93 protein-coding genes, 1 pseudogene and 1 riboswitch (1 of these 95 running past the window's edge) are annotated in these 115343 nt (G+C 73.9%); of the genes and pseudogenes, 44 read left to right on the forward strand and 50 right to left on the reverse strand.

Features of this window, described 5'->3' with window-relative positions; all coding sequences use genetic code 11:
* Positions 1-371: 371 nt before the first annotated feature.
* Positions 372-513, forward strand: a riboswitch (cyclic di-AMP (ydaO/yuaA leader).
* 237 nt (positions 514-750) lie between these two features.
* Complete coding sequence (locus ACLQ2V_RS23945) at positions 751-1617, forward strand: C39 family peptidase (protein ID WP_425720813.1); 867 nt, start codon at positions 751-753, stop codon at positions 1615-1617.
* 31 nt (positions 1618-1648) lie between these two features.
* Here the strand turns inward: ACLQ2V_RS23945 and ACLQ2V_RS23950 are convergent, their stop codons facing one another.
* The 4 genes from ACLQ2V_RS23950 to ACLQ2V_RS23965 form a co-directional block, all read right to left on the reverse strand.
* Entirely contained in the window at positions 1649-3346 is a 1698-nt protein-coding gene (locus tag ACLQ2V_RS23950; protein WP_425720814.1) for a CDP-glycerol glycerophosphotransferase family protein, read from the reverse strand.
* Positions 3347-3389: 43 nt separating this feature from the next.
* Positions 3390-4889, reverse strand: a complete 1500-nt coding sequence (locus ACLQ2V_RS23955) for an SDR family NAD(P)-dependent oxidoreductase (protein ID WP_425720815.1) — start codon at positions 4887-4889, stop codon at positions 3390-3392.
* 134 nt (positions 4890-5023) lie between these two features.
* The gene (locus tag ACLQ2V_RS23960; RefSeq protein WP_425720816.1) at positions 5024-5842 is read right to left on the reverse strand and encodes an ABC transporter ATP-binding protein; all 819 of its coding nucleotides are present in this window, start codon (positions 5840-5842) and stop codon (positions 5024-5026) included.
* Positions 5835-6731: an ABC transporter permease gene (locus ACLQ2V_RS23965; protein WP_425720817.1), complete on the reverse strand. Its 897-nt coding sequence runs from the start codon at positions 6729-6731 to the stop codon at positions 5835-5837. The genes ACLQ2V_RS23960 and ACLQ2V_RS23965 overlap by 8 nt, the downstream gene beginning before the upstream one ends.
* 201 nt (positions 6732-6932) lie before the next feature.
* Here ACLQ2V_RS23965 and ACLQ2V_RS23970 point away from each other — a divergent pair, with 201 nt between their 5' ends.
* Positions 6933-7580: a TetR/AcrR family transcriptional regulator gene (locus ACLQ2V_RS23970; RefSeq protein ID WP_425720818.1), complete on the forward strand. Its 648-nt coding sequence runs from the start codon at positions 6933-6935 to the stop codon at positions 7578-7580.
* A 33-nt stretch (positions 7581-7613) separates the two neighbouring features.
* On the opposite strand, the gene lhgO is transcribed toward ACLQ2V_RS23970, so the two are convergent.
* Complete coding sequence (gene lhgO / locus ACLQ2V_RS23975) at positions 7614-8810, reverse strand: L-2-hydroxyglutarate oxidase (RefSeq protein ID WP_425720819.1); 1197 nt, start codon at positions 8808-8810, stop codon at positions 7614-7616.
* 132 nt (positions 8811-8942) lie between these two features.
* On the opposite strand from lhgO, the gene ACLQ2V_RS23980 reads away from it, so the two are divergent.
* A complete protein-coding gene (locus tag ACLQ2V_RS23980; RefSeq protein ID WP_425720820.1) occupies positions 8943-10088 on the forward strand; it encodes a DegT/DnrJ/EryC1/StrS family aminotransferase in 1146 nt (381 codons plus the stop codon).
* A gap of 26 nt (positions 10089-10114) precedes the next feature.
* Entirely contained in the window at positions 10115-11044 is a 930-nt protein-coding gene (locus tag ACLQ2V_RS23985; RefSeq protein ID WP_425720821.1) for an NAD-dependent epimerase/dehydratase family protein, read from the forward strand.
* 163 nt (positions 11045-11207) lie between these two features.
* Here the strand turns inward: ACLQ2V_RS23985 and ACLQ2V_RS23990 are convergent, their stop codons facing one another.
* The 3 genes from ACLQ2V_RS23990 to ACLQ2V_RS24000 are packed head-to-tail and all read right to left on the reverse strand — an operon-like array spanning position 11208 to position 12887.
* Positions 11208-11951 carry an SDR family NAD(P)-dependent oxidoreductase gene (locus ACLQ2V_RS23990; protein ID WP_425720822.1) on the reverse strand — a complete coding sequence of 248 codons (744 nt, stop codon included), beginning with the start codon at positions 11949-11951 and terminating at the stop codon, positions 11208-11210.
* On the reverse strand, positions 11944-12183 hold the full coding sequence (locus ACLQ2V_RS23995; RefSeq protein WP_425720823.1) for an acyl carrier protein: 240 nt from the start codon (positions 12181-12183) through the stop codon (positions 11944-11946). The genes ACLQ2V_RS23990 and ACLQ2V_RS23995 overlap by 8 nt, the downstream gene beginning before the upstream one ends.
* A gap of 2 nt (positions 12184-12185) precedes the next feature.
* Complete coding sequence (locus tag ACLQ2V_RS24000) at positions 12186-12887, reverse strand: UDP-N-acetylglucosamine acyltransferase (protein WP_425720824.1); 702 nt, start codon at positions 12885-12887, stop codon at positions 12186-12188.
* A 341-nt stretch (positions 12888-13228) separates the two neighbouring features.
* On the opposite strand from ACLQ2V_RS24000, the gene ACLQ2V_RS24005 reads away from it, so the two are divergent.
* The 7 genes from ACLQ2V_RS24005 to ACLQ2V_RS24035 are packed head-to-tail and all read left to right on the forward strand — an operon-like array spanning position 13229 to position 19787.
* Positions 13229-14419: a glycosyltransferase family 4 protein gene (locus tag ACLQ2V_RS24005; protein WP_425720825.1), complete on the forward strand. Its 1191-nt coding sequence runs from the start codon at positions 13229-13231 to the stop codon at positions 14417-14419.
* Complete coding sequence (locus ACLQ2V_RS24010) at positions 14416-15066, forward strand: acyltransferase (protein WP_425720826.1); 651 nt, start codon at positions 14416-14418, stop codon at positions 15064-15066. The genes ACLQ2V_RS24005 and ACLQ2V_RS24010 overlap by 4 nt, the downstream gene beginning before the upstream one ends.
* Before the next feature lie 34 nt (positions 15067-15100).
* Positions 15101-15340 (forward strand): acyl carrier protein, encoded by a 240-nt coding sequence (locus tag ACLQ2V_RS24015; RefSeq protein ID WP_425720827.1) that lies wholly within the window; start codon positions 15101-15103, stop codon positions 15338-15340.
* Positions 15333-16088, forward strand: a complete 756-nt coding sequence (locus tag ACLQ2V_RS24020; protein WP_425720828.1) for an SDR family NAD(P)-dependent oxidoreductase — start codon at positions 15333-15335, stop codon at positions 16086-16088. The genes ACLQ2V_RS24015 and ACLQ2V_RS24020 overlap by 8 nt, the downstream gene beginning before the upstream one ends.
* A complete protein-coding gene (locus ACLQ2V_RS24025) occupies positions 16085-17506 on the forward strand; it encodes an AMP-binding protein (RefSeq protein ID WP_425720829.1) in 1422 nt (473 codons plus the stop codon). Before ACLQ2V_RS24020 ends, ACLQ2V_RS24025 begins: the two co-directional genes overlap by 4 nt.
* Entirely contained in the window at positions 17503-18552 is a 1050-nt protein-coding gene (locus tag ACLQ2V_RS24030) for an acyl-protein synthetase (protein WP_425720830.1), read from the forward strand. Before ACLQ2V_RS24025 ends, ACLQ2V_RS24030 begins: the two co-directional genes overlap by 4 nt.
* Positions 18549-19787, forward strand: a complete 1239-nt coding sequence (locus ACLQ2V_RS24035) for an acyl-CoA reductase (RefSeq protein ID WP_425720831.1) — start codon at positions 18549-18551, stop codon at positions 19785-19787. Before ACLQ2V_RS24030 ends, ACLQ2V_RS24035 begins: the two co-directional genes overlap by 4 nt.
* 29 nt (positions 19788-19816) lie before the next feature.
* Here the strand turns inward: ACLQ2V_RS24035 and ACLQ2V_RS24040 are convergent, their stop codons facing one another.
* Positions 19817-20893 carry a lysylphosphatidylglycerol synthase transmembrane domain-containing protein gene (locus ACLQ2V_RS24040; protein ID WP_425720832.1) on the reverse strand — a complete coding sequence of 359 codons (1077 nt, stop codon included), beginning with the start codon at positions 20891-20893 and terminating at the stop codon, positions 19817-19819.
* Positions 20894-21103: 210 nt separating this feature from the next.
* Between ACLQ2V_RS24040 and ACLQ2V_RS24045 the strand changes: the two genes are divergently transcribed.
* From ACLQ2V_RS24045 to ACLQ2V_RS24060, 4 genes are all read left to right on the forward strand, one after another.
* The gene (locus ACLQ2V_RS24045) at positions 21104-22204 is read left to right on the forward strand and encodes a DegT/DnrJ/EryC1/StrS family aminotransferase (RefSeq protein WP_425720833.1); all 1101 of its coding nucleotides are present in this window, start codon (positions 21104-21106) and stop codon (positions 22202-22204) included.
* Positions 22201-23166 carry a Gfo/Idh/MocA family protein gene (locus ACLQ2V_RS24050; RefSeq protein ID WP_425720834.1) on the forward strand — a complete coding sequence of 322 codons (966 nt, stop codon included), beginning with the start codon at positions 22201-22203 and terminating at the stop codon, positions 23164-23166. The genes ACLQ2V_RS24045 and ACLQ2V_RS24050 overlap by 4 nt, the downstream gene beginning before the upstream one ends.
* A 160-nt stretch (positions 23167-23326) precedes the next feature.
* On the forward strand, positions 23327-25744 hold the full coding sequence (locus ACLQ2V_RS24055) for a DUF6077 domain-containing protein (protein ID WP_425720835.1): 2418 nt from the start codon (positions 23327-23329) through the stop codon (positions 25742-25744).
* A gap of 251 nt (positions 25745-25995) precedes the next feature.
* Positions 25996-27753, forward strand: a complete 1758-nt coding sequence (locus tag ACLQ2V_RS24060) for a CDP-glycerol glycerophosphotransferase family protein (RefSeq protein ID WP_425720836.1) — start codon at positions 25996-25998, stop codon at positions 27751-27753.
* Between the two features lie 94 nt (positions 27754-27847).
* Here the strand turns inward: ACLQ2V_RS24060 and yaaA are convergent, their stop codons facing one another.
* Both yaaA and ACLQ2V_RS24070 read right to left on the reverse strand, forming a co-directional pair.
* Entirely contained in the window at positions 27848-28645 is a 798-nt protein-coding gene (gene yaaA, locus ACLQ2V_RS24065; RefSeq protein WP_425720837.1) for a peroxide stress protein YaaA, read from the reverse strand.
* 67 nt (positions 28646-28712) lie between these two features.
* Entirely contained in the window at positions 28713-30485 is a 1773-nt protein-coding gene (locus tag ACLQ2V_RS24070) for a hypothetical protein (RefSeq protein ID WP_425720838.1), read from the reverse strand.
* Between the two features lie 125 nt (positions 30486-30610).
* Here ACLQ2V_RS24070 and ACLQ2V_RS24075 point away from each other — a divergent pair, with 125 nt between their 5' ends.
* Complete coding sequence (locus ACLQ2V_RS24075; protein ID WP_425720839.1) at positions 30611-31651, forward strand: App1 family protein; 1041 nt, start codon at positions 30611-30613, stop codon at positions 31649-31651.
* A 156-nt stretch (positions 31652-31807) separates the two neighbouring features.
* Here ACLQ2V_RS24075 and ACLQ2V_RS24080 read toward each other — a convergent pair whose 3' ends face one another.
* The gene (locus ACLQ2V_RS24080; protein WP_425720840.1) at positions 31808-33127 is read right to left on the reverse strand and encodes a hypothetical protein; all 1320 of its coding nucleotides are present in this window, start codon (positions 33125-33127) and stop codon (positions 31808-31810) included.
* A gap of 190 nt (positions 33128-33317) precedes the next feature.
* Here ACLQ2V_RS24080 and ACLQ2V_RS24085 point away from each other — a divergent pair, with 190 nt between their 5' ends.
* Both ACLQ2V_RS24085 and ACLQ2V_RS24090 read left to right on the forward strand, forming a co-directional pair.
* Positions 33318-33956 (forward strand): hypothetical protein, encoded by a 639-nt coding sequence (locus ACLQ2V_RS24085; RefSeq protein ID WP_425720841.1) that lies wholly within the window; start codon positions 33318-33320, stop codon positions 33954-33956.
* A 42-nt stretch (positions 33957-33998) separates the two neighbouring features.
* On the forward strand, positions 33999-36023 hold the full coding sequence (locus ACLQ2V_RS24090) for a family 10 glycosylhydrolase (protein WP_425720842.1): 2025 nt from the start codon (positions 33999-34001) through the stop codon (positions 36021-36023).
* Between the two features lie 27 nt (positions 36024-36050).
* Here the strand turns inward: ACLQ2V_RS24090 and ACLQ2V_RS24095 are convergent, their stop codons facing one another.
* From ACLQ2V_RS24095 to ACLQ2V_RS24125, 7 genes are all read right to left on the reverse strand, one after another.
* Complete coding sequence (locus ACLQ2V_RS24095; RefSeq protein WP_425720929.1) at positions 36051-36281, reverse strand: hypothetical protein; 231 nt, start codon at positions 36279-36281, stop codon at positions 36051-36053.
* 1913 nt (positions 36282-38194) lie between these two features.
* Entirely contained in the window at positions 38195-41989 is a 3795-nt protein-coding gene (locus ACLQ2V_RS24100; protein ID WP_425720843.1) for a DUF5682 family protein, read from the reverse strand.
* Between the two features lie 125 nt (positions 41990-42114).
* A complete protein-coding gene (locus tag ACLQ2V_RS24105) occupies positions 42115-43296 on the reverse strand; it encodes an ATP-binding protein (protein WP_425720930.1) in 1182 nt (393 codons plus the stop codon).
* Positions 43297-43342: 46 nt separating this feature from the next.
* Positions 43343-48463: a hypothetical protein gene (locus ACLQ2V_RS24110; protein WP_425720844.1), complete on the reverse strand. Its 5121-nt coding sequence runs from the start codon at positions 48461-48463 to the stop codon at positions 43343-43345.
* Positions 48460-49317 (reverse strand): DUF4132 domain-containing protein, encoded by an 858-nt coding sequence (locus ACLQ2V_RS24115; RefSeq protein WP_425720845.1) that lies wholly within the window; start codon positions 49315-49317, stop codon positions 48460-48462. Before ACLQ2V_RS24115 ends, ACLQ2V_RS24110 begins: the two co-directional genes overlap by 4 nt.
* Positions 49318-49641: 324 nt before the next feature.
* Positions 49642-51744 carry a 1,4-alpha-glucan branching protein GlgB gene (glgB, locus tag ACLQ2V_RS24120; protein WP_425720846.1) on the reverse strand — a complete coding sequence of 701 codons (2103 nt, stop codon included), beginning with the start codon at positions 51742-51744 and terminating at the stop codon, positions 49642-49644.
* Positions 51732-53828, reverse strand: coding sequence for a maltotransferase domain-containing protein (locus tag ACLQ2V_RS24125; RefSeq protein WP_425720847.1), 2097 nt, complete (start codon positions 53826-53828; stop codon positions 51732-51734). Before ACLQ2V_RS24125 ends, glgB begins: the two co-directional genes overlap by 13 nt.
* Before the next feature lie 86 nt (positions 53829-53914).
* On the opposite strand from ACLQ2V_RS24125, the gene ACLQ2V_RS24130 reads away from it, so the two are divergent.
* Complete coding sequence (locus tag ACLQ2V_RS24130) at positions 53915-54802, forward strand: DUF1963 domain-containing protein (protein WP_425720848.1); 888 nt, start codon at positions 53915-53917, stop codon at positions 54800-54802.
* Positions 54803-54814: 12 nt separating this feature from the next.
* Here the strand turns inward: ACLQ2V_RS24130 and ACLQ2V_RS24135 are convergent, their stop codons facing one another.
* Positions 54815-55660 (reverse strand): SDR family oxidoreductase, encoded by an 846-nt coding sequence (locus tag ACLQ2V_RS24135; RefSeq protein WP_425720849.1) that lies wholly within the window; start codon positions 55658-55660, stop codon positions 54815-54817.
* A gap of 302 nt (positions 55661-55962) precedes the next feature.
* Here ACLQ2V_RS24135 and ACLQ2V_RS24140 point away from each other — a divergent pair, with 302 nt between their 5' ends.
* A complete protein-coding gene (locus tag ACLQ2V_RS24140; RefSeq protein ID WP_425720850.1) occupies positions 55963-56598 on the forward strand; it encodes an NUDIX hydrolase in 636 nt (211 codons plus the stop codon).
* Positions 56599-56954: 356 nt separating this feature from the next.
* Here the strand turns inward: ACLQ2V_RS24140 and ACLQ2V_RS24145 are convergent, their stop codons facing one another.
* The 4 genes from ACLQ2V_RS24145 to ACLQ2V_RS24160 form a co-directional block, all read right to left on the reverse strand.
* On the reverse strand, positions 56955-57269 hold the full coding sequence (locus tag ACLQ2V_RS24145) for a helix-turn-helix domain-containing protein (protein WP_425720851.1): 315 nt from the start codon (positions 57267-57269) through the stop codon (positions 56955-56957).
* On the reverse strand, positions 57269-57661 hold the full coding sequence (locus ACLQ2V_RS24150) for a type II toxin-antitoxin system RelE/ParE family toxin (protein ID WP_425720852.1): 393 nt from the start codon (positions 57659-57661) through the stop codon (positions 57269-57271). Before ACLQ2V_RS24150 ends, ACLQ2V_RS24145 begins: the two co-directional genes overlap by 1 nt.
* A gap of 123 nt (positions 57662-57784) precedes the next feature.
* Positions 57785-58012: a GntR family transcriptional regulator gene (locus ACLQ2V_RS24155; RefSeq protein WP_425720853.1), complete on the reverse strand. Its 228-nt coding sequence runs from the start codon at positions 58010-58012 to the stop codon at positions 57785-57787.
* Between the two features lie 17 nt (positions 58013-58029).
* Entirely contained in the window at positions 58030-58257 is a 228-nt protein-coding gene (locus ACLQ2V_RS24160) for a winged helix-turn-helix domain-containing protein (RefSeq protein ID WP_425720854.1), read from the reverse strand.
* A gap of 201 nt (positions 58258-58458) precedes the next feature.
* Between ACLQ2V_RS24160 and ACLQ2V_RS24165 the strand changes: the two genes are divergently transcribed.
* Together ACLQ2V_RS24165 and ACLQ2V_RS24170 are read left to right on the forward strand one after the other, a co-directional pair.
* A complete protein-coding gene (locus tag ACLQ2V_RS24165) occupies positions 58459-58659 on the forward strand; it encodes a hypothetical protein (RefSeq protein WP_425720855.1) in 201 nt (66 codons plus the stop codon).
* Positions 58656-59828 (forward strand): helix-turn-helix domain-containing protein, encoded by a 1173-nt coding sequence (locus ACLQ2V_RS24170; protein ID WP_425720856.1) that lies wholly within the window; start codon positions 58656-58658, stop codon positions 59826-59828. The genes ACLQ2V_RS24165 and ACLQ2V_RS24170 overlap by 4 nt, the downstream gene beginning before the upstream one ends.
* 62 nt (positions 59829-59890) lie before the next feature.
* Here ACLQ2V_RS24170 and ACLQ2V_RS24175 read toward each other — a convergent pair whose 3' ends face one another.
* Entirely contained in the window at positions 59891-60265 is a 375-nt protein-coding gene (locus ACLQ2V_RS24175; protein WP_425720857.1) for a cupin domain-containing protein, read from the reverse strand.
* Between the two features lie 79 nt (positions 60266-60344).
* Between ACLQ2V_RS24175 and ACLQ2V_RS24180 the strand changes: the two genes are divergently transcribed.
* The 3 genes from ACLQ2V_RS24180 (at position 60345) to ACLQ2V_RS24190 (ending at position 61583) form a co-directional block, all read left to right on the forward strand.
* A complete protein-coding gene (locus ACLQ2V_RS24180; RefSeq protein ID WP_425720858.1) occupies positions 60345-60821 on the forward strand; it encodes a MarR family winged helix-turn-helix transcriptional regulator in 477 nt (158 codons plus the stop codon).
* Between the two features lie 77 nt (positions 60822-60898).
* Entirely contained in the window at positions 60899-61138 is a 240-nt protein-coding gene (locus ACLQ2V_RS24185) for an AbrB/MazE/SpoVT family DNA-binding domain-containing protein (RefSeq protein ID WP_425720859.1), read from the forward strand.
* On the forward strand, positions 61128-61583 hold the full coding sequence (locus ACLQ2V_RS24190; protein ID WP_425720860.1) for a type II toxin-antitoxin system VapC family toxin: 456 nt from the start codon (positions 61128-61130) through the stop codon (positions 61581-61583). Before ACLQ2V_RS24185 ends, ACLQ2V_RS24190 begins: the two co-directional genes overlap by 11 nt.
* 7 nt (positions 61584-61590) lie before the next feature.
* On the opposite strand, the gene ACLQ2V_RS24195 is transcribed toward ACLQ2V_RS24190, so the two are convergent.
* The 3 genes from ACLQ2V_RS24195 to glgA all read right to left on the reverse strand — a co-directional run bounded on the left by ACLQ2V_RS24195 (position 61591) and on the right by glgA (position 64067).
* A complete protein-coding gene (locus tag ACLQ2V_RS24195) occupies positions 61591-61752 on the reverse strand; it encodes a hypothetical protein (protein WP_425720861.1) in 162 nt (53 codons plus the stop codon).
* Between the two features lie 545 nt (positions 61753-62297).
* Positions 62298-62645 carry an SDR family NAD(P)-dependent oxidoreductase gene (locus tag ACLQ2V_RS24200; protein ID WP_425720862.1) on the reverse strand — a complete coding sequence of 116 codons (348 nt, stop codon included), beginning with the start codon at positions 62643-62645 and terminating at the stop codon, positions 62298-62300.
* A 210-nt stretch (positions 62646-62855) separates the two neighbouring features.
* Complete coding sequence (gene glgA / locus ACLQ2V_RS24205) at positions 62856-64067, reverse strand: glycogen synthase (RefSeq protein ID WP_425720863.1); 1212 nt, start codon at positions 64065-64067, stop codon at positions 62856-62858.
* A 71-nt stretch (positions 64068-64138) separates the two neighbouring features.
* Between glgA and glgC the strand changes: the two genes are divergently transcribed.
* Entirely contained in the window at positions 64139-65371 is a 1233-nt protein-coding gene (gene glgC / locus ACLQ2V_RS24210) for a glucose-1-phosphate adenylyltransferase (RefSeq protein ID WP_425720864.1), read from the forward strand.
* 70 nt (positions 65372-65441) lie between these two features.
* The gene (pgm, locus tag ACLQ2V_RS24215) at positions 65442-67085 is read left to right on the forward strand and encodes a phosphoglucomutase (alpha-D-glucose-1,6-bisphosphate-dependent) (RefSeq protein ID WP_425720865.1); all 1644 of its coding nucleotides are present in this window, start codon (positions 65442-65444) and stop codon (positions 67083-67085) included.
* A gap of 40 nt (positions 67086-67125) precedes the next feature.
* Here pgm and ACLQ2V_RS24220 read toward each other — a convergent pair whose 3' ends face one another.
* Together ACLQ2V_RS24220 and ACLQ2V_RS24225 are read right to left on the reverse strand one after the other, a co-directional pair.
* Positions 67126-68055: an NAD(+)/NADH kinase gene (locus ACLQ2V_RS24220; protein ID WP_425720866.1), complete on the reverse strand. Its 930-nt coding sequence runs from the start codon at positions 68053-68055 to the stop codon at positions 67126-67128.
* A complete protein-coding gene (locus tag ACLQ2V_RS24225; RefSeq protein WP_425720867.1) occupies positions 68052-68549 on the reverse strand; it encodes an acyltransferase in 498 nt (165 codons plus the stop codon). The genes ACLQ2V_RS24220 and ACLQ2V_RS24225 overlap by 4 nt, the downstream gene beginning before the upstream one ends.
* 317 nt (positions 68550-68866) lie before the next feature.
* On the opposite strand from ACLQ2V_RS24225, the gene ACLQ2V_RS24230 reads away from it, so the two are divergent.
* From ACLQ2V_RS24230 to ACLQ2V_RS24250, 5 genes are all read left to right on the forward strand, one after another.
* The gene (locus tag ACLQ2V_RS24230) at positions 68867-69907 is read left to right on the forward strand and encodes an SDR family NAD(P)-dependent oxidoreductase (RefSeq protein ID WP_425720868.1); all 1041 of its coding nucleotides are present in this window, start codon (positions 68867-68869) and stop codon (positions 69905-69907) included.
* On the forward strand, positions 69901-71031 hold the full coding sequence (locus ACLQ2V_RS24235) for an NAD-dependent epimerase/dehydratase family protein (RefSeq protein WP_425720869.1): 1131 nt from the start codon (positions 69901-69903) through the stop codon (positions 71029-71031). The genes ACLQ2V_RS24230 and ACLQ2V_RS24235 overlap by 7 nt, the downstream gene beginning before the upstream one ends.
* Positions 71028-72266 (forward strand): glycosyltransferase family 4 protein, encoded by a 1239-nt coding sequence (locus ACLQ2V_RS24240; RefSeq protein ID WP_425720870.1) that lies wholly within the window; start codon positions 71028-71030, stop codon positions 72264-72266. The genes ACLQ2V_RS24235 and ACLQ2V_RS24240 overlap by 4 nt, the downstream gene beginning before the upstream one ends.
* On the forward strand, positions 72263-73387 hold the full coding sequence (wecB, locus tag ACLQ2V_RS24245) for a non-hydrolyzing UDP-N-acetylglucosamine 2-epimerase (protein ID WP_425720871.1): 1125 nt from the start codon (positions 72263-72265) through the stop codon (positions 73385-73387). Before ACLQ2V_RS24240 ends, wecB begins: the two co-directional genes overlap by 4 nt.
* Positions 73388-73483: 96 nt before the next feature.
* Entirely contained in the window at positions 73484-74479 is a 996-nt protein-coding gene (locus tag ACLQ2V_RS24250) for a glycosyltransferase (RefSeq protein WP_425720872.1), read from the forward strand.
* 58 nt (positions 74480-74537) lie between these two features.
* Here the strand turns inward: ACLQ2V_RS24250 and ACLQ2V_RS24255 are convergent, their stop codons facing one another.
* Positions 74538-75932, reverse strand: a complete 1395-nt coding sequence (locus ACLQ2V_RS24255; RefSeq protein ID WP_425720873.1) for a hypothetical protein — start codon at positions 75930-75932, stop codon at positions 74538-74540.
* Positions 75933-76345: 413 nt separating this feature from the next.
* Between ACLQ2V_RS24255 and ACLQ2V_RS24260 the strand changes: the two genes are divergently transcribed.
* On the forward strand, positions 76346-77605 hold the full coding sequence (locus ACLQ2V_RS24260) for a glycosyltransferase family 4 protein (RefSeq protein ID WP_425720874.1): 1260 nt from the start codon (positions 76346-76348) through the stop codon (positions 77603-77605).
* 176 nt (positions 77606-77781) lie between these two features.
* Here ACLQ2V_RS24260 and ACLQ2V_RS24265 read toward each other — a convergent pair whose 3' ends face one another.
* The 4 genes from ACLQ2V_RS24265 to ACLQ2V_RS24280 all read right to left on the reverse strand — a co-directional run bounded on the left by ACLQ2V_RS24265 (position 77782) and on the right by ACLQ2V_RS24280 (position 81929).
* Positions 77782-78405 carry a sugar transferase gene (locus tag ACLQ2V_RS24265; protein ID WP_425720875.1) on the reverse strand — a complete coding sequence of 208 codons (624 nt, stop codon included), beginning with the start codon at positions 78403-78405 and terminating at the stop codon, positions 77782-77784.
* Positions 78402-79484 (reverse strand): GNAT family N-acetyltransferase, encoded by a 1083-nt coding sequence (locus ACLQ2V_RS24270; protein WP_425720876.1) that lies wholly within the window; start codon positions 79482-79484, stop codon positions 78402-78404. Before ACLQ2V_RS24270 ends, ACLQ2V_RS24265 begins: the two co-directional genes overlap by 4 nt.
* Positions 79481-80686 (reverse strand): DegT/DnrJ/EryC1/StrS family aminotransferase, encoded by a 1206-nt coding sequence (locus ACLQ2V_RS24275; protein WP_425720877.1) that lies wholly within the window; start codon positions 80684-80686, stop codon positions 79481-79483. Before ACLQ2V_RS24275 ends, ACLQ2V_RS24270 begins: the two co-directional genes overlap by 4 nt.
* A gap of 115 nt (positions 80687-80801) precedes the next feature.
* Positions 80802-81929, reverse strand: a complete 1128-nt coding sequence (locus ACLQ2V_RS24280) for a hypothetical protein (RefSeq protein WP_425720878.1) — start codon at positions 81927-81929, stop codon at positions 80802-80804.
* Between the two features lie 329 nt (positions 81930-82258).
* On the opposite strand from ACLQ2V_RS24280, the gene ACLQ2V_RS24285 reads away from it, so the two are divergent.
* Positions 82259-83215: a DUF389 domain-containing protein gene (locus ACLQ2V_RS24285; protein WP_425720879.1), complete on the forward strand. Its 957-nt coding sequence runs from the start codon at positions 82259-82261 to the stop codon at positions 83213-83215.
* 94 nt (positions 83216-83309) lie between these two features.
* Here the strand turns inward: ACLQ2V_RS24285 and ACLQ2V_RS24290 are convergent, their stop codons facing one another.
* Together ACLQ2V_RS24290 and ACLQ2V_RS24295 are read right to left on the reverse strand one after the other, a co-directional pair.
* Positions 83310-83738, reverse strand: a complete 429-nt coding sequence (locus ACLQ2V_RS24290) for a hypothetical protein (protein WP_425720880.1) — start codon at positions 83736-83738, stop codon at positions 83310-83312.
* A 158-nt stretch (positions 83739-83896) separates the two neighbouring features.
* Complete coding sequence (locus tag ACLQ2V_RS24295; protein WP_425720881.1) at positions 83897-86398, reverse strand: Tex family protein; 2502 nt, start codon at positions 86396-86398, stop codon at positions 83897-83899.
* 213 nt (positions 86399-86611) lie between these two features.
* On the opposite strand from ACLQ2V_RS24295, the gene ACLQ2V_RS24300 reads away from it, so the two are divergent.
* Positions 86612-88123: a deoxyguanosinetriphosphate triphosphohydrolase family protein gene (locus ACLQ2V_RS24300; RefSeq protein ID WP_425720882.1), complete on the forward strand. Its 1512-nt coding sequence runs from the start codon at positions 86612-86614 to the stop codon at positions 88121-88123.
* Here the strand turns inward: ACLQ2V_RS24300 and ACLQ2V_RS24305 are convergent.
* The 4 genes and pseudogenes from ACLQ2V_RS24305 to ACLQ2V_RS24320 form a co-directional block, all read right to left on the reverse strand.
* Positions 88051-88719, reverse strand: coding sequence for a GNAT family N-acetyltransferase (locus tag ACLQ2V_RS24305; protein ID WP_425720883.1), 669 nt, complete (start codon positions 88717-88719; stop codon positions 88051-88053). The two genes, ACLQ2V_RS24300 and ACLQ2V_RS24305, sit on opposite strands and share 73 nt — an antisense overlap.
* A 167-nt stretch (positions 88720-88886) precedes the next feature.
* Entirely contained in the window at positions 88887-90023 is a 1137-nt protein-coding gene (locus ACLQ2V_RS24310; RefSeq protein WP_425720931.1) for an MBL fold metallo-hydrolase, read from the reverse strand.
* Between the two features lie 303 nt (positions 90024-90326).
* A pseudogene (locus tag ACLQ2V_RS24315) lies at positions 90327-90917 on the reverse strand (serine hydrolase); the annotation flags it as partial.
* A 54-nt stretch (positions 90918-90971) separates the two neighbouring features.
* The gene (locus ACLQ2V_RS24320) at positions 90972-92156 is read right to left on the reverse strand and encodes a zinc-dependent alcohol dehydrogenase (protein ID WP_425720884.1); all 1185 of its coding nucleotides are present in this window, start codon (positions 92154-92156) and stop codon (positions 90972-90974) included.
* Between the two features lie 334 nt (positions 92157-92490).
* Here ACLQ2V_RS24320 and rfbB point away from each other — a divergent pair, with 334 nt between their 5' ends.
* Complete coding sequence (rfbB, locus tag ACLQ2V_RS24325; RefSeq protein ID WP_425720885.1) at positions 92491-93531, forward strand: dTDP-glucose 4,6-dehydratase; 1041 nt, start codon at positions 92491-92493, stop codon at positions 93529-93531.
* Positions 93532-93681: 150 nt separating this feature from the next.
* Here the strand turns inward: rfbB and hrpA are convergent, their stop codons facing one another.
* A complete protein-coding gene (hrpA, locus tag ACLQ2V_RS24330) occupies positions 93682-98169 on the reverse strand; it encodes an ATP-dependent RNA helicase HrpA (RefSeq protein ID WP_425720886.1) in 4488 nt (1495 codons plus the stop codon).
* A gap of 131 nt (positions 98170-98300) precedes the next feature.
* On the opposite strand from hrpA, the gene ACLQ2V_RS24335 reads away from it, so the two are divergent.
* Positions 98301-98750: a cytidine deaminase family protein gene (locus tag ACLQ2V_RS24335; protein ID WP_425720887.1), complete on the forward strand. Its 450-nt coding sequence runs from the start codon at positions 98301-98303 to the stop codon at positions 98748-98750.
* A 153-nt stretch (positions 98751-98903) separates the two neighbouring features.
* On the opposite strand, the gene ACLQ2V_RS24340 is transcribed toward ACLQ2V_RS24335, so the two are convergent.
* From ACLQ2V_RS24340 to trmB, 5 genes are all read right to left on the reverse strand, one after another.
* Positions 98904-99797, reverse strand: coding sequence for an endonuclease domain-containing protein (locus tag ACLQ2V_RS24340; RefSeq protein ID WP_425720888.1), 894 nt, complete (start codon positions 99795-99797; stop codon positions 98904-98906).
* Positions 99798-100007: 210 nt separating this feature from the next.
* Positions 100008-100655 carry a hypothetical protein gene (locus ACLQ2V_RS24345; protein ID WP_425720889.1) on the reverse strand — a complete coding sequence of 216 codons (648 nt, stop codon included), beginning with the start codon at positions 100653-100655 and terminating at the stop codon, positions 100008-100010.
* A 112-nt stretch (positions 100656-100767) separates the two neighbouring features.
* Complete coding sequence (locus ACLQ2V_RS24350; protein ID WP_425720890.1) at positions 100768-101730, reverse strand: phosphotransferase family protein; 963 nt, start codon at positions 101728-101730, stop codon at positions 100768-100770.
* Between the two features lie 56 nt (positions 101731-101786).
* Positions 101787-104300: a DEAD/DEAH box helicase gene (locus ACLQ2V_RS24355; protein WP_425720891.1), complete on the reverse strand. Its 2514-nt coding sequence runs from the start codon at positions 104298-104300 to the stop codon at positions 101787-101789.
* A 67-nt stretch (positions 104301-104367) separates the two neighbouring features.
* A complete protein-coding gene (gene trmB, locus ACLQ2V_RS24360; protein ID WP_425720892.1) occupies positions 104368-105072 on the reverse strand; it encodes a tRNA (guanosine(46)-N7)-methyltransferase TrmB in 705 nt (234 codons plus the stop codon).
* A gap of 134 nt (positions 105073-105206) precedes the next feature.
* On the opposite strand from trmB, the gene ACLQ2V_RS24365 reads away from it, so the two are divergent.
* The 3 genes from ACLQ2V_RS24365 (at position 105207) to ACLQ2V_RS24375 (ending at position 107353) form a co-directional block, all read left to right on the forward strand.
* A complete protein-coding gene (locus ACLQ2V_RS24365; protein ID WP_425720893.1) occupies positions 105207-105893 on the forward strand; it encodes a hypothetical protein in 687 nt (228 codons plus the stop codon).
* Positions 105894-105901: 8 nt separating this feature from the next.
* Positions 105902-106555: a class F sortase gene (locus tag ACLQ2V_RS24370; RefSeq protein WP_425720894.1), complete on the forward strand. Its 654-nt coding sequence runs from the start codon at positions 105902-105904 to the stop codon at positions 106553-106555.
* A gap of 123 nt (positions 106556-106678) precedes the next feature.
* Positions 106679-107353 carry a hypothetical protein gene (locus ACLQ2V_RS24375; RefSeq protein ID WP_425720895.1) on the forward strand — a complete coding sequence of 225 codons (675 nt, stop codon included), beginning with the start codon at positions 106679-106681 and terminating at the stop codon, positions 107351-107353.
* Between the two features lie 178 nt (positions 107354-107531).
* Here the strand turns inward: ACLQ2V_RS24375 and ACLQ2V_RS24380 are convergent, their stop codons facing one another.
* Positions 107532-108959, reverse strand: coding sequence for a UDP-glucose dehydrogenase family protein (locus tag ACLQ2V_RS24380; protein WP_425720896.1), 1428 nt, complete (start codon positions 108957-108959; stop codon positions 107532-107534).
* Between the two features lie 264 nt (positions 108960-109223).
* Between ACLQ2V_RS24380 and ACLQ2V_RS24385 the strand changes: the two genes are divergently transcribed.
* Entirely contained in the window at positions 109224-110387 is a 1164-nt protein-coding gene (locus tag ACLQ2V_RS24385) for an acyl-CoA dehydrogenase family protein (protein ID WP_425720897.1), read from the forward strand.
* Between the two features lie 88 nt (positions 110388-110475).
* On the opposite strand, the gene ACLQ2V_RS24390 is transcribed toward ACLQ2V_RS24385, so the two are convergent.
* Entirely contained in the window at positions 110476-111135 is a 660-nt protein-coding gene (locus tag ACLQ2V_RS24390; RefSeq protein WP_425720898.1) for a hypothetical protein, read from the reverse strand.
* Positions 111136-111158: 23 nt separating this feature from the next.
* On the opposite strand from ACLQ2V_RS24390, the gene ACLQ2V_RS24395 reads away from it, so the two are divergent.
* Both ACLQ2V_RS24395 and ACLQ2V_RS24400 read left to right on the forward strand, forming a co-directional pair.
* Positions 111159-111677: an acyl-CoA thioesterase gene (locus ACLQ2V_RS24395; RefSeq protein ID WP_425720899.1), complete on the forward strand. Its 519-nt coding sequence runs from the start codon at positions 111159-111161 to the stop codon at positions 111675-111677.
* A gap of 121 nt (positions 111678-111798) precedes the next feature.
* A complete protein-coding gene (locus ACLQ2V_RS24400) occupies positions 111799-113787 on the forward strand; it encodes an acetoacetate--CoA ligase (RefSeq protein WP_425720900.1) in 1989 nt (662 codons plus the stop codon).
* A gap of 52 nt (positions 113788-113839) precedes the next feature.
* Here ACLQ2V_RS24400 and ACLQ2V_RS24405 read toward each other — a convergent pair whose 3' ends face one another.
* Positions 113840-114532, reverse strand: coding sequence for a TIGR03089 family protein (locus ACLQ2V_RS24405; RefSeq protein WP_425720901.1), 693 nt, complete (start codon positions 114530-114532; stop codon positions 113840-113842).
* Between the two features lie 150 nt (positions 114533-114682).
* On the opposite strand from ACLQ2V_RS24405, the gene ACLQ2V_RS24410 reads away from it, so the two are divergent.
* Positions 114683-115343 carry the 5' portion of a glycosyltransferase family 4 protein gene (locus ACLQ2V_RS24410; RefSeq protein WP_425720902.1) on the forward strand. The gene runs 485 nt beyond the window's last position, so 661 of the gene's 1146 nt are visible here — the first part of the coding sequence; the start codon lies at positions 114683-114685; its stop codon lies beyond the right edge, outside the window.

Raw genomic sequence — 115343 nt, forward strand, 5'->3', positions numbered from 1 at the left:
CTGCAGCCAAGATCAGCCACTACGCCCGACAAGCCCTCACAGAACCGTGAAACGGATCTCCTGCTGGAGTACTAAGGCGGCGGTGGTGGCGCCCGAATCCCGTGAGGCCGCTCACGCCGGAGCGGAATCGGGCATCCGCGTCGTCGGGGCGCAGCGGCCGACGCAATTCCCCGACGATCACGACCCGCTGTTCCGGATGGTCGCCGCTGTGCCCGAAAAGGCAGGCGTCCCATTGATGCAAGTCAGCTCCGACTGTGTCGGAAGGAAAGCGAATGACGGACGTTTAAGCAGTTCACAGGGGGTTGGCAGGGCGGCGACCGGCCAGTAATGTCGGCGCGTCCGGTGCGGTAACCGATCGCAGGAGGCGACGCCGCGCCGACCCGCTCAATCGTCGACGAACGAACCGGGGACCCAGTGCACATGTGGGGTGAATCCGCGGGCCACGGCCCGCGGTAGGGCGATCTTCCCGCCCGAATCCGTCAGCTAACCCGGTAGGCGGTCTCGGAAGGAGTGCCATTCTCGTGCAGCACGACCCCATCCCTCGGTTGTTCCTCCAGCGCGGCCGCCCGGCGCCCGCGCCCGTCGCCCCCGGGCCGACGAGCTGACCGCCGCCCCCGCCCGCCTGCCCGGCTGAGCCGGGCGTCCACCCACAGCGGTCCCCACCGGCGGCGTGGCATCACGCCCGCGTCGCCGTGCGCCCCCGCACGCCCGGGTGCCCCCGCTGCCCGCCCCTCGTCCTTGGAGGAACACGTGAACGCCCATCTCAAGCAGAAGCTGCGGCGGTTCGCCATCGAGCGCCCGTACCAGGTCGTCGCCGGCTCGGCGGCGGCGCTGGTGCTGGCCTCCGGCACCGGCCTGCTGCTGACCGGCGGCGACGACGCCGCGCCGCGCACCACCCCGGCGGCCGAGGTCGGCGCGGTGAGCCCGACCCAGGCCGGCCCCGCCGCGAGCGCGTCGCCGAGCGCCACCGGGTCACCGAGCGCCACCCCGGACCCGGACCTGACCGGCACGGCCGACCCGAGCAGGAGCACGGCCGACAAGGCTACGGAGAGCAGGACCATGGCTGCCAGGGCCAAGACCGCCGCGAAGCCGGCCGCCGCGAGGACGCCGTCGGCGAAGAGCCTCGACTACGACTACGCGGCCCAGATCAACTACTACTACTGCGGCCCGGCGGCGGTACGCAACGCGCTCTCCGCCAGCGGCGTCGAGACCACCCAGGACGGCCTGGCCGCCGAGCTCGGTACCACCGAGATGGGCACCAACTCGGCCGAGGACACCACCCGGGTGCTCAACGAGATGGTCCCGGGCAACCCGTACCGGACCCGGGCGATCCCGGGCGGTGCCGCCGACTCGGCGCAGACCGAGCGGATGCGTACCGACGTGGTGGCGGCGATCGCCGACGGTCGCGGTGTCGTGGCGAACGTCGCCGGCGACGTGGTCGACCTCGACGGAGGCTGGCACTCGTTCCCCGGCGGCCACTACGTCGCCGTGGTCGGCTACCGCAACGACGGCCGCACCGTGCGCATCGCCGACTCGGCCGACGCGTCCCTGCCGTCGTACTGGATCAGCATCACCACGCTGGCCGACTGGACCGCCACCCGGGGCTACTCGGCCTGACCGGCGCGACCCGCACCCCCGCCCCCGCAGCTCAGGGGGTGGGGGTGAGTGGCGTGCGGGGGGCGGGCGCCAGCGGGGCGACCCCGGCGGCGTCCAGTTCCCGGCGGGCCGCCGCGAGGAACGCCTCGGCGTACCCGTGCTGCGGGAAGTCGCCCAGGTAGCGGGCGCGGGTGACCCAGCGGGCCGCCGCGCGGGGGTCGGCGTCGAGCAGGTCGCCCAGCACCTCGTCGAGGTTGCCCGCGTCGCGGCGCAGCACGTAGCCGGAGGCGGCCAGCGGGAACCGCTGCGCGAACCGGTCGCCCTCGCCGACCATGTCGGTGACCGCGTACGGCTTGCCCGAGTAGAGGTAGTCGGAGATCACCCCGGAGACGTCCGAGACCAGCGCGTCGGAGCGGTTGACGCACTCGACCAGGGAGAGGTCCCGCCCGGCCGCCGCGCCCCAGAGGTGCTGCCGCCCGGTGCGGGCCCGGTCGGCGGCCAGCAGCTCCGTGAGCCGGGCGAGCTGCCGCGCCGACGCCGGGTTCTGCCCGGTGTACGGGTGGGCGCGCAGGATCACCGTCGCGCCCCGGGCCAGCAGCCCTCGCACGATCGCCTCGCCCACCGGCAGCGAGCAGTAGTTGGCGTCGGCGTTGTGCCCCGTCCAGGTCGGGGTGTAGAGCACCGTCGGGTGCGCCAGGGCGGTGACCTGCTCCCGGCGTACCTCGATCGACTCGACCTGCGGGCGGCCGACCACCACGAACTTCTCCGCCGGGATCTCCACCCCGGCGCGGGCGTACCGCTCGATCGCCGCCGGACCGGCCACGAAGATCCGGTCGAAGATCGCCGAGACCGGGTTGGCGCTGGGCGCCTTGTCGCTGTCGCCGTGGTGGAGCTGCACGTGGGTGAGCTGGCCGAACCGGATGCAGTGGCTGTTCTTCGCCCCGTGGTTGACGTAGAACGCCACCTTCAGGCTCGGCACCAGCGCCTCGTCCATCGTCTTGGTGGTGGGGCAGTAGACCACCGGCGCGGTGGTGGCCGCCGCGATCGGGGCGAACAACTCCGGCTCCCGGACCATCACCACGAACGGCCGGCCGATCCGCTCCAGGTACGGCAGCCACATGGTGACCTGGTACTCCGAGCCGGGCGGGGCGGAGAAGTGCAGCAGGAACTCCGGCCGGTGCGCCCGCAGCGCGGCGGCCACCGCCCCGCCACCGGCCCCGGGGCGCAGCCGCCGCCGGGCCAGGTCGGCCGCCACCGCGCCGGCGCCCGCGCCGACGACCAGGGCCAGGGCCAGGGCGACGGCCGCCGGCGCCACCAGGGCGGCGAGCGCCGCCACGGCGGCCAGCAGCACCAGCAGGGCGTCGCCCAGCCGGGCGGCGACCAGCGGGGTCCACGACCGCACCGGCAGGTTGGCCGCCCGGATCTCCAGGTCGCCGGCCTGCCGCAGCGGCCCGACCAGCAGCACCAGCCCCAGCAGCACCAGCGCGGTCGCGGCCAGCGCCGGGTCGAAGCCGGCGTCGAGCCGCCGGGCGTACCCGATCAGGATGCCGGCCGCCAGCAGCACCGACTCGGCGGTGCTGTCGGCGGCCGGGCGGACCCGGCGCTCCCAGCCGGCGGCGGCCAGCGCCGCCACCGCGAGGGCCAGCCCCCAGCCGGTCGCGCCGGTCAACGCGAGGACGCAGAACGCCAGCACCGCCAGGCCGGTGGTCGCCACCCGGGCGGTCAGCTTCCTGACCAGGTCACCACGCATGTCGCTGTCCGCTTCTTCCGCCCGTCGCGGTGGTCGTGGCCGCTCAGCCGGCCGGGGCCGGGGCGACCGCCGGGGTGCCCTGGGCGGGCACGGCCGCGGCCGGCCCCTCGCCCGGCGCCCGCCGCACGTCGATGACCTGCCCGGTCAGCCCGGAGATCAGCACGTCCAGCGACGACTGGGCGACGGTCTCGGCGGCCAACAACGTGTGCTCCGGCTCCTCGCCGAACGCCTTGGTGCGCATCGGGGTGGCGGTGCGCTCCGGGTTGATGCAGTTGACCCGCACGCCGAGCTCGGCCCACTCGTCCGACAGCGCCTGGGTCAGGTTGACCAGCGCGGCCTTGGTGGCCGAGTAGAGCGCGTAGCGGGCCCGGCCCCGGGTGTACGAGCTGGACGTGTAGAGCAGCAGCTGACCCTTGGTCTGCCGCAGGTAGGGCAGGGACTGCCGGGCGATGGTGACCGGGCCGACGAAGTTGACGTGCAGGACCCGGTCCATGGTCTCCTGGTCCATCTCCGCCAGCTCGCCCTTCTCCAGGATGCCGGCGGTGACCACCACGTGGTCGATCCGGCCGGTGGCCTCGAAGGCGGTCTTCAGCGCGGCCTCGACGTCCTCGGCGCGCTCGACGTGGGTGCCGGTGGTGGAGCGGCTGAACGGGAAGACCTGCGCGCCGTGGCGGCGGGCCAGCTCGGTCAGCTCGTGGCCGATGCCGTAGCTGCCGCCGAAGACGACGATGGTCCGGCCGGTCAGCTCCTCGGCGTAGCCGTGGTCGCTGAGCCGGGGCGCCTGCGCGGCGGCGAGCTGGAAGAGCTTGTCGGCCAGGTGCACGTCGACCGGGTGGGTGACCTTGATGTTGTCGTCCGAGCCGGCGATCACCTTGATCGGGGTGCCGGGCAGGTAGCGCAGCACCACGCCGCAGTCGTCGGTGGCGGCGAAGTCCGGGTCGCCCTCGGCGATCCGGTACGCCTCGCGGATCGTGCCGGAGCGGAACGCCTGCGGGGTCTGCCCCCGGCGCAGGCTGGACCGCACCGGGATGTCGGTGATGCAGTCGTCGGCGTCGACCTGGATGATCGTGTCGGCCGAGGGGATCGCCACGTCGACCGCCGAGTACGTCCAGAGCGCGTTGACGCACTCCCGGACGATCCGGCCGCTGAGCAGCGGGCGCACCGCGTCGTGGAAGAGGATGTTGACGTCGCCCTCGCCCACGGCGTCCAGGGCGATGCGGGTGGTGGCGTTGCGGGTCTCACCACCGGCGATGACCTTGCTGACCTTGCGGAACCCGGCCTTGTCGACGATCTGCTGGGCGTCGTCGACGTGCCCGACGGCCATCAGCACGATGATCTCGTCGATCTCGGGGGCCGCCTCGAAGACCGCCAGGGTGTGCTCGATGATCGGCTTGCCGGCGATCTTCAGCAGCTGCTTCGGGATGCCCAGGCCAAGCCGGGTCCCGGTGCCACCGGCCAGCACCACCGCCACCGTCCGCGAGGGCCGCCACGGTGCCGGGGTCTCCGGTGCGGCGTCCGGGCCAGTGGTGTGGTCCTGCGTCATTGCCGATCCTCACTCTCGGGGAATGTCACAACATCGGGTGACGGCCGTGTGCGGCCGGGTGAACCATAACGCCCCCACCGCGCCGCCCCGCAGGGACGACGCGGCGGGGCAGGCACCGTGCGCACGCCCGAACCCTACTTGCCGTTGGAGAAGTCCTCGTACGCGCGCAGCACCTCGTCGGTCGGCCCGTCCATCCGCAGCTCGCCCGATTCCAGCCAGATCGTCCGCTCGCAGGTGTCCCGGACCGAGGAGAGCTGGTGGCTGACCAGGAAGACCGTGCCGGCGCCCTCCCGCAGCTCCCGGACCCGCTGCTCGCTGCGCTTGCGGAAGCCCTTGTCGCCGGTGGCGAGGGCCTCGTCGATCAGCAGCACGTCGTGCTTCTTGGCCGCGGCGATGGAGAACCGCAGCCGGGCCGCCATGCCCGAGGAGTACGTCTTCATCGGCAGCGAGGCGAAGTCGCCGCGCTGGTTGATGCCGGAGAACTCGATGACCTCCGGGGCCAGCCGCTGCACGTCGTCGGGGTGCATGCCCATGGCCAGGCAGCCCAGGGTGACGTTGCGTTCCCCGGAGAGGTCGTTGAGCAGGGCGGCGTTGACGCCCAGCAGGGACGGCTGGCCCTGGGTGTAGACCGCGCCCCGGTTGACCGGCAGCAGGCCGGCGATGGCCCGCAGCAGGGTGGACTTGCCGGAGCCGTTGCTGCCGATCAGCCCGATCGCCTCGCCCCGGTACGCGGTGAAGCTGACCCCCTTGACCGCGTGCACCTCGCGGATGTTCGGCGCGGAGGTGCGCGAGACGATCCGGCGCAGCGCCGCCACCGGGCTGCTGCCCCCGGTGCCACCCTTGTGCACCCGGTAGATCACGTGCGCGTCGTCGACCACCACGGTCGGGACACGGTCGACGATCCGGGGCAGCGTGACGGTGACGTCGTTGGACGCCTCGATGTAATCAACCACGGCCGTACTCCTGTTCGCCCCGCCAGAAGTAGATGAAACCACCCACGCCCACCAGCACCGCCCAGCCCACCGCGTACGACCACGCCTGCAGCATCGAGGTGTTGAGCAGCGGTGCGCCCTCCAGCAGCGCGTGCCGGGCCAGCTCGATGAAGACCAGCATCGGGTTGGCCTCGACCAGCTTGGTCGCCCAGGACGGCAGGTTCTCCTCGAACAGCGCCACGTTGTAGAGCACGCCGGAGCCGTACATCCAGGTGCGCAGGACGAACGGCATCACCTGCTTGACGTCGGCGACCTTCGAGCCGATGCGGGCCACCGCCATGGTGAGCCCGGCGTTGAAGACCGCCTGGAGCAGCACGATCGGGATCAGCAGCAGCCACTCGAGGGTGATCGGCTCGCCGGTGACCAGCACGATGCCGAGCAGCACCACCAGCGAGGCCAGCAACTGCTGGAACTGGGTGAGCATGACCGCCAGCGGCAGGCAGGCCCGGGGGAAGTGCAGCGCCCGGATCAGCCCGAGGTTGCCGGTGATCGACGTGGTGCCGTGCTGCGCCGCGGCCTGGGTGAAGCTGAAGATGAACAGCCCGGTGGTCAGGTACGCGATGAAGTTCGGGATGCTCTTCTGCTCCAGCACCAGGCCGAAGATCAGGTAGTAGACCGCCGCGTTGGTCAGCGGGGTCAGCACCTGCCAGAGCTGCCCGAGCCGGGCGTTGCTGAACGAGGCGACCAGCTTGGCGTTCGAGTACGCGGCGATGAAGTGCCGGTAGGTCCACAGGCGGCGGGTGTACTCCGCCAGGGACGGCCGCTCGCCGGCGACCCGCAGCCCGTACCGGGCGGCCAGTTGCGCCTGGGTCAGGCCGGCGTCTGGGTCGGCCAGCGCGGTGTTGGCCATGGGATGGGCGCTCCGATCTTTCGAACCAACGGGATGCGCGCGACGATCGATTCGAGGGTGGCCGGTGCGGGGAGCGCCGCCTCGTCGCTGGGTGGAAGGTAGTCCATGAACACGTCGGGACGCAACCGTAGCGTCGTTGCGGTACATTGTCCCACGTGACCGCCGAAGAGAGCCTCCCGTGACCCCCGAGACGAGTCTGCCGTGACCACCCCCAAGAGGCGGGCGCCGGCCGGCGCGGCGGTCCTCCGCAGCGAGATCACCACGGCCATCCGACGCGCCCTCATGCAGGAGCTCGCCGCCGTCGGCTACGGCCGGCTCTCCATCGAGGCGGTCGCCCGGCGGGCCGGGGTGAGCAAGACCGCGATCTATCGGCGGTGGAGCTCGAAACTGCAACTGGTCGTGGAGATCGTCGTCGCCGCGGCCGGCGGCAAACTGCCACCGTTGGACACCGGCAGCCTACGCGGCGACCTCAGCCTGCTCTTCCAGGTGGGCGCGCACGCCCTGGGCCACCCGCTGGCCTCGCAGATCATCCCCGACCTGTTGGCCGAGGCGGCCCGCAACCCCGAGATCGAGGGGGCCCTGCAGGCGGTGCTGCGGGCCAAGCAGGAGGAGGTCGTCGGTTCGCTGGTCGCGCGGGCCGTCCGCCGGGGCGAGGTGTCCGCCGACGTCGATCCCGAGGCGGCCGTGGACCTCATCGTCGGGCCGCTCTACTGGCGGCTGGCCATCCACCGCTCGGTCCCGAGCGAGGCGTACCTCGACGCGCTGGTGGAGTCCGTGGCCGCCGGCCTGCGGGCGGCCCCGGCCGTGCCCCGGCAGCGCGACGCCGCCCTGCCGGCCGCCTCGGCCTGAGCCGTCCCACCGGCCGGCCCGGGGTGAGCCGCCTCAGCGGCCGGCGTCCAGGGGCAGCCGGGACACGATGTGCCGGGCGATCTCCAGCGAGCTGGTCGCGGCGGGGGAGGGCGCGTTGAGCACGTGCACCTGCCGGTGCGCCTCCACGATCAGGAAGTCGTCGACCAGGGCCCCGTCGGGCCGGATCGCCTGGGCCCGCACCCCGGCCCCGGCCCGGACGATGTCGGCCGGGGTCAGCTCCGGCACCAGCCGGGCCAGGCTCGCCGCGAAGCGCCGCTTCGACAACGACCGGGCCACCTCGGTCAGCCCGTACCGGTAGTGCCGGCGGCCCAGCGCCCACAGCCCCCGGTAGGACAGCTCGTCGACGACGTCGCGGGGGCTGATCCGCCCCCACGAGTAGCCCTCCCGCGCGGTGGCCAGCACGGCGTTCGGCCCGGCGTGCACGCTGCCGTCGATCATCTTCGTCAGGTGCACCCCGAGGAACGGGAAGCTCGGGTCCGGCACCGGGTAGATCAGCCCCCGCACCAGGTCGCGGCGCTGCGGGGTGAGCTCGTAGTATTCGCCCCGGAACGGGATGATCCGCACCGGGGTGGGCACCCCGGCCAGCCGGGAGATCCGGTCGGCGTGCAGCCCCGCGCAGTTGATCAGCACGTCCGCGACCACCTCGCCGCCGGTGCTGGTCACCACCACCCCATCGGGCCGGTCGGCCACCCCGGTCACCTCGGCGCGGGTGCGCAGGTCCGCCCCGGCGGCGGCCAGCAGCTCGGCCAGCTTGCGGCAGACCGCGCCGAAGTCGACGATCCCCGTCGAGGCGACGTGCAGGCCGGCCACCGCCGCCACGTGCGGCTCGTGCTCGGCGACCTCGGCCGCCCCGATCAGCCGCACCGGCAGGCCGTTGGCCGTCGCCCGCTCGTGCAGGGCACGCAGCCGGGGCAGCTCCGCCGCGTCGGTGGCGACGATCAACTTCCCACAGATGTCGTACGACAGCCCGTACGCCGCGCAGAACTCCACCATCGACGCGCTGCCGGCCTTGCACATCGTCGCCTTCAGGCTGCCCGGCTGGTAGTAGACCCCGGCGTGGATGACGCCCGAGTTGTGGCCGGTCTGGTGCGCCGCCCAGCCCGCCTCCTTCTCCAGCACCGTGACCGAGTCGCCGGGGCGGTCGGTCACCAGCCGGTGCGCCACCGCCAGCCCGACGATGCCGCCGCCCACCACCACGAATCTGGTCATCCCGATCCCCCTGCCCGCCTCGCGCCCGCCCCGGCGAGGACGACCGATGGTAACCACGCCCCGGCGCGCCCGATTCGTCGCCGCTGACCGGGGTTGGCCTACACTCACCGGGTCCGTCTTCGAGGGAGTCACATGTCAGACGACGTCATCGCGCTCGGCCAGCCCACTGTCGGCGAGGCGGAGCTCGCGGCGATCGCCGAGGTGTTCGCCTCGGGTTGGCTGGCGGGCGCGGGGCCCACCTGCCGGCGGTTCGAGGAGCGGTTCGCCGCCGCCACCGGCACCGCCGCGGCGCTGGCGACCAACAACTGCGGCTCGGCCCTGCACCTGGCGCTGCTCACCCTGGGCGCCGGCGCGGGCGACGAGGTCATCGTCGGCGACTACACCTTCCCGGCCACCGGGCACGCGGTGATGTGGGCGGGGGCGAAGCCGGTCTTCGCCGACGTGCGCCCCGACATCTGGACGGTCGACCCGGCCGCCGTCGAGGCCGCCATCACCCCCCGCACCGCCGGCATCATCGCCGTCGACGTCGCCGGGCAGCCGGCCGACTACGACGAGCTGCGGGCCATCGCCGACCGGCACGGGCTCTTCCTGATCGAGGACGCCGCCTGCGCGGCGGGCGCCACCTACAAGGGCCGGCCCGCCGGCAGCCTCGCCGACGTCGCCGCGTTCAGCTTCCACGGCCGCAAGGGCATCACCGCCGGCGAGGGCGGGGCGCTCGTCTCCGACCGGGAGGACCTGGTCGCCCACGCCCGCAAGCTGCACACGTACGGCATCGAGGGGGCGCTGACCCGGGCCGCCTCCACCGACCTGCCGATCCCGACCTTCGACGAGCTGGGCTACAACTACCGGCTCTCCGACGTCGCCGCCGCCATCATGCTCGCCCAGCTCGACCGGCTGCCCGACCTGATGGCCACCAAGCGGCGCATCGCCGCCCGCTACGGCGAGCTGCTCAAGGGCGTCGACCTGGTGACCGTGCCGGCCGAGCTGCCCGACCGCGAGCACCCCTGGCAGGCGTACATCCTCACCCTCGACCCCTCGGTGGACCGGGGCGCGGTGGCCGCTCGGCTGCGCCAGCGCGGCGTGCAGTGCAACTTCGGCACGTACGCCTCGCACGTGCAGCCGCTCTACGGCGCACCGGCGCACCCCTGCCCGGTGTCGGCCGACGTCTTCGCCCGCCACCTGGCGATCCCGATGCACGCCAACCTGACCGACGAGCAGGTCGACCGGGTCGCCGCGACCGTACGCGAGGTCGTCGCCTCGGTCGCCGCCGGTCGCTGACCAGCCTGAGAAGGGAAACTGACCCCATGACCAAGAAGGTCTTCATCACCGGCGGGGCGGGCTTCATCGGCCTGCACGTCATTCCGCTGCTGTTGGAGAAGGGCTACGAGGTCCGCATCTTCGACAACATGGCGCGCGGCGACCGGGCCCGGGTCAACGAGCTGGTCGCCACCGGCAAGGTCGACCTGGTCGAGCAGGACGTGCGCTACGGCGGCGCGGTGCACCAGGCGATGAAGGGGTGCAGCCACGTCATCCACTTCGCCACGGTGTCGATCAACAAGAGCCAGGCCGACCCGTACGAGTCGATCGACATCAACATGGTCGGCAACAACAACGTCTTCGCCGCCGCCGCCGACCACGGCGTGCAGCGGCTGGTCTTCGCCTCCTCCGCGTCGGTCTACGGCGACCCGGAGAAGCTGCCGATGCACGAGGACGACCGGCTGCACCCGCTCACCCCGTACTGCATCTCCAAGCGCGCGGGGGAGGACCTGCTCGGCTTCTACCAGCGCAGCAAGGGACTGTCCTGGATGGCCCTGCGGTTCTTCAACGTCTACGGCCCGGGTCAGAAGATCGAGGCGTACTACACCAGCGTCATCAACACCTTCATCCAGCGGCTGCGCGCCGGGCAGGCCCCGATCATCGACGGCAAGGGCGAGCAGTCGATGGACTTCATCCACGTCACCGACCTGGCCCGGGGCGTGGTCGCCGCGCTGGAGTCGGAGCGGGACAACATGCCGGTGAACATCGGCACCGGCGTGGACACCTCCATCGCCCAGCTCACCAAGATCCTGATTCAGGCGGTGGGCACCGACGTGGAGCCCATCTTCAACCCGCGCGACGTGCTGGTCAGCCGGCGGGCCGCGGACATCGGCCGGGCCCGCGAGGTGCTCGGCTGGGAGCCGCGGATCACCGTCGAGGAGGGCATGCACGAGCTGGTCCGCAACTCGGCAGGTTGAGACGCGTTCGCCACCGGATCGGCAACCGGGTGTCCGCCGGCGCGAGCGCTACGGTGCTGACGGGCTGACCATCGACGTCCCGTCCGGAGATTGACCCTGGGTGGCGACGAGGAGGCCCGGTGAGCTTTGCTCACCGGGCCTCCTCGTCGAGTCGATGGCCGACTCAGAGCACCAAGCCGCCGTCGACGCCGATGACCTGACCGGTCACGAAGGCGGCGTCGTCGCTGAGCAGGAAGCGGATCACCCGGGCCACGTCGTCCGGGCGGCCGAGCCGGCGCAGCGCGGTGTCGCCGATCCGCCGCTCGATCAGGTCGGCCGGCAGGTGCCGGATCATGTCGGTGTCGATGAGCCCGGGTGCGACGGCGTTGACGCGGATGCCGCGCGGCCCCAGTTCCTTCGCCGCGGAGCGGGCGACCGACGCCACGGCCGCCTTCGAGGCCGCGTACGCCGTCTGCCCAGCGCTGCCCCGCTCGCCCACGATGGAGGCGAGCAGGACGATCGCGCCGCTCCTCTTGCGCATCATCACCCGCGCGGCGGCCTGGACGGTGGAGATGGTCCCCGCGACGTTGGTGTCGAGCATCCGGCTGACCAGATCCGGCTTGATCATGCCGATCAGCGCGTCCTCCAGCACGCCGGCGTTTGCCACCAGCGCGTCGATCCGGCCGTGCTCGGAGGCGATCGTCTTGAACACCGCGCTCACCGCGTCGGGGTCGGTCACGTCGAGCGGGTGGCTCGCGGCGGCGCCGATCTCCTTGGCGACCTGCTGGGCCCGGTCGCCGTCACGCCCGGTGACGACGACCGAGGCGCCGGCGGCGACCAGCGCCTCGGCGGTGGTCCGGCCGATCCCGCGGGTGCCGCCGGTGACCACGGCCACCCGGTCGTGCAGGGGACCCCTCGGATCAGTCACGGACGCCCATCCCGGAGAGCATGTCCCGCGCGACCTTGAAGCTGCTCATGTCGATGACCTGCTCGGTGTCGAGCTGGACGTCGAACTCGTCCTCGATCGCACCGACGAGCGTCATGTGGCCCAACGAGTCCCACTGCTCGATCTCGCGGTATTTGAGGTTCTCCACGTCGGTGCCCTCGGGGAGCTCCAAGGCGTCGACGAACACGGCGCGGAGCCGGTGGGACAGCGACATGGTCACTCCTTGTCCGTTGAAATGATCTTGGTCCAGGCGGCGAGCTCTTCGGCCACCTCGACTGGCAGGCCGGCGGGAAGCTCCGACCGGCCCTTGAGGAAGGTCTCGAATCGGTCGATCACGTCGTCGGCGCAACCGCGCCGGGACAGCCCCACCCGGTTGACCCCGCTGACCCGCGCGGGGTTGCCGACGGTGATCGTGAAGGGTTCGACGGCGCGGCGCACGGCCGAGCCCATCCCGACCATCGCGCCCGGCCCGACCTGACCGCGCTGGTGGACCACGGTGCCCATGCCGATGTTCGCCCAGGACCAGACGTGGGTGTGCCCGCCGAGCTGGACCGCGTCGGAGAGGGTCACCGCGTCGTCGAGCACGCAGTCGTGGCCGACGTGGCTGCGCGCCAGCAGGTAGCAGCCGTCGCCGATCCGGGTGGTCTCCTGAGTCCCCTGGTTGACGGTGACGAACTCCCGGATGACGTTGTTGTCACCGATCACCACACCACCGCCGTCGGGCTCGCCGTCCCAGGCCGTCGGGTGTGGCCCGCCCCGGTACTCGGCCGGCGTCCCGACCACCACGTGCGGAGCGAACCAGTTGCCGTTTCCGATCCGGCAGGGGCCGACGATGACGCTGTAGGGGCCGACGACGTTGTCGTCGCCGAGCTCCACGTCAGTGCCGATCACGGCGGTGGGATGGATTTTGTTGACCATGCATGTCCGCCCTTGGCCTTCGGCCGAGCGGATCGTAGCCGCCCGTGACCGGTTGGGTTTCGGTCGGCCAGCCTACCGGACCGAGAAGCGGCGGCCGGCTCCCGGGATCGCTGCTCCCGGCGCTCTGCCCCGCTTCGGTCGGCCGTTCGGAAGGGCGCAGGCAGGGCGTTCGTTGCGCTGGCGGGAATGTCCCGGGGAGCGGGCGGTCCACGGTGGCCCCCGAGGTGTTGAGGTAGCGTGGCGAGGCACGGCCGGGGTCGCTCCGGCTGGTACTCACCATTTGGTCTAGATTCATCCCCGGTGACGCCGTTCCCCGCCGCAGCCAATAGGAGCTACCCACCGTGCGGATCGCTGTTGTCAACAACTTCTTCCCACCTAGGCCGGGCGGCAGCTCCCACCTGGCCGCCGGGCTGGCGGCGCGGTACGCGGCGGCGGGTCACGAGGTGCTGGTGCTGACTGCGGCGTACCAGGACGCCCCGGCGGAGGAGGAGCGTGACGGGTACCGGCTGGTCCGCCTGCCCGCGATGCCGATGCCGCAGCTCGGCCTCGCGATCGACTTCGACATGGCGTTCACCTTGGCCCGTCCGGGTAACCTGCGCCGGGTGACGCGCCTGCTGGACGACTTCAGGCCGGACGTCATTCATCAGCACGGGCAGTTCTTCGACCTGACCTGGCTCTCCGGCTGGTACGCGCGCCGGCGCAAGGTTCCGGCGCTGCTGTCGGTGCACACGCGGCTCGAAAGCCCGGACCCGAAATACATGGCACTGTTCAAGGGCCTGGACCGGTTCGTGGTCAAGCCGATCCTGCGTCGCTACCGCCCGCGCTACGTGATCATGGATGAGTTGTCCGGCGCATACTGCGCGAAGCGGTACCTCGCCACCCGGGACGAGTTCGAATACATTCCCGTCGCGGTGGAACCGATCCGATTCGCGGGCCCTCCGACGCGCGACGTCCGCGCCGACTACGGCATCGGTGACGACCCGCTGATCGTCTCGCTCGGGCACGTGATCCAACTCCGTCACCGGCTGCCCCTGATCGAGGCCCTTCCCGCGATCCTGGCCAAGCACCCACGGACCAGGGTGATGATGGTCGGCCGGGTCTACTACGACGCGTTCCTCAAGCGGGCGGCCGAGCTGGGCGTCTCCGACGCCGTCATCAGCACCGACGCGGTGCCTCCCGGCGATGTGCCGTCCTTCTTCGCCGCTGCGGACATCGTGGCCCACGACCTGCAGGGCGGCGGCTTCGGCACGGCGAGCCTGGAGGCGATGGCGTCGGGCCGGGCCACGATCGGCACGGTGACCGAGACCAACTTCCCGGCCGTACGCCTACGCAACTGGGAGAACTTCGTGCTGGTCCGGCCGAACGACTCGGCTGACCTCGCGAACGCCGTGATCCGGCTGCTCGATGAGCCGGAGGAGCGGGAGTGGATTGCCAAGCGTCAGCAGGAGCTGGTGTTCTCGCACTTCACCCTCGACGTGGTCAGCCGCCAGCACCTCGACGTCTTCGAGCGGATGGTGGGGGAGCGCGCGTGACGATCTTTTCCGACGACGAGCGCAGCAACCGTCTGCGGCCCGGCATCCTGAACGACTTCGTCGGTGGCTTCCTCAACGACGTGGAACGGGCGCGGTACCTTGGCCTGCCCGAGACGACCCGGATCCGTGAGCGGACGAAGATCGTCAGCCCGGAGAACCTCGTCATGGGTGAGCACTGCTGGATCGGGGAGAACACGGTTCTCGACGCCAGCGGCGGCCTGGAGATCGGCGAGCACACCAGCATCGGCCTGAACTGCCTGGTGTTCACCCACTCCAGCTGGTTGGCGAACATGATGCTGGAGAACCACTCCGGCAGCGATCTCATCGAGCGCAAGCCGGTGCGGATCGGCAAGGGTTGTTTCATCGGTGGCAACAGCGTGATCATGATGGGAGTCACCATCGGTGACTGCGCCACGGTCAGCCCGCTGTCGGTGGTGACCAAGGACGTTCCGGCCTACAGTCTGGTCTCGGGCAACCCGGCGCGGGTCTTCCAGCGCTACGACGAGAAGCACATCCAGGCTGAGGCCGAACGTGTCCGCGCGGAGAACGCCGCCCGGCGGGCGGAGGCGCAGGAGCGCGGGGAGACGACGGTCTGGGGCTCACCCGCCGGGCACCGCGACCCCGCCGGGCACCGCGACGGACAGTGACGAAACCTACCCATCCAAACGGAGTACATGCGACATGCCCCTCAGCGACCGTCTGCGCACCGTCTTCGTGGAAGCCCTGGAGCTTCCCGAGGGCACCGATGTGGAGAACCTCAACTACCGCGACATCGACCAGTGGGACTCCCTCGGCCACATGACCCTGGTCGCCGCGATCGAGGACGAGTTCGAGGTCCAGCTCGACACCGAGCAGGTCATCGACATGAGCAGCTTCAAGGTCGCCCTCGACACGCTGCGGGGTCTCGGCGTCGATGAGTGAGCTGACCGGCCGGGTGGCCCTGGTCACCGGCGGCACCCGTGGCATCGGCCTGGCCACCGCACGGGCTCTGGCTGGGGCGGGCGCCACCGTCGTGCTCACCGGCCGCGACGCCGACCGAGCCGAGGCGGTGGCCAAGGAGTTCGGCGCGCACGGGCTGGGCCTGGACGTGGCCGACTTCGACGCGGTGGGCGCCACGGTCAAGCGGGTGACCGCCGAGCACGGCGGGCTGGACGTGCTGGTCGCCAACGCCGGGATCATGGAGAGCGGGCTGCTCGGCATGCTTCGCGCCGACGACGTGCGCCGCACCCTGGACGTGAACGTCGCCGGGGCGGTCGCGGCCGTCCAGGCCGCCGGCCGGGCGATGGCCCGCAAGCGCAGGGGGGCCGACGGCACCGAGCGCAGGGGCGGGGCCATCGTGCTGCTGGCCTCGGTGGTCGGCACGTACGGCGCGGCCGGCCAGTCGGTGTACGCGGCGTCGAAGGCCGCCGTCGCCGCACTGGCCCGCTCCGCCGCGCGGGAGCTGGGTCCCCGGGGCATCCGGGTCAACGCCGTCGCGCCCGGGGTGATCCGCACCGACCTGACCGCCGCGCTGCCGGCCGAGGTGCTGGACCGGCAGGCGTCGGCGGCCGCGCTCGGCCGGTTGGGCGAGCCCGACGACGTGGCCGACGTGATCCGGTTCCTCGTCGGCGACGCGGCCCGCTACGTGACGGGGCAGGTGCTCGGCGTCGACGGGGGGCTCGTGCCGTGAGCCTGATCGCCCCGACCGCCCGGCTGGTCGACGCCGCCACCGGGGCGGTCCTCGGCGGGCCCGACCTCGCCGCCGAGGCCGACCGGCACGCCGCCGCGTACGCCGGGTTGCCGCCCGGGGTGGTCTTCGCCCGCAGCGGCACCACCGTCGCGGCGGTGCTGCGCTACGCCGGCGCGTGGCGCGCGGAGCGCCCGGTGGCGCTGCTCGACCCGGGGCTGGACCCGGCCGTGCTGGCCGACTTCGTCGGGCGCTTCGCCCCGGCGGTCGTGGTGGGCCTGGCCGAGGGCGGCGCGGGCGACGACCCGGGCGGGCTGCCCGAGGGCTACCGCGCGGTCGACGACCCGACGCTCGGGCCGGTCTGGGTCCGCGAGCGGGCCGGCGCCGCCGAGCCGCACCCGGACCTGGCCGTGCTGCTGGCCACCTCCGGGTCCACCGGGGACCCGAAACTCGTCCGGCTCTCCCGCGCCGCCGTGGCGTCCAACGCCACGGCGATCGCGCGGGCGCTGGCCATCGGCCCGGACGAGATCGCCCCGACCAGCCTGCCGCTCTACTACAGCTTCGGCATGTCGGTGCTCAACAGCCACCTGGCCGCCGGGGCGACCGTGCTGGTCGTCGACGGCGGGGTGCTGGCCCGCGAGTTCTGGCAGGCGGTACGGGAGCACGGCGCGACGTCGCTGGCCGGGGTGCCCTACAACTACGAGATGCTGCACCGCATCCGGTGGAACCCGGCGACGTACCCGTCGCTGCGTACCCTCACCCAGGCCGGCGGGCGGCTGCGCGACGAGCTGATCCTCGCCTTCCACGACAAGATCGCCGCGACCGGCGGCCGGTTCCACGTGATGTGGGGCTGCACCGAGGCGGGCCCCCGGATGAGCACCCTGCCGGCGGACGCGCTGCCCGAGCGGGTCGGCTCGGTCGGCCCGGCGCTCGACGGCGGCGCGTTCACCGTGCTCGGCCCCGACGGCGCGGAGACCGACCGTCCCGGCGTCGTCGGCGAGCTGGTCTACCGGGGCCCCAACGTGATGATGGGGTACGCCGAGAACGCCGCCGACCTGGCCCGCGCCGACGAACTGGGCGGGGTGCTGCGCACCGGGGACCTCGGCCACCTCGACGCCGACGGGTTCGTCTGGCTGCGCGGCCGGCTCAAGCGGTTCGGCAAGGTCTTCGGCATCCGGGTCAACCTGCACGACATCGAGGAGCTGGCCCGCGACTCAGGGCCGGTCGTCGCGGTCTCCGGCCCGGAGAAGGTGGTGCTCTTCGCCGAGCGGATCACCGCCGACGACGCGAAGGCCCTGGCCGGGCGGCTGGCCGAGCGGCTGCGGCTGCACCGTTCCGGCTTCGACGTGCGTACCGTCGAGCGGTTGCCGCAGCTGCCAAACGGCAAGATCGATTACCGCTCCCTGGAGGCGCTGGTATGACCCTGTTCACCCTCGACCAGGCGGCCCGGGAGGCGAAGCTGCTCCCGGAGCTGGTCGAGCTGACCGAGCACCACCGGGCCCGCAGCCCCGAGTACGCCCGGCTGCTGGCCTCCCTCGGCCACCCGGCGGGCCGCCGCTACGACCGGGTGGCCGACCTGCCCTGGCTGCCGGTGCGGCTGTTCAAGCACCACATCCTCAAGAGCATCGCCGACGACGAGGTCTTCAAGGTGCTCACCTCCTCCGGCACCACCGGCGACGTCAGCCGGATCTACCTCGACCGCGAGGCCGCCGGGGTGCAGCAGAAGATGCTCTCCGCCACCCTCGGCGCGGTGATCGGGTCGAAGCGGCTGCCGATGCTGCTGGTCGACACGAAGGCGCTCTTCGCCAACCGCAGGTCCTTCTCCGCCCGGGGGGCCGGCGTGCTCGGCCTGATGAACTTCGGCCGCAACCACACCTTCGTCCTCGACGAGCAGGAGCGGCCCGACCCGGACGCGGTGCGCGCCTTCCTCGACCGGCACGGCGACCAGCCGTTCCTCATCTTCGGCTTCACCTTCATGACCTGGCTCTACCTCTACGAGCTGGCCCGTGAGCACCGGCTGGACCTGAGCAACGGCATCCTGATCCACAGCGGCGGCTGGAAGAAGCTGGCCGACCGCGCGGTCGACAACGCCGAGTTCCGCCGCCGCTTCACCGCCGAGACCGGCCTGACGCGCATCCACAACTTCTACGGCATGGTCGAGCAGATCGGCACCACCTTCCTGGAGGGGCCGGACGGCGGCGGGCTCTACTGCCCCGACTTCGCCGACGTCATCGTCCGGGACCCGCACACCTGGCAGGAGACGCCCGTCGGCGTCCCCGGGGTGGTGCAGGTGGTCAGCACGATGCCCCGGTCGTACCCGGGTCACCTGCTGCTCACCGAGGACCGGGGGGTGGTGCGCGGCGTCGACGACGGGGCCTGGCCGGGCAAGCGGTTCGAGATCCTGGGCCGGCTGCCCCGCGCCGAGGCGCGCGGGTGCAGCGACACGTTCGCGGCGGTGGCGGCATGAGCGGCAAGGTCGTCGAGCGCTTCCCGGCCGGCGGCACGCTCGCCGTCGACGACCTGGTCGCGGCGGTGCGCGCCGCCCCGGCGGGCGGCCCGCTGACCGTCGGCGACGAGCGGGTGGTGGAGTTCCTGGTGGCGTTCGCCCGGCGGCTGCTGCGCCCGGCGGTTGCCCGCCGGCACCCGGAGCTGGCCTCGCTCGGCTTCTTCCTGCGCCGGGGCGAGATCGCCCGGACCTTGGCCCGGGTGGCCGACGAGCCCGACCGGCTGCACTTCCCCCGCGGGCTGGTCCTGCACGTGCCGCCGGCCAACGTGGACACCATCTTCGTCTACTCGTGGGCGCTCTCCGCGCTGGCCGGCAACGCCAACGTGGTCCGGATCTCGTCCCGCTCCGCCGGGGCCGCCGACGCGGTGCTCGACGCGCTCGGCGACACCCTCGCCGACGCCCACGAGGTGATCCGGCAGACCCAGCGGATGGTCACCTACGGCCGCGACGACGCGGTGACCGCCGCGTTGTCGGCCGCCGCCGACCTGCGGGTGATCTGGGGCGGCGACCGGTCGGTCACCGAGATCCGCCGCCACCCGCTCGCCCCGCACGCCCGCGACCTGACCTTCCCGGACCGGTCGTCGTTCACCGTGCTCGGCGCGGCCGGCTGGCTGGCCGCCGACGAGTCGGCCCGCGACGCCGCCGCGCTCGGCTTCTACAACGACTCCTACTGGTTCGACCAGGCCGCCTGCGCCTCGCCGCGCACCGTGTACTGGGTCGGCGACCCGGCCGCCACCGAGTCGGCGCGCGCGGACCTGCTGGCCCGGCTGCGTACGGTGCTCGACGGCAAGCGCCCGGAGATCGACGCGGCGATGGCGGTGGAGAAGCGGGTGGCGACCTACGGCCTGGCCCTCGAGGGCGTGGCGACCGCCGTGCACTTCGACGGCAACGACCTGGCGACGGTGGAGCTGGCCACGCCGGGGGACATTCCGCGCCGCTGGCTCGGCGTCGGGACGTTCCCGCAGGCCCGGGTCGACGCCCTCGCCGACCTCGCGCCGCTGGTGGTGCGCCGGGACCAGACCGTCACCCACTTCGGCTTCACCGCCGAGGAGCTGGTGGCCTTCGCCCGCGCCCTGGGCGGCCGGGGGGTGGACCGGATCGTCCCGGTCGGCGACGCGCTGAGCTTCGCCGCCACCTGGGACGGCTACGACCTGATGCGCGAGTTCACCCGGCTCACCACCGTCGTCACCCGCTGAGCCCCGCCCGCCACCGGCCCGGTCGCCGGTCAACCGGTGGTGGGCGTCGCCTCCGCCGGCGCCCCGCCGCCCCGGCGGAGCTGGCGTACGCCGGAGAGGGCGGCCAGGCCGGCGGCGAGGACGTCGGCGATGGTGAAGATGAGCCGCGACGCCAACGCGATGCCCATGGCCGCGCCGACGCCGCCGCTGCCGACCAGGAACGGGGCCAGCGTGGCGACCAGCACCGCCTCCCGCACGCCGAGCCCGGAGGGGGAGAGGAAGGCGAACATGCCCACGGTCATCGCGATGGCGAACGACCCGACGCTGCGCAGCAGGCCCTCCGCCCCGGGGGCGGCCTGGGCGTTGGCCAGCAGCCACAGGTGCAGGCCGAACAGGGTGTAGCCCAGGGCGCTCCAGCCGACCACCCGCAGCACGCCCGGCCAGGTCAGCCGGTGTTGCAGCGCCGGGCGGCGCAGCACCTTCAGGGCGAGCTGCACCAGGGCGGTGAGCACCCGGGGCACCGCGCAGACCAGCGCCACCGGGAAGAGCGCAGCGACGATCCAGAGCGCGACCCGCACCGACTCGGCGTACGTGGAGTCACCACCCCCGGCGGCGTCGCGCAGCGCGGGCAGGGCCAGCAGCCCCAGGCCGAGCGCGGCGGTCACGCCGAGCCCCACACTGACCAGGGTGGCCAGGAAGGCGCGGGCCCGGGGCAGCCCGGCCCGTCGGCTCAGCTCGACCTGCAACACGTACGCCCAGACGCTGCCGGGGATGTACTTGCCGAGCTGGCCGACCAGGCAGATGCGCAGCGCGGCGGGGATCGAGACCCGGTGCTCCAGGTCGTCGACGGCGGCCCGCCAAGCCATCGTGTTGGCCACCATCCCGGTCAGCGCGGCAAGGACCGACAGCGCCACCGACTGCCAGGCCAGCCCGAGCCAGGTGGAGCGGACCTGCGGCCACTGGTCGACGACGCTCCACGTCATCCCGGCGACGATGGCCGCGATGACGACGACGCGCAGCCCCAGCGAGAGCCACCGCTTCGAGGCGGCGGCCGGGGCCGGGGACGGGGCGGCGGGGGCCGGCGAGCCTGCGGCGGCGACGTCCCTGCGCGAGGCGGTCTCCACCATGCGTCACGTGCCTCCAGGTCGCGTCCTGCCCGTAACGGACAGTGGGATGGGTCACCGGAAGGTACTACCCTAGCCTGGGCCGAAAGTCCGCCCCCCCGGCCGCGCACTACCCGGCGTGCCGTCCGCCGCGCCGCCCCGGGCACCCCCGTTCCCGCCCCCACCTCGCTGTTACCGTGCTGGCGGCCCCCGACGACCCGCAAGGAGCGCACCGTGATCCCGATTTCCGTCGTCCGCCTCGACGAGCAGGCCGAGCAGCTGGCGGTGGAGGTGATCCGCTCGGGCCGGCTGGCGCAGGGCCCGATGGTCGCCCGGTTGGAGCACGAGTTCGCCGCCCTGGTCGGGGTGGAGCACGCGGTGGCGGTCAACAACGGCACCACCGCCCTGGTCGCCGCCCTCCAGGTGTGCGACCTGCGGCCCGGCGACGAGGTCGTCACCAGCCCCTTCACCTTCGTCGCGACGCTCAACGCGATCCTCGAGGCCGGCGCCACCGCACGCTTCGCCGACATCCGCGAGGACGACTTCTGTGTGGACCCGCAGGCCCTCGCCGCCGCCGTGGGCCCGCGCACGAAGGTCCTGATGCCGGTGCACCTCTACGGCCAGCCGGCCGACATGGACGCGATCGTCCCGCTGGCGCAGCGGCACGGCCTGGGGCTGGTGGAGGACGCCGCGCAGGCGCTGGGGGCGGGCGTCGGCGGCCGGGGCGCGGGCGGCTTCGGGCTGGGCGCCTTCTCGCTCTACGCCACCAAGAACCTCACCACCGGTGAGGGCGGCATGATCACCACCAACGACGCCGGTCTCGCCGACCGGCTGCGGGTGCTGCGTAACCAGGGCATGCGCCAGCGCTACGAGTACGAGGTCGCCGGGCACAACTACCGGCTCACCGACCTGCAGGCGGCGCTGGGCATCCCGCAGCTCACCACGTACGGCGACAACGTGGCGCGGCGTCGGGGCAACGCGGCGCGCCTCACCGCCGGCCTCGCCGACGTGGCGGGGCTGCGCCTGCCGGCCGAGCTGCCGGGCCGCTCGCACGTCTGGCACCAGTACACGGTGCTGGTCGGCGAGGACGCGCCGGTCACCCGGGACGAGGTGATCGCCCGCCTCACCGAGCAGGGCGTCGGCTGCGGCATCTACTACCCCAGGACGGTCTACGACTACGACTGCTACCGGGAGCACCCCCGGGTGGTCGCCGACCCGGCCCCCGTCGCCGAGCGGGTGGCCCGGCAGTGCCTCTCCCTGCCGGTGCACCACCACCTCGCCGACGGCGACGTGGACCGGATCATCGAGGTCGTCCGCAAGGCGGTGGGCGCGTGAGCGCCCCGGTGCGCGTCGCGCTGGTCGGCACGGGCGTGATGGGTTCCCTGCACGCCCGGGTCGTCTCCGAGTCGCCCCGGGCGACGCTGGCCCGGGTCGTCGAGCCCCGCGAGGCCGTCGGCCGGCAGATCGCCGACCGGTACGGCGCCGGCTGGGTGCCCGACCTGGCCGACCTGGCCGGCATCGACGCGGTGGTCGTCGCCGCCCCCACGGAGTTCCACCACGACCTCGCCGGTCAGATCCTCGCCACCGACACGCCGCTGCTGATCGAGAAGCCGGTCTGCGGCAGCCTGGACGCCACCGAGGAGGTCGTGGCGACCGCCGAGAAGCGCGGCGTGCCGCTGCTCTGCGGGCTGCTGGAGCGCTTCAACCCGGCGGTGCTCACCGCGCTCGCGCTGGTCGACAACCCGGTGCACTTCACGGCGGTGCGGCACTCCCCGTACGCGCCGAGGATCCGCACCGGCGCGGCTTGGGACCTGCTGATCCACGACGTGGACCTGGCGATCCGGGCCTTCGGCGGCGACGAGCCGACGGCGGTACGCGGCGTGCTGGGCCACTTCCACCCGGATTCGCTGCCCGGCGCGGAGGATGTGGCCGAGGCCCTGCTGACCTTCGGCGGCACCGCCCTGGCCAACGTCTCCGCGAGCCGCATCGGCCAGCGCAAGGTCCGGACGCTGGTGATCAGCGAGGTCGACCGGCTGATCGAGGCCGACCTGATCCGTCGGGACGTGACGATCTACCGGCACGTTTCGCTGGACGCGGCGACGCCGGACGGCCGGGGCTACCGGCAGCAGAGCATCATGGAGGTCCCGGAGTTGATCACGAACCGGGAGCCGCTGGCCGCCCAGCTCGACCACTTCCTGGACATCGTCGCCGGCGTCGCCGACGCCGACGTCGAGCGGCGGCGGATCCTTCCCCCGCACCGCGCCGTGGGCCGGCTCTTCGCCGCCGAATCCCGCTGACGCCCCGCCGCGGGGCCCGTGTCGTCCGCTCCGGGCGGCGAGCCCGGTCGGGTAGGCTGCCGACCGTGCGCCGGGCCGCCCGCCGGCGATCCACGCCGGTGAAGTGCCGCCCGGCGGCGCATCTGTTGACTCTGACTCGACGAGGAACAAGGAATACCCCGTGCCGAAGGTCGTAGCGGACGCCCTGGCGGCGGAGGACCCGCGCGAGCCGGGCGAGCAGCCCACGCCCGAGCACCAACCCGCGCCGGCCCACCCGCAGCAACCGTCGGCACCAGGTGAACCGCAGGCGGACCCGACGGTGCGGCTGGAGCAGCCGCCGGCCGCAGCCGGCGAGTCGGCGGACCCGACGGTGCCGCTGGACTCGGCGGACCCGACGGTGCGCTTGGTGTCGCAGCCGCCGGTTCCGGCCGACCCGCCGTCGTCGGTTCCGGCCGCCCCGCAGCAGGAGCCTGCGGAAGCCGATCCGCCGTCGCCGGTCGCGCCGGGAGAGGCGTCGCTACCGGCGCAGGTGGAGTCGCCGGAGGTCGCGCCGGGCGAGACCGCCCCCGTGGTGTCCGGTTGGCGGCGGGTCGCGGCGGCCGTCGGGGGCTTCGTGGGGGCCCTCCCGCGCCGGATCACCGACTCCGCCGTGCTGGCCTTCGCGCTCTTCACGGTCCTGTACCACGCGGCGTTCCTGCTCGAGCTGCGACCGTCGACGATCTTCCTGACCTGGCTGGTCTGCTGTGCCGGGCTCGCCGTCCTCGCGCCGGTCCTCGGGGTGCTCCGGGCCGTACGCCGGCGGCGCAGGGCACGGACGGCCGCGCCCGCCCCAACGCCCGCGCCCGAGCCCGCCGCGTCGCGCCGCTGGTGGTGGTGGCTCGCCCCCATCGGCACCGGCCTGCTGGGCATCGGCGCCGCCATCCTCGCCGGGGTGGGCGGCATCGTCTCGTGGTGGGTGCCGGTGCTCCTCGGGCTCGCCGCCGCCGTCGGCGGGGCGCTGCTGGCCCGCCGCACGTGGTTGGAGCGGACCGCCGCCGACGAACCGGTCGCCACGCCCTGGCAGGCGCTCTACGTGCTGCTGATCTCGGCCGGCGTCGCCGTCTCCTCCCTCTACATGGCCCGCAACACCCCCGACGACGTGTTCTACGTCGGCAAGTCGGTGTGGGTGGCCGAGCGGGACATCGTGCCGCTGCGCGACTTCCTGTTCACCGAGAACGTGGCCGCGCCGCTGAGCACGCAGCCGCCGATCGCCTCGATCGAGGTCTTCGCCGGGGCGCTGGCGCGCTTCCTGGGCCTGCACGCCGGCGACGCCACCTGGTTCGTGCTGCTGCCGGCGCTGGCCGTGCTGGCGGTGCTGGCCCTGTGGCGGCTGGTGCACCGCTGGGCGCCCCGCCGGCCGGTGCTGGCCTTCACGGTCGCCCTCGCCTACCTCTACCTGGTCGTCGGCTCGGACGCCTCGCTCGGCACCTTCCACCTGCCCCGGCTCTACGAGGGCAAGGGCATGTTCGTCTCGGCGGTCGTCCCGCTGATGTGGGTCTACCTGACCGACTGGTTCGAGTCGCGGTCGAAGTGGAAGCTCTTCCTGGTCTTCGCGCTCTCCGTGGTGGCGACCGGGCTGACGTCGACCTCGGCGATCATCCTGCCGCTGCTGGTCGGCGCGGCCGGGCTGGCGATGCTGCTGGTGGGCCGCTGGCGCTCCGCGCTGGCCGTGGGGATCGTCGCGCTGCTCTACCCGGCCGGGTCGGTGGTGGTGTCGCGGCTGGTGCTCGGGCCGGTCACCGAGGCCGGCGGGGAGACGCAGTTCTTCGACGCCGAGGGCACCTACCGCCGTACCCTGCTGGTCGGCACGCTCGGCGTGATCGGCGGCCTCGCCCTCTGGCTCGGGCCCCTGCTGGTGCGGCGGCGTACCCCCCGGCTGCTGGCGGCCGGCGCGGCCGTGACCATGACCGTGCTCTTCGTGCCCGGCGTGCTGGAGTGGCTGGCCGACGTCACCGGCGTGCCGGCGGTGCTGTGGCGGGTGCCCTGGATCCTCGCCCTGCCCGGCCTGATCGGCATTCTCTGCACCATCGGGCTGCCCCGGCTGAAGTGGTCCTCCCGGCTGGCCGGCGCCATCGTCGCCGGCCTGCTGGTCTTCTCCTTCACCAGCTACGGCGTGCCGATGTGGGACAAGGGGAGCTTCATCGAGGTGGCCCCGCGTCCGCTGTGGAAGCTGCCGCAGCAGCGGCTGGAGATCGTCCGGTGGATCGAGGGGCTGCCCCGGCAGCCCGGGCTGCTGCTCGCCCCGTCGACGCTGATGCGGACCGCGCCGATCGTCAGCAGCCGGCTGCGGGTGGTCAACCCCCGCGCCGGCTACCTGATCGAGTACGACCAGAACTCCGACTTCGTCCGCGACCGGCAGCGACTGACCGCGTTCGCCGACGGCACGGCGATCCCGCCGCTGCCGGAGCTCTCGGCGTCGATCGAGCGGCTGGACGTCACGACGATCTGCGTGTACTGGATCAACCTGGAGGCCAAGGCGGCGCTCAGGAAGCTCGGCTACGAGCAGTACGCCCGACGCTTCGCCCCCGGCGCCGTCCGGTGCTTCCGTAAGTGGGAGTGAGTGGCGGCGGATGGGGCGGGGCGGCGACCGGCCGATCAGGGCCGGCAGGGGCGGTAGGGATCCATTGGGTAGCAACGGGATGAAGGTCGCAATACCCGAATATGGATTCGTGTCCGCCTCGCGTTAAGGTCTGGGGAACCAGTGGGGCGTCAGGCACGGCGACGGATGGTCCCCGCGGTCAGTCACGCGCGTGAGCTCCGGTGCCCGGTGGGGCCGGAGCTGTCGCCGATCTCGTTGGGGGAGAGTAAACGTTGTTCGGCAAGTTGATCGGACCGGCGGGAGTGGCCGCACGCGGTGCCGTGCTGGTGCTGTTCTACCTGATCGCCCTCGTCTCGGGGGCGCTGGGCGCGACCTGGTTCTTCGCGGTGGGCGCGGCCCTCGCCATCGCCGGTGAGTTCGTCCTGGCCCGCTGGTCGCCGGTGACCCTGACCCTGTTGGAGAAGGTCGGCCTCAACCGCGTCTATCGCCAGCTCGGCCGGGACGTGGCCACCGCCCTGCTCGTCGTCGCGGCGCTGCGTCCGGAGACGACGGAGCTGGTCGTGGCCCTGTTGCTGCCGGTCGTGGTCTGGGTGATCGCGGTCTTCTCCGGGGCCCTGAACCGGATGATCACGCGGCGCAACCCCGTCTCCGCGCTGGTGCGCAACATCGACCTCGGTCCCATGCGCGCGGCACCGACCCCGCCGCAGTGGGCCGCCGGTGTCGTCGGCGAGCGGCTCGCGGTGATCAACGTGCTGCTCGTCCCGGCGGTGGTGATCGCCGCGGCCTCCGACAGCGTGGTGCCGATGCTGGTCGCGGGCGTGGTCGCGGTGGTCGCCGCGGCGGTGGCCGGTGGCATCGTGGCGCTGACCTGGCTGCGCGGCCGGGGCATGGGGAAGAACCCGGTGCTGCCGGCGGTGCAGCAGTGGCTGGACAGCTACCGCCCCGAGGTGGCCTTCTACTTCGCCGGGCCGGCGAAGGACGTCTACCAGGCCAACATGTGGCTGGCCCCGACCGAGGCCCTCGAACGCCGCGCCGTGGTGCTGATGCGCAGCCGGGAGGCGTTCAACGAGCTGGCCGACACCCGGCTGCCGGTGATCTGCGTGCCGGCCGGCGTCGACTTCATGAACCTGGAGCTGGGCAGCGTCCGCGTCGCCCTCTACGCGGCGAACGTCGGCGCGAACATCCACATGCTGCGCGAGCCGGGCATGAAGCATGTCTTCGTCGGCCACGGCGACAGCGACAAGCAGGCCAGCGTCAACCCGTACAGCAAGGTCTACGACGAGGTGTGGGTGGCCGGCCTGGCCGGCCGGGAGCGCTACGCCCGCGCCGGGGTCGGCGTGCTCGACGCCGACATCGTCGAGATCGGCCGCCCGCAGCTGGCCGGCGTGCACACCTTCGGCGCCCAGTCGATCGACCGCCCCTTCACGGTGCTCTACGCCCCGACCTGGGAGGGCTGGCTCGACGACGACCCGTTCCACACCTCGCTGGTGGCGATGGGGGAGCGGATGATCCGGGGCCTGCTCGCCATCCGGCCGGCGGTGCGGCTCATCTACAAGCCGCACCCGCTGACCGGCACCCGCTCCAAGGAGGCCAAGGCGGTCCACGAGCGGGTCGTGGAGCTGATCCGGGCCGCCGGTGGCGACACCGAGGCCACCTCGCTCGACGGCCCCGGTCACCGGGTGGTCACCGGCCGGGTCCCGGCCCTGTTCGACTGCTTCAACCAGACCGACTTGCTGATCAGCGACATCTCCAGCGTGGTCTCCGACTTCGTGCAGAGCCAGCGGCCGTACATCGTGGCGAACCCGAGCGGGCTGCCCGAGGACGAGTTCCGCCGCAACTTCCCCACCTCGCGGGGGGCGTACCTGCTCTCGGCCGACTGCGGCGAGCTGGAGAAGATCGTCGCGGTCACCCGGGCCGGCGACGACCCGATGACCGAGGCCCGTCGGGAGCTGAAGGTCTACCTGCTCGGCCCGAACGAGCCGAACTCGATGGACCGGTTCCGCCAGGAGGTCGTCCGCCTCTGCGGCTGAGCCGCCCGGCGATTCCGTTGCGACGCACGGGGCCCCGACGACCACGGTCGTCGGGGCCCCGCCGCGTTCGCGCCCCCCGGGCCGGGGGCAGCCGTCAGAGCTGCGTCACCACGACGTCCACCGCCCGGGGCCGACCGGCCGCCGTCGGGTGCTCCACCACCGGGTACTTCAGGTCCCGCAGCGCCGCCACCAGCTCGCCGGCGCGGCGCGGGCGGGCCCCGGCGGTGAGCAGGTCGCGCACCAGCCGCCCCTTGGTGGCCTTGTTGAAGTGGCTGACCACCGAGCGGACCGGCCCGTCCGGGGTGTCCCGCTCGTGCAGCACCCGCACCGTCACCGTCCGCTCGGCCAGCTCGCCGCGCGGGGTCCAGGTCGCCGCGTACGCGCCGGAGCGCAGGTCCAGCACCGCGCCGCCGCCGGCCGCCGACTCCATCGCCGGGGCCAGCTCCCCCCGCCAGTACGCCGACAGCGCCCCCACCCCCGGCAGCCGCGCCCCGATCGGGCAGCGGTACGGCGGGATCCGGTCGGCCAGCCGCACCGCCCCCCAGAGCCCGGAGCTGATCAGCACCGACCGGCGGGCCGCCCGCCGCGCCGGCTCCGGCAGCGTGGCCAGGTCCAGGGCCTCGTAGAGCACGCCGGTGTAGATCCGGCCCGCCTCGGCGGTGGCAGCCCGCTCCAGCCGGGCGTTGCGGCGCAGCTCCCCGGCCAGCCCCGGGGTCAGCCCCAGCGCGTCCAGGGCCGCCGTGGGGTCCGGCCCGGCGCTCAGTTCGACCAGCGCCGCCAGCACCCGCGCGCGGGCGTCGGTCAGCTCGGGCAGGTAGAGCCGGCCCAGGTCCAGCCGCCGGCCCGTGCCGGCGTCGGCCTTCCCCTCCGAGGGCGGCAACAGGATCAGCATGTCGGTCGACTCCTCGCTCCGCCGACGGGTCCACGCCCCGCCGGTCGGGCCAGCGTACGACCTCCGCTCAGCGCCACGGCCGCACGGCCGCCTCCGGGTGGTACACGCGATAGCCGCCGACCTCGGCGACCAGGGCCGCCCCGGCGCGGGCCCCCAGCAACTCGCGCAGCCGCCGGTCGGCGGGGGAGTCGGCGGTGAGCACGTACCCGGGGCGCTCGGCCCGCCCCACCTGCCGCCAGTAGGGGCGGTACCGGTTCTGCCCCGGCGTCAGCGCCCCGTCGAGCACCCCGCAGATCACCTCCTCGCCGGTGGTGAAGATCAGCCGGTTGCAGGTCCAGTACTCCCCGTACACCGTGCGCAGCCCCGCCCGGCGGACCGTGTCGGCCAGCTCCCGGGCCCGGCGCTCCTCCGCCCGCACCGGCCCGAGCCCGACGAGGAACCCGCCGGTGGCGACGACCGCCGTGGCGGTCAGCGCGGCCAGCGCGACGGCCGCGACCAGCCCGCCGCCCAGCCGGCCAGCCGACCCGCCGACCGCCCCCGCCGCGCCGCGCGGCCTCCGCCGGGCCGGTCCGCCGGGGCGGTCCCGCCCGTGGGCCGGGTCCGCGCCGCCGGGCCGGAGGCGGGCCGCCGCCCGCCACAGCGGCCAGAGCACCACCGGCAGCGAGAGCTGCAACACCGACAGGTAGCGGGCGTTGTGCAGCGGATCGGTGGCGGCCAGCGGGCTGCGGACGTACGCGGCGAGGGTCAGGGCGGCCCCCGCGACCAGGGCGAGCTGCGCCGCCGCCCCGACCCGGTCGCCGCCGGGCGCTGCGGTGCCGTCCCGGTCGCCGGCGGACGCGGCGGGGCGGTCCCCTTCGCCGCCGGGCGCGGTGGCCCGGGGGCCGGCGGCGCGGCGGTACGCGACCAGCGCGAGCGCCGCGGCGGCGGCCAGCAGCACCGGGTAGAGCAGCCCGAACCACTGCTGCCAGCGGGCGCAGCCGTCGGCGGGGCAGAGCCCGGTGGCCAGCGGTACCCCCTGGGTCAGCCCGCCGCGCACCCGGTCGAGCAGCGGCGGGACCGCGCCGGCCGCCCCGCTGATCCGCCGCAGCACCGACAGCGAGTCCTGCCCGGCCGGCGCGCGCAGGTTGTCGACGATCAGCGGGGCCGCCCCGGCGGCGAACCCGGCCAGCAGCAGCGCCCCGGACCAGCCCAGCAGCTCCCGGCGCAGCACCCAGGCCAGCAGCGCCCCGGCCACGGCGAGGTACGGCACGATCAGCCAGTCCGACCAGAGCGCCAGCCCGGCCAGCAGCCCGGCCGCCCCGGCCGCGAGCCGTCGGGCCCGGATCCGCCCGTCGGCCAGCCCCACCGCCACCAGCAGCATCAGCGCCACCGCCGGCTTCACCTCGGGCCGCCCGCCCACGGCGGTCAACTGGTCGCGCAGCACCCGCTCGGGACCCAGCGCCAGCAGCCCGACGACCAGCACCGCGAACCACGGCGCGCAGATCCGGCGGGTCAGCCGGTACATCGCCCAGACGAAGAGCGCCCAGAGCGCCAGCACCGGCAGCCGCAGCGCCGGCCAGCTCGGCCCGGCCACGGCCAGCAGCGGGGCCGCCAGGTACGACTCGGCCGTGCCCATGTAGCGCTGCCCGTACAGGAAGACGGGGTGTTCCCGGCCGGTGGCGACGTGCAGCGCGGCCAGCCCGAAGGTCGCCTCGTCGCTGTTCGACGAGGGCACGGTGAGCAGCGTGAGGACCAGCCGGTAGCCGAACCCGGCCAGCCCGAGCAGCAGCGCGGCCAGCGCCGGCCGGTCGAGCGCCGGTCGCCACCGCCGGTTGAGCCGCACACCTGTCGACACGACCAACGCCCCCGTCGTCGCCCCGACCGGAGTCTGTCACGTACGCGATACAGCGCGGGGCGGATCGGCCCGTCCCGCCCCTGGTAGCGCCTCGCGTGGCCGTGCTCGCCGGGGTGTGGCAGGGTGGCAGCGTGCCACCGACAACCGCCGGCGAACTGGCCGTACCGCAACTGCACCGCGCCGCCCGATTCGAGGACGCGCTGCACAAGCTCGCCGAGCGTCGGCTGCGGCGCACCGGCTGGCAGACCAACATCATCGCGTACGCCGGGTACGGCGCCCCGGGTTGGGCGCGGGTGCTCTGCCGGGTGCTGCTGGGCCGCCCCGACACCCGCGCCGGGCAGCGCCTGGAGAAGGTGCGCGGCTGGCGCAGCTTCACCACCCTGCCGGCCAAGCACATGACGGTGACCATCGAGGCCGGCGGGGTGACCCACGAGGCGAAGGCCGACCGCAGCGGCTTCGTCGACACCGTGGTCGAGGCCGATCTGACCCCCGGCTGGGCGTCGGTGCGGCTGAGCGCCCCAGACGCCGAGCCGGTGCAGGCGCTGATCCGGGTGCTCGACCCGAACGTGCGCTTCGGCATCCTCTCCGACATCGACGACACGGTCATGGTGACCGCGCTGCCGCGCCCGCTGCTGGCCGCGTGGAACACCTTCGTCCTCGACGAGCACGCCCGTAATGCGGTCCCCGGGATGGCGGTGCTCTACGAGCGGCTGGTCACCGCCCACCCCGGCGCCCCGGTCTGCTACCTCTCCACCGGCGCGTGGAACGTCGCGCCCACGCTGACCCGCTTCCTGTCCCGGCACCTCTACCCGGCCGGGCCGCTGCTGCTCACCGACTGGGGGCCGACGGCCGACCGCTGGTTCCGCAGCGGCCGGGAGCACAAGCGGGCCACCCTGGAACGGCTCGCCCGGGAGTTCCCCGACGTGCGGTGGCTGCTGATCGGCGACGACGGCCAGCACGACCCGGAGATCTACCGGGAGTTCGCCGCCGCCCATCCGGAGAACGTCGCCGGGGTGGCGATCCGCCGACTGTCGCCCACCCAGTCGGTGCTGGCCGGCAGCCTGCCCGCCCCGTCGGGCAGTTCCTCGTCGGGGCCGGTGGGGCAGAAGTGGCTCTCCGCCCCGGACGGCGCGGGGCTGTGGAAGCTGCTCCGCGAGGCCGACCTGGTCTGAGCCTCCTGCGCCGGGCTCGGACCGCCGCGGCCTCGTGATCAACACCGGATGCGGTATACGGCGGTTTCCGGCTGCGAGGAAGCCGCCATATGCGGCATATCGAGCCAGGCGGGGCGGTCGCCCTGTGGCCGCCCCGCCGTCGACGTCATCGAGCTGTCAGTCGGTGGTCAGGGTTCGGGCCGGGTCGGCGGCGATGGTGCCGGTGCCGGCGGTGAGATTGCTGACCCGCCAGAGCACGGTGCTGCCACCGGCGCCGACGGTCCATAGGTCGGGGGTGCCGTCGTTGCCGATGTCGGCGGCGCGCAGGGTGACGTTCGTGCCGGTGTTCCAGGTCGACGAGAGCGCGTAGGCGGTGTAGCTGAGCGCCCCCGTGTCGGGGTCGACGGTGAGGTTGGTCCACAGGTGCAGGGCACCGGTGGTGCGGTTCCACAGGAACATGGCCGTGCCGCCGGTGAGTTGGGCGGTGGCGATGGTCCAGTTGTTCCAGTCGGTGCCGCCGGTGGGCGTGGTGGCCGTGGTGTGGAAGGCCCCGACGTAGCCGCCGATCATCCCGAGGTTGGGGTAGTAGCTCAGGTGGTGGCCGGAGGTGGCGTTGCCGCTGATGCCGATCAGGTCGGGGTAGTCGGCGGCGATGCGCCGGGTGTCGCCGGCGTTGGCGAGCTGGAGTGGGATGTTGCCGTCGGGGTCGAGGAGCTGGCTGGAGTCGATGCTGAACTGGTTGCCGCTGAGCTGGGGCTGAAGCACCGAGCCGTCGCCGTTGCCGCGCAGGATGCCGGCCCCGCCGGGGTTGACGCCGCCGCCGGGGTGGTAGACGAGGACGTCCTGGACCCCCGTGCCGGTGAACCGGCCGGTGAGAACCTGGGTCCCGTCGAAGTCGGCGGGGCTGTTGTTGCCGACCCCGTTGCCGTTGACGCCGATGTCGGTCGCGGAGAGGGCGGAGCCGGGGGCGTTGCCGGCGGCGAGCCAGAGCCCGGAGGGCAGGCCGTTCGCGGCGCCGACGGTGAGCAGGTCGGCGGCCCCGTCCCCGGTCAGGTCGCCGTCGACGGCGATGGGGGCGGGGTTCGAGTTGAACATGACCGTGGTGGACTCGCCGAAGGCGTCGTCGGCAGCGACGCCGGTCACGGTCAGGGTGTTGGTGGGCCGGGTCGGCTTGATCACGATGGTGGCGTTGCCGGCGCCGTCCGCCGCGACGTCGGCCGTCGGGCCGGAATTGAGCTGGTAGACGTACCGGCTGGGGGTGTCGCCGGTGCTGCCCTTGGCAATCGTGAAGGTCGCCGGCTGCGTGACGGTCGTGGTCCCGTCCGCCGGGTCGGAGACGACGGGTGGCCCGGGCGGGCTGGAGTCCGGGCGCATCACCGCAGCCGCCGGGGCGGCGGGCAGTGACGCGGCCCCGGCGACCGCGAGGAGGGCGATGCCGACGCCGACCAGGGTGGCCCTGATTCTGACTGGCCTCGGCAGGGGGATGCTTGCGGGCACGAAGATGCCTCCCATGTGCGCGTACGGGCAACGCGTGACAATTTGATGACCCATTGAAGCGCGCCGATGACCTCGCGTGTGTCCGCTAGCAGCGCGTGCGGGGTTGGGTCTTCAGGCAGCGCAGGCGCGGTTGTCGCTCCGTCGCTGTGTGGTCCCCCCGGAGCGCGGCGCGTTCAGCACAATGAGCGCCATGCGGAGCCGTGGCGATGGATGGTGGTTGGCGGGTGGGCCGCTCCTGGGGTCGGCGCTGGGGGCGGTCGACTCGCTCGTGAACCACGTGCCGGTCTGGCGCGGGGAGGTCGGCCTCGCGCGCGCCGAGCGCAGCGGCTGGTCGCAGGTCGCGGAGTTCGCGAGCCTGATTCTCGACGCCGGCTGGGCGTGGGCGGCGGCGGCCGTGCTCGCGGGCTGGCTGGTGAGCGCGCAGGCGCGTCCCGCTGTGGGGCTGCTGCGGGGGGCGGTGGCCGGGGCGCTCGCCCTGGTCTTCGCCACCGCTGCCTACTACGGCCTGGACGTGCTCTTCGACGGCGGCGCGTGGTGGAGCGGGACGACCGCGTACTGGCTGGTCGGCAGCGTGGTGCTGGGCCCGGCGCTGGGGGCGGTCGGGGCGTCGATCCGCCGCCCCGGTCCGGCCGGGCCGCTCGCCGCCCTGGCGGTGCCGGTCGGTGCCGCGCTGCAGATGGTGGTGCTGCCGCCGGCGTCGGAGAGCCTGATGGCGCAGCCGGTGCGGCTGACCGTGTGGGTGTCGGCGGCGGCAGCGACTGTGCTCATCGTCCGCGCGGGAGCCCGTGGCTGGGCACCGGCCCGACCGGCTCGACCGGACAGATCGTGAAGAATACTTGCGCATCGGTCCGTTTGCCTTGAAGATTCTTTCGTGCGTAGAGACTATGGTCGATTCCTGCCCGGCGCGGCGCTGACGGTGGCGTTGGCGCTCGGCGCCGCCGCCCCCACGGGCGCCCTCGCCGCCCCGCCCCCCACCCCCGACACCGCGCCGGTCGCCGCCCAGGCGGCCTGCGTGACCGATCCGGCCACCCCGAAGCGGCAGTTCCGGGGCATGTGGATCGCCAGCGTGTCCAACATCGACTGGCCCAGCCGGACCGGGCTGACCGCCGCCGCCCAGCAGACGGAGTACCGGGGCTGGCTCACCCTGGCCCAGCAGCGGCGGATGAACGCGGTCGTCATGCAGATCCGCCCCACCGCCGACGCGTTCTGGCCGTCGACCTACGAGCCCTGGTCGCAATATCTGACCGGCACCCAGGGCGGCAACCCCGGCTACGACCCGCTGGCCTTCGCGGTGGCCGAGGCGCACGCCCGCAACCTGGAGTTCCACGCCTGGTTCAACCCGTACCGGATCGCCACCCACACCGACCTGACCAAGCTGGTGGCCAGCCACCCGGCCCGCCAGAACCCGGGCTGGGCCGTCGCCTACAACGGCCAGCTCTACTACAACCCCGGCATTCCCGCCGTCCGCGCCTTCGTGCAGGACGCGATGATGGACGCCGTGCGCCGCTACGACATCGACGCGGTGCACTGGGACGACTACTTCTACCCGTACCCGGGCAGCGGCGGCGGCTTCCCCGACCAGGCCACCTTCGCCCAGTACGGCGCCGGGTTCAGCAACATCAACGACTGGCGGCGCAACAACATCAACCTGCTGGTGCAGGAGATGCACGCCAAGATCCAGGCGGTCAAGCCGTGGGTGAAGCTCGGCGTGAGCCCGTTCGGCATCTGGCGCAACGCCGGCACCGACCCGCTCGGCTCGCGCACCAGCGGCCTGCAGTCGTACGACGCGATCTACGCCGACACCCGCCGCTGGGTGAAGCAGGGCTGGATCGAGTACATCGCCCCGCAGATCTACTGGCACATCGGCCACCCCTCGGCCGACTACGCCGAGCTGATCCGCTGGTGGTCGGAGACCGTCACCGGCACCAACGTGCAGTTGCTCGTCGGGCAGGCCACCTACCGGGCCGGCGCGTCGGGGCAGGACGCGGCCTGGCAGGACGCCGCCGAGCTGACCGACCACTTCACCGCCAACCGCGCGTACCCGAGGATCGTCGGCGACATCCACTTCAGCGCCAAGGACGTGCGCGCCGACCGGATCGGCGCGGTCACCCGGGTCGTGAACGACCACTACCGCCGGCCCGCCCTCGCGCCGGCCGGGGTGGGCGGCGCGGCCCCCGCCGCGCCCAACCTCACCTCGGCGGTACGCGGCACCGGCGGCGTCACCCTCAGCTGGCAGCGCGGCACCAGCGGCAGCACCACCGAGTACGCGGTGTACCGGCTGCCCGGTGACGGCGCGGTCGACACCTGCGACCTGGCCGACGCCCGGTACCTGCTCGGCACGGTCAGCGCCTCGGGCAGCACCGGGACGTTCACCGACGCCACCGCCGCGACCGGCTCGACCTACCGCTACCTGGTGACCGGCCTGGACCGGCGGCACACCGAGAGCGCCGCCAGCAACGTGCGGACGGTCACCGGCACCGGCGGCACGTTCAGCGTGATCGTGGACAACGCCACCGCCGGCGGCTTCACCGCCGCGGCCACCTGGGGCACGTCGTCGTACCTCAGCACCCGGTACGGGGCCAACTACCGCTTCGCCGAGCCGCAGGCGGTCAGCGACCCGGCCTGGTTCACCGCGACGCTCCCCGCCGCCGGCTCGTACCGGGTCGAGGTCTGGTACCCGGCCGACTCCGGCTACAACAGCGCCGCGCCGCACCTGGTGGCGACGGCCAACGGCACCGTGACCACGAAGGTCGACCAGCGCACCGGCGGCGGCCAGTGGCGGGTGCTGGGCACCTACGACCTCGCCGCCGGCACCCGCCAGCTGGTCGGGGTCAGCCGCTGGACCAGCACCACCGGGTACGTCGTCGCCGACGCCGTACGCATCACCCGCCTCTGACCCGATCCGCACCGGGCCTGGGACCCGTTACGCCGTCCCAGGCCCGGTAGCGCGGATCGTGCTGGTCGAGGCGTACGCGGAACCGGCACCGAGGCCGAAGTCCGCGGCGACCTCGGCGTTGCTGCGTGCGGAGTCCCAGTCGCCCGACAGGTCGACCTGCCCGGCGAGGGACCCGACGGCGGTGCGGCCGACCCGATCCGCCAGGGGGACGACTCCCGCCAGCGGGACGCCGGAGGCGGCCCAGGAGGCGCGGATCAGCTCCCGCTCGGTGGCGGCGAGGTGGGCGGTCGCCGCGAGCCAGGCCCAGGCGTAGCGGTCCGGGTCGGGATCGGTACGCCGACCGAACGCGTCCCGCCCGCCCCGGTCGGACTCGTCGGCGAGCGCGGCGGTCACCACGCCGGCGGTGGTGAAGCCGGCGCGGCGCAGCGTCCCAGCCAGCGCGGGGCCGTCGCCGCGGGCCGCCTCGGCGACGGCCCGGCGACCGCCGGAGACGGCCAGCTCCACCAGCCGGCGGACCCGCCACAGCGGGGACTCCGCGACCGCGTCGGCGCCGCACACCGTTGCACCCATCGTCGCCGGGTCGCGCGGCGGCAGGTGGCCGCCCTGGAGCTCGTCGTAGCCGAGGTCCGCCCGGCCGTGCCACTCCGCCGGCAGCCGGAGCGTCGCGGCGGCACCGGGCACCGGCCCCACCGCGAGCGGGCGCAGCGTGCTGGCCCGGTCCGGGTCCAACCGGCCGACCACCCGGATCCGCAGGCCCGGTCGGGAGGCCAGCCGCCGCAGGTTGCCCACGTGGGCCAGCATCGGGTGGGAGTCCGCCGCCACCAGCCGGATCACCGGCCCGTCCGGCACCGGCGATCGTTGCTCACCCGCCTCGGCGGCGGGGGTCAGCTCGCGGGCCAGCACCTGGTCACCGACGGCACCCACCACCACCAGGTCGCCGCCGAGCAGCGCGGTCCCTGCCCGTGCCGGGTCCTCCGCGTCGTCGACGGCGAACTGGGCGGTCACCGCCTCGGCGAGCGGGCGGGCGAAGAGTTCGGCCAGCGGCCCGGTGGACCAGTCGGTGCCGGGGAGCGGGTTGGCCCGGACCCCCTTGCCGGCACCGAGCCGGCCGTCCGGGGAGACGGTGGTGCCGCTGATCCGCAGGCCGCCCCGGGCCAGCACCGCATGGTTGACCGCGACCGAGCCCATCTCGGTGACCGCGCGGGCGCAGTCCCGGGCCCGGTCCGGGCCGCCCGGCTTGACGTCGCCGAAGGAGAGCCGACGCCCGTCGGCGGCGACCAGGTGGGTGACCACCCCGGCATACCCGTTCGCACTGATCACCGGCTCCCGGCAGATCCCGTGCACCTCCAGCGCCCCGTCCGGCTGGTAGGCCCGCCGCAGGACGCCCACCAGCGCCGGGTCGGGATCGCCGGCGGCCAGCCGGCCGGCCACGTACAGCAGGTCGTGCAGCACCTCGACCAGCTCGGCCAGCCGGTGCCCGGCCTGCCGTTCCCGGTGGGCGCGCAGGCCGCGTACCGTGCGCAGCGCGGCGCTCTCGGCGCGCGGTAGTCCGGCCAGCCGGGCGCTGTGCGCGGCCCGCAGCAGCTCGGCCTGGGGGACCGCGCCGGCGGCCGGCGCGCCGGCGACGAGCACCGCGGCGGCGGCCCGCCACAGCGCGCCGGCGGCGGCCCGCTGCGCCTTCGTCGGTGCCGTGCCCCGGCCGGTCCGACCGGCGGCCGACTTTTCGGTACGACCAGCGCCCGTCTTCTCGGTCCGGCCGGCCGTTTTCGAGGTCCGGCCGGCCGTTCTCTCGGTCCGGCCGGTGGCCGCGTCGTGGCTGTCCGGGGTGGATGCCGCGCCGGTGGACGCCGGGTCGGGGTGGGTGGCCGGGTCGGCCACCGGGCAGGCGACCAGGACTGCGGCCCTGTGCAGGCAGCGGGGCGCGATCAGGCAGCTGCACCGCGCCTGGTGCGCGTCGGTGACCGCGCCGGTCGGCCCGGGCATGAGGGTGACCAGGGCTTCGCTGCCGCAGTCGACCGACACGCCGCCGTCGACCCGACCGACCGGCACCCCGGTCAGCCGGGCGACGGTGGCGTCCAGCCGCTTGTGCAGCCGGGACGGCAGGGCGGCCACCGCCGCGGCGGCGACCTCCGGCAGCACCGGCGGCAACAGGTCGGTGGGGGTGCGGTCCGTCAACGTGATCCTCCGCGGATGCGATCGCCCACCCAGCGGGCGAGTTCGAGCGGGCTGAGAGCGGCGACCGGCATCCCGGCCGCCACGAGCTGCTCGGCGACCGGCACCGAATAGCAGGGCACTCCGTCGTCGTTCAGCGCGGCGCAGCCGAGTAGGTGCACGCCGGAGCCGGCCAGGGTGCGGACCTCACCGAGCAGTCCGGCCAGTGGGTAGCCCTCCTCGAAGTCGCTGACCACCGCCACGATGGTGCGGCTCGGCACGGTCACCAGCGAGCGGGCGTGGGCCAGCCCGGCGGCGATGTGCGTGCCGCCGCCGACGCGGACCTCCAGCAGCAGCGACAGCGGGTCGTCGACCCGGTCGGTCAGGTCGGCCACCCGGGTGGAGAAGGCGAGGAAGTGGGTGGAGAGGGTCGGCACCCCGGCCAGCACGGCGGCCGTCAACGCCGACCACACCACCGACGCCTCCATCGAGCCGGAGACGTCGACCACCAGCACCAACCGCCAGTCGGCCTCCCTACGGGTGCGGGTGTAGAAGACCGGGCGTTCCGGCACCACCACCGTCCGGCCGTCGTCGAGGCGCTGGGTGTGCCGCAGGTTCGCCTGGAGCGTACGGGCGAGGTTGATCCGGCCGCCGGGACGGCGGGACGGCCGCGGGTTGCTCAGCCCGGTCAGCGCCGGCCGCAGTTGGGTGGCCAACTGCCTGGTCAGCTCCTCGACCAGCCGCCGGACCAGTGGCCGGAGCTTGGCCAGGTGCGCCTCGGGCAGGCCACCGGCGAGCGACAGCACCGAGGTCAGCAGGTCCATGGAGGGGCGAACGGTCGCCGGGTCGAGCTCGGTGAGCACGTCCGTGCGGCCGTCCTCGGCCGCGCGGGCGATGACCTCCTCGCGTACGGCGGTGCCGAAGAGCGCCTCGAGCTCGTCGGCCCATTCGCGGGCGGTCGGGAAGGAGGCTTCCTGGCCGCCTCCGGTGCCCCGGCCGAGGTCGGTGACGCCCTCGCCCTGCCCTGCCCCGTACAGCTCGTCCAGGGCGCGGGCGTAGCGGCGGGCGTCGGCCGGCAAGCGGTCGGGCTGGCGGCCCAGCAGCAGCCGCCACCGGTCGGTGGGGGTGAGGTGGGCGGCCGGCGGCTCCGGTTCGGAGACGGTCTTCGCCGGGCCGGCCGGGGTCTCCGCGCCGGGCTCGGCGTCGGCCGGGTCGGGCTCGGCGTCGGCCGGGTCGGGCTCGGCGTTGGCCGGGTCGACGTCGGCGTCGGCCGGGCCGCTGGGCTTGCCCGGGATCGGCAGGTGGCGGGCGACCAGGGTGGCCCGGCCGGCCAGGTCGGCGGCGGTCCAGCGGGCCAGCAGCTCGGGCGGGACGGAGAGCGCCAGGTCGAGCCGGTCGCCGAGCCGGTCGGTGACGGTGTGCAGCAGGCGGTCCCGGGCCGCCGGGGTGAGCACGTCGAACCCGCCGCGCAACGCCGGCAACCGGTCCAGGAACTCGGTGTCGGTGAGCCGCTCGATCCGCTCCAGCAGCGGGTCCAGCGCGGCCGGGGCGGACTGCAACAGCGGGTGCGCCGCGGTGAGCAGACCGCCGAGCAGCCGGTGCAACCTCCGGCGGGTGTCCGGGCCGGTCGCCGCGTCGATCCAGCCGGCCACCCGGCTGCCCAGGACCTCCAGGCCGGTCAGGTCGAGCAGCACCCGGGCGGCCAGGGCGGCACCCTGGATCAGCGGCGAACCGGTCCGGGCCAGGTGACCGAGGGCCTCGTCCAGGCGCAGGCCGATCCGCTCCTCGCCGGCGCGGACCGCGAGGTCGACCAGGGCGGCGGCGTCGGCGGTGGCGTCACTGCCGGCGAGGCCGGGCAGCCCACGCACCGCCGCGTCCAGCAGCACGACGGCCAACTCGGCCGCCCGGGCCCGGCCGTCGGCGGTGGTGCCGGGCAGGTGTTCCCGGCGCAGCGCCTCCAGCAGGTCCAGTGCGGCCAGCAACTCGGGCAGCGTGCCGGTGCCCGGCAACACCGCCTCGGCCAGCTCGAGCCGGTCGGTGACCAGCTCGGGCAGGTCGCAGCGGGCCGCGTCGCGCAGCCCGGTGAGCAGTTGCGCGGCGGTGGGGCCGCCGTCGGCGGCCTCGCGGCGGAAGCGCTCCCGCAGGGTGCCGGCTGCGGCCAGCGCCGCGGTCACCCCGCGTACGCCGACCAGGTCCAGCCGGGCCGCCACGGACGGCGTCCAGGCCAGTTGCCAACGGGTGGTCAGTGCGGCACCGTCGCCGGTACCGGCGACCTCGATCGACTCGCCGTAGCCGACGCCGCAGGTCAGCAGGCGTTGCAGCAGGATCTCCCGCCGCCCGTCGAGTTCGGTGCGCAGCGGGTCCAACCGGACCTCGCGGGACTTCGGGCTGTCCGGGTTGGGCAGCCGCAGCGCGATGAGTTCCGCCTCGACGGCGGGGCCGAGGCCGGAGCGCGGCGTGCCGGGGGCGACCCGACCCCGTTCGGCACCGACCAGTACGACCTCCAGCGCCCTGGCCAGCGCCCGGCCACGGCCGAGCAGTTCACCCTGGCCGAGCACGGTGGTCACCGCCTCCAGCACCTCGCCCCGGCCGGGGGCGGGCAGGTCGCGCAGCCGGGCCAGGTCGTCGGCCAGCCGTACCGTCTCGGTGGCCTCCCCGGTGCCGGCGGTGTGCCCGGCCGAGCGGAGTTCCCGGCACAGGTCGGTGACCGCGCGGGCGGCGGCGGCCCGGATGCGTTCCGGGTCGCCGGCAGCGGTGAAGATGGACTGCTGCCAGCGCGGATCGCGGATCCCGGCGGGATAGCCGGAGCGGGAATCGAGCAGGTCGAACGCGTACGGCACCAGCGAGGTGATGACGCCCGTGCCGGCCGGGGCCGGCCGGGTCGCCACGGACCGGACGGCAGCGGCCGGGACGGCACCACCGGCCGTGCCGGTTCTCCGAGCGGCGTCGGCCGTGCCGGCGACGTCGGCCGTCGGGGTGCCGTCGGCCGTGCCGGCAGTCGGGGTGTCGCCGGCAGTCGGGGCGGCGGCGGCCGGCGGGGTGGCGAGCAGGGCCGGGGCGTGGAACGCCCCGACGACGGCGGCGACCCGCCGGCCGTTCGCGCCGGCCTCGGCCAGCACCCGGCGCATGTGGCGCTCGCGGGCCAGGTCCCGGGCCGGTACGCCGTCACCGCTGGCGCTGTCGGCCCGCATCGCCCAGCCGACGCCGAGGGCGGCCCGGCGGACCGCCTCGGGCGGGCAGCCCGGGGCGCGCACCTCGACCACCCGGTCCCACAGGTCGTCGCCGTCGCGGCCGGTGCCGCTGGCGCGCAGGGCGGCGGCGTAGTCGGACGGGCGCAGGCCGGGCGGCGGCTCACCGGCCTCCGGGTCGCCACCGCCGGTCGGGTGGGGGCCGCCGGCGGTCGGCTCCGGATCGGCGGTCAGGTCGGTGCCGGCGGTCAGGCCCTCGGGGCCGACGGTCAGGTCGCCGGCGTCGCCGCTCCAGCCGGGGTCGGCCAGCGGCAGGTCGCAGCAGAGCACCTCGACGCCGCGCTGCCGGGCCCAGCGGAGCGCGGCCAGCTCCGGGGAGAAGTCGGCGAACGGGTAGAACCCGGTCGGCCCGTCCTCGCCGTGGCTGCCGACCAGGGCCAGCGGGGCCCGGGCGGCGGGGTCCGCGAGGTACGGCAGCCAGGGCTGGAAGTCGGCCGGCAGCTCGATGCAGACCACCTCGGCCGAGGCGGCGTCGAGCAGCGCCGGGAGGACCGCCGCCAGCGCCGGGCTGTGGTGCCGCACCCCGATCAGGTACGGCCGCACCGCACCGGCGAGCGCGTCGACCACGGCTCGCGGGTCGACCGGCGACGGGTGCGCGTGTGCCGCCGACGGCGGGTGGCCGGTCGGCGGTGGTGCGATCGCTGGGTGCTCGGTCGGTGCAGCGCCACCGGGTGCCGTGCGGGATGCCATGGTCACCGCAGGTTCTCCCGCAGGTCCCAGAGGCGACGCCACATCGCGGAGCCGTCCTCGGCGCGGCGACGGACCGGGCCGTCCCAGTAGCCGAGCAGCCGGGCGTGGTCGTTCTGGTCGTCCTTGCGGACCACGCCGAGCAGGTGCCCGGGCACCAGCTCGAGCCCGTCCGCGCCGGGCAGGTACGCGGCGGCCAGCCCGAGCGACGCCGCGACCTGCACCGCCTCGGCGGTGGACATGACCGTGCCGGGCCGTTCCACGTCCCAGCCCTCGCCCGACCGGCCGGAACGCAGATCGCGGAACACCGTGACCAGGGCGTCCAGCACCGCGTCGTCCACGGTGTAGGCCGCCCCGGCGCGCTGCACGGCGGCGGTGGCCTGCCGACGGATCAGGTCGGTCTCGGTCTGCGCGTCCGCGATCGGGTGGACGGTCTCGAAGTTGAACCGGCGCTTGAGGGCCGAGGACATCTCCGACACGCCCCGGTCCCGCAGGTTGGCGGTGGCGATCACCGTGAACCCGGGTGCCGCGCGGATCAGGCCGTCGTCGGTGCCGCTGAGCTCCGGCACGTTCATCCGCCGGTCGGACAGGATCGACACCAGTGCGTCCTGCACCTCGGGCAGGCAGCGGGTGACCTCCTCGATGCGGACCACCCGGCCGGTGCGCATGGCGGTCAGCACCGGCGAGTCGACCAGCGCCTGCGGGGTCGGGCCCTGGGCGAGCAGCAGGGCGTAGTTCCAGCCGTACCGCAACGCGTCCTCGGTGGTGCCGGCGGTGCCCTGCACCGTCAGCGCGCTGGTGCCGCAGACCGCGGCGGCCAGCAGCTCGGAGAGCATGGACTTGGCGGTGCCGGGCTCACCGACCAGCAACAGGCCTCGCTCGCCGGCCAGGGTGACCACGCACCGCTCGACCAGGCTCCGCTCACCGACGAACTTGGCCGGGATGCTCATGCTGGCCGGCAGCTCGGTGCCGGCGGGGCCGGTGCGCCGGTCGGCGGGCAGCTTCAACGCCTCGCCGTCGCTGCCCCGGATGAAGGTGACCACGGCGCGCGGGGTCAGCGCCCAGCCCGGCGGCCGGGCCCCGTCGTCGTACGCGGCCAGGAAGGCCAACTCGTCGGCGTAGCGCTGCTCGGCGGAGAGGACCTGGGCGGCGGTCTCCGCCGTCGCGGTGGGGCGGGCGTGTGCCATCACGGTCACTGGTGTTCCTCGATCTCTTCGTGCTGGTGGAAGGGGGTCAGCGGTGGGTGCCACGGGCGGGCAGGTCGTCGAGGCGGGGCCGGTCACCGTCGCGCAGGCGCCGCCAGGCCCGCCGGTACAGGTCGGCGACCGGGACGAACGGCACGGTCACACCGAGGCTGGCCGTGCCGTCGGGTGCGAGGTCGTACAGGGCGGTCTTCCAGCCCTCGATCGGGGCCTGTCCGCTGCCGCGCTCCAGCCAGGGGCCGGGCAGGAACAGTGACCGGCCGGCCCGGGGCCGGCTGGCCGTGACGACCAGGTCGGTGCCGGCCAGCTCGGCGCGGGCCAGCTTCAGCCGGGCCGGCTTCCACCCGGTCCACTTCGCCGTGTTGCGGTCGGTCGGCTCCGCCATGGCCAGCAGCATCAGGTACAGCGCCGCCGCGTCCGCGCCCAGGCCATGCTCCCCGGAGACCTCGGCGACCAGCTCGGGCACCGACCGGGTCGGATCCTGCGGCCACCAGGTGCCGTCGGCGGCCCGCGCGCCGCCGGCCGGCTCCCCCGGATCGTCGAGCAGCGCCGCGAAGCGTGGGTCGCCGGCCAAGCGCAGCGCCACCTCCATCTGGTACGGCTTGGCCGCGTCCGTCCGCAGGACCGGCAGGTACGGGTCCGTCCCGTCGGCGTCGAGCAGGTCCGGCCGCAGCGCCGGTGAGGGTTGCTCGTCGTGGGTGGCCAGGACGATGGCGCCATAGCGCTCCCAGCCGGGGCCGGTCTCGGACGGGGTGCCCGCCACCTGCCGGAACGCGGGCAGGGAGACGTACTGGTTGAGGTCGAGCAGCAGGTTGGGGTTGGCCAGCCGGGACCGGATCGCGGCCAGCGCGGCCGCCAGCGCGGCCCGGCACGGGTCACCGGCCGGCGTGTGGTGGGCGACCCAGGCCACGAGGGCGACGGCCGAGCAGAGCACCGTGCCGGTGAAGCCGGTTGCCCGGTTGTCGGACTGCCGGGCCCGGTCGCCCCTGATCTCGAAGGCCAGGTCGGTGCTCAGCTCGGCCGAACGGGCCGGGTCGAGCAGCGCCGGCAGCGCCTTCGCCGGCCCCCAGCTGGTGCGGACCGCGCGTACCGCGTCGGCCAGCAACTGCTCCGGCACCGCCACCCGGCGTCCCAGGGCGGCGTTCCAGACCGCTGCGGCGGCGGCCACGTCCGGGCCGTCGGCCCAGAGCCGGGCCGGGTCCTGCGGCAGCAGCGCCGAGAGCACCGCCAGGCGGAGCTGCGCGTCGGCCTCCCGCAGGATCTCGACGGCCAGGCTGGCCTCGCCCTGCTTGATCCCGAGCCACTTGCGCATCTCGGGCGGGACGCACGCCGCATCCGCGTACGGAAGGCCGGCCAGCACCAGTTTCGCCGCGGTGGGGGTGACGCCGGTCAGCTCGGCGAACCGCTGCGCCGCCTCCGGCTGCCAGGGCAGGGGACCGCGCGCGGCCCACTCGGCGTCGAGATCGGCCAGCCAGCCGGCCGGCCGTTCGTCGCCGACCGGCCCCGACGAGTCCAGCACCGTGTACGGCTCGGGAACGGCGAACGCGCCGGCCGGGTCGTGGTGCAGCGCGTGGAAGGCGTACCCGGTGGACGTGCTGTCGACGTTGAGGAACGCGATGAACGCCCCGTCGGGCAGCGGCAGGATGCCCGGCTTGGCCTGCCGGCGGGTGCCGTCGGGGTTGTCGAGGTCGGCGTCGAGCAGGTGCAGCCGGCACCGACGCCACCGGGCCGGCGCGGCGGCCGTGCTCAGGTCGAGCCGGTCGAGTGCGACGAGCAGGGCGCCCAGGCGCTGCTGATGGACGTCGGGGGTGGTCGCAGCGAGGGCCCGGTAGGCGACGGCGGCGAGCCGACCGAGCAGGGCCGCCCAGTCCACCGCGGTCGGCAGCGCCGGCCCGTCGAGGTGCAGCCGAACGGCGGGCTCGCCGTCGCCGCTGCTGCCGCTGTCACCGGCTGCGGAGCGCTGGGCGGCGAGTGCCTCCAACTGGCCGAAGACCCCGGGGGCGTGCGACGCGTGGGACAAGTAGTGCAGGCCGCTCAGCGCCACGGCGAGCTGCCAGTCGGTGGGGCCGGCGACCACCGGTGGCGCGGCCGGCGGGGCGGAGAGCGACCCGGTGAGCCGCTCGGCCACCGCGTCCAGGTCGGTGCGCACCTGGGCGGCCAGCCGCAGCACGCCGGCCACCCCGGCCAGCACCGCGTCGTGGCTGATCGCCGGCACCCTCGCGCGGACCAGCTCGACCAGCGCGTCCTTCTCCTCGGCGGCGCACGCCCCGGCCGGCGGGGCGGCCGGGGCGGTTGGGGTGCTCGGCAGGACGGCCCGGCTGGCCGGGACGGCCGGGCCGGCCTGGCTGGTGAGGGCGGTCGGGAGGACGAGGGGAAGGTTGCCGGTGGACTGGGTGGCCGTGGTCGTGGTCGACCCGGACCGGGCCGCCGCCCGAGCCGCCGCCAGGGCGGCGTGGCGTTCGTCGAGCGCGGCCTGGAACAGCGCGGCGGCGACGTCCCGGTCCATCCGGCGCAGGGCGGTGGAGCCGGCCGGGTCCCGGGGCAGCATGTTGCCGAGGAACTGCTGCGGCGGCAGCGGAACCGCCGGGGAGGTGTAGGCCCGACCGGACGACGATCCGGCGGCGGCGCACACGATGCCGTCCGGGTCGACCAGGACGACACCCTTGAGGACGGCCCGGGGCCGGTCGTCGCCGGGCAGCACCAGCGCCGCGACCGGGTGCTGGCCCGGGGCGACGGTGACCGTACGACCGGCCAGGTCGTCGCCGCGTACCGAGCCGTCCGGCAGGGTGACCACCCGCCAGCCGAGCAGGCCGTCCCGTGGGGCGGCGGCGGGGGTGGCCCGGTCGGAGAGGGCCGGCCGCAGCCAGCTGGCCCACTCCTGAAGACGGAGTGCGCCCGCCGGCAGGTCGGCCAGGAAACGGGGCAGGCCGCGCGGGCCGAAGGTGTCGCCGCCGGCCGGGTCGTACTCGCGCCAGCCGCGGTCGGTGTTCCCCTCGCCGGCGCGGTAGACCCAGTACGAGGTGCCGTCGGTGCTGATCGGCAGCTCCAGCGGAATCGCGGTGTCACCGGCGTGCAGCACCCCGGCGCCGGTGGCCCGCCCGCCGCCGGGCAGCGGCAGGGTGGTCTCGTTGCCGCGTTGGCCGCCGGGCCGACGGCCGTCGACGGCCTGCGGCTCGCCGGGCGACGAGTGCCAGTAACCGACCGTGTTGTAGCCGAACGCCCGGGAATACCAGAAGACCAGCAGCTGGCCGTCGACGTAGTGGTATTCGGGTGGGTACCTCCGGTCGCCCGTGGGGATGCGCAGGTCGTGGCGGAGCACGATGCCCTCGGCGTCGAGCACCCGCACCGTGGTCGGCCCGCCCATGATCACGTACGGCCAGGCCTCCTGCAGGGTCAGCGCGACCGTGGGATCGCCGCCGGTCACCTCCTGCCAGGCCTGCTCCCAGACCGGCCAGCCCAGCTCGTCGATGAGCCCGCCGCGCAGGCTGCGGGCGACGTGCTCGGTGAGGTCGAGGTCGAGGGCGTGGCGGAGCTCGCCGCCCGAGCCGGGCGCACCGGACCCGTCGAGCTCGTCGGAGACCAGGCGCAGCGCCTCGACCGGGAGCTCACCCAGCCACTTCACCGACTGCGGGAGGTGCGGCAGCCCGGCGGTGAACCGGTCGCGGATCCGGGCCCGCAGCCACTCGTCCAGCAACGGCCGGACGCCCGGCGTGTCGACCATCCGGACGAGGGCGCCCGGCCGGCCGTCGAGCGGGTCGAGACCCCGGCGCAGGGCCCCGGTGAAGCGGTCGTCGCCGGCCAGGGCGAGCAGCTTCCGCCCCGCTTCGACGCCCGCCCAGTGCAACAGGCCCAGCGCCTCGTCCTCCTTCGGCGGGGTCACCGGCACCTTGAGCTCGAGCAGCAGGTCGAGCAGGTTCAGGTCGGTGGCGACGGTGAGGGTCTCGCCGCTGTCGGCCAGCTCGGCGCGCAGCCGGTCGGCCATCCGCTCGACGAGCGGGTAGAGCTCCTGAATCGGAGCGTGGCGGGCCGGTTGGGCCTGGCTCAGGTAGCGGCGCAGCCAGCCCACGGAACCGTCGCGCGGGCGGGTCGCGTCCGGTGCCTGCGGGTCGCTCAGCCCGGCGAGCGCACCGGTGTCGGCCAACAGGGCCAGCCACATGGCCAGGTCGTTGCGGTCGGCGGGCATCAGGTCGAGCAGGCTGCCCCGGCTCGCCGGGTCGCCGGCGGCCAGCGCCGTCAGCGCCGGCAGGTGCGCCTTCCACCAGCCGGCGGGCGCCTCGGCAGCCACCGGCAGCCGTACCATCTCGGCCAGGTAGGCGGCCTCCCGCTCGGCGGCGGTGCCGGGCGGGGTGGTGGGGGCGGCCTTGCCGGGGGCCTTTTTGGTGGCGGCCCGGACCAGTTGCTTCACCGCGGTGGCCAACTGCGCGGACGGCACCACGCCGGCGGCGGCGGCCCGCAGCGCGAGCCGGCAGAACCGCTCCAGCGCCTCGTCGGCCGGCAACCGGGCGGAGAGCTCCTTCGCGTAGCCCGCCAACCCGGTCGCGGAGACCACCTTGGCCGCCGTGAACTCGACGTAGACCTCGTCGAGCCGGCCCAGGTCGACCGGCAGCCCGTGCTGCGCCTCCGCCTTGCGCGCCTTGTTGAACAACTGCTTTGCGTAGCTGTCCTGCCCGGCGGCCAGGAACACCCGGGCCGCCTGCTCGAAGAACGTCGGCAGGAAGTGCGGCAGCGTCCGGGCGAAGCGGTTGCCGATGGCCTGGTGGCCGTCCATGGCGGCCTTCGGCCGCGACCGGACCTGCTTGGCCAGCTTCTGCAGCTCCGGCACCGCCGTCAACGCGTGCCGGCCGTCCGCCGGGTGGTGCACCAGCACCCACTCCGGGAAGGCCAGCGGGCGGCGTGGGCCCCACCCGACGACGGCCGGTGCGGCACCCGGCGTCAGGCCGAGGAACCCGACGGCGATGTCCTCGCCCTCGCCGAGCGCGGCGTCGACCAGGCGGATCACCGGTCGGTCATCGAGGACCGGGTGCCGGTAGGTGCGGGCGGTGAGGGGCACCGCCCGGTCGCCGGCCTCGGCGGTGTCGATCGGCAGCACCGCGCCCGCAGCCAGCAGACTCGCCGCCGCAACCTCGCCCGGCCGGGTCGTCGTTTCGGTCATGCCCGCTTCTCCGTTCCCGTGGCGGCGCCGGAGAGGGCCGTCGCCATTCGCATTCCCTCCGACCAGGCCACCGGCCCGACCTCGGCCAACCGCAGCATCGGCCCCTCGGCGACCGACCAGGAGAGGCCGCCCAGGGTCGCCTCGGAGTCCCAGTAGTCCTCGTCGAACCCCAGAGCCGCCTCGACCGTCTGGCCGGCCTCCCAGACCCGGCACCTGATCTGTGCGCCGGAGACCCGGAAGCCGAGCGTGGCGGCGCGGGCGGCCAGCCGGTTGGGGACCCTGACGCCACCGAAGTCGGTGACCGTGCTGGCGCGGGCCCCCAGGGTGGTGGGCCGCTCCCAGGTGCCCCGGTGCAGTTGCTCGACCCCCTGGGTGAGGCCCAGCTCGTCGGCGAACTCGCGCAGCTCCGCCAGGTCGGGAAGGTGCACCGGATGGGGCAGCGTGGCGGTGGCCGGCGAGAGCCGGACGGTCTCCCCGTCGAGGTCGACCACGCGCAGGTCACCGGCGTCGGTGACGCCCCGCAGGAAGCCCGGCTCGGCCGGGTCGTCGCCGAGCACCACGAGGTTGCGCAGCGCGCCCTGCCAGGCCGGGTCCGGCCAGACCCGGGCCAGCAGCCCGGTCGGCACCGGCAGCGAGGAGACCACCCAGGCGTCGACCCGGGCCAGGCATTCGGCGGCGTGCCGGTCCAGCCACTGGCCGAGCTGGTGCAGCCGCTCCACCTCGGGGTCGTCGCGCAGCGCCTTCGGCAGCGTCTTCAGTGGACGAGCGCCGGCCCGTGGGCCGGTGGACCGGGCCGCCACCTTCCCGTCCACGAGGGAGATCTCGTAGGAGCCTCCCGCCGGTAGCCAGCCCATAAGGACGCACCCTCCACAGTGGTAATCCGGCAGGGTCCATCAAGGAGCGGCCGGTTGATCAACGCAGGGGGCACGCTAACAGGAGGCACCGACACGGCGGGCCGGGCGGCGGTGGGGTACGACTTCGCGGCAGGCCCGTCGAGTTCCGGGAGGCGTGCACCGGCAAGCACGATTCCGACTGCCGATACGGGCGGCCGTGCTGGGTGTGCCGCGCTACTGCGCCCGGCTGCACCGCCGTCAGGCGAGGAAGCCGGTGCGCCGCGCGGAGCAACGTCTGCGGGGGCTGATGGAGGGCGTGAACCGGCCCGCGGCGCAATCCCCGGCTCAGCTCCTGCGCAGCCAGAGCACGCCCAGCGGCGGCACCCGCAGCGCCACCGACGCCACCATCCCGTGCCACGGCACGTCCTGCGCGTGCACCGCACCGAGGTTGCCCACCCCGGACCCGCCGTAGTGGTGGGCGTCGGTGTTGAGCACCTCCGTCCAGGTGCCGGCGGCCGGCAGCCCGATCCGGTAGTCCTCCAGCGGCTGGGCGGAGAAGTTCGCCACGCAGACCAGCGTCGCGCCGTCGGGGGCGATCCGGACGAACGAGATCGTGTTGTGGGCGACGTCGTCGCCGGCGATCCAGCGGAACCCGGCCGGCTCGGTGTCCTGCGCCCAGAGCGCCGGGGTGTCCCGGTAGACCCGGTTCAGGTCGCCGACGAGGCGCTGCACGCCGGCGCGCGCCGGGTCGTGCAGCAGGTACCAGTCGAGGCCGCGTTCCTCGCTCCACTCCCGGTCGTCGGCCAGCTCGCAGCCCATGAAGAGCAACTGCTTGCCCGGGTGCGCCCACATGTACGCCAGCAGCGCCCGCACGTTGGCCAGCCGCTGCCAGGTGTCGCCGGGCATCTTCGCCGCCAGCGAGCCCTTGCCGTGCACCACCTCGTCGTGGCTGATCGGCAGCACGTAGTTCTCGCTCCACGCGTACGCCAGGGAGAAGGTGAGCTGGTGGTGGTGGTGCTGGCGGTAGATCGGGTCCTTCGCGGTGTAGAGCAGGGTGTCGTGCATCCAGCCCATGTTCCACTTGAACCCGAAGCCCAGCCCGCCGTCGGCGGTGGGGCGGGTGACGCCGGGCCAGGCGGTCGACTCCTCGGCGATCATCACCACCCCGGCGTGGTGCTTGTAGACGGTGGCGTTGACCTCCTGCAGGAAGGCGATCGCCTCCAGGTTCTCCCGGCCGCCGTGCTGGTTGGGCAGCCACTGCCCCTCGGTGCGGGAGTAGTCCAGGTAGAGCATCGAGGCGACGGCGTCGACCCGCAGCCCGTCGACGTGGAACTCGTCGCACCAGTAGAGCGCGTTGGCGACCAGGAAGTTGCGCACCTCGGGGCGGCCGAAGTCGAAGACGTACGTGCCCCAGTCGGGGTGCTCGCCCCGGCGCGGGTCGGGGTGCTCGTAGAGCGGGGCGCCGTCGAAGCGGGCCAGCGCGAACTCGTCCTTGGGGAAGTGCGCGGGCACCCAGTCCAGGATCACCCCGATCCCGGCGGCGTGCAGCGCGTCCACCAGGTGCCGGAACTCGTCGGGGGTGCCGAAGCGGGACGTGGGGGCGTAGTAGCCGGTGACCTGGTAGCCCCAGGAACCGCCGAAGGGGTGCTCCATCACCGGCATGAACTCCACGTGCGTGAAGCCCAGCTCGGTGACGTACCCGGTCAGCTGCTCGGCCAGCTCCCGGTAGCCCAGGCCGGGCCGCCACGAGCCGAGGTGCACCTCGTAGACGCTCATCGGCTCCTGGTGCGGGGCCTGCCGGGCGCGGCGCGCGAGCCAGTCGGCGTCGCGCCACTCGTACGTCGAGCGGTTTACCACCGACGCGGTGGCCGGCGGCACCTCCGCGTACGCCGCCATGGGGTCGGCCTTGTCCCGCCACCGCCCGTCGGCGCCCAGGATGCGGTACTTGTAGCGGGCCCCGACGGGCACGTCGGGGACCAGGATCTCCCACACCCCGGTGGAGCCCAGCGAGCGCATCGGCCAGCCGTCGTCGGGGCCCCAGCCGGTGAAGTCGCCGATCACCCGCACGCCGCGCGCGTTCGGCGCCCAGACGGCGAACGCCACCCCCGCGTCGAGGACCCGCGCGCCGAGGGCCTCCCAGAGCCGCTCGTGGCGGCCCTCGCCGATCAGGTGCAGGTCCAGCTCGCCCAGGGTGGGCGGGTGCCGGTACGGGTCGTCGCGCAGCGCGCCGTCGACCTCGACCCGGTAGTCGAGCACGGTGCCCGGCACGGTGGCCTCGAAGACGCCGCAGTCGTGCACCCGGCGCATCTCGTGCCGTTCGCCGTCGACCAGCAGGGTCACCGCCGACGCGCCCCGGCGCAGCGTGCGGATGGTGGTGCGCCCGTCGGCGGGGTGCGCGCCGAGAACGGCATGCGGGTCGTGCGCCTCGCCGGCGATCAGCTGGTCCATCGTGGGTCGTCCTTGTCGGCAGCAACGGTGGGGGCGGTGCCCCCGGAAAGGTCGGTGGGCACGTCCTGCACGGTCAGGTCGGGCGCGGCCGGGGCGGCCGGCTCGGCGGCGGCCGGGGGGACCGGCCGGCGCACCGTGAACACGTGCGCGGGTTGCAGGTACGGGTCGAGCCGCACCGCGTTGTGCTGGCCCCAGTCGTAGCCGGCGTCGGTCAGCTCGTCGTGCACGGCGAACCGCTCGTGCCAGTCGAAGCCCAGCGCCGGCATGTCCAGGGTGACGTTGCCCCACTGCACGGCCCGCGAGTCGAACGAGCAGACCACGATCACCGTGTTGCCGGTCTCCGGGTCGTGCTTGGACCAGCAGAGCAGCGCCGGGTTGTCGATGTCGTGGAAGACCAGGTTGCGCAGCCCGCGCAGCGCCGGATTGTCGCGCCGGACCCGGTTGAGGGTGGTCACGAACGGGGCCAGCGAGCGCCCCTGCGCCTGCGCGCCGGCCCAGTCGCGGGGGCGCAGCTCGTACTTCTCGTTGTCGAGGTACTCCTCCGCGCCGGGGCGGGCGACGTGCTCGAAGAGCTCGAAGCCGGCGTACATGCCCCAGGAGGGCGAGAGCAGCGCGGCCAGCACCGCCCGGATCTTGAACATCGGCGGGCCGCCGTGCTGCAGCGACTCGTGCAGGATGTCGGGGGTGTTGGGCCAGAAGTTCGGCCGCATGTGGTCGGCGGAGACGACCAGTTCCTCGCAGTACTCGCGCATCTCGGCGGCCGTCGTGCGCCAGGTGAAATAGGTGTACGACTGGGTGAAGCCGATCTTGCCCAGCCCGTGCATGATCGCCGGCCGGGTGAACGCCTCGGCCAGGAAGAGCACGTCCGGGTCGACCCGCTTGACCTCGGCGATCAGCCAGTGCCAGAAGTCGAACGGCTTGGTGTGCGGGTTGTCCACCCGGAAAATCTTGATGCCCTCGCCGACCCAGTGCAGCACCACCCGCAGCACCTCGGCCCGGATGCCCTCGGGGTCGTTGTCGAAGTTGACCGGGTAGATGTCCTGGTACTTCTTCGGCGGGTTCTCCGCGTACGCGATGCTGCCGTCGGCGCGGGTGGTGAACCACTCCGGGTGCTCGGTCACCCACGGGTGGTCCGGCGCGCACTGCAACGCCAGGTCAAGGGCCACCTCCAGGCCCTGCTCGGCGGCGGCGGCGACGAAGTCGCGGAAGTCCTCCGGCGTACCCAGGTCGGGGTGGATGGCGTCGTGGCCGCCCTCGGCCGCGCCGATCGCCCACGGCGAGCCCACGTCGTCGGGCCCGGCGGTGAGCGCGTTGTTGGGGCCCTTGCGGTTGACCCGGCCGATCGGGTGGATCGGGGGGAGGTAGAGCACGTCGAAGCCCATCGCCGCGACCCCGGGCAGCCGCTCCATCGCGGTGACGAAGGTGCCCGAGCGGGCCGGCGCGTCGACCGTGGCCGGGATCGCGCCCTCGGAGCGGGGGAAGAACTCGTACCAGGCGGAGAAGAGCGCCCGGGGGCGGTCCACCCAGAGCCGGTGCTCCGCGCCCGTGGTGACCAGCTCGCGCACCGGGTGCGCCCAGAGCAGGTCGGCCAGCTCCAGCGCCGGGGCCACCCGCCGGGGCAGCGGCAACCGCTCGTCGACCAGGGCCGCCGCAGCGGCGGTGACCCGTGCGGCGTCGCCGGCCGGCACCAGCTCGGCGGCGGCGGTCAGCACCCGCGCCCCCTCGGCCAGGTCGTTGGCCAGCTCCGCGGGGCCCTGACCGGCGGCGACCTTCTTGGTCACCGCGTTCTGCCAGGTCAGGTACGGATCTTGGAACGCCTCCACGGCGAAGGCCCACTCGCCGACGGCGTCGGGGCGGATGCTGGCGTGCCAGCGGTCCTGGCCGGGCTCGCCGGGGCGCATCCGGGTGAACGGCCGGGCCCGCCCGTCGGGGCCGCGCCAGAGCACGTTGCAGCCCAGCGCGTCGTGCCCCTCCCGGTAGGCGCGCGCCGACACGGGCACCACCTCGCCGACCACGGCCTTGGCCGGGTAGCGACCGCAGGCGACGACGGGGGAGACGTCTTCGATCGGAAACCGTCCAGTCACCCCGCCAACCTACTGTGCGAGATCGTCTCGCGCGCGGCGGTCGGGCCCCTCCGGGGGCTGTCGGTGGGGTACGCCACGATGGGGCGATGTCGTACGCGCAGCAGTTCAGGGCCTTCGCCCGACGGCACGGCGTCTCCGACGACGCCATCACCCGCATCCTGTGGTCGGTGCAGCCGGGGGTGGAGGTCGGCCTCTGCGACCCGGAGGGCATCGGTCCGGAGAGCCAGGTGATCGGCTACTGCGGCGGCCTGCCACGGCTGCCGGCCGACACGCCCTGGCCGATGGGGGACACCTTCATCGCCGCCCTCGACCTCGCGGCGATCCCGCCGCAGCCGATGGACCTCGCCCTGCCCCGGCAGGGGCACCTGCTGTTCTTCGGCGACCCGTACCCGGAGCACGACTGCCCGGCCGAGGTGATCCATGTGCCGGCGGGGACACCGACGGCCGAGCGACCCGCGCCCGTGGACGAGGAGTGGCCGAGCGTCGAGGCGGAGGTGCTGCCCCGGCAGGTCATCACCCTCGACCGGGTGAACCGTTGGGACATCCTCGGCTGGACCCCGGAGCCCGACAACGACGACGTGGACGACGACGAGAAGGAGTGGCTCGCGCGGCTGATGGCGGCGATCGAGGAGTACGGCGCCCGGGTCGGCGAGGTGCCGACGGTCCAGCGGCGGACCTGGGGGCTGCGCGGCGAGGCGCTGAACCCGAACCCCTACGCCGCCGACTACCGAGCCGGCTTCCTGCGCCGGGGGGAGGAGGCGGTGACCATCCTGCGGGCCGAGCCGGAGCGCTTCGACGAGCTGCACGGCCAGGCCCTCGAGGCGGCGGCGCTGGGCGACGGGGTGTGGCTCAACCTGCTGGAGTTCCATCAGGACGAGATCTCCCCCGGCGACGGCGAGATGGGCTGGATCATCCGCCGCGACGACCTGCACGCGGGCCGCTTCGACCGCGTCCGGCAGTCCCAGCACAGCTGACCGGTGAGCTGGTCAGTGGCGGGTCCGCCAGGCCTTGGCGCGGCGCATGTACCGGAACACCCCGCCGGGCCCGGTGGAGGCGGGCCAGTCGTCGGTGCGGAAGTACGCGTCGGAGCCGCCGTCGAGGAAGATCACCGACCCGCAGAGGAAGTCGGCGGCCGGCGAGAGCATGAACGCCACCCACTCGCCGACGTCGGCCGGCTTGCCGCGCCCGCCGATCGGCACGGCCAACTGCTCGACGGAGTTCTTCTCGCCCCGGGCGATCTGCTCGTCGAGCAGCGGGGTGGCGATGATCCCGGGGGCGAGGACGTTGACCCGGATGCCCGCGCCGGCCCACTGCGGCGAGACCGCGCTGCGCCGCGCCCACCGCGTCACCGCCATCTTCGAGCTCGCGTACGCGAACGGCGCCGAGCGCTTGCCGAAGCGCCCCACCCGGCGCAGCGCCTTGTGCGGGTCGCGGGCGAGCAGCGCCCGCACGGCGCTCTCCGGCACCATCGGGGTGAGCGTGGTGGAGTTCGAACCGAAGACCACCACCTTGCTGTTGCCGGCGGCGGCGAGCGCGGGCCGCCACGCCTCCAGCAGGTCCACCACGCCGAAGTAGTTGACCTGCTGCACCATCGCGTCGCGCCCCGGGATGCCGCCGAGCCCGGCCGCGCAGACCGCGCCGTCGAGCCGCCCCCCGGCGCGGTCCAGCACCTCGACCGCCGCCGCCGTGCGCCCCGCCGGCGTGGAGAGGTCGGCGACCACCTCGACGTCGCGCAGGTCCACGCCGATGACGGTGTGCCCGTCCCGGCGCAGCCGCTCGGTCGCCGCCCTGCCCATCCCCGAGGCCGCGCCGGTCACCGCGTACGTGCCCATGTCGGTTCCTTCCCACTGCGCCGGGCAGCCGGTCGGATCCGGCCCGCACCCTCTCGCCGGATGCTGACACGCGGCGACCGCCCCGACCCGACGATCCCGCCAAATCGCACCCGGCCGGGGTGTGCTCGGAAAGGCGCGGCCTGGTGATTGAGTACGACAAACTCGCCGTTCATTTCCAGGCCCCCCGCTACCTCATCGAAACTCTCGATCGACCACGAAGATCCGCGAGACAGCACTAGTTACGATCGCCGGCGGGTATCGGCGGCCCGAAGTGGCGAGCGCGTAATCAGGAGGCGAAGCACATGACGGCATACGTGTACGGGGTTCTGCACGACGACATCGGCAATGTTTTCATCGGGTCGAAGTTCGAAAAAGGGTATTTCTTCTGGGAGAACGGGGCAGGCGCGATCGTCCCGGCCGGGCAGTGGCTCAACGGGAGCGGGAAATCCGCGCTCCCCGGTGGCAAGCGGGAACGGGGCGAGACGATCGAGGCCGGCGCCCGGCGCGAGTTCTACGAGGAGACCGGGGTCCGGATCGACGCCGACGCCCAGGTCAGGGAACGGTCGTGGGAGTACTTCGATGAGAAGGAGGGGGCCACCAACACCTACGAGGCGGCGTACTTCCGGGTCTCCACCGCGCGCCTGAAGGCCATCGCGGCGGACATCGCCGGGAATCTGGCTGCCGGCGTTCAGGCTCAGCAACAGCTGATCAGGGAGCAAGGAAACCCGACCATAACCACCTACGCCGCGCTCCGGGCCGCCTATCCGCAGGCCCCGCCGGCCAACGAGCTGGACCGCGGGTCGCTCATGAACCTCACCGCCCACTGGGACTGGGTCGAAATCGAGTCGTGGAAGCAGCAGCGGCTCCTGGGCTGGTTCCACACGATCCTCGCCCACCTCAAGAACGTCATCCTGGTCGAGCTGGCCCCTCCCAAGTAATTTGCCCGTAGGCGGTGGCACCGTCGGCGGGTCCACCACCTGCCGGCGGGCGTCAGCGAAATCTTGGTACGGACCGGCCCCTCCAGGGGCAGATCCGTACCAAGATCCACCCGATTCCCGGGATCGGGGCACTGCCCACGCGGGCTGCTACGAGTACCGCAAGTGCTCCGACGCGGTCTCGCTCTCGTCCTCCTCGATCCAGCCCTGCTCGTGAGCCTGCCACCACCAGGACGCGACGCATGACTCCTCCGCATGCACGTCCTGCTCTGTTCGAGGGCTCAATCTTGGACAGAAGTAAGCCAGGGCGATTCGCCGTGTGCCCCCGAGTCGGCTCGCACGGCGACTGTGTCGACGGGTCAGGCGATCTGACGGAGGTCGCTGCCGTAGTCGAAGATGATCCGCATCCGGGCACCCAGTGCTCGTGCATACCGGCTGAGGGTCGCCACCTCATTGGCCTCCAGATCGCCGTTCTCGATCTGACTCACCCGCCCGGGCGTGACCCCCATCAGCTCGGCCACCTGCCGCTGGGTAAGACCGAGACGCTTCCGCTCCTCGACAAGGTGGAACGCGCTTACCCACGCTTCGGTGCGGGCACGCTCCGCATCGAGCGCATCGTCGTCCCCGTCGTGCAGCTCGGCCCGAATGTCTTCCCAGTCATGAAAGTCGCTCATCAGCTCTCCCTCCGTTTCGTCTCGAAGGCAAGCCAACCCTCGTATGCAATCTCGGCGGTCGGGATCGCCTTTTCATACCACCGTGTCCAGTCTCCGGCCTTGTTGCCCGCGACCAACAGCACCGCCTGCGACCAGGGGTCAAAGACGAACAGAATCCTGATGGCAACGTCCCGCCCGGACCTCGGCCGCAGCTCCTTGAGGTTGCTGATGGTCGAACTACGGAGCGTGTCGACCAGCGGACGCCCCAGACCCGGACCGGTCTCGGCGAGCATGTCAATCGCAGTGTTGACGGACAGGTATGCCGCCGGGTCGGTCTGACGTAGAACCCTCAGCCAGTCGCGGACATCGCCTGTCGTTTTGATCGCCCAGCGACGGGCTGGCCCGCTAGTCATGTCAAAAACTATAGCTTGAGCTAAACGTCATGCCAAGCAAAGCTCTGATCGACTGCATCGAGGGGTCAATCTTGCAAAGGAACTGTTCGCCGGAAACGCTATCCGTCCTAGGTCTCCCGTGACTCACGCGGGTGGCGTCGCGGCGACGTAGAGACCTGCGCCTTGGACGCCGACGATGACGCCCTGAGCCTGGAGCAGCATCACCGCGCGCTGGACGGTGGAGACGCTCGCGGAGTAGATCTCGGCCAACTCGGCGTAGGTGGGAAGCTTCGTCTCCGGCGGGTGCTCGCCCTGTTCGATGCGGGCGTGCAGGTCCGCGGCAATCTTCCGATAGCCCATCGGGATGGTCATGTCTGCTGAGCCCCTGGCTAGGCCGGCGGTTGCGGTGCCACGAACGAGCCCTTGCCCTGGTGCACCTCGATCCAGCCCCGCTCGTCCAAGATCCGTAGGGCCAGCCTGATCGGGGTGGCACTGGCCTTGTACTGCTCGCACAGTTCGGCGATGGACGGCAGCTTGTCGCCGGGCTTCAGTGCCCCGGACTGAACCGACGCGATCACATCGGCGATGACCTGCTCGTACACGGGTTTTCTGGGCATGGCACGGCCGCCTCTCGTCAGCCCGTTGAGCATGCCACCCAACACAACATTCTGTGCATGTCGTGTTGACTCTGTACTCACTGCACTCTAGGTTGCGAATGGAGGACCTCTCGTCAGCAACGGAGATCCTCATCCGAAGGGCGGGGTGTCCTCCCTGGTCACCCCGCCCTCTGCGCCTGACGAACCCCTGAGGAGGCACGGATGCGTGAGCGTCCGCATGACGGGCCGCTGCCGGCGGCGTACCCGGTGTCGGGTGCCCCGCCCCGGCAGCCCGACGGCGATCGGGTGCCCTGCCCGCCCCGCCACCCGGAGGGCGCGCCGCCCACCCGGCGGCAGTACGCCTACGGCCTCGCGGTCGCGCTGGCCGTACTCGTGCTGCTCCTGCTCGGGATCTTCGGGTGAGCGGGCCGGGCCGGGGGATCAACGAGCTGCCGCTGGGCCGCCGGATCGCCCAGTGGCGGGTGCGGCGGAACATGACGCAGCAGCAGTTCGCCGATCAGATCGGCAAGTCCAAGAGCTGGGTGGACAAGGTCGAGCGCGGGGTGCGCCGGTTGGAACGGGTGTCCAACCTGCGGGCGGTGGCTGCGACGCTTCGGATCGACCTGGGGGCGCTGCTGGCGGGGCGGCCGGGGCGGCCCGATGCCTCTGCCGCCGGGTTGGAGGGGGTGCGTGCGGCCCTGGCGCGGTACCACGTCGAGGCCCCGGCCCGCCCGCTCGACGTCGCGGAGCAGCGGGGCCGCCTCGACCACGCGGAGCAGGCGTACCGGCACGCCCGCTACCGGGAACTGCTCGACCTGCTGCCCGGTCTGCTCGATGCCGCTCGCGCGGCGCGCGCCACCCGCCCCGGCCGGGCGGCCGACGAGTTGCTGGTCGACGCGTACGGGCTCGTCGCCCTGGCGTTGCTCAAGGTCGACCAGGGGGAGTTGGCCTGGCTGGCCGCCGACCGGGGGATGGCCGTCGCCGCGAGCACGAACGACCCGACGGTGCTCGCCGTCGCCACCGTGCCGCTCGCCCAGGCCCTGCGAGCGGGCGGCCGGCGACAGTCGGCGTTGCAGGCCGCCGTGGTCGCCGCCGACCAGAACACGCCGGCCCGCCCCGGTGTCGACGTTCCGCCCGACCCGGCCCTGCTCGGGACGCTGCTGGTGCAGGCCGCCCTCGCCGCCGCCGGCCGGGGGGACGGACGTGTCCAGGAGCTGTTCGACCGGGCCGCCCGGCTCGCCGAGGAGGCCGGCGAGGGGAGCGCGGCGGTCGAGGCCGCCCGCCTGGTCGCCGAGGCGGGCCTCGGCACGGTCGCGGCGGCGACGGTACGACACGAGCGGCTGACGGCCGGCGACGGGTGGCGGTGGTTGCCGCCCGAGCACCGGGCCGCGTACCTGGTCGATGCCGCTCGCGCCTACGCGCGGGCGGGCGACACGCTCCGGGCGGGCCGGGCGCTGCTGGACGCGGAACGCATCGCGCGCGGCGAGGTGCACGACCGGCCTGCGGTACGGGACCTGGTGGCCGTCGTGGCCCGGTCGAGCGCCGCCCCGGCGGGGCTGGCCCGCCTCGCCGCCACCCTGCGCGTCGCCTGACCCGAGCCGCTGCGGCGCAACGTCACGGCCGGCGCAGAACCACGCATTGCTGCCTCGCGGCGTCACTCGGCCCAGGGCAGCGGGACCTTCGCGTTGCCGTCCGGCAGCACCGCCCTGCCGCCGACCCGCATGCAGACCAGCGCCTGGGCGGGGCCGCCGACGGTCTTGAGCTGTCGGGTGACGCCGGCCGGCAGGACGACCGCCTGGCCGGCCCCGACCAGCTCGGTGCCGTCGTCGACGGTCACCTCGAAGGTGCCCGAGAGAGGCATCCAGACCTGCTCGGCGTCGATCGCGTGCAGCGGGGTGGCGGCGTCCTCGTGCAGCTCCACCCGCCAGGTGCTCACCTCCGCGCTGCCCTGGCTGGGGCCGGCGAGGCCGTACATCCGACCGGCGGGCGTCGCCGTGGTGCGCGCCTCGGTCTGACTGATCACGAACATGTCCACCTCCGAGTAAAGCGGCTTTACTTACCTGCCCGTCAGTAAAGTGCTGCCCACCGGGTGTGTCAAGCTGTTTTACATGACCGGTCCCGATCCGCTCCAACGCACGGAGCTGACGTTCCTGCTGGGGATGGCGTTCCAGCTCGTGCTGGCCGAGTTCGTCACCGAGCTCGACGAGCTGGGCTACGGCGAGCTTCGCCCCGTGCACGGCTTCGTCTTCCAGCTGCTTCAAGGCCACGGGGCGACCAGCACCGAGCTGGCCGCCCGGCTCGGGGTCACCAAGCAGGCGGCCGGCCAGCTCGTCGACCACCTCGAGGAACTCGGCTACGTGCGGCGACAGCCCTCGCCGCTGGGCGGTCGCCGGAAGCTCATCACGCTGACCGAGAAGGGCCAGGAGCACATGCGGGTGGCGGGTCGGTGCCTGCGCGGGATCGAGGCCCGGCTGGCCGACCAGGTGGGGGGCGACGACCGGCTGCACCTGCTGCGCGGGGAACTGGCCCGGGTCATCCGTGCCTTCGCTGGCGACGACCTCCCGCCGCTGCGCCCCTCCTGGTAAGTCGTGGGCGGCCTGCTTACTCAGCTGACCATGCCGCGTGCGACACGTATCATGCGTATTACGTATCAGGGGGCGGCATGAAGTTGAACAGCAAGGGACAGGTGACCATCCCGGCCGACCTGCGGGCACGGCACCACCTGCACGAGGGCGACGAGGTCGACGTGATCGAGGAAGGCGGCGCGCTACGCATCGTGCGCGTCGAGGACGCCGAGAGCCGGGGGCGACGCCTGGTCCGGCACATGCGCGGGCGCGGCGGTGCCCGAGAGGCGGAGAGCATGTCGACGGACGACCTGATGGACCTGCTTCGTGGCGAGTGAACGGATCCGTGCCGTGGCCGGCCGGGCGGCCGACACGATCACGACCCTGGTCGACACCAACGTCCTGCTGGACGTCTTCACCGAGGACCCGAAGTGGGCCGACTGGTCGGGCGAGGCGCTGGCCGCCGCCCGCGACGTGGGCGTGCTGGTGATCAACCCCATCGTGTACGCGGAGGTGTCCGTGCGGTTCGCGCGGGTCGAGGAGCTCGACGACGCCCTGCCCGCCACCGACTTCCTGCGCGAGGAGCTGCCGTACTCCGCAGGCTTCCTGGCGGGCAAGGCGTACGCCCGGTACCGCGCGCGAGGAGGCACCAAGCAGTCACCGATTGCCGACTTCTACATCGGCGCGCACGCAGCGGTCTGCCGCTACCGCCTGCTCACTCGCGACGGCAGCCGCTACCGCACGCACTTCCCGACGGTGCCGCTGATCGCGCCCGAGGGGTAGCCGCCGGTCAGCCCGTCGCGCCGACCGAGCGGTAGAGGGCGACAGTGCGGGCGGCGATGGCGTCCCAGGAGAAGTGCGCGACCGCGCGCCGCCGCCCGGCCCGGCCCAGCTCGGCGGTCTTCACCGGGTCGGCGAGCAGGGTGTTGATGGCCTCCGCCAGGTCGGCCACGAAGCGCTCCGGGTCCAGCGGGGTGCCGGAGCCGTCGCCCGCCTGCTCGATTTCGACCAGCAGGCCGGTCTCGCCGTCCGCGACGACCTCGCGGCCGGCAGTCCCGGGTCGCCCGCAGCAGGTACGGCAGGCCCTTCTGCCGGGTGATCCTGCCCACGTACACGACGCTGGGGCGGGTCGGGGAGGCGCCCTGCCGGAGCCCTCTGGCCCACCGCGCATCGATGGCCTCTCCGTGACGGTGCTGGGTGTAGCGCCTCCAGGAACGCCTCCGAGTCCGGTCCCACCGGGAGCCGCAGCGGCGGCGACTCCATCTGGCCGAGCCGCCAGACCACGTCCGCGAAGAGCTCGGGGGAGTTCACCTCGGCGTTGGTGTTCATGCCGCGCAGCGCACCGAGCAGGCCGTCGCTGACCGGCGTGTAGTCCGCGATCCGGTGCTCCGGCATGACCAGGTTGGTGCTGTAGCCGGTGGCGAAGCCGCCCGGCTGCAGGATGGTGACCCGCACCCCGAGGTGCCCGGCCTCGGCGGCCAGCGATTCGGCCGCTCCCTACACCGCGAACTTGCTCGCCGTGTACGCGGCCAGCCCGGGGAAGGGAACCGTGCCGGCGACCGAGCTGACGAAGACCGCGTGCCCGCGGCGTTGTGCTCGCCACGCCGGCAACACCGCCCGCCGAAGGCGTCCACCGCCCGCCCGACCGCCGCCGTGCACTGCGCCGGATCCCGGACGTTCCAGCGCGACGGCCACCACGTTGCCCGGGTGCTGGGCCACCAGTCCGTCGAGGGTCTCCGGCCGTCGGGCCGTCGCCACCACCTGTTCCCCCTTGGCGGCGAGCCGGGCCGCGAGGGCCCGACCGAGTCCGCTCGAACACCCCGTGATCATCCAACGCTTCGTCATCGCTCCCGACCCACCCAATCCGAAGGGTTACCTGCCGGGAGCAGACTGTCAGGGTCGGTCCGGCGGATGAAGGGCCAACCGCTGTCGCCAACCGGATTCGTCGGGTACCCGGCGTACCGCGGGTCGCCGGGCGACGGCACGAGCGGGCGCGGGCCGCTCGTCGGCGCGTCGCGGGCATCGTGCGGCGGGGCGGGCCGGGCCGGCCGCGGGTCAGCGCAGCGAGCGGTAGAGCTCCACGGTCCGCTCGGCGATGGCGTCCCAGGAGAAGTGCTCGACCGCGCGCCGCCGCCCCGCCCCGCCCAGCGCGGCGGCCCGCGCCGGGTCGGCCAGCACCCGGTTGACCGCCGCCGCCAGGTCGGCCACGAAGCGCTCCGGGTCCAGCGGGGTCCCGGAGCCGTCGGTCGCCTGCTCGATGCCGACCAGCAGCCCCGTCTCGCCGTCGGCGACGACCTCGGGGATGCCGCCGGTGGCGGTGGCCACCACCGCCGTCTCGCAGGCCATCGCCTCCAGGTTGACGATGCCCATCGGCTCGTAGATCGAGGGGCAGACGAAGACCGTGGCGTGGGTGAGCACCTGGATCACCTCGGGCTTGGGCAGCATCTCCGCCACCCAGATCACCCCGGAGCGCTTCGCCCGCAGCTCGGTGACCAGCCCCTCCACCTCGGCGGCGATCTCCGGGGTGTCGGGGGCGCCGGCGAGCAGCACGAGCTGGGTGTCGGCCGGCAGGTCCCGGGCCGCCCGCAGCAGGTACGGCAGCCCCTTCTGCCGGGTGATCCTGCCCACGTACACGACGCTCGGGCGGGTCGGGTCGATGCCGAGCCGGGTCACCACGTCGGTGCCGCTGTCCGGGGCGTACTGGATCGTGTCGATGCCGTTGTGGATCACGTGGACCCGGTCCGGGTCCACCGCCGGGTACGCCGCGAGCACGTCCGCGCGCATTCCCGCGCTGACCGCGACGATCGCGTCGGCCGACTCGTACGCGGTGCGCTCGCACCAGGAGGAGAGCGCGTAGCCGCCGCCGAGCTGCTCGGCCTTCCACGGCCGCAGCGGCTCCAGGCTGTGCGCGGTGACCACGTGCGGCACGCCGTGCAGCAGCTTCGCGGTGTGCCCGGCCAGGTTCGCGTACCAGGTGTGGCTGTGCACCACGTCGGCCCCCGCGCAGCCGGCGGCCATCTGCAGGTCCACGCCCATGGTGCGCAGCGCGGCGTTCGCGCCGGCCAGGCCGGCCGGTTCGGCGTACGCGGTGACGCCCGGCTCGGTGCGCGCCGCGCCGAAGCAGTGCACCCGCACGTCGGCGAGTCTGCGCAGCTCCCGGGCCAGGTACTCGACGTGCACCCCGGCCCCGCCGTACACCTCCGGGGGGTATTCGCGGGTGAGCAGGTCGACGCGGAGCGCTCCGGTGGCCGGGGAGGAGTCGTTCATGCCCCGCACCCTAGTGCAGAAGTGCGCCCGTCCGAGTGGTGAAGTGGCGGGGGGATGGATAGCGTTTCAGCATGGCTGACAAGGTGCTAGCGATCGTCCTGGCCGGTGGTGAGGGCAAGCGCCTGATGCCCCTCACCACGGATCGAGCGAAGCCGGCGGTCCCGTTCGGCGGGATGTACCGCATGGTCGACTTCGTCCTCTCCAACCTCGCCAACGCCGGCTTTCTCAAGATCGTCGTGCTGACCCAGTACAAGTCCCACTCACTGGACCGGCACATCACCAAGACCTGGCGGATGTCGACGCTGCTCGGCAACTACGTCACGCCGGTGCCGGCGCAGCAGCGCCGGGGCCCGTGGTGGTTCGCCGGCTCCGCGGACGCCATCTACCAGAGCTTCAACCTCATCCACGACGAGCAGCCGGACCACGTGATCGTCTTCGGCGCCGACCACATCTACCGGATGGACCCCCGGCAGATGGTGGAGGACCACATCGCCTCCGGCGCCGGGGTGACCGTCGCGGGCATCCGCCAGCCGCTGTCGATGGCCGACCAGTTCGGGGTGATCGAGGTCGGCGCGGACGGCCGGCGCATCCGGGCGTTCCGCGAGAAGCCCACCGACGCCGTCGGCCTGCCCGACGCCCCCGACCAGGTCTACGCCTCGATGGGCAACTACGTGTTCAGCACCAAGGCGCTCTGCGAGGCCGTCGAGGCCGACGCGGAGGACCAGGCCAGCAAGCACGACATGGGCGGCAGCATCATCCCGATGCTGGTCGAGCGGGGCGAGGCCAACGTCTACGACTTCCGCGACAACGAGGTGCCGGGCAGCACCGACCGCGACCGGGGTTACTGGCGGGACGTGGGGACGCTCGACTCGTTCTACGACGCGCACATGGATCTGATCAACGTGCACCCCGTGTTCAACCTCTACAACTTCGAGTGGCCCATCTACACCGCGCAGCCGCCGTACCCGCCCGCGAAGTTCGTCCACCAGTGGGACGAGCGGGTCGGCCGGGCCGTCGGCTCGATGGTCTCGCCCGGTGCGGTGATCTCCGGCGGCCTGGTGGAGAACTCGATCGTCTCGCCCAAGGTCAAGGTCCACTCCTGGGCGCACGTCGACGGCGCGGTGCTGATGGAGGGCGTCGACATCGGCCGGCATGCCGTGGTCCGCCGGGCCATCCTCGACAAGAACGTGATCGTCCCCGAGGGGGCGGAGATCGGCGTCGACCTGGAGAAGGACCGGCGGCGCTACACGGTCTCCGACAACGGCATCGTGGTGGTCGGCAAGGGCCAGCGGATCGAGCCGTGAAGCAGCACGTGTGACCCCGGCCCGCGCCGGGAATGAGTGAGCGTCCGTACCGTCCCTGGAGGTTGCCGCAGTGACCCACCCCCGCGCCGGCCAGCCCGCCGAGCCCGCCGACCTGGTCGACGTGCCCCGGCTGGTCACCGCCTACTACGCCGAGCACCCCGACCCGGACGACCCGGCGCAGCAGGTCTCCTTCGGCACGTCCGGGCACCGGGGGTCGAGCCTGCGCAACGCGTTCAACTCCGACCACATCCTCGCCGTCACCCAGGCGCTCTGCGACTACCGCCGCGAGCACGGCCCCGACGGGCCGCTCTTCCTCGGCCGGGACACCCACGCGCTCTCCGCCCCGGCGGCCGTCGACGCCCTCGAGGTGCTGGCCGCCAACGGGGTCACCGTGCTGCTGGACAGCCGCGACGGCTACACCCCCACCCCGGCGGTGTCGCACGCGATTCTTACCCACAACCGGGGGCGCACCTCCGGCCTGGCCGACGGCATCGTGATCACCCCGTCGCACAACCCGCCCGACGACGGTGGGTTCAAGTACAACCCGACCCACGGCGGCCCCGCCGACTCCGACGTGACCCGGTGGATCCAGGACCGGGCCAACGCGATCCTCGCCGCCGGCCTCAAGGAGGTGAAGCGCATCCCGTACGCGCGGGCCCGCGCCGCCGACACCACCGGCGAGTACGACTTCCTCGCCCGCTACGTCGACGACCTGCCCACCGTGCTGGACCTCGACGCGATCCGCGACGCCGGGGTACGCATCGGCGCCGACCCGCTCGGCGGGGCCAGCGTGGCGTACTGGGGGGAGATCGCGCAGCGGCACCGCCTCGACCTGACGGTGCTCAACCCGACGGTCGACCCGACCTGGCGCTTCATGACCCTCGACGGCGACGGCAAGATCCGGATGGACTGCTCCTCGCCGAACGCGATGGCGTCGCTGATCCGCGCCCGCGCCGACTACCAGGTCTCCACGGGCAACGACGCCGACGCCGACCGGCACGGCATCGTCACCCCCGACGCCGGCCTGATGAACCCCAACCACTACCTCGCGGTGGCCATCGGCCACCTGTTCCGCACCCGGTCGAACTGGGGCCGGGACGCGGCGGTCGGCAAGACCCTGGTCTCCTCCTCGATGATCGACCGGGTCGCCGCCGACCTGGGCCGGCCGCTGCTGGAGGTGCCGGTGGGCTTCAAGTGGTTCGTGCCCGGCCTGCTCGACGGGTCCGTGGGCTTCGGCGGGGAGGAGAGCGCCGGGGCGTCGTTCCTGCGCCGCGACGGCAGCACCTGGACCACCGACAAGGACGGCATCCTGCTCTGCCTGCTCGCCTCGGAGATCATCGGCAGCACCGGCAAGACGCCCAGCGAGCACTGGGCCGAGCTGGCCGAGCGCTTCGGCGCCCCCTCCTACGCCCGCATCGACGCCCCGGCCAGCCGGCAGGAGAAGGCGGTGCTGGCCAAGCTCTCCCCGGAGCAGGTCACCGCCACCGAGCTGGCCGGCGAGCCGATCACCGCGACGCTGACCAGCGCGCCGGGCAACGGCGCGGCGCTCGGCGGGCTCAAGGTGACCACCGAGTCGGGCTGGTTCGCCGCCCGCCCGTCGGGCACGGAGGACGTCTACAAGATCTACGCCGAGTCGTTCCAGGGCCCCGAGCACCTGACCCGCATCCAGCAGGAGGCCAAGGACCTGGTCTCGGCGGTGCTGCGGCAGAGCTGAGGCCCGGCGGTGCTGCGGCGCAGCTGAGCCCCGGCGGCGGTCACGGCACGTCCGGGGTCTGGCGGCGGTCGAACTCGGCACGCAGCGGGGCGGGCAGCAGCTCGCGCAGCTGCTCGGGCAGCAGCGGCAGGTCCAGCAGGCTCAGCCGCAGTTGGCTGCGCTCCCGGTGCCGGTGCGGGTCCAGCCGGACGACCTGCCCGGCGTCGCGCCGGTACCGGACCTCGATCGCGTCGCCGCCCTCGATGTGCTTGAGCACCCGCCCGTCGACCTCGACGGCGGCCCGCGCCGAGTCGGGGTGCAGCTCCAGCCGTAGCAGCTCGTCGGGGGAGAGCACCACCGGGCGGGCGATGCCCGACATCGGCGCCGACGGGGTGACCACCACCGCCTGCGCGGCCGGCGAGACCAGCGGCCCGCCGGCCGCGTAGCTGTACGCGGTCGAGCCGGTCGGGGTGCTGACGATCAGCGAGTCGCAGCGGTAGTAGCCGTACCGCTGCCCGTCGATGACCAGGGTGGTGACCATCAGCCCCTCGCCGGGGTGGCGGCCGAGCACGATGTCGTTGAACGCCACCACGTCGTCGCCGCAGACCGCGCAGACCAGGCAGCTGTGCGGCTCGACGGTGAACCGGCCTTCAACGAGCCGGTCCAGCGCGTCGGGCAGCCCCTCCGGCTGCACCTCCACCAGGAAGCCGAGCTGGCCCAGGTGCACGCCGAGCACCGGCACCGGGTGGTGCACGGTCAGCCGCAGCGTGCCGAGCATGGTGCCGTCCCCGCCGATGCTGATCAACGCGTCGCAGCCGGTGGCGAGGGTGGCCGACGGCCACGCCGCCACCTGCGAGGGGACGCGGGCCGCGTCCTCGGCGCGGACGGCCAGGTCGACGTTCTGCCGGGCGGCCCAGTCGACGATGGTCCGCACCACCGGCGACACGTCGCGGGTGGGGTGCAGCGTCAGCCCCACCCGATACGGGTTCACGGGCGCAGCGGTCGCAGGTCGCCCGCGCGCGGGCCGAAGTAGAGGGAGTTCGGCGGCACGTCCGCGCGGACGATGGCCCCGGCGGCGACGACGGAGCCCGCCCCGATGCGGCACGGCCCGACCAGGACCGCGCCGCCGCCGATCCAGCAGCCGTCCTCGACGGTCACCTCCGTCGACCGGGCCGCCCCCGCCCGGCACCGGCTGTCGGCCAGCTCGTGGGTGCCGGCGAAGACCCGCACGTCGGGGCCGACGGCGCAGCGCTCGCCGATGATCAGCCGGCTGGTCGCGCCGCCGTAGACCTGGAAGCGGTGCCCGACGAAGGACTCCGCGCCGATCGAGACCTGCCGGATGAGGAAGCAGGCGCTGGCGGTGACCTGGGCGCTGGAGTGCACGTCGAAGCCCTGCGCGGCCAGCAGCGCCCGGCGCAGCGGATACCACCGGGTGGCCGGGGTCAGCCGGGTCACCGTGCGCAGCAGCGCCTGCCGGGGCCTCACGCCGGCCCACCGGGGCCCGGCCGGGCCCCATCCCGCAGCGTGCCCATGGCCGGCCCCACCCTTCGGTCGCGCCCCGCGCCAGGGCGGCGGCGATGCTCTCGCAGGGACGAACGAGGCGCGGCGCGACAGGTCGCGGGGGCGGGTGGACGGATCGGCGCTTGTCCGATTGAACTCGTTTGAGTGACTAATGCCGATGCGTAACTAAGGCTCGGATTTCGTCGTTGACCCGGATGCCGTCAGGCGGACCGCTGCCGGCCGGGTGCGCTCCGCCGTCGCCGGCACGAGGTCTGCCCGCCGAGGTGACGAACGGGAGAGACATGAGCGTGAACACAGCGGGTCGCCGGGTGCTGATCACCGGCGGCACCGGGTCCTTCGGCCAGACCATGACCCGCCGGCTGCTGCGCGACGGCGTCGGCGAGGTGCGCGTGCTCAGCCGCGACGAGGCCAAGCAGGACGCGATGCGCCGCGCCTTCGGCGACGACCGGGTGCGCTACCACGTCGGCGACGTCCGGGACCGCGACACCGTCGAGCGGGCCACCCGCGAGGTGGACTTCGTCTTCCACGCGGCGGCCCTCAAACAGGTGCCGTCCTGCGAGTTCTTCCCGCTGGAGGCCGTCCGCACCAACATCCTCGGCAGCGCCAACGTGGTCGAGGCCGCCGCCCGCAACGGGGTCGGCTCCGTGGTCGTGCTCAGCACCGACAAGGCCGTCCACCCGGTCAACGCCATGGGCATGAGCAAGGCGCTGATGGAGAAGGTCGCCCAGGCGCACGCCCGCAACAACCCGCGCGGTGCCACCATCGTCTCCTGCGTGCGGTACGGCAACGTGATGTACTCGCGCGGCTCGGTCATCCCGCTCTTCGTCGAGCAGATCAAGGCCGGCCGGCCGCTGACGGTCACCGACCCGGGCATGACCCGGTTCCTGATGTCGCTGGCCGACTCGGTCGACCTGGTGGAGCACGCCTTCCACCACGCCCAGCCCGGCGACGTCTTCATCCGCAAGGCCGCCGCCGGCACCATCGCCGACCTCGCCGAGGCGCTGTGCCGGCTCTTCGAGGTGCCGTGCAAGCTGGAGGTCATCGGCGTACGGCACAGCGAGAAGTGGCACGAGACGCTGGCCACCCGCGAGGAACTGGCCCAGGCCCAGGACTTCGGCGACTTCTTCCGGGTGCCCCTGGACGCGCGGGACCTCAACTACGCGCTCTACGTCTCCGAGGGCGAGCTCGGCGAGCTGCCCCGGGAGGATTTCACCTCCGCCAACACCCAGCAGCTCGGCGTACCGGAGATCATGGAGCTGCTGCGCACGCTGCCCGAGATCCGGGCGGAGCTGGCCCTGCGGGACCCGGTGCTGGCGTGCTGAGGCTGGCGATCACCGGCGCCGGCGGCTTCCTCGGCTGGCACGTGCGCACCCTGCTGCGCGCGCTGGGCCGACCGGAGCCGATCGTGGTGAGCCGGGCCGACCTGACCGACCCCGCCGCCGTCGCCGCGCGGCTCGACGGCGTCGACCGGGTGCTGCACCTGGCCGGCGTCAACCGGGGCGACCCCGCCGAGGTGGCCGCCGGCAACGTCCAGCTCGCCGCCCAGCTCGCCCAGGGCCTGCGGCGCTGCGCGACCCCGCCGCGCTCGGTGGCCTTCGCCAACTCGGTGCAGGCCGGCAACGGCACCCCGTACGGCGACGCCAAGGCCACCGCCGCGGGCATCCTGGCCAGCACCGGCGTCGCCCTCGACGACCTGCTGCTGCCCAACCTCTACGGCGAGCACGGCCGCCCCTTCTACAACTCGGTGGTCGCCACCTTCTGCCGACTGCTCGCCACCGGCGACACCCCCGAGGTGCACGGCGACCGGGAGCTGACGCTGGCGCACGCCACCGACGCCGCCGCCCGACTCGTCGGCGTGCCCGCCGGCGGCTCCTGGGACCCGGCCATGCCGCCGCTGCGCATCGGCGTGGGCGAGCTCGCCCGCCGACTGACCGGCTTCGCCGAGACCTACCGCCGCGCGGAGATCCCGCCGCTGCGCGACCGCCACGACGTACGGCTGTTCAACACCTACCGCTCGCACGCCTTCCCGGCGCACGCGCCGCTGCCGCTGCCCCGCCGGGCCGACGCCCGGGGCGAGCTGGTGGAGACCGTCCGGGCGCACGACGGCGGTGGGCAGACCTTCTGCTCCGGCACCCACCCCGGGGTGACCCGGGGCGAGCACTTCCACCTCGCCAAGATCGAGCGTTTCGTGGTGCTGCGCGGGTCGGCGGAGATCGCCCTGCGCCGGGTCGGCGACGGCGACGTGGTCCGCTTCGCGGTCGCCGGTGACGAGCCGGTGGCGGTGGACATGCCGACGATGTGGGCACACCGGATCACCAACACCGGCCCCGGCGAGCTGGTCACCCTCTTCTGGACCAACGAGCTCTTCGACCCGGGGCGGCCCGACACCTACCCCGAGCCGGTGGAGCTGCCGGCCCTGGTGCCCGGCCAGGCGGTGGTCGGATGAGGATCGGCCTGGTCACCCAGTGGTACCCGCCGGAGGGCATCTTCATCACCGAGAACCTGGCCACCGGGCTCGCCGACCGGGGGCACGAGGTGAAGGTGCTCACCACCTTCCCCAGCTACCCGCTGGGCCGGGTCTACCCCGGTTACCGGCAGCGCTGGAACGACCGCACCCGCACGGGTGGGCTGACCGTGCGCCGGGTGCCGTCGTACCCGAGTCACGACCGGTCCCCGCTGCGGCGGGCCGCCAGCTACCTCTCCTTCGGGGCGACCAGCGCGGTCGCCGGGGCGCGCTACCTCGCCGACGTCGACGTGACCTACGTCTACCACCCGCCGCCCACCTCGGTGGCCCCGGCCGGCCTGGGCCGGTGGCTGCGCGGCACCCCGTGGGTCCTGCACGTGCAGGACCCGTGGCCGGAGTCGGTGCTGCACTCGGGGATGGCGCCGCAGGGGCGCGTCGGCCGCCTGCTCGACGGGGCGATCGCCGGGGCGATGCGCCGGATCTACCGCTCGGCCACCGCCATCGCGGTGATCTCACCGGCGATGGCCGAGCTCGTCGTCGAGCGCGGCGCGGACCCGGAGAAGGTGCGGGTGGTCTGGAACTGGACCGACGACGCGCTGTTCCGGCCGGTGCCGGCCACCGCCGCGGCCCGCGCCGCCATCGGCCACACCGGACGCTGCACCATCATGTTCGCCGGGAACATGGGGCTGCTCCAGCGGATCGAGACGGCCGTGCGGGCCGCCTCGGCGACCCGTGACCTGGTCGACCTGGTGCTGATCGGCTCCGGCATGCAGGAGGAGAGCGCCCGCCGGCTCGCCGCCGACCTGGGGGCACCCAACATCCGGTTCCTCGCCCGCCGCCCGCCCGAGCAGATGGCCGAGCTCTACGCCGCCGCCGACTACCAGCTCATCTGCCTGCGCGACGGGCCGGGGCTGCGCGGCACGGTGCCGTCGAAGCTCCAGGCGGCGCTGGCCTGCGGCCGTCCCGTGATCGTCTCGGCGGGCGGCGACGCGGCCCGGCTGGTCAGCTCCGCCGGGGTCGGCTTCACCTGCCCGCCGCAGGACTGGCGGGCGCTGGCCGCCCGGTTCGCCACGGCGGCGGCGCAGCCCGTCGCCGAGCGTCGGGAGATAGCGCGGCGGGCCCGCGAGGTGTACCTGGACCGGATGTCGCTGCCGGTCGGGCTCGACCAGTTCGAGGACATCCTGACCAAGGCCGCCGGGCAGGGGCGGCGCCGATGACGCGGGTGATGACGGTGGTCGGCACCCGGCCGGAGATCATCCGGCTCTCCCGGGTCGTCGCCCGGCTCGACCGGACCGTCGACCACGTGCTGGTGCACACCGGGCAGAACTGGGACCCGACCCTGTCGGAGGTCTTCTTCACCGAGCTGCGGCTGCGCCGCCCGGACCGCTACCTCGGGGTGGACACCTCCTCGCTGGGCAGCGTGCTCGGCGGCGTGCTGATCGGCGTGGAGCAGGCCATCGTCGACCTGCGGCCCGACGCCCTGCTGGTGCTCGGCGACACCAACAGCTGCATCGCGGCGCTGATCGCCCGGCGGATGCGGGTGCCGGTCTACCACATGGAGGCCGGCAACCGCTGCTTCGACCTGAACGTGCCGGAGGAGACGAACCGGCGGCTGGTCGACCACGTGGCCGACTTCAACCTGGTCTACACCGAGCACGCCCGGCGCAACCTGCTGGCCGAGGGGCTGCACCCCCGGCGCATCCTGCACACCGGCTCGCCGATGCGGGAGGTGCTGGAGCACTACCGCGCCGAGATCGACAAGTCCCGCGTCCTGGAGCAGCTGGCGCTGACCCCCGGCGGCTACTTCCTGGTCAGCGCCCACCGGGAGGAGAACGTCGACGACGCCGCCCGGCTGGCCCGGCTGCTGGACTGCCTGCGCGCCGTGCGGGACCACTGGGACCTGCCGGTGCTGGTCTCCACCCACCCCCGCACCCGCCGCCGGCTCGCCGAGCTGGCCCCCGACCCGGCCGACCTGGCCGGCATCGTCTTCCACGAGCCGTTCGGCCTCTTCGACTACGTGCGGTTGCAGTCCCAGGCCCGCTGCACCCTCTCCGACAGCGGCACGATCAGCGAGGAGGCCGCGATCGTCGGCTTCCCGGCGGTGACGCTGCGCAGCTCCATCGAGCGCCCCGAGGCCCTGGACAGCGCCGGCATCCTGCTGGCCGAGCTGGACCCGGAGGCGGTGCTGGAGGCCGTCGCCGTCGCCGTCGCCCAGTTCGCCGCCGACGGCATGCCCTGCCCGCCGGACTACCAGGTGACCGACACGTCCCGCCGGGTCGTCAGCTTCATCCTCTCCACCGTGCGGGTGCACCACGCCTGGGCCGGCATCCGGCGCTGACCGAGGGCCGACCCGCCACCGGCGGCACAGCCCGGCCAACCGCCACTCGGCGGCACAGCCCGGCCGACCCGCCACCGGAACCACAGTGAGGACGCCATGACGACGACCGCAGGAACGGTCCGCACCGCCACCGTGCCGGCGCAGCGCGCCGTGCTGCTCGACATCGCCGGCAGCGAGCTCGGCGGCGCGGCCCGGTGGCGGGCCGAGTTGGAGCACTACCTCGCCGCCCGCCCGGACACCGTCACGGTGGTCGGCCAGGGCCGGCGGATCACCTCGTCCTGGCTGCTGCGCCGGGAGCGGCTGGCCCAGGGGTACGGCCTGGTGGTCGCGCCCAACAACCTCTCCTTCGCGGTCAGCGGCGCCGAACGCCGGCTGCTGCTGCGCAACGCCCTGCACTTCCTGCACCCCGCCGAGCGGCACCTGCTGGCCCGGATGCCACGGGCGTTCCAGGCCAAGATCCCGGTGGTCCGGCGGCTGGTGGCGCGGGCCGACCTCGTCGTGGTGCCCTGCTCGGCGATGGCGGAGCGGGTGACCCGGCTGCTGCCGACGGTGGGCCGCCGGCTGGTGGTGCGCCCGCACCCGGTGACCCCGGTGGGCCCGCGCCGCCCGACGCAGACGCCGACGATCCTCGTGCCGGTGGTGCCCGGCCCGTACAAGAACCTGGTGCCACAGTTGCGGTTGCTGGTCGGGATGGCCGACCGGGCGGGGCACCCGGCCCGGATCCTGGTCACCGCCGCGCCCGCCGACCTCCCCGTGGACCTGCGTGAACACGAGCGGATCGAGACGCTGGGCATCGTGGCGCACGACCGCCTGGCGCAGCTCTGGCGCACCGCGACCGCCGCCTTCTACCCGTCGGTGCTGGAGTCGTTCGGCTACCCACTGGCCGAGGCGCGGGCGTACGGGGTGCCGGTGATCTCGCCGGTGAGCGCACAGTCGGTGGAGATCGCCGGCCCGGCCCTGCGCGGGTACGATCCGAACAGCCCGCGCAGCCTCGGCGAGGCGTTGGCTGGGATCGCGGAACCCGTGCCGGCCGAGCCCCGCGCCTTCGACCGCGACGCGTACTTCGACTTCCTGCTCACCCCCGGGAGGTGACCTCCGGGCGCAGCCGGCTGCTCACCGCGGCGACGTGACCGGCGGGCGAGCTGGCTGCTCACCGCCGTGACGTGACCGGCGGTCGGCGGGCGACGCCGGGGCGGGTGGCCCCGCCGGTCGGGGCGGTGCCGGTCGGGGCGGTGCCGGTCGGGGCGGTGCCGGTCGGGGCGGTGCCGGTCGGGGCGGTGCCGGGTGGCGGGTCGGTGGCCGTCTGCGGCACCAGACCGGCGCGGGCCGACCGGGTCTGCGGATGCAGGACCAGCAGCCAGAACAGCACGCAGAAGACCAGGCCACCGGTGAAGAGCCAGGGCTCGAAGACGTTGTCGACCAGCGCGCCGACGACCAGCGCCCGGTACAGCGCGCCGGCCCGCACGACGGTGCTGACCAGGACGAGCACGAAACCGGCGGCGAGCGCGGTGCCGACCAGACCCGTGGTGCCCAGCAGGTACGGCCAGAGCCCGCCGATCGTCCCCGGAGGCAGCGCCCCCGCGCCGACGCCGAGCAGCGGGTGTTCCCGGAAATGCTGCAGGCCCGACTCCCAGGTCTCCTGCCGGGAGTTGTTGGTGCGCAGCAGGGGCAGGGCCGGCGCGCTCCAGGAGCGCATCGCCTCCCGCAGGTACCACGCGCCCAGGCCGGCGGTGACCAGCGTCCCGAGGATCCTGGCGTTGCGGGCCCGGCCGGCCATCGCGAACACCATCAGCTCCATGGCGAAGGCGGCCGTGCCGGCCCGGGAGGCGCTGAAGACGCAGAGCGCGCCGAGGGCCACGGCGGCGGGCCAGCGCAGCACGGTCAGCTGGCTCAGCGCCACGGGCGTGGCCACCACCACGAACGCGGCCAGCGAGTTCGGGTGGTCGAAGATCCCGTACAGCCGGTCGCCGATCATCGCCGACGACGGCGCGGCGAGGTAGTAGAGCCCGCTCGCGGCGACGACGACCCAGGTCAGCACCGCCACCACGCGCAGCAGCGGCCGCACCCCGACGGCCCGGACCGCGCCGTGGCAGAAGACCGCCATGACCAGCAGCGCGGCCGAGGCGGAGAGGGTGCGCCGGGGGTCGCCGCTCCAGAGCGTGCTGGCCAGGGCGAAGAGCGCGACGGCGGGCAGGGCGTAGCGCAGAATCCGCTCCCCGCTCTGGTGAGCGGCCGACGCGGCCGGCGGGCGGCGGGGCCGCAGGGCCAGCACGGCGACGAAGGGCAGCAGCAGGAACCGGGGGTCGACCGCGCCCATCGACTTCGCGAAGGACGTCACCGCCAGCAGCAGGGCCACCAGGACGGCGACGACCGCCACCATCGGGCGGTACGCCGAGACCACCAGGATCCCCAGGTAGACCAGCGCGGCGAGTTGCAGTCGCGCGTCGCCGCCGGTGAAGACCATGGAGCCGACGATGGCCAGGACGACGACGACCGCGCCGGCCATGGGCAGCCGGAAGTCGATCGTCCGGTCGGGTGCGCGCATCTGCTCTCTTCCGTCCGTCGGCGAGCTACGGGTCCGCCCCGGGCGCCCGGGACGGCGGGCGCACGCACGGCAGGCGCGTGGGCCGGCGCGGCCGCGGCGGCAAGCCGCAGGGCACGACGGCACGCGCGACGGCGTGTCCGTGGTGACCAACGACGACGATCGGGCAAAGTGATGACATTTCCCCTCTTTGCGCGCGGCCGGCCGGCACTGCGCGATCCGGCCGGCACTGCGCGATCCGGCCGGCACTGCGCGATCCGGCCGGCACTGCGCGATCCGGCCGGCACTGCGGGGCCCCGCCGTCTCTCCGGGGCGGCCGTGCTCGTTGTCCCCGGTGTCCGGAGCCTCCGGACGGTCCGGCGGGTGCCCGGCGGTCGTGGGTGCGCCCGGCGGTCCCTGACCCCAAGGGAGCCGGCGTGTCCTCGGTCATCTTCCTGCTGGAGCGGCCCACGCCGCAGCGGACCCCGACGCTGGACGCGATGTGGCGTGCCGGGGTCGACCTGCGGGCGCTCTACCACGAGGCGGCGGACGCGCAGCGCGGCTGGGGCCCGGTGCTGCCCCGCCACCCGCACGGCGTCGTCCCCGCCGGGCGCGTGGCGGCGCTGCGCTTCGTCCTGGGTCACCTGTGCCGCCCCGGCGTCGACGTGCTCTGCTGCTTCGGCTACCACCGGCCGGTGAACATGGCGGCGATCCTGCTGGCCCGGTTGCGGGGCATCCGCGTGGTCACCCGCTCCGACAGCAACTGGCGCGACGAGCAGGGCCGCCCGGCGCTGCGCCGGCTCGCCAAGCGGCTCTTCCTGCGGGCGCTCTTCGGCCGGCGTACCCGGGTCTGGACGGTCGGCCGACAGAACGACCGCTACTGGGCGGCGATGGGGCTGACCGACCGGGTGTTGATCCCGTACGGCCTGCCGGCCCCGCCCGTGGGACCGCCCGGCTCCGGGGCCTGGTTCCGCCGCCGGCACGGCCTCGGCGACGGGCTGGTGCTGCTCAGCGTCGGCGTGCTCGACGCCCGCAAGGGCACCGACACCCTGCTGGCGGCGTTCCGGGCGGTCCCGCACGCCACGGCGCGACTCGTCGTGGTCGGGCAGGGGCCGCTGGCCCCGCGGGTGGCGGCCGAGGCCGCCCGGGACCCGAGGATCGTGGCGCCCGGCGCCCTGACCCAGGCGGAGCTGGGCCCCGCGTACGCCGCCGCCGACGTCTTCGTGCTCGCCTCCCGCCGGGAGCCCTGGGGGCTGGTGATCAACGAGGCTAAGGCGAACGGGCTGCGGGTGGTGCTGACCGACGTGACCGGCTGCGCGGCCGACCTGGTCGACCCCGAGGTGGACCGGGTCTTCCCCGCCGGGGAGGCGGACGCATTGGCCCGCATCCTGGTCGAGCTGGCCGACGCCCACGCCACCGCCCATCCCGCCACCGCCCATTCCGCCACCGCCCATCCCGCCGCCGCCCATCCCGCCGCCGACCACGCCGTCGCCCCCCATCCCGCCGCCGCCCACGCCGTCGCCCCCCACGCCGGGGCTCCCCACGCTGCCGCCGCCGTCCGAGCCGCCGCGGGCTGGCCGCCGGTAGCCGCGCTGCCGCCGTACGACGCCTCCGCCGACATGGCGGCGGACCTGCGCCGGCTGGGCGCGACGGTGACCCGCACGGCCGCCGACCGCCTGCCGACGACGGCCGCATGACCTGCCACACCTATTGACCTCGGCGGACGCCGCCCCCTCCCCCCTCCCCCCTCCCCCCTCCGCCGTCCGTCGATCTTGGAGTTATGGTGCCCCTTGAAAGCCGCTTATACGAATAATTCGGGCACCACAAGTCCATGATCCACGGCGAGGGTGGGGCGAGGGTGGGGGTGGGGTGGTTACTCGGCGTGTTCCAGGGGGCGTGTCAGGTGTACGTCGTCGCGGTCGGCGACCGTGCGGCCGGGGATGTAGCCGGGGCGGAACGGGGTGGCCAGGGTCCGGACGAGGATCTTGAGGTCGAGCAGGAGCGACCAGTTGGTGACGTACTCGACGTCGAGGTCGAGGGTCTGCCCGAAGGTCAGCGCGCCGCGCCCGCTGACCTGCGCCAGCCCGGTGATGCCGGGGCGCACCTCGTGCCGCCGGGCGTGCCACGGGCTGTAGTGCGGCAGGTAGCGCATCAGCAGCGGGCGCGGCCCGACGAGGCTCATCTCGCCCGTGACGACCTGGAACAACTGGGGAAGCTCGTCGAGGCTGGTCCGGCGCAGCAGCCGGCCGAACGCGGTGAGCCGGACCTCGTCGGTGTCCCAGAGCCCCTCGCCGGGCCGGGTCGGCCGCATCGAGCGGAACTTGCGCAGCGTGAACGGCACGCCGTTCAGGCCGGGGCGGAGCTGGCGGAACAGGATCGGCCGGCCCAGGGTGAGCAGGGTGCCGAGGGCCGCGACCGCCAGCACCGGGGCCAGCAGCAGCAGCAGGACGCAGGCGAGGAACACGTCCATCGCCCGCTTGACGTGCCGTGGGTTCATCTCGGCCCTCCGAGGCGGTAGGCGGGGAAGAAGCCGTCGGCGGCGAGTGCGTCGACCGGCCGGCCCAGCTCGCGGGCCCGAGCCGCGACGAGGGCCCGGTAGCGCCGGGCGTCGAGCACCACCGAGGCGGTGTGGAAGGGGGTCCGGCGTCCGCCGAACGAGCGTTTGAAGGCGAAGAGCGAGTCGTCGGGGCTCCGCCCGCCGCCGAGGTGCACCAGCGCGCAGCCGGTCTCCGCCGCCCAGCGCAGCACGGTCCAGAGCAGCAGGTTGTTCGCCCCGTCCCGGGCGGCGGCCGGCTCGGAGCCGGAGAGGTGGTAGTGGGCCCGGTCGCCGTGGCGCAGCACCAGGGCCGAGGCCACCGTCGCGCCGTCGGCCCCGGTCACCTCCGTCAGCAGGAGGTCCTTGCCCAGCCCGGCGGTGAGCGTCTGGTAGTACGGGTCGGTGAAGAGGTAGCCGGGGGTGCCGCCGACGCGGCCCATGGTCCGCTCGTAGAGCAGCCGGAACGGCGACCCCGCCGTCACGTCGTCGCGCCCGGCGGGCCGCAGGTCGGCGGTGAGGCCGACCCGTTCCGCCTTGCGTACGGCGGTGCGGGACCGCCCGGCCATCGCGGCCCAGACGGCCGCCGCCCCGTCGCCCACCGGCACGGTCACCGTGTCGCCGCGCCAGTCCAGCCGGGCCACGCCGGCGGCCCGGACGACCGCCGCGGAGTGCGGGTCCAGCGGGGAGAAGCGCAGGAACATGCTGACCATCCCGGCCGCGCGCCAGGCCGACACCGCTCCCGCCCAGAACTCGGCGAAGTCGGCGGGGGTGGTGCCCGGCCGCACGTGCACCCCGCAGTAGCCGTACGGGCTGATGCCGTCGTGGTGCGCGGCGTCGACCCGGCGCAGCAGGTACGGCACGAGGACGCGGTCGTGCCAGTGGGTCAGCCGCCACGGGGCCTGCTCGGCGAGGGCGGCGGCGCTGCCGTAGCCGGGGGTGAAGTAGACGTCCGGCCAGGGCAGGGCGAGCGTCGCGGCCTCGGCGGCGGTCGCGGTGGCCGGTCGTACGCGCCTCGGCGGCGCGGGAACCCGTACGCTCATCGGCCGTCCAGGAAGCGGGCGACGGCGGTGGTGACCCGGTCGACGTCGCCGTCGGTCAGCACCGAGCCGCTGGGCAGCGAGACGGCGTTGGCGAAGAGCCGGTCGGCCGCGCCGCTGAGCACCGCCTCGCAGCCGACGAAGACGGGCTGGCGGTGCATGGGCTTCCACATCGGGCGGGTGTCGATGCGCTGCCCGGCCAGGTGCCGGCCGAGCTGCGCGGCGTCCCACCCGGTGCGCTCGGGCTCGACCACGAGCGAGGTCAGCCAGCAGTTCGCGCCGGGGTCGCCCGCGCCCAGGATCCGGGTGCCGGCGACGGCGGCGAAGAGCGCCTCGTACCGCCCGCGCAGCGCCCGCCGCCGGTCGATCATGTTCGGCAGCCGGACGAGTTGGGCCCGGCCGAGGGCGGCCAGCAGGTTGCTCAGCCGGTAGTTGTAGCCGATGTCGCGGTGCTCGTAGTGCGGCACCGGCTCCCGGGCCTGGGTCGACAGGTGCCGGCAGCGGGCGGCGAGGGCGGCGTCGTCGGAGAGCACCATGCCACCCGCCGACGTGGTGATGATCTTGTTCCAGCTGAACGAGAGGATGGCGCACCGGCCGAAGGAGCCCGCCGCCGCGCCGCCGGAGGTGGCCCCGAGGGCCTGTGCGGCGTCCTCGACCAACGGCACGCCGGCCGCCGCGCAGACCGGCAGCAGTCGGGCGTAGTCCGCGCAGGTGCCGTTGATGTCGACCGCCAGCACCGCCGCCGGGGCCGCGCCGTCGCGGGCGAGCCGGCCCAGCAGGTCGGCCAGGAGCGCGGGGTCGATGTTGCCGGTGGCCGGGTCGCAGTCGACGAAGACGGGCCGCGCGCCGGTGTAGACCACGGCGTTGGCGGTGGCGGCGAAGGTCAGGGTGGGCACCACCACCACCCGGCCGGGGCCGGCCCCGAGCGCCAGCAGGGCGAGGTGCAGCGCGGCGGTGCCCGAGCTGACGGCGACGGCGTGCCGGACACCCACCCGCGCGGCGATCTCCGCCTCCAGTGCCTCGGTCTCCGGGCCGGCGGGGCCGGGCCAACCGGAGCGGAACGCGCGCAGCAGGTAGGACTCCTCCAGCGGCCCGAGGTCGGGATCGGAGAGGCCGATCCGGGGGCCCGGCGCGTCGTCGCCCCGCGCCGGGGTGCCGGGGGCCGGCACGATCGGCTGCGCGAGGTGCGTCGAGGGTGGATTCATGGCGGCGGACTCCTGCGGGGATTAGATTCCGACAAATGGTTGTAACACGGATAAAGTCGCGGCGTTCGCTCTTTGTGGCGTACCGGTCGGAAGGCCGGTCGCCGGCGCGGACCCGTCACCGGCCCCCCGGCACGAGGCCGGTCGGCACGAGGCCGGTCGGCACGAGGCCGGTGCGGGGCTCGCCGCCGCCGCCGGCCGTCACGTGCGCCGCCTCGCGCAGCACCGCGGTCACCCGGTCCAGGTCCGCGTCGTCGTAGCGGTGGTCGGTCGGCAGGAAGAGCATCCGGTGGCTGAACTCGCGCTGGGCGGCCGGCGCGGAGTCGGGCAGCTCCCAGAGCACCGCCGGGTAGACGTCCCGGGCGACGAGCGCCCGCCGGATCTCCTCGCGCCGGTCGCCGTCGTCGGCCACGCAGACCACCCCGAGCGGGTACGCCCCCGCGGTGATCCCGGGCAGGCCGGCGAGCCCGGCGGCGAGCCGGCGCGCGTTGCCCACCCGCGCCGCCCGCAGCTCGTCGGCCGGCAGCGTGGGCAGCATCAACCGGGTGTACGCGCCGGCCCCACTGACCCGCGACGTCGCCAACTCCCGCTCGCCGGCCCGCAGCAGCTCGAGGTAGGACTCCTTCACCACCGGGGCGCCGCCCAGGTAGGCCCCCTTCACCAGCATCCCGGCGAGGATCCGGTCGGCGGTGAGCTGGTGGGACCGGGTCGTCGCGGCCGGCGCGGGCAACGGCCGGCCGACCGGCGACCAGAGCAGACCGCCGTCGGGCAGGGGCAGGGTCTTGCGCAGCGAGGCGAGGACGAAGTCGGCGTCGAGGTGGGCCAGCCAGGGCGCCCGGGGATCGTGGGTGGCGTCCACGATCAGGGCCGCGCCCCGCTGCGCCGGCAACGTGGGCGGCAACCCGAAGTACGACACCGCCACCACCACCTCGGTCGGCCCCACCGCCGCCGGCCCGGCACCGCCACCCGGCCCCTCGTCGTACGGGCGCACCGCGAGGGCGTCGGCGGCCGCCTCGGCGACCGGCGGGCAGAAGTACGCCGGCAGGTGCGCGCCACTCCAACCGTGCCGGCGGGCACCGAAGCGCAGCAGCGCCACCAGGGCCTGCCGGCCCGACCCGAACAACCGGGCCGACGACGGCCACCGGGCCCCGCCTGCGCCGTGGGCGCCGGGAGGGGTGCACCCGCCGCGCGTGCTGGGCAGGGCGAATGCCGAGCCGACCTCCCAGGGTCGGGTCGAACCGCTCACCGGGCCCCACCCTGGCCGGGCCCGGACGCCGGACGCGTTCCGCCGGGTGCCGCCGCGACGCCGACCTTCCGTTGCCCTGCCATCCCCGGCGGCTCCTCTCGTCGGCCCGGCCGGCGAGTGGCCTGGGTCGGGGCGGCGCGGGAGCGCCCCGGCGGTGCGCGGGCCGGCACTGCGCTTAACCGGGAGCGGTAGCGGAACGTTACGGACGGCGAGGTGCACAACCGTGACACCTTCCCGACGGGCCGCCGGCCCGGCCGAGTTCCGGAACCGGCGTGTATACAGTGCTGCCGGCCGCGTCGACACCACGTCGGCGGACGAGGGGAGGAAACGTGCTGCACCTGAGGGTGATCGCCCCGCCGGAGCAGTCCTCGGCGGTGGCCGACCTGTTGGGCGCCGATCCCGGCGTCACCCACCTGGCGGTGCTGCCCGGCGTCGCCCGCCAGCCCAGCGGCGACCTGATCCTCTGTGACGTGGTACGCGAGCGGGCCGACGCCGTGCTGGACGGGTTGCAGCGCCTCGGCGTCGAGGCGCGCGGCGGGATCGCGGCCGACGACGTGGAGATGACCCTCTCCAACGCCGCCGACCGGGCCGCCGAGGCAGCCCCGGGCAGCGGTGCGGACGCGGTGGTCTGGGACGAGGTGGCCGCCAAGACCGGCGAGCAGACCGAGCTGTCGGGGACCTACCTGGTGCTGATCGTGGTGGCCACGATGATCGCCGGGATCGGGGTGCTGCTCGACCAGCCCATCCTGATCGTCGGCGCGATGGTGGTCGGCCCCGAGTTCGGTCCGCTCGCCGCGCTCTGCGTGGCGCTGCTGCGCCGCAAGCCGGCGATCGTCGGCCGGTCGGTGCAGGCGCTGACGGTGGGCTTCCTGGCCGCCATGCTCGCCACCGTGCTGAGCACCTGGGCGCTGACCGCGACCGGCCTGGTCAATCGGGACATGCTGCTGGCCGACCGCCCGCTGACCGACTTCATCTGGCGGCCGGACGCGCTCTCCTGGGTGGTCGGCCTGCTGGCCGGCGTCGCCGGCATGCTCTCGCTGACCTCGAAGAAGTCCGGCTCACTGGTGGGCGTGCTGATCTCGGTCACCACCGTGCCGGCCGCCGCCAACGTCGCCGTCGCCGTCGCGTACGGGGTGTGGCACGAGGCCGCCGGCTCGGCCCTGCAACTGATGATCAATCTGTGCGCGATCGTGCTCGCCGGCCTGGCCACGCTGAGCGCGCAGCAGCTCTGGTGGCGGCACGTGGCCCGGCGGACCCGGCTCCGCAAGCGCGTCGCCGGCCGCTGACCCGGCCCGCCCGGCGGTCGGTGCCCGGCGGGTGCCCTGGTCGGCCCGGCGCTTGCCCGGTCGGCGTCCGCGCTCGTCCGGTCGGTGACCCTGGTCAGTCCCGGTCGGGATTGTCGTCGAGCCGCCGGGTGAGCAGCGTGCGCAGCGGGATCGAGTCGCCGTCGCGCCCGCCCTCGCCCACGATCAGAGGGGCGGGGGAGGGCGGCGGGTCGGCCCCGAGCAGCCGGGCGCGCAGGCTCGCCGGGACCGTCAGCACGTACCACCGCCCGGCGGTGTCCACCGCCCGGACCCGGGCCCGGTCGACGTACCAGCCGGTGAGCCGGGTGCGGTAGCGGCCCGGCCCGTCGTAGGGCCGGGCATGCAGCCGCTCGGTGGGCAGCCCTCGCCGGGTCGCCTCGGCCACGAACCACGCCACGATCCCGGCCGCCTCGGCGCGCTCCGCCGCCCGCCGCCGCTCGTCCGCGTCGGCATGGGCCCGGACCGCCCGCAGCTGCCGCTCCCGCCACTCGAGGCCGTCGTCCATGCCCGCGAAGGTACGCCCCGACCGCCCCGCCGGTCGTCCCGGCACCGCCGGGCTCCGCATGCGACCCGCTGCGGCGGGATGTTCGGCGGACCTTGGACACTTCACGCTCACCCAGCAACGGGAAGTGTCCAAGGTCCGCGCGCGACCCTGGGAGGCGGCTAGCGGGCCAGGCCGGCGCGACGCAGCGCCTCGGCCATCGCGTCGTTGACCGGCTGGCCGCCGCCTCCCTGGCCCTGGCGGGACTGGCCGCCCCGGGTTGCGCCGCCCTGCCGGGACTGGCCGCCTTGAGTTGCGTCGCCCTGGCCCCGGCGGGACTGGCCGCCGCCCCGGGCCCCGTCGCCCTGGCCCTGGCGGGACTGGCCGCCGCCCCGGGCTGCGCCGTCCTGGCCTCGACCGGCCTCCGGGCGGGCGGCGCGGTCCCGGCCCGCGCCGGCCCCCCGCCGGGGCGGGCCCTCGTCGGAACCGGTCGCGCCCGCCTCGTCCTCCAGCCGCAGGGTCAGCGAGATCCGCTTGCGCGGCACGTCCACGTCGAGCACCTTGACCCGCACCACGTCGCCGGACTTCACCACGTCGCGCGGGTCCTTCACGAACGTCCGGGACATCGCCGAGACGTGCACCAGGCCGTCCTGGTGCACGCCGACGTCGACGAACGCGCCGAACGCCGCCACGTTGGTGACCACGCCCTCCAGGATCATGCCCGGGGTCAGGTCGCCGATCTTCTCCACGCCCTCGACGAACGTCGCCGTGCGGAACTCCGGTCGCGGGTCCCGCCCCGGCTTCTCCAGCTCGGCGATGATGTCGGTGACGGTGGGCAGGCCGAAGGTGTCGTCGACGAAGTCGGTGGCGCGCAGGCCGCGCAGGATGGTGCTCTGCCCGATCAGCGAGCGCAGGTCCTGCCCGGTGCGGGTGAGGATCCGCCGCACCACCGGGTACGCCTCGGGGTGCACGCTGGAGGAGTCCAGCGGGTCGTCGCCGCCGGGGATGCGCAGGAAGCCGGCGCACTGCTCGAACGCCTTCGGGCCGAGCCGGGAGACCTTCTTCAGCTGCGACCGGGAGCGGAACGGGCCGTTGGCGTCGCGGTGCAGCACGATGTTCTCCGCCAGCCCGGCGCCGATGCCGGAGACCCGGGTCAGCAGCGGCGCGGAGGCGGTGTTGACGTCCACCCCGACGGCGTTGACGCAGTCCTCCACCACCGCGTCCAGCGAGCGGGAGAGCTTCAGCTCGGAGAGGTCGTGCTGGTACTGGCCGACGCCGATCGAGCGGGGGTCGATCTTGACCAGCTCGGCCAGCGGGTCCTGCAGGCGGCGGGCGATGGAGACCGCGCCGCGCAGCGAGACGTCCAGCTCGGGCAGCTCCTGCGAGGCGTACGCCGACGCGGAGTAGACCGACGCGCCGGCCTCGGAGACCACCACCTTGGTCAGGGCCAGCTCAGGGTGCTGCTTGATCAGGTCGCCGGCCAGCTTGTCGGTCTCCCGCGAGGCGGTGCCGTTGCCGATGGCGATCAGCTCCACCCGGTGCGCGGCGGCCAGCCGGGCCAGCGTCGCCAGCGAGGCGTCCCACTGCCGGCGCGGCTCGTGCGGGTAGATCGTCTCGGTGGCGACCACCTTGCCGGTGGCGTCGACCACCGCCACCTTCACCCCGGTGCGCAGCCCCGGGTCCAGCCCCATCGTCGGGCGGGAGCCGGCCGGCGCGGCGAGCAGCAGGTCGCGCAGGTTGGTGGCGAAGACCCGCACGGCCTCCTCCTCCGCCGCCTGCCACAGCCGCATCCGCAGGTCAGCGCCGAGGTGGATGAGCACCCGCGTGCGCCACGCCCAGCGCACCGTGTCGGCCAGCCACCGGTCGGCCGGGCGCCCCTGGTCGGTGATGCCGAACCGCCCGGCGATCACCGCCTCGTACCGGCTCGGCCCGGTCGGGGCCGCGTCGGAGTCGCCGTCGGCCTCCGGGTCCATCGTCAGGTCGAGCACGCCCTCCTTCTCGCCCCGGAACATCGCCAGGATCCGGTGCGAGGGCAGCTTCGGGTACGGCTCGGCGAAGTCGAAGTAGTCGGAGAACTTCGCGCCGGCGGTCTCCTGGCCGTCGCGTACCCGGGAGACCAGCCGGCCCCGCGACCACATCTGCTCGCGCAGCGTGCCGATCAGGTCGGCGTCCTCGGCGAAGCGCTCGATGAGGATGGCCCGCGCGCCGTCCAGCGCGGCGGCCGGGTCGGCCACCCCCCGGTCGGCGTCGACGAAGCCGGCGGCGGTGGCCTTCGGGTCCAGCGACGGGTCGCCCAGCAGCGCCTCGGCCAACGGGGCCAGCCCCGCCTCGCGGGCGATCTGCGCCCGGGTGCGCCGCTTCGGCTTGAACGGCAGGTAGATGTCCTCCAGCCGGGACTTCGAGTCGGCCGCCGTGATCTGCGCTTCCAGGGCGTCGTCGAGCTTGCCCTGGCCACGGATCGACTCCAGCACCGCGGCGCGGCGCTCGTCGAGCTCGCGCAGGTAGCGCAGCCGCTCCTCCAGGGTGCGCAGCTGGGCGTCGTCGAGCAGGCCGGTGGCCTCCTTGCGGTAGCGGGCGATGAACGGCACGGTGGAGCCGCCGTCGAGCAGCTCCACGGCCGCCCGTACCTGTCGTTCGGCGACGCCGAGCTCGTCGGCGATCCGCTGGTGCACAGACTGGGTCACGATCTGTTCCGCCTTCGAAGTTGACTGCGCCCTGCATTGTGCCGCCCGCCCCCGACACCGCCGCGCCGCACCCGCCGACAAGGCCCACCCGGCGCACCCGCCGACAAGGCGCAACCGGCGCACCCGGCGGAGCGGCGCTCACCGGGCCCGTCCGGCAGCCACCGGGTGCACGACCCGTCGTGCCGCGTCGCCGGCTGCGCTAGCGTGGCGATCATGGAACCTTCCGCTGGTCCCCGGGCGCGGCGACTCTTCGGCGGCAGCGCCCGCGCCCTCGGTGACCTCGCCGGCAGCCCGTTCCGGGCCGACCGGGACCGGATCGTGGCTTCGCCGTTCTTCACCCGGCTGGGCGGGGTGACCCAGGTGGTCAGCCCGGGCGGCTCCGGCCTGCTGGTGCACAACCGACTCACCCACAGCCTCAAGGTCGCCCAGGTGGCCCGCGCCATCGCCGAGCGGCTCACCGCCGACAAGCGCTGGCGGGACCTGCTGGACGCCCTCGGCGGCTGCGACCCCGACGTGGTCGAGGCCGCCGCCCTCGCCCACGACCTCGGGCACCCGCCGTTCGGGCACCTGGGGGAGCGGGTGCTCGACCGGCTGGCCCGGCAGCGGCTCGGCCTGGCCGACGGCTTCGAGGGCAACGCCCAGTCGTACCGGATCGTCACCAGCACCGAGATCCGGGGCGCGGCGACCACCGGCCTGGACCTGACCGCGGCCGTGCGGGCCGCGCTGCTGAAGTATCCGTGGACCCGGCTGGACCACCCGGACCCGCACCCCCGGCACCTCACCCCGGCTCCCCGGGGCGCCGCCGCGCCGCCGGACGAGCCGGAGAGCGGCTCGTCGAAGTTCGGCGCGTACCGCACGGAGCTCAACGACCTGCGGCAGGCGCGGGCCCCGTTCGTCGGGCGGATCGCCGACTGGCAGCAGACCGTCGAGGCGTCGGTGATGGACACCGCCGACGACATCGCGTACGCCATCCACGACGTCGAGGACTTCTACCGGGTCGGGGTGCTCCAGCAGGGTGCCGTGGCCGCCGAGCTGATCGCCTGGCAGCGCGAGCACGGGCGCTTCCGGGCCGTCACCGCGCAGGCGCTGGCCGGCGGCGGCCGCCGCCCCGGCGCGGCCATCGAGCGGCTGCGCCGGCAACTGCACCGCAAGGACGGCTGGGTCGCCGACGACGAGGCGTTCGCCGCCGCCGTGGAGCACGTCCGGCAGGAGCTGGTCGAGGGGCTGCTGGCGATGCCGTTCGACGGCTCGATCGAGGCCGAGCAGTACGTGGCCCGGTTCTCCGCCCGGTGGACCACCCGGTTCGTCGACTCGATCACCGTCACCGAGACCCCGTCGGTGCGTTCCGGGCACGTGCTGCTCGCCCCGGCGCAGTGGCACGAGGTGCAGGTGCTCAAGTTCGTCCACCACCGCTTCGTGCTGGCCCGCCCCGACCTGGCCCTGCACCAGCGCGGCCAGGCCCGGCTGCTGGGCACGCTGGTCGAGGCGCTCTGGGAGTGGCTGCTCGACCCGGAGGAGGAGTCCCGGCTGCCGCGCCGGCTGCACGACCTGGTCGAGCTGGCCGAGGCGGAGCTGCACCCGCGTACGCCGGACCGGATCGGCCGGGCCCGGGGCCGGGCGATCATCGACTTCGTCGCCCAGCTCACCGACGGTCAGGCGGTGGCGATGCTCGACGCCCTCTCGGGCCGCTCCGGGGCGCTCTGGACGGACGCGTTCGTGCTCTGACCGGGGGCGGGTGTCGGCATGGGCGCGCGGGGGCCGCAGACCCGCTGGACGTACTCCTCGGCGTCGGCGAGGGCGTCGAACTCGGGCCGCAGCATGGCCACCCGCAGCAGGTCGTGCCACTCGCCCCGGCGGAACACCGCCTCCCGGTCGCGGCCCTCGATGCGCCAGCCGCACTTGCGCACGTACGCGCCCAGGCTCGGCGCGTTGAACGGCAGGATCGTGCTGTGCAGCCGGCGCAGCCCGACCTCGTAGAAGGCCCACGCCATGATCAGCATGATCGAGTCCGTGCCGGCGCCCCGGGGGGCCAGGCCGGGCATGAGCTTCACCGCCGTGAGCGCCGACCGGTTGTGCCAGTCGATCTCCCAGAGGCCGGTCAACCCCAGCGGCTCGTCGGTGTCGACGGCGGCGACGGTCAACCGGCGCACCGCGGGGTCGCGCTGGGACTGGCGCAGCCACTCCTCCTGACCGTCGCGCCCGATCGGCCAGTTCCAGCCCACGACGTGGTGCCGGACCCCGTCGGCGACGGCCAGGTCGGCCAGGAAGTCGAGATCCGTCACCCGGGTCGGGCGAATGGCGACCAGTCGACCGTTCAGCATGCTGCGTCCTCCGCCGCTGACGACACCCGAGGGGCGGGCCGGCGACGCCGAACCCGCCGGGTCACGGGTGGTGACGGTGTGGTCACGCGTCAGGTCTATCAGAGGTACGCCGGGTGCGCCCGTGTTCCGGCCGGGCGCGTCGCGGAGGAGCGCCGCCGCCGTGCGGCTCAGGCGATGGACTGCCACCAGCCGTCGACGGGCGGCGGGTCGTCGACCACCACCCGCTCGCCGGGGCGGGGCACCGCCAGCCGGACGTCGCGGGCCTTGGCCTCGGCCCAGACCCGGTCCACCGGCTCCGACCAGTCGTGCAGGGCCAGGTTGAACGTCGCCCAGTGCACCGGCACGAGCAGCCCGCCGCGCAGGTCGACGTGGGCGGCGACGGCCTCCTCGGGGAACATGTGGATGCTCGGCCACGCCCGGTCGTACGCGCCGATCTGCATCAGCGTCACGTCGAACGGGCCGTGCGCGTCGCCGATCTCGGCGTACCCGTCGAAGTAGCCGGAGTCGCCGGTGTAGAAGACCCGGCGGTGCGCCCCGGCCACCACCCACGAGCTCCACAGCGTGCCGTCGCGGCGCAGCCCCCGGCCGGAGAAGTGCTGGGCGGCGGTGGCGGTGACGGTCAGCCCGCCGACCCGGTGGCTCTGCGACCAGTCCAGCTCGACGATCCGGTGCTCCGGCACGCCCCAGCGTTGCAGGTGCGCCCCGACGCCCAGCGGCACCAGGAACGGCGCGGACTGCCGGGCCACCAGCTCCCGCACGGTGGCCATGTCGAGGTGGTCGTAGTGGTCGTGGGAGATCAGGACGGCGTCCACGGCCGGCAGCTCGTCGAGGCCGACCGGGGGCGCGTGCAGCCGGCGCGGCCCGACCGCCGCAGACGGGGAACACCGCTCGCTCCACACCGGGTCGATCAGCACCCGCCGGCCCTCGATCTCGATCAGCGCCGACGCGTGGCCGTACCAGACGATGTTGAGCTCCCGCTCGGTGGCGGGCGCGGCGGCCGGACGCAGCAGCGGGACGGCGGTGGTCGGCCGCCGCTTCTGCTTGCCGAAGACCAGCTCACGGAGCAGGTTGCGGTCGGGGGCACCGGCCATCGACCGGCTGCCGCCCCGGTTGCGGAAGGCGCCGTCGCGGAACTGCGGCGATCGGGCCGCCCGCTCGGCGCGGGCACCCGTCAGCCGCCCGCCGAGCGCCGCCGGCACGTCCCGCGCCACCCAGGCCAGCCCGACCAGCGCGGCCAACCCGGCCGCGCCGCCCAGCCGCCGCCCGAACGCGCCTCGCCCGCCCCGTTGCCCTGCTTCCCCCATGCCGTGCCCCCTCAGCCGCATCCGCCCTACACGGTAACCCGCCCCCCACCCCTCCCCACCCCTCCCCACCCCTCCCCGCCCCCCACCCCTCCCGCCCTCCCCACCCTCCCCGCCCTCCCCGCCGTCGATCATGGAGTTGTGGTGCCCAACGGAAGCCGCAACACGGGCTATTCGCCCACCACGGGTCCATGATCGACGCCAAAGAGGCGAGGGCGGGGGGACGGGCGGTGGACTGCTCCGGTGCCGGGGAGGCCGTTGGGCGGTGCCGTGGAAGAAGCGGTTCGGGTTGGCCACCGGCTCCACCTGCGTCTTCGGGAAGCCCTTCGCCACCAGGATCTGGTTCAGCTCGGCCGCCGGGCAGACCAGGCCGCAGAGCCGCACGGCGGTGTCGTCGGAGACGGTGATCAGGGTCGCCAGCACGTGGCCCAGGGTGACGCTGCTCGGGTACGCGCCGTCGAGGCTGAAGATCCCGTCCCCGCCGGCCACCACGATCGACGAAGTGACGTCGAGCGGCTGATCGAGCGTGAGCAGCCCTCGGTCGTTGTCCAGCACCGCCGTGGTCACCGCGACCTTGTTCACGCTGTACGCCTCGATCTGGGCGTCCGCCTCGTCGGCGACGGCCACCAGCGGGGCGGCCGACGGGTTGGCGACGGAGATGTACGCCTGCCAGTCGCCGCCGGCGTGGGTGGACTCCCGCAGGTAACTGGCGGCCAGCCGGCGCGCCGCCCGGCCCGGGTCGGTGGCGGCCTGCGGCCGGGCGGCCGGGGCGGCGGCGGAGGCTGGTGCGGCGGCAGCGAGCACCGTGCCGGCGGTCGCCATCGTGCCGAGGCCCAGCGCCGATCTGCGGTTCCCCCTGATCGTCATTCGCGCCCTCCGTCGGCTGGTGTGGATCATGCAACCTAGGGCGTGAGCGTCGATACCGGGTACCGCCGCAGGTCACCCGGCGGGTCAGGGCGCGAGGACCACCTTGACGCAGCCGTCCTCCTTCTGCTGGAACATCCGGTACGCCTGCGGCGCCTCGGTCAGCGGCACCCGGTGGGTGCGCAGGTCCTCCACGCCCAGCGGGTCGTCGTCGCCGGAGAGCAGCGGAATGATCTCGTCGGTCCACCGCCGCACGTGGCACTGCCCCATCCGCAGCTGGACGCCCCGGTCGAACATCTCCATCAGCGGCATCGGGTCGACCTCGCCGCCGTACACCCCGGAGATCGACACGGTGCCGCCGCGCCGGACGGCCTTCAGCGCGGCCTTCAGCACGACCAGCCGGTCCACGCCGACGTGGTCGGTCATCGCCTGGGCCAGCTTGTCCGGCAGCAGCCCGGCGGCGCCCTGGGCGAGCTTGCCGGCGGTGGAGCCGTGCGCCTCCATGCCGACCGCGTCGATCACCGCGTCCGGGCCGCGCCCGTCGACCAGGTCGATCAGCGCCCCCGGCACGTCGTCGAGCTGGCGGACGTCGAGCGTCTCGATGCCGTGCCGGCGGGCCATCTCCAGCCGCTCCGGCACCAGGTCCAGCCCGATCACCCGCTCCGCGCCGAGGTGCCGGCCGATGCGGGCGCTGAGCTGGCCCACCGGGCCCAGCCCGAAGACCGCCAGGGTGCCGCCGCGCGGGCAGTCGGCGTACTTCACCGCCTGCCAGGCGGTGGGCAGGATGTCCGACAGGTACAGCCAGCGCTCGTCCGGGCCGCTCTGCGGGACCTTCACCGGCCCGAACTGGGCGTGCGGCACCCGCAGGTACTCGGCCTGCCCGCCGGGCACCGAGCCGTAGAGCGAGGTGTAGCCGAACAGCGCCGCGCCCTTGCCCTGGGCGGTGACCTGGGTGGTCTCGCACTGGGCGTAGAGCTGCCGCTGGCACATCCAGCAGGTGCCGCAGGAGATGTTGAACGGAACCACCACCCGGTCGCCCGGCTTCAGCCGGGTCACCCCCGAGCCGACCTCCACGACGATTCCCATCGGCTCGTGCCCCAGGATGTCGCCGGGCTTCAGGTACGGCCCGAGCACCTCGTACAGGTGCAGGTCGGAGCCGCAGATCGCGGTGGAGGTGATCTTGATGATCGCGTCGGTGGGCTCCTCGATGCGCGGGTCCGGCACCTCCTCCACCCGGACGTCCCGCTTGCCCTGCCAGGTCAGTGCCTTCATCCCGTCCCGTCCCCTCGCCGGCCGTCTGTCCCGCAGTTCGTCGGCATCGCAGTTCGTTGGCGTCGTCCAGGGGACTGCTACCCGCGCAGGGGGTCTTGAACCGACCCATGGCCGGGACCCGAGCCGAGGCGTTCCGGCGGCGTGGGCTCGCCGAACGCGATATTCCTTCTTGTCCTGTTACGCCACGGTTGGTTAATTAGTCCTTAAGCGAGGTGTATAAGGCTCGTTGGTGGTGTTGGTCCCCTATGGTGAAGCCCTGCGCAGGCCTGACACCCCCGTCGGCCTGCCGAGCAGAGTCGAACGCGCGGGCTCGCGTGGCAGGGAGGCCACACACATGAGGATCCTGGTTACCGGCGGCGCCGGCTTCATCGGCTCGCACTTCGCCCGGAGCCTGCTCAACGGGAGGTACGTCGGCTTCGAGGGCTGCCACGTCACCGTCGTGGACAAGCTGACCTACGCCAGTGACCGCAACAACCTGCCCTCCCAACACCCGAGGCTGACCTTCGTCCGGGGCGACATCTGCGACCGTTCGCTCCTGGCCGACCTGCTCCCCGGGCACGACGCGGTGGTGCACTTCGCCGCCGAGTCGCACGTCGACCGCTCCATCGACGACCCCGCCCCGTTCTTCGAGACCAACGTGATGGGCTCGCACCACCTGATGGCCGCCTGCGCCCGCGCCGGGGTGGGTCGGGTGGTGCACGTCTCCACCGACGAGGTGTACGGGTCGATCACCGACGGCTCGTGGACCGAGCGCTGCGTGCTGGAGCCCAACTCGCCCTACGCGGCGTCGAAGGCGGCCAGCGACAGCGTGGTGCGCTCCTACTGGCGCACCTACGACGTCGACGTGTCGATCACCCGCTGCGCCAACAACTACGGCCCGTACCAGCACGTGGAGAAGGTCATCCCGCGCTTCGTCACCAGCCTGCTCACCGGCGGCGACATCACCCTGCACGGCGACGGCGGGGCGGTGCGCGAGTGGCTGCACGTCGACGACCACTGCCTGGCCATCGCGCTGGTGCTGGCCAAGGGGCGGGCGGGGGAGATCTACAACATCGGCGGCGACGTGGAGCTGAGCAACAAGGCACTGGCCGAGAAGATCCTGCGCATCGCCGGGGTCGGCTGGGAGCGGGTGCGGTACGTCGCCGACCGCCGGGTGCAGGACCAGCGGTACTCGCTGGACTACACCAAGATCTCCGAGGAGCTGGGCTTCGTGCCGCAGATCCGCTTCACCGACGGCCTCTACGAGGTCTTCCACTGGTACCGGGAGAACCGGGCCTGGTGGGCGCACGCCTACCCGGACGCGCGCACCGGCGCGCTGGGCAACTCGGTGCGCGGGCTCCCGGCCGCCCGCGCGGTGCCCGCCCCGGTGCACTGAGCCGCGCCCGCGCCGGCCCCGGTGCGCTGAGCCGCGCCCGCGCCGGCCCCGGTGCGCTGAGCCGCGCCCGCGCCGGCCCCGGTGCGCTGAGCCGGCACCGCGCGCCCGCGCCCGACCGGCCCGCGCAGCCGGGGGCCCGCCCGGAATCCGTCAGCGCCCCTCGGCGTCGTCCATCGCCCGGTAGATCCGCTGCTCGGAGACCGGGTACGGGGTGCCCAGCGCCTGCGCGAAGACGTTCACCCGCAGCTCCTCGATCATCCAGCGGATCTGCCGCACCGCCGCCGACTGCCGCCGGCTCGGCGGCAGCGCGGCCAGCAGGTCGGCGTACTCCTTGCGCACCGCCGCGACGCGGTCGGACTGCTGGCGGTCCCGCTGCGGGTTGCCCGGCAGTCGATCCAGCCGTCGCTCGATCGCCGTCAGGTAGCGCAGCAGGTCGGGCAGGCGGGCGTACCCGGCCTCGGTGATGAAACCGGGGTGCACCAGGCCGGAGAGCTGGGCCCGGATGTCGGCCAGGGCGGCCACCACGGCCAGGTTCTGGGTCTTGCCGAGCCGCTGCTCCACCGCGTACGCGGCGGCCAGCACCTGCCGCACCCGGCCCATCACCTCGACCACGGTGTCCACCAGGTCGGCGCGGACCCGCTCGCGCAGCGCGGCGAAGCCCTCGGCGTCCCAGGCCGGGCCGCCCGCGTCGGCGATCAGCTTGTCGATCGCCGCCCCGGCCGCGTCGGAGATCAACTCCTGCACGCTGCCGTGCGGGTTGCGGCTCAGCGCCAGCTTCGCCTCGTTGCTCAACCGACCCTGCAGGAACTTCGCCGGCGACGGCACGGTCAGCCGCAGCAGCCGCCGGGTCCCCGCCCAGTGCGCGGCGGCCTGCTCGGCCTCCGAGTCGAAGACCTTCACCCCGACCGTCGACCCCTCGTCGACCAGCGCCGGGTACGCGGTCACCGCGAACCCGGCGCGGACCTGCTCGATCGTGCGCGGCAGGGCGCCGATGCTCCACTCGGTCAGCCCGGTGCGGGCCACGTCCGGCGCGGCGGCGGCCACCACCTGCCGTACCTCCTGGCGGAGCCGGCGTTGCAGGGTCGGCAGGTCCTTGCCCTCGGCGACGGGCTTGTTCTCCTCGTCGAGCACCCGGAAGCTGACCCGCAGGTGCGCGGGGAGCCGCTGCACGTCCCAGGCGTCGCGGGGCACGGTCACCCCGGTCATCCGGCGCAGCTGCCGGGTCAGCGCGTCCAGCAGCGGCTCCTCGCCCGGGGTGATCGCCGCCAGCGCGGCGCGGGCGTAGTCGGGCACCGGCACGAAGTTGCGTCGGATCGCCTTCGGCAGCGACCGGATCAGCGCGATCACCAGCTCCTCGCGCAGGCCGGGCACCTGCCAGTCGAAGCTCTCCGCCGGCACCTGGTTGAGCAGCGGCAGCGGGATGTCGACGGTCACCCCGTCGGTGGGCGCGGTCGGGTCGAAGGTGTACGTCAGCGGCAGGGTCACCCCGTCGGCCTGCCACTGGTCGGGGTAGTCGGCCTCGTCGACCCCGCCCCGGCCGGCGTTGACCAGCAGCTCCCGGGTGAAGGTGAGCAGGTCGGGCCGCTCCCGGCGGGTCTGCTTCCACCAGGCGTCGAAGTGCCGCCCGGAGACCACGTCGGCCGGGATCCGCTCGTCGTAGAAGCTGAAGATCGTCTCGTCGTCGACCAGGATGTCCCGCCGCCGGGCCCGGTTCTCCAACTCCTCGATCTCGGTGAGCAGCTTCTGGTTGTCCCGCCAGAACTGATGGTGGGTGGACCAGTCGCCCTCGACCAGGGCGTGCCGGATGAACAGCTCCCGCGACAGCGCCGGGTCGATCCGCCCGAAGTTGACCTTCCGGGCGGTGACCAGCGGCACCCCGTACAGGGTCACCTTCTCGTACGCCAGCACCGCCGCCTGCTTCTTCTCCCAGTGCGGCTCGCTGTAGCTGCGCTTGACCAGGTGCTGCGCCAACGGCTCGACCCACTCCGGCTCGACCCGCCCGGCCACCCGCCCCCAGAGCCGGGAGGTCTCCACCAGCTCGGCGGCCATCACCCAGCGCGGCGGCTTGCGAAACAGCGCCGAGCCGGGGAAGAGGGCGAACTTCGCCCCCCGCGCGCCCAGGTACTCGTGCTTCTGCGCGTCCTTCAACCCGACGTGGGAGAGCAGCCCGGCCAGCAGCGACTGGTGCACCTTCGGCGTGTCGATCTCCTCCGGCAGGTCCGCGCCGGGCCCGCGCCGGCCGCCGTCCGCCCCGGCCTCCTTCGCGCCCCGCCCGCCGCGCGCCCCGTCGCCCTGCTCGGGGGTACGCAGCACCTGGCGCAACTGGGCGACGATGTCCTGCCACTCGCGTACCCGCAGGTAGTTGAGGTATTCCGCCTTGCACATCCGGCGGAACGCGCTGGACGACAGGTCCCGCTGCTGCTCCCGCAGGTACCGCCACAGGTTCAGCAGCGCCACGAAGTCGGATTCTTTGTCGGCGAACCGGGCGTGCGCCTGGTCGGCCTGGGCCTGCTTCTCCGCCGGCCGCTCGCGCGGGTCCTGGATGGAGAGCGCGGCGGCGATCACCACCACCTCCGTGGCGCAGCCGTTGCGCTCGCCCTCGGTGACCATCCGGGCCAGCCGGGGGTCCACCGGGAGCTGGGCCAGCCGCCGACCCAACGGGGTGAGCCGCTTCGCCGGGTCGGTCTCCGCCGGGTCCAGCGCGCCCAGCTCGTGCAGCAGGTTCACCCCGTCGGCGATGTTGCGCCGGTCCGGCGGGTCGATGAACGGGAACGCCGCCACGTCTCCCAGCCCGATCGAGGTCATTTGCAGGATGACCGAGGCCAGGTTGGTGCGCAGGATCTCCGGGTCGGTGAACTCCGGCCGGGACGCGAAGTCGTTCTCGTCGTACAACCGGATGCAGATGCCGTCCGACGTACGCCCGCAGCGGCCCTTGCGCTGGTTGGCCGACGCCTGCGACACCGGCTCGATCGGCAGCCGCTGCACCTTCAGCCGGCTGGAGTAGCGGGAGATCCGGGCGGTGCCCGGGTCCACCACGTACTTGATGCCCGGCACGGTCAGCGACGTCTCCGCGACGTTCGTGGCGAGCACCACCCGCCGCCCGGCGTGCGGGGCGAAGACCCGGTGCTGCTCGGCGGAGGACAACCGGGCGTACAGGGGCAGGATCTCGGTGCCCAGCAGCGAGCGCTTCGACCCGACCAGCTTGCCCAGCGCGTCGGCGGTGTCGCGGATCTCCCGCTCCCCGGAGAGGAAGACCAGGATGTCGCCCGGCCCCTCGGCGGCCAACTCCTCGACGGCGTCGCCGATCGCCTGGACCTGGTCGCGGACGTTGTCGGCGTCGTCGTCCTCGTCGTCGTCCTCGGCCACCTCCACCAGCGGCCGGTACCGCACCTCCACCGGGTACGTCCGCCCGGTCACCTCGACCACCGGCGCGGGCCGGCCCTCCTCCTCGCCCGGCGCCGGCGGGGCGGCGAAGTGCCGGGCGAACCGCCCGGTCTCGATCGTCGCCGAGGTGATGATCACCTTGAGGTCGGGGCGGCGGGGGAGGAGCTGCCGCAGGTACCCCAGGATGAAGTCGATGTTCAGGCTGCGCTCGTGCGCCTCGTCGATGATCAACGTGTCGTACTGGCGCAGCATCCGGTCGGTCTGCAACTCCGCCAGCAGGATGCCGTCGGTCATCAACTTCACCAGGCTGCGCTCGCTGACCTGGTCGTTGAAGCGGACCTTGTAGCCCACCACGTCGCCCAGCTCGGTGCCGAGCTCCTCGGCGATCCGGTCGGCCACCGTCCGGGCGGCCAGCCGCCGGGGCTGGGTGTGCCCGATCAGCCCGTGCACCCCCCGCCCCAGCTCCAGGCAGATCTTCGGCAGCTGGGTGGTCTTGCCGGAGCCGGTCTCGCCGGCCACGATCACCACCTGGTGGTCGCGGATCGCGGCGGCCAGGTCGTCCTTGCGCTCGCTGACCGGCAACCCCGCCGGGTACGTGATCACCGGCACCGCCGCCCGGCGCGCGGCGAGCCGCCGCTCGGCCCGCTCCACGTCGGCGGTGACCTCGGCCAGCGCCGCGTCCCGCCGCTGCGGGTCACGCAACCGGCGCATGCCGTCGAGACGGCGCTGGATCCGGCGCTGGTCGCGGAACATCAGCTCGCCCAGGCGGCGCTGCAACTCGCGCCCGGCCCGGCCGGCGTCGGCCTTAGCGGGCCGGCTGCCCTCGGGCACGGCGGGCCGGCTGGCCTCGGGCACGGCGGGCCGGCCGGCCTCGGGCATGGCGGGCCGGCTGGCCTCGGGCATGGCGGATTGGCCGGCGTCGGCCTTGGCGGGCCGGCTGGCCTCGGGCATGGCGGACTGGCCGGCGTCGGCCTTAGCGGGCCGGCTGGCCTCGGGCATGGCGGACTGGCCGGCGTCGGGCACGGCGGATCGGCTGGCCTCGGCCTTGGCGGGTCGGCTGGCGTCGGGCGCGGCGGGTCGGCCGGTGTCGGGTGCGGCTGGCTGGTCGGCGTCGGTTGCGGCGGACCGGTTGGCGTCGGACGTGGCGGGTCGGCCGGTGTCGGACGTGGCGGGCTGGCTGGCGGCGGGCCGGCTGGTGTCGGGCGCGGCAGGTCGGACGGCATCGGACGCTGCGGATACGGCTGGATTCTGCATGTCGTCGCCAAGGATAGGCAGCCCGGACGCCGATCGCCCCCCGGTTACCGCCGTCCCGGTCGCCGGCCCCCCGTCCGACGCCCGAGACTAGAGTTGACCGCCGAGCGACACCGACCGCGGGGGCGACGACAATGACCATGCGAGACACCGACCGGGCGCTGGTGCAGGCCGCCACGGCGGTGGCCAAGCTGCGCTGCCGCAGCGAGAACCACACCGTCGCCGCCGCCGTTCGCAGCGTCGACGGGCGGGTCTTCACCGGCGTGAACGTCTACCACTTCACCGGCGGCCCCTGTGCCGAGATCGTCGCCCTCGGTGCCGCCGCCACCCAGGGCGCGGGTGAGCTGGAGACCATCGTCGCGGTGGGCGACCGGGGGCGGGGCGTCCTTGCGCCGTGCGGCCGGTGCCGGCAGGTGCTGCGGGACTACTTCCCGTCGATCCGGGTGGTCGTCGGCCCGCCGGAGGCCCTGCGCGTGGCGCGGATCGACGACCTGCTCCCCGACACCTACGTCTGGGCCGACCACCAACTCCCCACCCCCGTCGTGCCCACCCCCACCCCCGTCGTGCCCACCCCCCGCCCCTAACCACCCCCGCGCGTCGTCAAGATCCGAGCATTTTCAGGGAAAATGCTGCCTGAAGGGCTGGTTGACCCAGCATTTTCAGGGAAAATGTTCGGATCTTGGTCTGCTCAGTGGGTTCGGATCTTGGTCTGCTCAGTGGGTCAGTGGGTCAGTGGGTCAGCGGGTGCGGGAGGTCAGGGCGCGGCGGAGTTCGGTCAGGAAGCCCTCGAAGTCGGTGTGGAAGCGCTTCGCCGTGAGGTGCAGGACGATCCAGTCCTCGCCGAGCAGCCGGTTGAGGCGCTGCCGATCGCGGTGGAACTGCTCGGGGTCGTGATGCCAGAGCCCGTCGTACTCGACGGCGACCTTGAGCTCGGGCCAGGCGAGATCGACGCGGGCGACGAAGCGGCCGTCGCGCTCGATGACGAACTGCGTCACCGGGTGGGGAAGGCCGGCGAGCACGAGCCGGACCCGCAACCGGGACTCCTGCGGTGACTCGGCACCTCCGTCGGCCAACTCGGCGACGCGCAGCGCCCGCTTCCAGCCCTTGACGCCGACGTTGCCCCGGGTCCGGTCGCGTAGCGGGCCGGGGCGGACCAGCCCGAGCCTGACGAGGCAGTCCACCACCGCCACGGCCTCCTCGACGGGCAGCCACTGCGCCAGGTCCCAGCAGGTGCGCTCCGGGGTGGTCACCGCGAGCCCGTTCCACTGCCGGACGTCGTCGTCGCCGAGCATCACCGTGTGTACGGTGAGCCCGGCGACGGGCCCGAAGCGCCGGCCGGCGGGGATCAGGACGTCGAGCGGGTCGGCGGTGTCGACGCTGCCCGCGCCGAAGAGGGCGGCGGCGCTGCGGCCGGCGATGACGGCCCCGGAGGGGAGCAGCCACCGGGCGGCGGCGCTGCACCGCAGCCGGTGGGTGACGGTGACGTCCGCGTCCACGAAGACGTCCTTGAACAGCGGTCGCCAGGCCCCGCTGCGCAATTCGGCGCGGGTCAGCAACCCGTCGGCGACGACCCGTGAACCCTGGAAGACGCGCCCCCGCAACCGCTCGGGACGCCGAGGAGAAACACCCACGCCCCCCACCCTGCCGCCCCGCCCCTGCCTCCCGCGACCCCCCTGCGGATAACTCGGGAAGACGCAAGATCCGCGCGACTTCAGGGGACATGCCGGGTCGAGGCGGCGCGACGACGCAGCAAGTTCCCCGAAGATGCGCGGATCTTGGGCGGTACGAGGGCGGTATGCGCGGGTGCGAGGCGGAGGGAGTGGGCGTGTACGGGTGGGAGGTTAGGCGGCGGTGGACCAGGTTGCGCGGAAGGCGGCGGCCTCGCCGGCGAGCCAGCGCTCCACCTGGTCGGGCTTGACCGCGCTGGGCATGCGGTGGGTCTCGCCCCGGCGCACGTCGACCAGGACCGGCTCGGCGTGCGGCAGGACGGCGTCCATGTGCCGGGCCATCAGGTGCAGGGTGGCCAGGGCGGCCTCCTCGCTGGGTGGGGCCTCGTCGAAGTGCAGGCGGACGGCCTCGGCGCGACCGTCCTCGGCGTACCGGATGCCGAAGTGGGGGTTGATCTTGACGGGGAGGTCGCCGAGCATGGCCAGGGCGTCGCGGGTCTGGGCGAGGTCGACGCCGGTCGGCTCGCCGAGGGTGTGCAGCCAGGCGGTCGCGCCCGGGACGAGCGCCTCGTAGAGCGGGCGCCAGCGGGGCTTCACCGCGTCGGCGATCTGCGCCAGGTGGGTGCCGCCGGTGTGGAAGGCGATGTCGGCCTTGAGCGCCTTGACGAACTGACCGTGCGGGTTGAAGCCGTGCCGGCTGGCCCGCTGCTTGCGCAGGCCCCCGACGAAGTTGGCCTTGGTGGGCCCGGTGCGGTCGACGTACCGGGTGAAGCCGAGGAGGGTGGCGTAGGGCGGGAGGGTGCTGGAGGTGGGCGCGGTCACGGAAGTCCTCCCAGGTCAGGACTTGGTTTAGTACATACATTCTAATCGACGGGTCTGACATTGCCCAGCGAAAAGCGAGGGTCGTCGCCGTCGGGTCCCGGAGCGTCCTGGCTCAGCCCAGCGCATCCATCAGGGTGCTGACATAGGCGTCGAGCCGCTCCTCCACGACGCGCGTCGTGAGCTCTGCCCGCCCCGCCTCCCGCCACGGCTGCGATACCAATCGCACTTCCTCGGAGCACGCCAGCCCGTCCCGCACCTGCCAGTACAGCCGCTCGCTCGCGGACGCGGCCAGCCGCCCGCCGGCCTGCTCGTACGCCTGCGCGAACCGTAGACCCCACGCCGGGCCGTGCAGCAGTGCGAGATTGGTGCAGCAGTGCGCCACATCGAGATCCGCCGGGCCCCAGGAGGTCGCCGCCCAGTCGACGACGCCGACGATCCGGGTGCCTGTCGGCCTTGCGGGCGACACGTCGAACAGCACGTTGCCGGGTTGGAAGTCCCGGTGCAGAAAGCGTCCCTCATAGGGCGGCGCGGGCCGACGGATCACGGCTATCGCCGCGTCCCAGGCGGCCTGGTCGGCGCCCCTCGGAATCACGACGGTGTCCGCGGTGGTCAGCGTCACGTACTCCTTGGGTCGCTCGGCGGGTCGCAACGCGTGGATCGCCACGAGTTGACGAGCCAGCAGCGGGAGGCGTGTCTCCACTCCCTCGTCGTCGAGGACCGTCCGGCCGGGCACATGCGTCATCAGCAGCGATGGATGCGCGCAGTGCGCGGCGGTCGGATCGACCGCGACCAGCCCCGGAGCAGGCACGTCGGTCCCCGTGAGCAGGGAGAGGGCGGCGGCCTCCCGGTTCAGCCAGTCCTCGGCGTGCGGCACGTAGAACGGGTCGACGAAGCTGCGCAGCACCAGGTCGCGGGTGCTTCCGTCCCGCGCGCCGATGGTCAGCCTCCGCATTTCGGCGGTGATGCCGCCGCGTAGCGCCTCGATCCTGACGATCCGCTCGCCAACCTCCAGGTGCCGGGTGACCCAAGCCAGTGTCAACGGCCGGACAGCGCCCACCTCATCGTGCTTGGACACCGTGCCATCTCATCACGGCGTGTCAGCACCGGGCGACCCGCGCGCAGACCGCCGGGCTAGAGCTGGCCGACGTCGGTGATCCGGACGACGGCGGCGCCGACCTCGTCGGAGGCGGCCAGGTCGATCTCGGCGCTGATGCCCCAGTCGTGGTCGGAGTCCGGGTCGTCGAGGATCTGCCGGACCGTCCACCGCTCGCGGCCCTGCTCGATCATCAGCAGCGCCGGGCCGCGGGCGTCCGGCCCCACCCCGATCGCGTCGTACGACTCGAAGTACGGCTCCAGCGCCTCGGCCCACGCGTCGGCGTCCCAGCCGTCCGCGCCGTCCAGCTCGCCCAGGTCGTACCAGCGGCGCAGCGCGGCCAGCTCCACCCGGCGGAACAGCGCGTTGCGCACCAGCACCCGGAACGCGCGGGCGTTGCGGGTGACCGCCGGCGGCCGGTCGTCGAGATTCGCGTACGCCTCGGCGGCCTCGGCCACGTCGGAGGGGTTGCGCAGCCGCTCCCACTCGTCGATCAGGCTGGAGTCGACCTGGCGGACCAGCTCGCCCAGCCACTCGATGAGGTCGACCAGCTCCTCGGTCTTGGCGTCCTCGGGCACGGTCTGCCGCAGCGTCTTGTACGCGTCGGCAAGGTACCGCAGCACCAGGCCCTCGGAGCGGGTCAGCGAGTAGAACTGCACGAACTCGGTGAAGGTCATCGCCCGCTCGTACATGTCGCGCACGACGGACTTGGGGGAGAGCTCGTGGTCGGCCACCCACGGGTGCCCCTGCCGGTACATCTCGTACGCGGCCTCCAGCAGCTCCGCGAGGGGCTTCGGGTGGGTCACCTCGTCGAGCAGTTCCATGCGGGCCTCGTACTCGATGCCCTCGGCCTTCATCGCGGCGACCGCCTCGCCGCGGGCCTTGAACTGCTGCGCGGAGAGCACCTGGCGGGGGTCGTCGAGGATCGACTCGATCACGCTGAGCACGTCGAGGGCGTACGACGGGCTCTCGCGGTCCAGCAGCTCGATGGCGGCCAGGGCGAGCGGCGAGAGCGGCTGGTTGAGCGCGAAGTCGAGCTGCAGGTCGACGGTGAGCCGGATCCGGCGGCCGGTTTCGTCCGGCTCGGGCAGCTCCTCGACCACTCCGCCGGCGCGCAGCGCCCGGTAGATGGCGATGGCCCGGCGGATGTGCCGGCGGCGGGCGGCGGGCTCCTCGTGGTTGTCGGTGAGCAGGTGCCGCATCGCGGTGAACGCGTCACCGGGGCGGCCGATGACGTTGAGCAGCATCGAGTGGCTGACCCCGAAGCTGGAGGTCAGCGGCTCCGGCTCGGCGTCGACGAGCCGGTCGAAGGTGGGGCGGCCCCAGCCGATCGAGCCCTCCGGCGGCTTCTTGCGCACCACCTTGCGCCGCTTCTTCGGGTCGTCGCCGGCCTTGGCGAGGGCCTTCTCGTTGTCGATGACGTGCTCGGGGGCCTGCACCACGACCCGGCCGATGGTGTCGAAGCCGGCCCGGCCGGCCCGCCCGGCGATCTGGTGGAACTCGCGGTTCTTGAGCAGCCGGGTACGCACGCCGTCGTACTTGCTCAGGCCGGTGAAGAGCACGGTGCGGATGGGCACGTTGATGCCGACGCCGAGGGTGTCGGTGCCGCAGATGACCTTGAGCAGCCCGGCCTGGGCCAGGGTCTCCACGAGCCGGCGGTACTTCGGCAGCATGCCGGCGTGGTGCACGCCGATGCCGTGCCGGACCAGCCGGGACAGGGTCTTGCCGAAGCCGGAGGTGAAGCGGAATCGGCCGATCGCCTCGGCGATCATGTCCTTCTCGGCCCGGGTGGCGACGTTGACGCTGGTCAGCGCCTGGGCGCGCTCCAGCGCGGCGGCCTGGGTGAAGTGCACGACGTAGACCGGGGCCTGCTTGGTGGCCAGCAGCTCCTCGAGGGTCTCGTGCAGCGGCGTCATCGCGTACGTGAAGATGAGCGGGACCGGCCGCTCGACCGAGCGGACGACGGCGGTGGGCCGGCCGGTGCGCCGGGTGAGGTCGTCGACGAAGCGGGTGGTGTCGCCGAGGGTGGCCGACATCAGGACGAACTGCGCCTGCGGCAGCTCGATGATCGGCACCTGCCAGGCCCAGCCCCGGTCCGGCTCGGCGTAGAAGTGGAACTCGTCCATGATCACCTGGCCGACGTCGGCCCGGGCGCCCTCGCGCAGCGCGAGGTTGGCCAGGATCTCGGCGGTGCAGCAGATGATCGGGGCGTCGGCGTTGACGCTGGCGTCGCCGGTGAGCATGCCGACGTTGTCGGCGCCGAATACCTCGCAGAGGGCGAAGAACTTCTCCGACACCAGGGCCTTGATCGGCGCGGTGTAGAAGGTGGTCCGGCTGTCGGCCAGGGCGGCGAAGTGCGCGGCGATCGCGACCAGGCTCTTGCCCGAGCCGGTCGGCGTGTTCATGATCACGTTCGCGCCGGAGACGATCTCGATGACCGCCTCCTCCTGGTGGGAGTAGAGGTCGAGGCCGCGCTCCTTCGCCCAACTGGCGAACGCGTCGAAGAGGGCGTCGGGGTCGGCGGTTGTCGGCAGCGCGGCGGTGAGCGTCATAGCCCGTCCATCGTGCCTGCCGCAGGCCCTCCCGCGCCAACCGGCCCGTCGCCCGACACCGTCGCGCTCACGCGCGGCGGTGGATCAGGTCGAAGACCGGACGGCCGGCTCTCTGCGCGCGGCGCTCGAACTTGGTGACCGGCCGGTGCGCCGGGCGCGGGGCGTACCCGCCGTGCACGTCGCGCAGCCCCGGGTCGGCGGTGAGGGTGGCGCGCATCGACTCGGCGTACTCGGCCCAGTCGGTGGCGCAGTGCAGGGTGCCGCCGGGGACCAGCCGGGAGCGCAGCAGCGCCACGTGCGCCGGGGCGATGATCCGCCGCTTGTGGTGCCGCGACTTCGGCCACGGGTCGGGAAAGAAGACGTGCACCGCGTCCAGCGACGCCTCCGGCAGGGCCCGGACCAGCTCCAGCGCGTCGCCCTCGGCCACCCGGACGTTGCCCAGCCCACCGCTCTCCACCAGGCCCAACAGGCTGGCGATTCCCGGAGTGTGCACCTCCACCGCCAGATAGTCTCGATCCGGGTCCGCGGCGGCCATCGAGGCCGTGGCGTCGCCCATCCCCGAGCCGATCTCCAGCACCAGCGGGGCCCGCCGGCCGAACAGCGACGCCGGGTCCATCGGCGCGGCGAGGCCGTCGGCGATCGTCAGGCCGTACGCCGGCCAGAGCCGGGCCAGGTCGTCGACCTGGCGGGCGCTCATCCGACCCCGCCGGGGGTGGAAGGTGCGGATGTGCGCGGCGTGCGGCACGACGGGGCGCGGGTCGGTGGTGGTCATAGCCAACCGAGCGTACGCGACGAACTCGTCGAAGCTGAATGTGAGGTACGTCCGGAGATGAGATAATTCATCCCGCAGGACGGATCGGGCGGACACGCTGTCCGGCCGGCGCACCGACGACGCCGGGAGGGTTCATGGGAGCAGCGACGCGCCTCGGCGCCGCGCTGGCGGTCGCGATCGCGGCGGCCGTCGGCCCGCTGCCGTGGGCCGGCGCGTCGGCCGCCGGTGCGCCGGCGGCGGCCCCCGCCCCCGGCCCGCCCGGCGGCGGGGAGCAACCCCCCGGCCCGCCCGGCGGCGGCGAGCAACCACCCGGCCCACCTGGCGGTGGGGAGCAGCCCGGCTGGCTCGTCTTCGTCGAGGTCACCCCCGCCACCGTGCAGCCCGGCTACCTGGTCGGCCTGCGGGCGAGCTGCCGCGACAACTCGGTGCCGGCGATCGTGGTCTCCGACGCCTTCGGCCGGGTGGCGGTGCGCCCCGATCGGGGCATGCTCACCGGCACGCCGATGGTCCGCGAGCGCACCCGGCCGGGCAACTACCCGGTGAAGCTGGAGTGCCGCGACGAGGAGACCGCCCGCACGATGCTCCAGGTGGTGAAGAGGCACCCCTCGCCCGCGCCCACCCACTCCCAGCCGGAGCGCCCCACGCACCGCCCCGCCCCGCACCCGAGCCGGGGGCCGAACACCGGCTTCGGCGGCACCGCCGACGACCCCACCTCCGGGCTGCTGCTCCCCGGCGGGCTGGCGCTGACGGTGGCGGGGGCGACCATCGGGATCGTCACGGCCCGCCGGCCCCGCGCCCGCCGTGGCGCGTACCGCCGCTGAGGTCCGCCGTGGCGTCCCCCCGCGCTCCGCAGGCCGCCGACGGGCGGCGGTCGCTGTCGGTGCCGGCGGCCGTGGCCCTGGTGCTGCTCGGCGTCTTCGTCACCGGCGCGGGGCTCGGCCGGGTGGCCGGGCCGTTCGACCGGGACGCCGGCCCGGGGTCCCGGCCCGCCGGCGTGACCGACGACGCCGCCCAATCGGTGGACAGCCGCCCGGTCAGGCTGCGGGTGACGGCGATCGGGGTCGCCGCGCCGGTCCACCCCGTCGGGCAGGCCGCCGACGGGTCGATCGACGTGCCACCGCTGGACCGGGCCGACCAGACCGGCTGGTACGACCGAGGCCCCGCACCGGGCGAGCCGGGCCGGGCCGTCGTCGTCGGGCACGTGGACACCCGCAGCGGCCCGGCGGTCTTCCACCGCCTCGGCGGGCTGCGCACCGGTGACCGGATCGAGGTGACCCGCGCCGACGGCGGCGTGGCGGTCTTCGCGGTGGACTCCGTCGAGCACTTCGGCAAGGACGACCTGCCGGCCGACCGGGTGTACGGCGACGACGGGCCGCCGGAGCTGCGGCTGATCACCTGCGGCGGGGCGTGGGTCGGCGGGCGCACCGGCTACGCCGACAACGTCATCGCCTTCGCCGCCCTGGTCGACACCCGCCACCCCTGACCGGCCGCCCACCCCCTAAAGAACCATTGATCAGTGGCTGTGGACTTCCTCGGCAATGCGGGTCTCCATATGCTCGGCCGTCAATGCGAAATTCTCCCCCACAAGAGGCATCTGGAGGAATTGGTGTACCTCAGGATCGCTCGTACGGCCGCCGCCGTCATGCTCGCGGTCGGTGCCGCCCTGGTGCCGGCCGCCGCGGCCGGCGCCCACCCCGACGCCGACAACGTCGCCGTCTACCCCCCGATCCAGGGCGCGTCGACCTGGGACCGCTTCGGCTACTCGCCGGCGGGCTCGCACCACATTGTCTTCGGCAGCTGGGGCTACCTGAACGACTGGGCGGTCGACATCTACCGCAACCCCGGCGCGACCGTCGTCTCGCCCTTCGGCACCAAGACCGCCTCCGGTCACCCCGTCGCCGTCACCGTGGTCACCGTCCGCCCCGGCTGCGCCACCGGCAACCTCGCCGACGGCGGTTACCGCATCGGCCTCGAAGCCCGGGACACCACGACCGGTCAGATCCTCGGCCGCGCCGACGTCATGCACGTCAACAACAAGCCCGGCGGCATCGTCGTGGGCGCCGGGGTGGGCCCGTGGACCAAGCTCGGCGAGACCGGCAGGTTCCGCTGGTCCTCGTGCTACCAGGTCAGCGGCGACACCGGCGCGCACATCCACCTCGAAGTGATCAACCAGCACCGCTACTCCTGCTATATCGCCCGTGGAGCGAACACCGCCCTCAACGACCTGACCGTGGTCGGCAGGGTCGGCAAGCACTACAGCGGACAGCGTCAGGCCTGCTGAACGGCGAACGGGCCCGCCGCCGGGTGGGCGGGCCCGTTCGGGTTGCGGACGCAGCCAGGGCTGCGTCCCCCACCCCGGGGCCGGGGGGCGCCGCCCGACCGGCCCCCCCAAAAAAGGGGCGCGGGCGGCCCACGCCCGGGGTCGGGGGCGGCCCGGCGCCGGTGCGTCGCGGGCGGGGTCAGGGGCGGCCCATGCCCCGGTACTCCCAGCCGGCCTGCGTCCACAGGGTCGAGTCGAGGCAGTTGCGACCGTCGACCACCCGACGACCGGCGACCAGTTCGCCGAGGGCCACCGGGTCGGCGTTGCGGAAGTCGGCCCACTCGGTGAGCACGCAGACCAGGTCCGCCCCGGTCACCGCGTCGGCCATGGTCGACTCGTACGTCAGCTCGGGGGCCACCCGGCGGGCGTTCTCGGTGCCCTGCGGGTCGTACACGTGCACGTCCGCGCCGGCCTTGCCGAGCAGCCCGGCGACGGCGAGCGCGGGCGCGTCGCGTACGTCGTCGGTGTTGGGTTTGAAGGTCGCGCCGAGCACGGCGATCCGGGTGCCGGAGAGGTCCGGGCCGGCGGGGCCGGTGCGGCGGCCGAGCAGCTCGGCGGCGAGCTGGATCACCCGGGTCCGGCGGCGCAGGTTGATCAGGTCGACCTCGTGCAGGAAGCGCAGCGCCTCCCCGGCGCCCAGCTCCTGCGCGCGGGCCTGGAACGCGCGGATGTCCTTGGGCAGGCAGGCCCCGCCGAAGCCGAGCCCGGCCTGGAGGAAGCGGTTGCCGATGCGGGGGTCGTAGCCGATGGCGCGGGCGAGCTGGGTGACGTCGCCGCCGGAGGCCTCGCAGACCTCGGCCATCGCGTTGATGAAGGAGATCTTGGTGGCCAGGAAGGCGTTCGCGGCGACCTTGACCAGCTCGGCGGTGGCGAAGTCGGTGGCCACCAGCGGGACCTCCCGGTCCTCCGTGGCGGCCAGGTCGAACACGCCCTTGTGGGCGGCGTAGAGCATGCCGTTGGCCCACTCGCTCTTGACGCCCACCACGATCCGGTTGGGACGCAGCACGTCGTCGACGGCGAAGCCCTCCTGGAGGAACTCCGGGCTCCACGCCACCTCGACGCCGAGGTCGGCCGGGGTGTGCTTGCCGACGAGCTGCTCCACCCACTCGGCGGTGCCGACCGGCACGGTGGACTTGCCGACGATCAGCGACTTGCGGGTGAGGTGCTGGGCGAGGCTGGTCACGGAGGCCTCGACGTAGGACAGGTCGGCGCCCAGCCCGTCGGCGCGCTGCGGGGTCCCCACGCAGATGAAGTGCACGTCGCCGAAGTCGGCGGTCTCGGCGATGTCGGTGCTGAAGCGCAGCCGGCCGGCGGCCAGGTTGCGGCGCAGCAGCTCGTCGAGGCCGGGCTCGTGGATCGGCACCTCGCCGGCGTTGAGCTTGGCGATCTTCTCCGCGTCGACGTCGAAGCCGAGCACCTCGTAGCCCAGCTCGGCGTAGCAGATGGCGTACGTCGCGCCGAGGTACCCGGTGCCGAGGAAGGTCACTCGGGGGCGGGCCGCGCCCGACGGCGGGGTGACCGCCGCGATGGCCGGCATCGGTTGGGTGTTCGGGTACGGGATCGTCACGCCTGTCTCTCCGCTCGCGCTGGCGGCGCTTCGTCGCGTCGCATTCGGCTGCGGCGCCTGGCCGGGCACCGAAGGGGGATTGTGTCGCTCTGGGCCAACCCGTGCTCTCTGGGCTCACCCGTGCCCGCCGAGGCCACCGTCAGGCCCGAGCCTACGCGGCGGTAAGGATCAACCGGGCGTTGGTCGCTATCCTTGCGCTTGCGCGGTCGGCGGTTCCGAGACGCTACAGACTGGGCATGATAGCGGTGAAGGGGAGGGGCCGACATGGCCGCAGAGCAGTCGTTCGACGCATACCGGTTGCCCGAGGAGCACGAGGCGGTCCGGGCGGCGGTGCGGGCGGTCTGTGCCGCCAAGGTCGCGCCGCACGCCGCCGAGGCGGACGAGAACAGCGAGTTCCCGAAGGCGTCCTACGACGCCCTGCGGGCCGCCGACTTCCACGCCCCGCACATCCCGGTCGCCTACGGCGGCGCGGGGGCGGACGCCCTGGCCACGGCCATCGTGATCGAGGAGGTGGCCCGCGCCTGCGCGTCGTCCTCGCTGATCCCGGCGGTGAACAAGCTGGGCACCCTGCCGCTGCTGCTGGCCGGCTCCGAGGAGCTGAAGCGCAGATACCTGACCCCGGTCGCCGCCGGTGACGCCCTCTTCTCGTACTGCCTCTCCGAGCCGGAGGCGGGCAGCGACGCCGCGTCGATGACGACCAGGGCGGTCCGCGACGGCGACCACTGGGTGCTCAACGGCGTGAAGCGGTGGATCACCAACGCCGGGGTGGCGGAGTACTACACGGTCTTCGCCGTGACGAATCCCACTGCCCGCTCCAAGGGGATCTCGGCGTTCGTGGTCGAGAAGTCCGACGCCGGGGTCAGCTTCGGCGCACCGGAGAAGAAGCTCGGCATCAAGGGCTCGCCGACCCGCGAGGTCTACTTCGACGACGTCCGCATCCCGGCCGACCGCATGATCGGCGCGGAGGGCACCGGCTTCGGCACCGCGATGAAGACCCTGGACCACACCCGGATCACCATCGCCGCGCAGGCCGTCGGCATCGCCCAGGGCGCGCTCGACTACGCCAAGGGGTACGTCCGCGAGCGCAAGCAGTTCGGCAAGCCGGTCGCCGAGTTCCAGGGCGTCCAGTTCATGATCGCCGACATGGGCATGAAGCTGGAGGCGGCCCGGCAGTTGACGTACGCCGCGGCCGGCCGCTCCGAGCGGGGCGACGCCGACCTGACCTACTTCGGGGCGGCGGCCAAGTGCTTCGCCTCGGACGCCGCAATGGAGATCACCACCGACGCGGTGCAGCTCCTCGGCGGCTACGGCTACACCCGGGACTACCCCGTCGAGCGGATGATGCGGGACGCCAAGATCACCCAGATCTACGAGGGCACCAACCAGGTCCAGCGGATCGTGATGGCCCGCCAGCTGCTGCGCGACTGACCGCGCCGACGCGGCGGCACCGTCGCGTACGCCGCTTTCTGCCACCGCCGCGTTCCCCACGGACGCGGCGGCGGCGCATGTCGTCGGCTCAGCGCAGGTCGGTCGTGGTCTCGTCCGCGCGGTTCGCCGGGCGCGGCGGCGCGGACCACGGCGATTCCCCGGCGGTGCGGCGGGGCAGCGGCTCGGTCGGGGTGTCGTCCGGGTAACCCAGGCTGGGCGGGGTGCTGTCCCGGTCCGCTCCGTTGCCGCCCTGCGGCCAGTCGGTGCGGTCGGCGCCGGTGTCGTCCTGCGGCCGCTGCGCGGGGACGGGGCCGGCCACCGGCCGGGGCCAGCGCCGCCAGCGCTGCCCGCTGAACGTCGCCATCAGCAGCAGCACCCCGATCAGGAAGAGGGTGCCGTTCTGCACCGGCAGGTGCAGCGGCAGCGGGTCACCGAAGATCTCCCGGTTCGCGGGGATCCGGTCGCGCACCTCGAACGGGTCGACGAACATCCCGACGTACGGGGTGATCAGCAGCAGCCCGGCGACCAGTGGGCCGAGCGGCGAGAAGCGCAGGGTGCCGAGCAGGCCGAGCAGGATCCCGGCGACGGCGAGGTAGACGGCCGGCTCGATCAGGTTGGCCGTGTTCGACGTGCCGATCTCCACCCAGCGGCCGATGGTGCGGGTCGACCCGTCCTGCCCGAGGGTGATCAACACCCACGTGACGGGGGCCACGACCAGCCCGGCGAGGAAGCTCCAGAGATGTCGCATTGGCGCACCGTACCGTCTTCGGCATGACAGATCATCTCTCCGCCGCGCCGCCGGGCAAGCCCACCTCGTACTCGCGGGTGACGCTCAGCAAAATCATGACCGCCGTCGATGTCAATCTGTACGGGACCGTGCACGGAGGGGTGTTGATGAAGTTCGTCGACGACGTGGCGGGCGCGGCGGCGGCCCGGCACAGCGGCGGGACGGCGGTGACCGCCGCGATCGACGAGATCGTCTTCTCCGAGGCGGTCCGGGTGGGCGATCTGGTGCATGCGCACGCCCAGGTCAACTGGACCGGGCAGACCTCGATGGAGGTGGGCGTGCGGGTGGTCGCCGAGCGGTGGGACTCGGCCGAGGACGAGCCGGTCCGGGTGGCCACGGCGTACCTGGTCTTCGTGGGGGTGGACGTCGGCGGCGCGCCCCGCGCGGTCCGGCCGGTGCTGCCGGAGACCCCGGACGACGAGCGCCGCTACCGGGAGGCCGAGATCCGCCGCGCGCACCGGCTGTCGAGGCGGCGCGCCATCCAGGCCCACCGCGAGGGCTGACCGGGCCGGAGCGACCGTCGGCACGCAGGCCGGGGCGGGCGTCGGTACCGGCGGGTAGGGCAAGATGAGCCCGGGGGCCGGCGCACGGTGTGGTGCGCGGGGCCCGGAGGAGGGTGGAGCTGTGGGTGACGTGCTGTGGACGCCGCCGGCGGACGTGCGCGAGCGGTCCCGCATCGGTGGCTACCTGCGCTGGCTGGCCGAGCACCGGGGGCTGGAGTTCGCCGACTACGACGCGCTGTGGCGCTGGTCGGTCACCGACCTCGACGCGTTCTGGCGCTCGATCTGGGACCATTTCGACGTCGTCGCGCACACCGCGCCGACGGCCACGCTGACCGACCCGGCGATGCCGGGCACCCGTTGGTTCCCCGGCGCCACCCTGAACTACGCCGAGAACGTGCTGCGGATGCCGGGGATGGGCGACGACGACCCGGTGGTGCTCGCGCACGGGCAGACCCGCGCGCCGCAGACCCTGACGGCGGCCGAGCTGCGCGACGGGGTCCGCCGGGTGGCGGCCGGGCTGCGCCGGCTCGGCGTCGGCCCCGGCGACCGGGTGGCCGCGTACGCACCGAACATCCCCGAGACGTACGTGCTGCTGCTGGCCACGGCCAGCCTCGGCGCGGTCTTCTCGTCCTGCGCGCCGGAGTTCGGCACCCGCAGCGTCACCGACCGGTGGCGGCAGATCGAGCCGAAGGTCCTCGTCGCCGTCGACGGCTACCGGTACGGCGACAAGGCCGTCGACCGGCGCGCCGAGGTGGCCGCGATCCGGGCCGCCCTGCCGTCGCTGGCGCACACCGTCTCGATCGCGTACCTCGACCCGGCGGGGGACCCGCCCGCCGGCGCGCTCGCCTGGGCCGAGCTGGCCGCCCCCACCGACGAGCCGCAGACCTTCGCGCCGGTGCCGTTCGACCACCCGCTCTACGTGCTCTACTCCTCCGGCACCACCGGCCTGCCGAAGCCGATCGTGCACGGCCACGGGGGCATCCTGCTGGAGCACCTGAAGATGCTGGCCCTGCACCACGACCTGGGCCCGGCCGACCGCTTCTTCTGGTTCACCACCACCGGCTGGATGATGTGGAACTTCCTGGCCTCCGGGCCGGCGGTGGGCGCGGCGATCGTGCTCTTCGACGGCAACCCCGCCCACCCCGACCTGGGCGGGCTGTGGCGGCTGGCGGCGCAGACGCGGACCACCTACTTCGGCACCTCCGCGCCGTTCCTGCTGGCCTGCCGCAAGGCCGGCCTGGTGCCGAGCCAGCTCGCCGACCTCTCCGCGCTGCGCGGGGTCGGCTCCACCGGGGCGCCGCTGCCCGCCGAGGGCTTCACCTGGGTGTACGCCGCCGTCGGCGACACCCTCCAGTTGCAGTCCCTCTCCGGCGGCACGGACGTCTGCACCGGCTTCGTCGGCGGGGTGCCGCTGCTGCCGGTGCACGCCGGGGAGATCACCTGCCGGGCGCTGGGCGCGAAGGTGGAGGCCCGCTCCGCCGACGGCACCCCGGTCCTCGGCGAGCTGGGCGAGCTGGTGATCACCGCGCCGATGCCGAGCATGCCGGTCGGCTTCTGGAACGACCCGGACGGCGCGCGCTACCGGGAGGCGTACTTCGACGTCTATCCCGGGGTGTGGCGGCACGGCGACTGGATCACCATCAACGACCGGGGCGGCTGCGTGATCACCGGCCGCTCCGACGCCACCCTCAACCGGGGCGGCGTCCGGCTCGGCACCGCCGAGTTCTACTCGGTGGTCGAGGGGCTGGACGAGGTTGTCGACTCGGTGGTGGTGCACCTGGAGGACGACGAGGGCGGCGCGGGGGAGCTGCTGCTCTTCGTGGTCCTCGCCGAGGGCCTGGAGCTGGACGACGAGCTGCGCCGGCGAATCTGCCGCGAGCTGCGCACCGCGCTGTCGCCGAGGCACGTCCCCGACGAGATCCACCAGGTCCGGGCGGTCCCGCGCACCCTGTCGGCGAAGAAGCTGGAGGTCCCGGTCAAGAAGATCCTCACCGGCACCCCGGTCGACGACGCGGCGGCCCGGGGGGCGTTGGCCAACCCGGAGTCCCTGACGGCCTTCGCGGCGCTGGCCCAGCGCCGCGCCACGACGGACACCCCGACCCCGGCCTGACCGCGCCCGCCGGCCCGGGTGGTCGCGCCGGCCCGGTGGCGCGGCGCGGGCGTCAGGAGGCCAGGTCGCGGGTGACCTTCTCGGTGGCCACCCGCGCGGCCACCCGGGCCGGGTCCAGGTTGCCGCAGAGGACGATCGTGGCCCCGGCCGTCAGCGGGGCGAGGAGCCAGTCGACCGGGTCGGGGTGGGTGGCGGCGTCGAGCAGGACCCGGTCGCCGTGGGCGATGCCGAGCTGCGTCGCGCGGGCGGCCGCGCGGCCCAGCAGCTGCGCGTCCTGCGGCCCACCCCGGGGGTACGGGGTGAAGTGGTCGCCGTGGGCCCGCACGGCGAGCACGTAGTCGGCGAAGCCGGCGGGCACCTCGCGCAGCGGCAGGGCGAACGGGGCGAGCGCCAGCGCGTACCGCTCGCCGGAGGGCCACGCCTGCGCCTCGGCGATCCGGTCGGCGGCGGCGAAGAGCACCTCCACCGGGGCGGGGCCCTCGGTCACCGTCAGCCCGGCCGACCAGCAGCCGAGCAGCACGGCGGCGGTCTGCCAGTGCGGCGGCAGCAGCACCCCGGCAGACTCGCCCGGCCCGGCCCCGATCTCGTCGACGAGCATGTTCGCCGTCTTGGCCACCCAGTTGGTCAGCGTCGCCCCGGAGAGCTCGGTGCGTTCGCCGCTGGCGTCGTCGTACCAGGTCAGCAGGGGTCGGGCGGGGTCGGCGGCGGTCACGTCGGCGAGCACTCGGGCAATGTTGTCGGCCATCGGCGCGAACGATACGCCCCCGGCATCCGTGTTCGTGGCCGGCGACAACTCGGCGTACGGTCGGGTCGCAGTCAGCGCCCGGCCCCGGCTCCGGCGTAGGCTGGCCCAAGTGTTGTTTCCCACAGAAGTGCCACCTCAAGGAGTCGCCCCGTGACCGCCGGTCGTCCGCCCCGCGTACTCATCGACGCCACGAGTGTCCCCGTTGACCGTGGCGGCGTCGGTCGATACGTCGATGGCCTGCTCGGCGCCCTCGGCAAGGTGTCCGGCCAGGGAATCGACCTGGCCGTGGTCAGCCTCCGCACCGACCTGGAGCGCTACAGCCGGATGCTCTCCGGGGCGGAGATCATCGCCGCGCCGGCCGCCGTGGCGCACCGGCCGGCCCGGCTCGCCTGGGAGCAGACCGGGCTGCCGCTGCTGGCCCAGCAGGTCGGCGCGCAGGTGCTGCATTCGCCGTTCTACACGTGTCCGCTGCGGGCCACCTGCCCGGTCACCGTGACCGTGCACGACGCGACCTTCTTCACCGAGCCGGAGCACTACGACAAGTCCCGCCGCACGTTCTTCCGCAGCGCGATCAAGACCTCGCTGCGTCGGGCCGCCCGGGTGATCGTGCCGAGCAAGGCCACCCGCGACGAGCTGATCCGGCTGCTGGACGCCGACCCGACCCGGATCGACGTGGCCTACCACGGGGTCGACCAGTCCGCCTTCCACGCCCCCGGCGAGGAGGAGAAGGCCCGGGTCCGGGCCCGGCTGGGGCTCGGCGACAGCAGCTACGTCGCGTTCCTCGGCGCGAAGGAGCCGCGCAAGAACGTGC

It is taken from the genome of Micromonospora sp. DT233 (assembly GCF_049841815.1).
Classification (GTDB): Bacteria; Actinomycetota; Actinomycetes; order Mycobacteriales; family Micromonosporaceae; genus Micromonospora.

Excerpts from the sequence above, each read along its gene's own strand:
- ACLQ2V_RS24290 (WP_425720880.1), bottom strand. The coding sequence starts at position 83,738 with ATGGACGACGGCCTCGAGTGGCGGGAGCGGCAGCTGCGGGCGGTCCGG.
- ACLQ2V_RS24085 (WP_425720841.1), top strand. The coding sequence starts at position 33,318 with ATGCGGAGCCGTGGCGATGGATGGTGGTTGGCGGGTGGGCCGCTCCTG.
- ACLQ2V_RS24185 (WP_425720859.1), top strand. The coding sequence starts at position 60,899 with ATGAAGTTGAACAGCAAGGGACAGGTGACCATCCCGGCCGACCTGCGG.
- ACLQ2V_RS24140 (WP_425720850.1), top strand. The coding sequence starts at position 55,963 with ATGACGGCATACGTGTACGGGGTTCTGCACGACGACATCGGCAATGTT.
- ACLQ2V_RS24035 (WP_425720831.1), top strand. The coding sequence starts at position 18,549 with ATGAGCGGCAAGGTCGTCGAGCGCTTCCCGGCCGGCGGCACGCTCGCC.
- ACLQ2V_RS24135 (WP_425720849.1), bottom strand. The coding sequence starts at position 55,660 with ATGGGCACGTACGCGGTGACCGGCGCGGCCTCGGGGATGGGCAGGGCG.
- hrpA (WP_425720886.1), bottom strand. The coding sequence starts at position 98,169 with ATGCAGAATCCAGCCGTATCCGCAGCGTCCGATGCCGTCCGACCTGCC.
- ACLQ2V_RS23965 (WP_425720817.1), bottom strand. The coding sequence starts at position 6,731 with ATGGCCAACACCGCGCTGGCCGACCCAGACGCCGGCCTGACCCAGGCG.
- ACLQ2V_RS24365 (WP_425720893.1), top strand. The coding sequence starts at position 105,207 with ATGGGAGCAGCGACGCGCCTCGGCGCCGCGCTGGCGGTCGCGATCGCG.
- rfbB (WP_425720885.1), top strand. The coding sequence starts at position 92,491 with ATGAGGATCCTGGTTACCGGCGGCGCCGGCTTCATCGGCTCGCACTTC.
- ACLQ2V_RS24105 (WP_425720930.1), bottom strand. The coding sequence starts at position 43,296 with ATGGCACACGCCCGCCCCACCGCGACGGCGGAGACCGCCGCCCAGGTC.
- glgC (WP_425720864.1), top strand. The coding sequence starts at position 64,139 with ATGGCTGACAAGGTGCTAGCGATCGTCCTGGCCGGTGGTGAGGGCAAG.
- ACLQ2V_RS24150 (WP_425720852.1), bottom strand. The coding sequence starts at position 57,661 with ATGACTAGCGGGCCAGCCCGTCGCTGGGCGATCAAAACGACAGGCGAT.
- ACLQ2V_RS24385 (WP_425720897.1), top strand. The coding sequence starts at position 109,224 with ATGGCCGCAGAGCAGTCGTTCGACGCATACCGGTTGCCCGAGGAGCAC.
- ACLQ2V_RS24230 (WP_425720868.1), top strand. The coding sequence starts at position 68,867 with ATGAGCGTGAACACAGCGGGTCGCCGGGTGCTGATCACCGGCGGCACC.
- ACLQ2V_RS24270 (WP_425720876.1), bottom strand. The coding sequence starts at position 79,484 with ATGAGCGTACGGGTTCCCGCGCCGCCGAGGCGCGTACGACCGGCCACC.
- ACLQ2V_RS24390 (WP_425720898.1), bottom strand. The coding sequence starts at position 111,135 with ATGCGACATCTCTGGAGCTTCCTCGCCGGGCTGGTCGTGGCCCCCGTC.
- ACLQ2V_RS24405 (WP_425720901.1), bottom strand. The coding sequence starts at position 114,532 with ATGGCCGACAACATTGCCCGAGTGCTCGCCGACGTGACCGCCGCCGAC.
- glgA (WP_425720863.1), bottom strand. The coding sequence starts at position 64,067 with ATGAACGACTCCTCCCCGGCCACCGGAGCGCTCCGCGTCGACCTGCTC.
- ACLQ2V_RS24115 (WP_425720845.1), bottom strand. The coding sequence starts at position 49,317 with ATGGGCTGGCTACCGGCGGGAGGCTCCTACGAGATCTCCCTCGTGGAC.
- ACLQ2V_RS24000 (WP_425720824.1), bottom strand. The coding sequence starts at position 12,887 with ATGGTCAACAAAATCCATCCCACCGCCGTGATCGGCACTGACGTGGAG.
- ACLQ2V_RS24110 (WP_425720844.1), bottom strand. The coding sequence starts at position 48,463 with ATGACCGAAACGACGACCCGGCCGGGCGAGGTTGCGGCGGCGAGTCTG.
- ACLQ2V_RS24310 (WP_425720931.1), bottom strand. The coding sequence starts at position 90,023 with ATGGGGGAAGCAGGGCAACGGGGCGGGCGAGGCGCGTTCGGGCGGCGG.
- ACLQ2V_RS23985 (WP_425720821.1), top strand. The coding sequence starts at position 10,115 with ATGACCAAGAAGGTCTTCATCACCGGCGGGGCGGGCTTCATCGGCCTG.
- glgB (WP_425720846.1), bottom strand. The coding sequence starts at position 51,744 with ATGGACCAGCTGATCGCCGGCGAGGCGCACGACCCGCATGCCGTTCTC.
- ACLQ2V_RS24040 (WP_425720832.1), bottom strand. The coding sequence starts at position 20,893 with ATGGTGGAGACCGCCTCGCGCAGGGACGTCGCCGCCGCAGGCTCGCCG.
- ACLQ2V_RS24275 (WP_425720877.1), bottom strand. The coding sequence starts at position 80,686 with ATGAATCCACCCTCGACGCACCTCGCGCAGCCGATCGTGCCGGCCCCC.
- ACLQ2V_RS24180 (WP_425720858.1), top strand. The coding sequence starts at position 60,345 with ATGACCGGTCCCGATCCGCTCCAACGCACGGAGCTGACGTTCCTGCTG.
- ACLQ2V_RS24165 (WP_425720855.1), top strand. The coding sequence starts at position 58,459 with ATGCGTGAGCGTCCGCATGACGGGCCGCTGCCGGCGGCGTACCCGGTG.
- ACLQ2V_RS24305 (WP_425720883.1), bottom strand. The coding sequence starts at position 88,719 with ATGCTGAACGGTCGACTGGTCGCCATTCGCCCGACCCGGGTGACGGAT.
- ACLQ2V_RS24175 (WP_425720857.1), bottom strand. The coding sequence starts at position 60,265 with ATGTTCGTGATCAGTCAGACCGAGGCGCGCACCACGGCGACGCCCGCC.
- ACLQ2V_RS23955 (WP_425720815.1), bottom strand. The coding sequence starts at position 4,889 with ATGACGCAGGACCACACCACTGGCCCGGACGCCGCACCGGAGACCCCG.
- ACLQ2V_RS24030 (WP_425720830.1), top strand. The coding sequence starts at position 17,503 with ATGACCCTGTTCACCCTCGACCAGGCGGCCCGGGAGGCGAAGCTGCTC.
- ACLQ2V_RS24300 (WP_425720882.1), top strand. The coding sequence starts at position 86,612 with ATGGAACCTTCCGCTGGTCCCCGGGCGCGGCGACTCTTCGGCGGCAGC.
- ACLQ2V_RS23980 (WP_425720820.1), top strand. The coding sequence starts at position 8,943 with ATGTCAGACGACGTCATCGCGCTCGGCCAGCCCACTGTCGGCGAGGCG.
- yaaA (WP_425720837.1), bottom strand. The coding sequence starts at position 28,645 with ATGCTGATCCTGTTGCCGCCCTCGGAGGGGAAGGCCGACGCCGGCACG.
- ACLQ2V_RS24250 (WP_425720872.1), top strand. The coding sequence starts at position 73,484 with ATGACGACGACCGCAGGAACGGTCCGCACCGCCACCGTGCCGGCGCAG.
- ACLQ2V_RS24160 (WP_425720854.1), bottom strand. The coding sequence starts at position 58,257 with ATGCCCAGAAAACCCGTGTACGAGCAGGTCATCGCCGATGTGATCGCG.
- ACLQ2V_RS24200 (WP_425720862.1), bottom strand. The coding sequence starts at position 62,645 with ATGACGAAGCGTTGGATGATCACGGGGTGTTCGAGCGGACTCGGTCGG.
- ACLQ2V_RS23995 (WP_425720823.1), bottom strand. The coding sequence starts at position 12,183 with ATGTCGCTGTCCCACCGGCTCCGCGCCGTGTTCGTCGACGCCTTGGAG.
- ACLQ2V_RS24255 (WP_425720873.1), bottom strand. The coding sequence starts at position 75,932 with ATGCGCGCACCCGACCGGACGATCGACTTCCGGCTGCCCATGGCCGGC.
- lhgO (WP_425720819.1), bottom strand. The coding sequence starts at position 8,810 with ATGACCAGATTCGTGGTGGTGGGCGGCGGCATCGTCGGGCTGGCGGTG.
- ACLQ2V_RS24395 (WP_425720899.1), top strand. The coding sequence starts at position 111,159 with ATGACAGATCATCTCTCCGCCGCGCCGCCGGGCAAGCCCACCTCGTAC.
- ACLQ2V_RS24145 (WP_425720851.1), bottom strand. The coding sequence starts at position 57,269 with ATGAGCGACTTTCATGACTGGGAAGACATTCGGGCCGAGCTGCACGAC.
- ACLQ2V_RS24155 (WP_425720853.1), bottom strand. The coding sequence starts at position 58,012 with ATGACCATCCCGATGGGCTATCGGAAGATTGCCGCGGACCTGCACGCC.
- ACLQ2V_RS24130 (WP_425720848.1), top strand. The coding sequence starts at position 53,915 with ATGTCGTACGCGCAGCAGTTCAGGGCCTTCGCCCGACGGCACGGCGTC.
- ACLQ2V_RS24020 (WP_425720828.1), top strand. The coding sequence starts at position 15,333 with ATGAGTGAGCTGACCGGCCGGGTGGCCCTGGTCACCGGCGGCACCCGT.
- trmB (WP_425720892.1), bottom strand. The coding sequence starts at position 105,072 with ATGACCACCACCGACCCGCGCCCCGTCGTGCCGCACGCCGCGCACATC.
- ACLQ2V_RS24015 (WP_425720827.1), top strand. The coding sequence starts at position 15,101 with ATGCCCCTCAGCGACCGTCTGCGCACCGTCTTCGTGGAAGCCCTGGAG.
- ACLQ2V_RS24335 (WP_425720887.1), top strand. The coding sequence starts at position 98,301 with ATGACCATGCGAGACACCGACCGGGCGCTGGTGCAGGCCGCCACGGCG.
- ACLQ2V_RS24355 (WP_425720891.1), bottom strand. The coding sequence starts at position 104,300 with ATGACGCTCACCGCCGCGCTGCCGACAACCGCCGACCCCGACGCCCTC.
- ACLQ2V_RS24320 (WP_425720884.1), bottom strand. The coding sequence starts at position 92,156 with ATGAAGGCACTGACCTGGCAGGGCAAGCGGGACGTCCGGGTGGAGGAG.
- ACLQ2V_RS23950 (WP_425720814.1), bottom strand. The coding sequence starts at position 3,346 with ATGCGTGGTGACCTGGTCAGGAAGCTGACCGCCCGGGTGGCGACCACC.
- wecB (WP_425720871.1), top strand. The coding sequence starts at position 72,263 with ATGACGCGGGTGATGACGGTGGTCGGCACCCGGCCGGAGATCATCCGG.
- ACLQ2V_RS24240 (WP_425720870.1), top strand. The coding sequence starts at position 71,028 with ATGAGGATCGGCCTGGTCACCCAGTGGTACCCGCCGGAGGGCATCTTC.
- ACLQ2V_RS24265 (WP_425720875.1), bottom strand. The coding sequence starts at position 78,405 with ATGAACCCACGGCACGTCAAGCGGGCGATGGACGTGTTCCTCGCCTGC.